Annotated in this window: 114 protein-coding genes, 1 other RNA gene and 1 riboswitch (2 of these 116 running past the window's edge); of the genes, 39 read left to right on the plus strand and 76 right to left on the minus strand. The window is 36.5% G+C overall.

The annotated features are described in order from the left end of the window. Nucleotides 1–88: RNase P RNA component class B (rnpB, locus tag AC27FM_RS01215), an RNA gene on the plus strand (it extends 267 nt beyond the left edge of the window). Nucleotides 89–159: 71 nt separating this feature from the next. Continuing rightward, on the plus strand, nucleotides 160–1,278 hold the full coding sequence (locus tag AC27FM_RS01220; RefSeq protein WP_487085412.1) for a THUMP domain-containing class I SAM-dependent RNA methyltransferase: 1,119 nt from the start codon (nucleotides 160–162) through the stop codon (nucleotides 1,276–1,278). Here AC27FM_RS01220 and AC27FM_RS01225 read toward each other — a convergent pair whose 3' ends face one another. The 4 genes from AC27FM_RS01225 to AC27FM_RS01240 form a co-directional block, all read right to left on the minus strand. Further along, on the minus strand, nucleotides 1,279–2,223 hold the full coding sequence (locus AC27FM_RS01225) for a magnesium transporter CorA family protein (protein WP_487085414.1): 945 nt from the start codon (nucleotides 2,221–2,223) through the stop codon (nucleotides 1,279–1,281). Between the two features lie 79 nt (nucleotides 2,224–2,302). Beyond that, nucleotides 2,303–3,316: a lipoate--protein ligase gene (lplA, locus tag AC27FM_RS01230; protein WP_487085416.1), complete on the minus strand. Its 1,014-nt coding sequence runs from the start codon at nucleotides 3,314–3,316 to the stop codon at nucleotides 2,303–2,305. Nucleotides 3,317–3,404: 88 nt separating this feature from the next. Further along, nucleotides 3,405–4,418, minus strand: a complete 1,014-nt coding sequence (lplA, locus tag AC27FM_RS01235) for a lipoate--protein ligase (RefSeq protein ID WP_487085418.1) — start codon at nucleotides 4,416–4,418, stop codon at nucleotides 3,405–3,407. 77 nt (nucleotides 4,419–4,495) lie between these two features. Further along, complete coding sequence (locus tag AC27FM_RS01240; protein WP_487085420.1) at nucleotides 4,496–4,888, minus strand: reverse transcriptase-like protein; 393 nt, start codon at nucleotides 4,886–4,888, stop codon at nucleotides 4,496–4,498. 27 nt (nucleotides 4,889–4,915) lie between these two features. Between AC27FM_RS01240 and AC27FM_RS01245 the strand changes: the two genes are divergently transcribed. The 7 genes from AC27FM_RS01245 (at nucleotide 4,916) to AC27FM_RS01275 (ending at nucleotide 12,496) form a co-directional block, all read left to right on the plus strand. Next, nucleotides 4,916–5,317 (plus strand): EbsA family protein, encoded by a 402-nt coding sequence (locus AC27FM_RS01245; RefSeq protein WP_487085422.1) that lies wholly within the window; start codon nucleotides 4,916–4,918, stop codon nucleotides 5,315–5,317. Next, nucleotides 5,301–6,983 (plus strand): formate--tetrahydrofolate ligase, encoded by a 1,683-nt coding sequence (locus AC27FM_RS01250; RefSeq protein WP_487085424.1) that lies wholly within the window; start codon nucleotides 5,301–5,303, stop codon nucleotides 6,981–6,983. Before AC27FM_RS01245 ends, AC27FM_RS01250 begins: the two co-directional genes overlap by 17 nt. Continuing rightward, on the plus strand, nucleotides 6,983–7,447 hold the full coding sequence (gene lspA, locus AC27FM_RS01255; RefSeq protein ID WP_487085426.1) for a signal peptidase II: 465 nt from the start codon (nucleotides 6,983–6,985) through the stop codon (nucleotides 7,445–7,447). Before AC27FM_RS01250 ends, lspA begins: the two co-directional genes overlap by 1 nt. Next, nucleotides 7,422–8,351 carry an RluA family pseudouridine synthase gene (locus AC27FM_RS01260; protein ID WP_487085428.1) on the plus strand — a complete coding sequence of 310 codons (930 nt, stop codon included), beginning with the start codon at nucleotides 7,422–7,424 and terminating at the stop codon, nucleotides 8,349–8,351. The genes lspA and AC27FM_RS01260 overlap by 26 nt, the downstream gene beginning before the upstream one ends. A 102-nt stretch (nucleotides 8,352–8,453) precedes the next feature. Beyond that, a complete protein-coding gene (gene pyrR, locus AC27FM_RS01265) occupies nucleotides 8,454–8,981 on the plus strand; it encodes a bifunctional pyr operon transcriptional regulator/uracil phosphoribosyltransferase PyrR (RefSeq protein ID WP_487085430.1) in 528 nt (175 codons plus the stop codon). A 39-nt stretch (nucleotides 8,982–9,020) separates the two neighbouring features. Next, nucleotides 9,021–10,106 (plus strand): carbamoyl phosphate synthase small subunit, encoded by a 1,086-nt coding sequence (locus tag AC27FM_RS01270; protein ID WP_487085432.1) that lies wholly within the window; start codon nucleotides 9,021–9,023, stop codon nucleotides 10,104–10,106. Then, nucleotides 10,100–12,496 carry an ATP-binding protein gene (locus AC27FM_RS01275; protein ID WP_487085434.1) on the plus strand — a complete coding sequence of 799 codons (2,397 nt, stop codon included), beginning with the start codon at nucleotides 10,100–10,102 and terminating at the stop codon, nucleotides 12,494–12,496. The genes AC27FM_RS01270 and AC27FM_RS01275 overlap by 7 nt, the downstream gene beginning before the upstream one ends. A 21-nt stretch (nucleotides 12,497–12,517) precedes the next feature. Here AC27FM_RS01275 and AC27FM_RS01280 read toward each other — a convergent pair whose 3' ends face one another. Next, complete coding sequence (locus tag AC27FM_RS01280; RefSeq protein ID WP_487085436.1) at nucleotides 12,518–14,167, minus strand: Rqc2 family fibronectin-binding protein; 1,650 nt, start codon at nucleotides 14,165–14,167, stop codon at nucleotides 12,518–12,520. 159 nt (nucleotides 14,168–14,326) lie between these two features. Between AC27FM_RS01280 and AC27FM_RS01285 the strand changes: the two genes are divergently transcribed. The 3 genes from AC27FM_RS01285 to AC27FM_RS01295 all read left to right on the plus strand — a co-directional run bounded on the left by AC27FM_RS01285 (nucleotide 14,327) and on the right by AC27FM_RS01295 (nucleotide 17,061). After that, nucleotides 14,327–15,196 (plus strand): DegV family protein, encoded by an 870-nt coding sequence (locus AC27FM_RS01285; RefSeq protein ID WP_487085438.1) that lies wholly within the window; start codon nucleotides 14,327–14,329, stop codon nucleotides 15,194–15,196. A gap of 127 nt (nucleotides 15,197–15,323) precedes the next feature. Further along, nucleotides 15,324–16,562 (plus strand): CAP domain-containing protein, encoded by a 1,239-nt coding sequence (locus AC27FM_RS01290; protein ID WP_487085440.1) that lies wholly within the window; start codon nucleotides 15,324–15,326, stop codon nucleotides 16,560–16,562. 82 nt (nucleotides 16,563–16,644) lie between these two features. Further along, entirely contained in the window at nucleotides 16,645–17,061 is a 417-nt protein-coding gene (locus AC27FM_RS01295; protein ID WP_487085442.1) for a MarR family winged helix-turn-helix transcriptional regulator, read from the plus strand. A 677-nt stretch (nucleotides 17,062–17,738) separates the two neighbouring features. Here the strand turns inward: AC27FM_RS01295 and AC27FM_RS01300 are convergent. The 7 genes from AC27FM_RS01300 to AC27FM_RS01330 all read right to left on the minus strand — a co-directional run bounded on the left by AC27FM_RS01300 (nucleotide 17,739) and on the right by AC27FM_RS01330 (nucleotide 24,536). Then, nucleotides 17,739–18,590: a metallophosphoesterase family protein gene (locus AC27FM_RS01300; protein ID WP_487085444.1), complete on the minus strand. Its 852-nt coding sequence runs from the start codon at nucleotides 18,588–18,590 to the stop codon at nucleotides 17,739–17,741. A 214-nt stretch (nucleotides 18,591–18,804) separates the two neighbouring features. Then, nucleotides 18,805–20,613: a DNA helicase RecQ gene (gene recQ / locus AC27FM_RS01305; protein WP_487085446.1), complete on the minus strand. Its 1,809-nt coding sequence runs from the start codon at nucleotides 20,611–20,613 to the stop codon at nucleotides 18,805–18,807. A gap of 63 nt (nucleotides 20,614–20,676) precedes the next feature. Continuing rightward, entirely contained in the window at nucleotides 20,677–21,324 is a 648-nt protein-coding gene (locus AC27FM_RS01310; RefSeq protein WP_487085448.1) for a TetR/AcrR family transcriptional regulator, read from the minus strand. Between the two features lie 5 nt (nucleotides 21,325–21,329). Beyond that, complete coding sequence (locus AC27FM_RS01315) at nucleotides 21,330–22,430, minus strand: ABC transporter permease (protein WP_487085450.1); 1,101 nt, start codon at nucleotides 22,428–22,430, stop codon at nucleotides 21,330–21,332. Then, complete coding sequence (locus AC27FM_RS01320; protein ID WP_487085452.1) at nucleotides 22,408–23,154, minus strand: ABC transporter ATP-binding protein; 747 nt, start codon at nucleotides 23,152–23,154, stop codon at nucleotides 22,408–22,410. Before AC27FM_RS01320 ends, AC27FM_RS01315 begins: the two co-directional genes overlap by 23 nt. A gap of 111 nt (nucleotides 23,155–23,265) precedes the next feature. Further along, nucleotides 23,266–24,042 (minus strand): Cof-type HAD-IIB family hydrolase, encoded by a 777-nt coding sequence (locus AC27FM_RS01325; protein WP_487085454.1) that lies wholly within the window; start codon nucleotides 24,040–24,042, stop codon nucleotides 23,266–23,268. Between the two features lie 2 nt (nucleotides 24,043–24,044). Next, nucleotides 24,045–24,536, minus strand: coding sequence for a methylated-DNA--[protein]-cysteine S-methyltransferase (locus tag AC27FM_RS01330; RefSeq protein ID WP_487085456.1), 492 nt, complete (start codon nucleotides 24,534–24,536; stop codon nucleotides 24,045–24,047). 99 nt (nucleotides 24,537–24,635) lie between these two features. On the opposite strand from AC27FM_RS01330, the gene AC27FM_RS01335 reads away from it, so the two are divergent. From AC27FM_RS01335 to AC27FM_RS01365, 7 genes are all read left to right on the plus strand, one after another. Beyond that, a complete protein-coding gene (locus AC27FM_RS01335) occupies nucleotides 24,636–25,187 on the plus strand; it encodes a bifunctional transcriptional activator/DNA repair enzyme AdaA (protein WP_487085458.1) in 552 nt (183 codons plus the stop codon). 89 nt (nucleotides 25,188–25,276) lie between these two features. Beyond that, nucleotides 25,277–26,323, plus strand: coding sequence for a MupG family TIM beta-alpha barrel fold protein (locus AC27FM_RS01340; RefSeq protein WP_487085460.1), 1,047 nt, complete (start codon nucleotides 25,277–25,279; stop codon nucleotides 26,321–26,323). A gap of 15 nt (nucleotides 26,324–26,338) precedes the next feature. Then, entirely contained in the window at nucleotides 26,339–26,815 is a 477-nt protein-coding gene (locus AC27FM_RS01345; protein WP_487085462.1) for a PTS sugar transporter subunit IIA, read from the plus strand. A 103-nt stretch (nucleotides 26,816–26,918) separates the two neighbouring features. Beyond that, complete coding sequence (locus AC27FM_RS01350) at nucleotides 26,919–27,749, plus strand: phage integrase N-terminal SAM-like domain-containing protein (protein WP_487085464.1); 831 nt, start codon at nucleotides 26,919–26,921, stop codon at nucleotides 27,747–27,749. A gap of 12 nt (nucleotides 27,750–27,761) precedes the next feature. Beyond that, nucleotides 27,762–28,346, plus strand: a complete 585-nt coding sequence (locus AC27FM_RS01355) for an LOG family protein (RefSeq protein ID WP_487085466.1) — start codon at nucleotides 27,762–27,764, stop codon at nucleotides 28,344–28,346. Nucleotides 28,347–28,455: 109 nt separating this feature from the next. Beyond that, nucleotides 28,456–28,890, plus strand: coding sequence for a MarR family winged helix-turn-helix transcriptional regulator (locus AC27FM_RS01360; RefSeq protein ID WP_487085468.1), 435 nt, complete (start codon nucleotides 28,456–28,458; stop codon nucleotides 28,888–28,890). Nucleotide 28,891: 1 nt separating this feature from the next. Beyond that, nucleotides 28,892–29,332 (plus strand): GNAT family N-acetyltransferase, encoded by a 441-nt coding sequence (locus AC27FM_RS01365; protein WP_487085470.1) that lies wholly within the window; start codon nucleotides 28,892–28,894, stop codon nucleotides 29,330–29,332. Between the two features lie 303 nt (nucleotides 29,333–29,635). Here the strand turns inward: AC27FM_RS01365 and AC27FM_RS01370 are convergent, their stop codons facing one another. The 12 genes from AC27FM_RS01370 to parE form a co-directional block, all read right to left on the minus strand. Next, entirely contained in the window at nucleotides 29,636–31,288 is a 1,653-nt protein-coding gene (locus AC27FM_RS01370; protein WP_487085472.1) for a DUF262 domain-containing protein, read from the minus strand. Nucleotides 31,289–31,448: 160 nt separating this feature from the next. Further along, complete coding sequence (rbsK, locus tag AC27FM_RS01375) at nucleotides 31,449–32,363, minus strand: ribokinase (RefSeq protein ID WP_487085474.1); 915 nt, start codon at nucleotides 32,361–32,363, stop codon at nucleotides 31,449–31,451. A 43-nt stretch (nucleotides 32,364–32,406) separates the two neighbouring features. Then, entirely contained in the window at nucleotides 32,407–33,366 is a 960-nt protein-coding gene (locus AC27FM_RS01380; RefSeq protein WP_487085476.1) for a D-ribose ABC transporter substrate-binding protein, read from the minus strand. A 23-nt stretch (nucleotides 33,367–33,389) separates the two neighbouring features. Further along, nucleotides 33,390–34,376: an ABC transporter permease subunit gene (locus tag AC27FM_RS01385; protein ID WP_487085478.1), complete on the minus strand. Its 987-nt coding sequence runs from the start codon at nucleotides 34,374–34,376 to the stop codon at nucleotides 33,390–33,392. Beyond that, the gene (locus AC27FM_RS01390) at nucleotides 34,360–35,859 is read right to left on the minus strand and encodes a sugar ABC transporter ATP-binding protein (protein WP_487085479.1); all 1,500 of its coding nucleotides are present in this window, start codon (nucleotides 35,857–35,859) and stop codon (nucleotides 34,360–34,362) included. Before AC27FM_RS01390 ends, AC27FM_RS01385 begins: the two co-directional genes overlap by 17 nt. 18 nt (nucleotides 35,860–35,877) lie before the next feature. Then, on the minus strand, nucleotides 35,878–36,270 hold the full coding sequence (rbsD, locus tag AC27FM_RS01395; RefSeq protein ID WP_487085481.1) for a D-ribose pyranase: 393 nt from the start codon (nucleotides 36,268–36,270) through the stop codon (nucleotides 35,878–35,880). 14 nt (nucleotides 36,271–36,284) lie between these two features. After that, complete coding sequence (locus AC27FM_RS01400; RefSeq protein WP_487085483.1) at nucleotides 36,285–37,304, minus strand: LacI family DNA-binding transcriptional regulator; 1,020 nt, start codon at nucleotides 37,302–37,304, stop codon at nucleotides 36,285–36,287. Nucleotides 37,305–37,521: 217 nt separating this feature from the next. Next, entirely contained in the window at nucleotides 37,522–38,415 is an 894-nt protein-coding gene (gene rbsU, locus AC27FM_RS01405) for a ribose/proton symporter RbsU (RefSeq protein ID WP_487085485.1), read from the minus strand. A 181-nt stretch (nucleotides 38,416–38,596) separates the two neighbouring features. Continuing rightward, on the minus strand, nucleotides 38,597–39,532 hold the full coding sequence (locus AC27FM_RS01410; RefSeq protein WP_487085487.1) for a manganese-dependent inorganic pyrophosphatase: 936 nt from the start codon (nucleotides 39,530–39,532) through the stop codon (nucleotides 38,597–38,599). A gap of 22 nt (nucleotides 39,533–39,554) precedes the next feature. Continuing rightward, nucleotides 39,555–40,514, minus strand: coding sequence for a LysR family transcriptional regulator (locus AC27FM_RS01415; protein ID WP_487085489.1), 960 nt, complete (start codon nucleotides 40,512–40,514; stop codon nucleotides 39,555–39,557). Nucleotides 40,515–40,604: 90 nt separating this feature from the next. Beyond that, entirely contained in the window at nucleotides 40,605–43,001 is a 2,397-nt protein-coding gene (parC, locus tag AC27FM_RS01420) for a DNA topoisomerase IV subunit A (protein ID WP_487086058.1), read from the minus strand. Between the two features lie 58 nt (nucleotides 43,002–43,059). Next, nucleotides 43,060–45,060 carry a DNA topoisomerase IV subunit B gene (gene parE, locus AC27FM_RS01425; RefSeq protein WP_487085491.1) on the minus strand — a complete coding sequence of 667 codons (2,001 nt, stop codon included), beginning with the start codon at nucleotides 45,058–45,060 and terminating at the stop codon, nucleotides 43,060–43,062. A 220-nt stretch (nucleotides 45,061–45,280) separates the two neighbouring features. Between parE and plsY the strand changes: the two genes are divergently transcribed. Together plsY and AC27FM_RS01435 are read left to right on the plus strand one after the other, a co-directional pair. Then, the gene (gene plsY / locus AC27FM_RS01430; protein ID WP_487085493.1) at nucleotides 45,281–45,898 is read left to right on the plus strand and encodes a glycerol-3-phosphate 1-O-acyltransferase PlsY; all 618 of its coding nucleotides are present in this window, start codon (nucleotides 45,281–45,283) and stop codon (nucleotides 45,896–45,898) included. Between the two features lie 422 nt (nucleotides 45,899–46,320). Then, nucleotides 46,321–46,521: a hypothetical protein gene (locus tag AC27FM_RS01435; RefSeq protein WP_487085495.1), complete on the plus strand. Its 201-nt coding sequence runs from the start codon at nucleotides 46,321–46,323 to the stop codon at nucleotides 46,519–46,521. Between the two features lie 82 nt (nucleotides 46,522–46,603). On the opposite strand, the gene AC27FM_RS01440 is transcribed toward AC27FM_RS01435, so the two are convergent. The 13 genes from AC27FM_RS01440 to AC27FM_RS01500 all read right to left on the minus strand — a co-directional run bounded on the left by AC27FM_RS01440 (nucleotide 46,604) and on the right by AC27FM_RS01500 (nucleotide 59,003). Continuing rightward, nucleotides 46,604–47,581 (minus strand): Abi family protein, encoded by a 978-nt coding sequence (locus AC27FM_RS01440; protein ID WP_487085497.1) that lies wholly within the window; start codon nucleotides 47,579–47,581, stop codon nucleotides 46,604–46,606. A 346-nt stretch (nucleotides 47,582–47,927) separates the two neighbouring features. Beyond that, nucleotides 47,928–48,803: an aldose 1-epimerase family protein gene (locus AC27FM_RS01445; protein ID WP_487085499.1), complete on the minus strand. Its 876-nt coding sequence runs from the start codon at nucleotides 48,801–48,803 to the stop codon at nucleotides 47,928–47,930. Between the two features lie 10 nt (nucleotides 48,804–48,813). After that, nucleotides 48,814–50,250, minus strand: coding sequence for an ATP-dependent protease ATPase subunit HslU (hslU, locus tag AC27FM_RS01450; protein WP_487085501.1), 1,437 nt, complete (start codon nucleotides 50,248–50,250; stop codon nucleotides 48,814–48,816). Between the two features lie 15 nt (nucleotides 50,251–50,265). After that, nucleotides 50,266–50,790, minus strand: coding sequence for an HslVU peptidase proteolytic subunit (gene hslV, locus AC27FM_RS01455; RefSeq protein WP_487085503.1), 525 nt, complete (start codon nucleotides 50,788–50,790; stop codon nucleotides 50,266–50,268). 13 nt (nucleotides 50,791–50,803) lie between these two features. Continuing rightward, nucleotides 50,804–51,703, minus strand: a complete 900-nt coding sequence (xerC, locus tag AC27FM_RS01460) for a tyrosine recombinase XerC (RefSeq protein WP_487085505.1) — start codon at nucleotides 51,701–51,703, stop codon at nucleotides 50,804–50,806. Beyond that, nucleotides 51,703–53,787, minus strand: coding sequence for a type I DNA topoisomerase (gene topA, locus AC27FM_RS01465; protein ID WP_487085507.1), 2,085 nt, complete (start codon nucleotides 53,785–53,787; stop codon nucleotides 51,703–51,705). The genes xerC and topA overlap by 1 nt, the downstream gene beginning before the upstream one ends. A 113-nt stretch (nucleotides 53,788–53,900) precedes the next feature. Next, complete coding sequence (gene dprA, locus AC27FM_RS01470) at nucleotides 53,901–54,677, minus strand: DNA-processing protein DprA (RefSeq protein ID WP_487085509.1); 777 nt, start codon at nucleotides 54,675–54,677, stop codon at nucleotides 53,901–53,903. Between the two features lie 77 nt (nucleotides 54,678–54,754). Next, entirely contained in the window at nucleotides 54,755–55,540 is a 786-nt protein-coding gene (locus AC27FM_RS01475) for a ribonuclease HII (RefSeq protein ID WP_487085511.1), read from the minus strand. Further along, complete coding sequence (ylqF, locus tag AC27FM_RS01480; RefSeq protein ID WP_487085513.1) at nucleotides 55,530–56,384, minus strand: ribosome biogenesis GTPase YlqF; 855 nt, start codon at nucleotides 56,382–56,384, stop codon at nucleotides 55,530–55,532. The genes AC27FM_RS01475 and ylqF overlap by 11 nt, the downstream gene beginning before the upstream one ends. A 9-nt stretch (nucleotides 56,385–56,393) precedes the next feature. Continuing rightward, nucleotides 56,394–56,618, minus strand: coding sequence for a YozE family protein (locus AC27FM_RS01485; RefSeq protein WP_487085515.1), 225 nt, complete (start codon nucleotides 56,616–56,618; stop codon nucleotides 56,394–56,396). A gap of 21 nt (nucleotides 56,619–56,639) precedes the next feature. Continuing rightward, a complete protein-coding gene (locus AC27FM_RS01490; protein ID WP_487085517.1) occupies nucleotides 56,640–57,236 on the minus strand; it encodes a YpmS family protein in 597 nt (198 codons plus the stop codon). Nucleotides 57,237–57,238: 2 nt separating this feature from the next. Continuing rightward, complete coding sequence (locus AC27FM_RS01495) at nucleotides 57,239–58,087, minus strand: GDSL-type esterase/lipase family protein (RefSeq protein WP_487085518.1); 849 nt, start codon at nucleotides 58,085–58,087, stop codon at nucleotides 57,239–57,241. A 73-nt stretch (nucleotides 58,088–58,160) separates the two neighbouring features. Further along, on the minus strand, nucleotides 58,161–59,003 hold the full coding sequence (locus AC27FM_RS01500; protein WP_487085520.1) for a DegV family protein: 843 nt from the start codon (nucleotides 59,001–59,003) through the stop codon (nucleotides 58,161–58,163). 295 nt (nucleotides 59,004–59,298) lie between these two features. On the opposite strand from AC27FM_RS01500, the gene trhA reads away from it, so the two are divergent. Continuing rightward, nucleotides 59,299–59,961 carry a PAQR family membrane homeostasis protein TrhA gene (gene trhA, locus AC27FM_RS01505; protein ID WP_487085522.1) on the plus strand — a complete coding sequence of 221 codons (663 nt, stop codon included), beginning with the start codon at nucleotides 59,299–59,301 and terminating at the stop codon, nucleotides 59,959–59,961. Here trhA and AC27FM_RS01510 read toward each other — a convergent pair. The 17 genes from AC27FM_RS01510 to AC27FM_RS01590 form a co-directional block, all read right to left on the minus strand. Beyond that, on the minus strand, nucleotides 59,954–60,448 hold the full coding sequence (locus AC27FM_RS01510) for a dihydrofolate reductase (protein ID WP_487085524.1): 495 nt from the start codon (nucleotides 60,446–60,448) through the stop codon (nucleotides 59,954–59,956). The genes trhA and AC27FM_RS01510 overlap by 8 nt on opposite strands. An 11-nt stretch (nucleotides 60,449–60,459) precedes the next feature. Further along, nucleotides 60,460–61,416: a thymidylate synthase gene (locus AC27FM_RS01515; RefSeq protein WP_487085526.1), complete on the minus strand. Its 957-nt coding sequence runs from the start codon at nucleotides 61,414–61,416 to the stop codon at nucleotides 60,460–60,462. Nucleotides 61,417–61,433: 17 nt separating this feature from the next. Then, on the minus strand, nucleotides 61,434–63,335 hold the full coding sequence (locus AC27FM_RS01520; RefSeq protein WP_487085528.1) for an ABC-F family ATP-binding cassette domain-containing protein: 1,902 nt from the start codon (nucleotides 63,333–63,335) through the stop codon (nucleotides 61,434–61,436). Between the two features lie 109 nt (nucleotides 63,336–63,444). Further along, the gene (locus AC27FM_RS01525; protein ID WP_487085530.1) at nucleotides 63,445–63,909 is read right to left on the minus strand and encodes a hypothetical protein; all 465 of its coding nucleotides are present in this window, start codon (nucleotides 63,907–63,909) and stop codon (nucleotides 63,445–63,447) included. A 58-nt stretch (nucleotides 63,910–63,967) separates the two neighbouring features. Next, on the minus strand, nucleotides 63,968–65,167 hold the full coding sequence (locus AC27FM_RS01530; RefSeq protein ID WP_487085532.1) for a CCA tRNA nucleotidyltransferase: 1,200 nt from the start codon (nucleotides 65,165–65,167) through the stop codon (nucleotides 63,968–63,970). Between the two features lie 17 nt (nucleotides 65,168–65,184). Beyond that, a complete protein-coding gene (locus AC27FM_RS01535; protein ID WP_487085534.1) occupies nucleotides 65,185–66,429 on the minus strand; it encodes a tetratricopeptide repeat protein in 1,245 nt (414 codons plus the stop codon). An 85-nt stretch (nucleotides 66,430–66,514) separates the two neighbouring features. Next, entirely contained in the window at nucleotides 66,515–66,790 is a 276-nt protein-coding gene (locus AC27FM_RS01540; RefSeq protein ID WP_010623460.1) for an HU family DNA-binding protein, read from the minus strand. Nucleotides 66,791–66,982: 192 nt separating this feature from the next. Then, nucleotides 66,983–68,296, minus strand: a complete 1,314-nt coding sequence (der, locus tag AC27FM_RS01545; protein WP_487085536.1) for a ribosome biogenesis GTPase Der — start codon at nucleotides 68,294–68,296, stop codon at nucleotides 66,983–66,985. Between the two features lie 20 nt (nucleotides 68,297–68,316). Further along, the gene (cmk, locus tag AC27FM_RS01550) at nucleotides 68,317–68,976 is read right to left on the minus strand and encodes a (d)CMP kinase (protein ID WP_487085537.1); all 660 of its coding nucleotides are present in this window, start codon (nucleotides 68,974–68,976) and stop codon (nucleotides 68,317–68,319) included. A 71-nt stretch (nucleotides 68,977–69,047) separates the two neighbouring features. Then, the gene (locus AC27FM_RS01555) at nucleotides 69,048–70,304 is read right to left on the minus strand and encodes a LysM peptidoglycan-binding domain-containing protein (RefSeq protein WP_487085539.1); all 1,257 of its coding nucleotides are present in this window, start codon (nucleotides 70,302–70,304) and stop codon (nucleotides 69,048–69,050) included. Between the two features lie 97 nt (nucleotides 70,305–70,401). Next, complete coding sequence (locus tag AC27FM_RS01560; RefSeq protein ID WP_487085541.1) at nucleotides 70,402–70,953, minus strand: ECF transporter S component; 552 nt, start codon at nucleotides 70,951–70,953, stop codon at nucleotides 70,402–70,404. Between the two features lie 83 nt (nucleotides 70,954–71,036). After that, nucleotides 71,037–71,156, minus strand: a riboswitch (FMN riboswitch). Between the two features lie 135 nt (nucleotides 71,157–71,291). Next, nucleotides 71,292–72,026 (minus strand): pseudouridine synthase, encoded by a 735-nt coding sequence (locus tag AC27FM_RS01565; protein ID WP_487085543.1) that lies wholly within the window; start codon nucleotides 72,024–72,026, stop codon nucleotides 71,292–71,294. Next, nucleotides 72,013–72,546 (minus strand): SMC-Scp complex subunit ScpB, encoded by a 534-nt coding sequence (gene scpB, locus AC27FM_RS01570; RefSeq protein ID WP_487086060.1) that lies wholly within the window; start codon nucleotides 72,544–72,546, stop codon nucleotides 72,013–72,015. The genes AC27FM_RS01565 and scpB overlap by 14 nt, the downstream gene beginning before the upstream one ends. Before the next feature lie 20 nt (nucleotides 72,547–72,566). Beyond that, nucleotides 72,567–73,292: a segregation and condensation protein A gene (locus tag AC27FM_RS01575; protein ID WP_487085545.1), complete on the minus strand. Its 726-nt coding sequence runs from the start codon at nucleotides 73,290–73,292 to the stop codon at nucleotides 72,567–72,569. 2 nt (nucleotides 73,293–73,294) lie between these two features. Next, nucleotides 73,295–73,678 carry a RibT protein gene (locus tag AC27FM_RS01580; RefSeq protein ID WP_487085546.1) on the minus strand — a complete coding sequence of 128 codons (384 nt, stop codon included), beginning with the start codon at nucleotides 73,676–73,678 and terminating at the stop codon, nucleotides 73,295–73,297. Between the two features lie 9 nt (nucleotides 73,679–73,687). Beyond that, nucleotides 73,688–74,575: a site-specific tyrosine recombinase XerD gene (xerD, locus tag AC27FM_RS01585; RefSeq protein WP_487086062.1), complete on the minus strand. Its 888-nt coding sequence runs from the start codon at nucleotides 74,573–74,575 to the stop codon at nucleotides 73,688–73,690. Between the two features lie 49 nt (nucleotides 74,576–74,624). Then, nucleotides 74,625–75,488 (minus strand): CvfB family protein, encoded by an 864-nt coding sequence (locus AC27FM_RS01590; RefSeq protein WP_487085548.1) that lies wholly within the window; start codon nucleotides 75,486–75,488, stop codon nucleotides 74,625–74,627. Nucleotides 75,489–75,846: 358 nt separating this feature from the next. On the opposite strand from AC27FM_RS01590, the gene AC27FM_RS01595 reads away from it, so the two are divergent. The 7 genes from AC27FM_RS01595 to AC27FM_RS01625 all read left to right on the plus strand — a co-directional run bounded on the left by AC27FM_RS01595 (nucleotide 75,847) and on the right by AC27FM_RS01625 (nucleotide 82,571). Continuing rightward, a complete protein-coding gene (locus AC27FM_RS01595; RefSeq protein ID WP_487085550.1) occupies nucleotides 75,847–76,968 on the plus strand; it encodes an NAD(P)-dependent alcohol dehydrogenase in 1,122 nt (373 codons plus the stop codon). A 178-nt stretch (nucleotides 76,969–77,146) separates the two neighbouring features. Then, nucleotides 77,147–78,013, plus strand: a complete 867-nt coding sequence (locus AC27FM_RS01600; RefSeq protein ID WP_487085552.1) for an ABC transporter ATP-binding protein — start codon at nucleotides 77,147–77,149, stop codon at nucleotides 78,011–78,013. Next, on the plus strand, nucleotides 78,006–78,767 hold the full coding sequence (locus AC27FM_RS01605; RefSeq protein ID WP_487085554.1) for an ABC transporter permease: 762 nt from the start codon (nucleotides 78,006–78,008) through the stop codon (nucleotides 78,765–78,767). The genes AC27FM_RS01600 and AC27FM_RS01605 overlap by 8 nt, the downstream gene beginning before the upstream one ends. Continuing rightward, the gene (locus AC27FM_RS01610) at nucleotides 78,764–79,894 is read left to right on the plus strand and encodes a sensor histidine kinase (protein WP_487085556.1); all 1,131 of its coding nucleotides are present in this window, start codon (nucleotides 78,764–78,766) and stop codon (nucleotides 79,892–79,894) included. The genes AC27FM_RS01605 and AC27FM_RS01610 overlap by 4 nt, the downstream gene beginning before the upstream one ends. Next, nucleotides 79,872–80,477 (plus strand): response regulator, encoded by a 606-nt coding sequence (locus AC27FM_RS01615; protein ID WP_487085557.1) that lies wholly within the window; start codon nucleotides 79,872–79,874, stop codon nucleotides 80,475–80,477. The genes AC27FM_RS01610 and AC27FM_RS01615 overlap by 23 nt, the downstream gene beginning before the upstream one ends. Nucleotides 80,478–80,552: 75 nt before the next feature. Continuing rightward, on the plus strand, nucleotides 80,553–81,374 hold the full coding sequence (locus AC27FM_RS01620; protein WP_487085558.1) for a Cof-type HAD-IIB family hydrolase: 822 nt from the start codon (nucleotides 80,553–80,555) through the stop codon (nucleotides 81,372–81,374). A gap of 228 nt (nucleotides 81,375–81,602) precedes the next feature. Further along, on the plus strand, nucleotides 81,603–82,571 hold the full coding sequence (locus AC27FM_RS01625) for a cation diffusion facilitator family transporter (RefSeq protein ID WP_487085560.1): 969 nt from the start codon (nucleotides 81,603–81,605) through the stop codon (nucleotides 82,569–82,571). Between the two features lie 117 nt (nucleotides 82,572–82,688). On the opposite strand, the gene AC27FM_RS01630 is transcribed toward AC27FM_RS01625, so the two are convergent. The 4 genes from AC27FM_RS01630 to dnaE form a co-directional block, all read right to left on the minus strand. Further along, nucleotides 82,689–83,483, minus strand: a complete 795-nt coding sequence (locus tag AC27FM_RS01630) for a DUF4931 domain-containing protein (protein ID WP_487085562.1) — start codon at nucleotides 83,481–83,483, stop codon at nucleotides 82,689–82,691. 141 nt (nucleotides 83,484–83,624) lie between these two features. Continuing rightward, nucleotides 83,625–85,394: a pyruvate kinase gene (gene pyk / locus AC27FM_RS01635; protein WP_487085563.1), complete on the minus strand. Its 1,770-nt coding sequence runs from the start codon at nucleotides 85,392–85,394 to the stop codon at nucleotides 83,625–83,627. Nucleotides 85,395–85,440: 46 nt separating this feature from the next. Beyond that, the gene (gene pfkA, locus AC27FM_RS01640) at nucleotides 85,441–86,400 is read right to left on the minus strand and encodes a 6-phosphofructokinase (RefSeq protein WP_487085564.1); all 960 of its coding nucleotides are present in this window, start codon (nucleotides 86,398–86,400) and stop codon (nucleotides 85,441–85,443) included. Nucleotides 86,401–86,504: 104 nt separating this feature from the next. After that, nucleotides 86,505–89,828, minus strand: a complete 3,324-nt coding sequence (gene dnaE, locus AC27FM_RS01645) for a DNA polymerase III subunit alpha (protein WP_487085566.1) — start codon at nucleotides 89,826–89,828, stop codon at nucleotides 86,505–86,507. 92 nt (nucleotides 89,829–89,920) lie between these two features. Between dnaE and AC27FM_RS01650 the strand changes: the two genes are divergently transcribed. Together AC27FM_RS01650 and AC27FM_RS01655 are read left to right on the plus strand one after the other, a co-directional pair. Next, nucleotides 89,921–90,112, plus strand: coding sequence for a YjzD family protein (locus AC27FM_RS01650; RefSeq protein WP_487085568.1), 192 nt, complete (start codon nucleotides 89,921–89,923; stop codon nucleotides 90,110–90,112). A 46-nt stretch (nucleotides 90,113–90,158) separates the two neighbouring features. Then, a complete protein-coding gene (locus tag AC27FM_RS01655; RefSeq protein ID WP_487085570.1) occupies nucleotides 90,159–90,548 on the plus strand; it encodes a VOC family protein in 390 nt (129 codons plus the stop codon). Nucleotides 90,549–90,610: 62 nt separating this feature from the next. Here AC27FM_RS01655 and AC27FM_RS01660 read toward each other — a convergent pair whose 3' ends face one another. The 7 genes from AC27FM_RS01660 to obgE all read right to left on the minus strand — a co-directional run bounded on the left by AC27FM_RS01660 (nucleotide 90,611) and on the right by obgE (nucleotide 96,985). After that, nucleotides 90,611–91,339, minus strand: coding sequence for a hypothetical protein (locus AC27FM_RS01660; RefSeq protein WP_487085571.1), 729 nt, complete (start codon nucleotides 91,337–91,339; stop codon nucleotides 90,611–90,613). Nucleotides 91,340–91,397: 58 nt separating this feature from the next. Next, entirely contained in the window at nucleotides 91,398–91,580 is a 183-nt protein-coding gene (gene rpmF / locus AC27FM_RS01665) for a 50S ribosomal protein L32 (RefSeq protein ID WP_487085573.1), read from the minus strand. Nucleotides 91,581–91,667: 87 nt separating this feature from the next. Then, the gene (locus tag AC27FM_RS01670) at nucleotides 91,668–91,985 is read right to left on the minus strand and encodes a LapA family protein (protein ID WP_487085575.1); all 318 of its coding nucleotides are present in this window, start codon (nucleotides 91,983–91,985) and stop codon (nucleotides 91,668–91,670) included. A gap of 12 nt (nucleotides 91,986–91,997) precedes the next feature. Then, the gene (locus tag AC27FM_RS01675) at nucleotides 91,998–92,795 is read right to left on the minus strand and encodes an SDR family NAD(P)-dependent oxidoreductase (RefSeq protein WP_487085577.1); all 798 of its coding nucleotides are present in this window, start codon (nucleotides 92,793–92,795) and stop codon (nucleotides 91,998–92,000) included. 18 nt (nucleotides 92,796–92,813) lie between these two features. Continuing rightward, nucleotides 92,814–93,743: a ribonuclease Z gene (gene rnz, locus AC27FM_RS01680; protein ID WP_487085579.1), complete on the minus strand. Its 930-nt coding sequence runs from the start codon at nucleotides 93,741–93,743 to the stop codon at nucleotides 92,814–92,816. 14 nt (nucleotides 93,744–93,757) lie between these two features. Further along, complete coding sequence (locus AC27FM_RS01685; RefSeq protein ID WP_487085581.1) at nucleotides 93,758–95,677, minus strand: acyltransferase family protein; 1,920 nt, start codon at nucleotides 95,675–95,677, stop codon at nucleotides 93,758–93,760. 15 nt (nucleotides 95,678–95,692) lie between these two features. Then, nucleotides 95,693–96,985: a GTPase ObgE gene (gene obgE / locus AC27FM_RS01690; protein WP_487085583.1), complete on the minus strand. Its 1,293-nt coding sequence runs from the start codon at nucleotides 96,983–96,985 to the stop codon at nucleotides 95,693–95,695. Nucleotides 96,986–97,197: 212 nt separating this feature from the next. Here obgE and AC27FM_RS01695 point away from each other — a divergent pair, with 212 nt between their 5' ends. The 4 genes from AC27FM_RS01695 to AC27FM_RS01710 all read left to right on the plus strand — a co-directional run bounded on the left by AC27FM_RS01695 (nucleotide 97,198) and on the right by AC27FM_RS01710 (nucleotide 101,666). Beyond that, nucleotides 97,198–97,950, plus strand: coding sequence for a DeoR/GlpR family DNA-binding transcription regulator (locus tag AC27FM_RS01695; RefSeq protein ID WP_487085585.1), 753 nt, complete (start codon nucleotides 97,198–97,200; stop codon nucleotides 97,948–97,950). Then, nucleotides 97,951–98,874, plus strand: a complete 924-nt coding sequence (gene pfkB / locus AC27FM_RS01700) for a 1-phosphofructokinase (protein WP_487085587.1) — start codon at nucleotides 97,951–97,953, stop codon at nucleotides 98,872–98,874. Nucleotides 98,875–98,889: 15 nt separating this feature from the next. After that, nucleotides 98,890–100,830 carry a PTS fructose transporter subunit IIABC gene (locus tag AC27FM_RS01705; RefSeq protein ID WP_487085589.1) on the plus strand — a complete coding sequence of 647 codons (1,941 nt, stop codon included), beginning with the start codon at nucleotides 98,890–98,892 and terminating at the stop codon, nucleotides 100,828–100,830. 131 nt (nucleotides 100,831–100,961) lie between these two features. After that, the gene (locus AC27FM_RS01710) at nucleotides 100,962–101,666 is read left to right on the plus strand and encodes a DUF3862 domain-containing protein (RefSeq protein WP_487085591.1); all 705 of its coding nucleotides are present in this window, start codon (nucleotides 100,962–100,964) and stop codon (nucleotides 101,664–101,666) included. 29 nt (nucleotides 101,667–101,695) lie between these two features. Here the strand turns inward: AC27FM_RS01710 and uvrC are convergent, their stop codons facing one another. Further along, nucleotides 101,696–103,513 (minus strand): excinuclease ABC subunit UvrC, encoded by a 1,818-nt coding sequence (uvrC, locus tag AC27FM_RS01715; protein ID WP_487085592.1) that lies wholly within the window; start codon nucleotides 103,511–103,513, stop codon nucleotides 101,696–101,698. Nucleotides 103,514–103,672: 159 nt separating this feature from the next. On the opposite strand from uvrC, the gene AC27FM_RS01720 reads away from it, so the two are divergent. After that, on the plus strand, nucleotides 103,673–103,825 hold the full coding sequence (locus tag AC27FM_RS01720) for an SPJ_0845 family protein (protein ID WP_155832091.1): 153 nt from the start codon (nucleotides 103,673–103,675) through the stop codon (nucleotides 103,823–103,825). 272 nt (nucleotides 103,826–104,097) lie between these two features. On the opposite strand, the gene AC27FM_RS01725 is transcribed toward AC27FM_RS01720, so the two are convergent. The 5 genes from AC27FM_RS01725 to AC27FM_RS01745 all read right to left on the minus strand — a co-directional run bounded on the left by AC27FM_RS01725 (nucleotide 104,098) and on the right by AC27FM_RS01745 (nucleotide 107,996). After that, nucleotides 104,098–104,577: a hypothetical protein gene (locus AC27FM_RS01725; protein WP_487085595.1), complete on the minus strand. Its 480-nt coding sequence runs from the start codon at nucleotides 104,575–104,577 to the stop codon at nucleotides 104,098–104,100. 94 nt (nucleotides 104,578–104,671) lie between these two features. Continuing rightward, nucleotides 104,672–105,382 carry an MgtC/SapB family protein gene (locus AC27FM_RS01730; protein ID WP_487085597.1) on the minus strand — a complete coding sequence of 237 codons (711 nt, stop codon included), beginning with the start codon at nucleotides 105,380–105,382 and terminating at the stop codon, nucleotides 104,672–104,674. A gap of 168 nt (nucleotides 105,383–105,550) precedes the next feature. Beyond that, the gene (locus AC27FM_RS01735) at nucleotides 105,551–106,003 is read right to left on the minus strand and encodes a low molecular weight protein-tyrosine-phosphatase (RefSeq protein ID WP_487085599.1); all 453 of its coding nucleotides are present in this window, start codon (nucleotides 106,001–106,003) and stop codon (nucleotides 105,551–105,553) included. 5 nt (nucleotides 106,004–106,008) lie between these two features. After that, the gene (locus tag AC27FM_RS01740) at nucleotides 106,009–106,311 is read right to left on the minus strand and encodes a helix-turn-helix domain-containing protein (protein WP_487085601.1); all 303 of its coding nucleotides are present in this window, start codon (nucleotides 106,309–106,311) and stop codon (nucleotides 106,009–106,011) included. 809 nt (nucleotides 106,312–107,120) lie between these two features. After that, nucleotides 107,121–107,996, minus strand: coding sequence for a LysR substrate-binding domain-containing protein (locus AC27FM_RS01745; RefSeq protein WP_487085603.1), 876 nt, complete (start codon nucleotides 107,994–107,996; stop codon nucleotides 107,121–107,123). A 115-nt stretch (nucleotides 107,997–108,111) separates the two neighbouring features. Between AC27FM_RS01745 and AC27FM_RS01750 the strand changes: the two genes are divergently transcribed. Beyond that, complete coding sequence (locus AC27FM_RS01750; RefSeq protein WP_487085605.1) at nucleotides 108,112–109,737, plus strand: malolactic enzyme; 1,626 nt, start codon at nucleotides 108,112–108,114, stop codon at nucleotides 109,735–109,737. Between the two features lie 22 nt (nucleotides 109,738–109,759). Here AC27FM_RS01750 and AC27FM_RS01755 read toward each other — a convergent pair whose 3' ends face one another. Then, nucleotides 109,760–110,236, minus strand: coding sequence for a DUF7679 family protein (locus AC27FM_RS01755; protein ID WP_487085606.1), 477 nt, complete (start codon nucleotides 110,234–110,236; stop codon nucleotides 109,760–109,762). A gap of 235 nt (nucleotides 110,237–110,471) precedes the next feature. Between AC27FM_RS01755 and AC27FM_RS01760 the strand changes: the two genes are divergently transcribed. Together AC27FM_RS01760 and AC27FM_RS01765 are read left to right on the plus strand one after the other, a co-directional pair. Then, nucleotides 110,472–111,200 carry an alpha/beta hydrolase gene (locus tag AC27FM_RS01760; RefSeq protein WP_487085607.1) on the plus strand — a complete coding sequence of 243 codons (729 nt, stop codon included), beginning with the start codon at nucleotides 110,472–110,474 and terminating at the stop codon, nucleotides 111,198–111,200. Nucleotides 111,201–111,392: 192 nt separating this feature from the next. Beyond that, on the plus strand, nucleotides 111,393–112,121 hold the full coding sequence (locus AC27FM_RS01765; protein WP_487085608.1) for an alpha/beta hydrolase: 729 nt from the start codon (nucleotides 111,393–111,395) through the stop codon (nucleotides 112,119–112,121). 68 nt (nucleotides 112,122–112,189) lie between these two features. Here the strand turns inward: AC27FM_RS01765 and AC27FM_RS01770 are convergent, their stop codons facing one another. The 4 genes from AC27FM_RS01770 to ribA form a co-directional block, all read right to left on the minus strand. Next, nucleotides 112,190–113,395, minus strand: a complete 1,206-nt coding sequence (locus tag AC27FM_RS01770; protein WP_487086064.1) for a NupC/NupG family nucleoside CNT transporter — start codon at nucleotides 113,393–113,395, stop codon at nucleotides 112,190–112,192. A gap of 140 nt (nucleotides 113,396–113,535) precedes the next feature. Then, entirely contained in the window at nucleotides 113,536–114,063 is a 528-nt protein-coding gene (gene citX / locus AC27FM_RS01775; RefSeq protein ID WP_487085609.1) for a citrate lyase holo-[acyl-carrier protein] synthase, read from the minus strand. Between the two features lie 97 nt (nucleotides 114,064–114,160). Then, nucleotides 114,161–114,631, minus strand: coding sequence for a 6,7-dimethyl-8-ribityllumazine synthase (gene ribH / locus AC27FM_RS01780; RefSeq protein WP_487085610.1), 471 nt, complete (start codon nucleotides 114,629–114,631; stop codon nucleotides 114,161–114,163). 1 nt (nucleotide 114,632) lies between these two features. Beyond that, on the minus strand, nucleotides 114,633–115,343 hold the 3' portion of the coding sequence (gene ribA / locus AC27FM_RS01785) for a GTP cyclohydrolase II (protein WP_487085611.1). Its footprint extends 504 nt past the window's final position; 711 of the gene's 1,215 nt are visible here — the last part of the coding sequence; its start codon lies beyond the right edge, outside the window; the stop codon is at nucleotides 114,633–114,635.

Below are 115,343 nucleotides of genomic sequence, written 5' to 3' on the forward strand. Positions count from 1 at the left end.
TCTACTGTGAAGGCGTAATTGTAGATAGATGATTACTAACTGTATCGGAGTGCCTAGCCGGTACATGAACAGAACGTGGCTTATAGAAATTTACTAAGGTAAGGGACGACTTTGTTCGTCCTTTTTTTGTATAAAAATTTAACTCATGAAGAGGTAGAAATGAAATTAATTGCGACAATGTCAAGCGGCTTTGAATCTATAACCGCACGCGAATTACAAGATTTAGGATACGAAACACAAACGGAGAACGGTAAAGTATACTTTGATGGTGAATATGAAGATATCGCCAAAACTAATCTTTGGTTACGTAGTGCCGATAGAATCAAGATTTTAATAGGTACATTTGAAGCAACATCTTTCGAAGAACTTTTTGATAAAGTTTATGCGATCGATTGGGATCAATGGCTGCCATTAAATGCAGCATTTCCGATCAAGGCAAGGACGGTTAAGTCCAAGCTTCATTCCGAACGTGATATTCAAGCAATTACTAAAAAAGCCATCGTTAACAAGATGGCTGATATTTACATGCGTCGAGGTAGATTGCCTGAATCTGGTGCGACTTTTCAAATAGAAACTCGTATCCACAAAGATCAAGTCGAAGTAACCCTCGATACTACTGGTGAATCACTCTATAAGCGTGGTTACCGTGTAGAACACGGTGCTGCTCCATTAAAAGAAAACTTTGCGGCAGCGATGATTTTATTGACAGTTTGGCATCCTGATATGCCACTTATCGATCCAACCACTGGTTCAGGAACCATCGCGATCGAAGCTGCTCGTTTAGCTAGGAATATTGCCCCTGGTATTCAACGTCACTTCTTGTTTGAAGATTTCGACTGGTTTGATCCTAAGATTCTGGCTGGCTTGAAAGAAGCTGCTAGGGATGGAGAAAAAAACTTAGATCTGAATATTTTTGCGAGTGATATTGATGGATCGATGATTGATGTCGCTAAGCTAAACGCTCATGATGCTGGCGTACTCCACGATATCACATTCAAACAAATAGCCCTAAAGGACTTGAAAATTGAAGGTGATGATGGGGTTATCATTGCTAATCCACCATATGGTCAACGAATGAGTGATATTGCTGGAGTTAGAAAATTATACAAAGAAATGGGAGAAGTCTTTGCGACCGCTCCCACTTGGAGTAAATATATTTTAACTAGTGATTTAGAGTTCGAAAAGTATTATGGCGAGAAGGCTACCAAGAAGCGCAAACTCTACAATGGTGCAATTAGAACCGATTACTATCAATATTGGGCAACTAGACGCCACTAATTATAAACTGTTGCGGCGACGCAGATCCCACAGAATCAATAAAATTAAAATCAAAGTTATGAGCAATGAAAAGAACCATGACCACCATTTGTCAGCAACTGGTAATTTCATGTTCATACCATAAAAACCCGATACGATCGTGGGAATACTCAAGACAATTGTGTAAACTGTCAGTATTTTCATGGTCGTATTTGTTTGATTATTTAAAATATTATTGTACGTGTTAGCTACTCGATCGATGATGTCAGAGGTTAAACTAGCTTGATCACGGATCTGTTCGATTTCAATAATGGCATCGTGTAGATGCTCTTTGGACTTCTGTGATAAATTGATATTTTGGATTTTACCAGTCGAAATAATTTCAATCTGCTTTACAACATTGAAATTACCATTGATAGCAGTACTGATATAAGTAATCAAATCTTCCAAAGTAGCCAATTCCAAGATTTGATTTTTTGATGAGCGACTATGCTTGATTCGTTCTTGAATTTTATTGCGATCTTGATTTATTTCGCTGATACGATCATTGTAGTCACTCGAAACTTGATCAAAGGTATTAAAGATTATTTCCCAAATTCGATCGTCTAAGTTATCTGAAAAACGATTATTTGCACGAACTATATAATCAGTCAAATAATGCGTATCATTATTGGTGAATAAAAATAGCTTATCATCTTTGATTGCGAAAGAGACCGGTAGGGTGATATCGGACAATTCATCATCAATGGTCGTTTCCCTCTGGACATTGAAGACAATTAAAAAAGTATTTGTATGTTCATCAAATTCAAGACGGGCGCGTTCATTAGTATCGTCCGCATAATCGAGTATTTCATTTGTTAAATTATAGTTTTCAATCAATTCACCACGATCTTTGTCGCTTAAATTCTCTCTTGAATGAATATCAACTAAGGTTAGTTCTTGACCAAGTTTTCGAATATTTATCATAATAATTTCCCTCGTGAACCATGATAGCATAAAACAATCCTGACGATTTCAAATAATTGTCAGGATTGTTTTTTATATTTTATGGAATAAATAGATTCAGTAATTCATCTTGAGGGATGCCCTTGAAGTAGTCATCCAAATTAAAATTATTTAGTATCGGAATGATTTGATCAGCCTTGAACTCTTGTCCGAGTAATGCATTTTTGATTTTCTCAGAATCTTTCTGTCCAAAATAATCTCCGAATATATCAAGATCGTTGATTTTGCCCGATGAAATATTGTAACGAACATCGACCGTCCCCATCGTGAAGTGTTTACGATTCTTGACTTGATAGTCGGGCGACTTGCCGTAGACCCAGTCCCAATTATAATAATATTTATCATTTAACTTTTGAATTTCGGATTTATCCTTATCGGTCAATTGATATTCTTTGTCCGCAATCGCAGACATGTTTTGAACGTGGAATAGTTCCAAGATCAATGTATCTCTAAATTCTTCAGTCGTCAGACTTTGAAACTGTGAATCTAAATAGGGTTTAACATTTGTCACACGAGATCTGACTGACTTAATACCTTTTGATTGGATTTTGTCTTTGGGTACGTTTAGGGCTTTTGTCAGGACGTCTAGGTCGACATCATATGCCAATGTACCGTGCGAGAACATCTTGTTGTTTTTCGTATACATGGCGTTACCGGAAAACTTTTTGCCACCGACTAATAGATCATTTCTTCCAGAGATTTCTGCCGTTGTAGCACCCATGTGGTGTAAGGCGTCGATGATTGGGGCAGTTAACTTCTTGAAGTCGCCAAAGTTTTCGTTGTCAGAATTTACGACAAAGCTAAAACTGATATTTCCCAAATCATCATAAACAGCACCTCCACCAGAGATTCGTCTAGTTACTGTGATGTTGTGTTCCTTAACGTAATTAGAATTAACCTCTTCGAGCGTATTTTGATTGCGTCCAACGATGATACATGGTTTTTGAATATAAAATAGTACCAAGGGTTCATCAAAATCAACATTATTCATTAAATATTGTTCGGTTGCCAAATTAGTTCGTATATCGTTTGATCTCATTCGATAGAAATACATATTTTTCCTCCTTTATAAAGCAATAGAAAACAAAAAACGCCTTGGAAATTTCTCTCCTCAACGTTTAAGGCAAATTGATAATCAATTTTTATGGAGTGAATAGGTTTAACAATTCAGTCTGTGGGATACCCTTGAAGTAATCGTCCAAGTTAAATTGGTCAAGAACAGCTAGAATATCGTCACGGTCGAATTTAGTATTCAATAGTTTAGATTTGATGTCTGTAACATCCTTCATACCGAAGTAATCACCGTAGATTTGAACATCTTCGATCTTTCCATCAGCGACATTGTAACGTACATCCACTGTACCCATGTCAAAATGTTTTCTTTGTTTAGCTGTGAATTCAGGTGATTTACCGTAAACCCAATCCCAGTTGTAATAGTATTGTTCTTTGATCTTATCGATTTCTTTTTGATCTTCTGGTGTTACAACATATTCATGGTCCTTGATCTCATCGAATGATTTAGCATGGAATAGTTCCAATAATAATTTGTCTCTGAATTGTTCAGTAGTGAGATCTTGGTACTCAGGTGCTAGGTAAGGACGTACGTTAGTAACACGGCTTCTGATTGATTTGATTCCCTTAGAAGCAATCTTATCTTTTTGAACGTGTAAAGCCTTTGTTAAGACGTCAAGGTCAACGTCAAGTGATAATGTACCATGTGAGAATGTCTTACCATTTCTTGAGTACATGGCATTACCAGAGAATTTCTTACCGTCAACTAATAGGTCGTTTCTACCTGAAACCTCAGCAGTAGTAGCGCCCATTTGGTGCAATGCATCAATGATTGGTTGTGTAAATGACTTGAAATCACCAAAGTTCTTATCCTCAGAATCAACCACAAAACTGAAACATAGATTACCAAGGTCTTGATAGACAGCACCACCACCGGATATACGGCGAGTTACTGTAATATTGTGATCCTTGATGTAGTCTGGATTAATCTCTTCCATCGTGTTTTGGTTACGACCAACGATGATACATGGTCCCTCAATATAGAAGAGTACAAGCGGTTCGTCAAACTCGACGTTATTCATTAAATATTGTTCAGTAGCCAAGTTATCACGAATATCTCGATCTTTCATTACAACGTAATACATGGAAAAGTCCCCTTTGATTGTATTTGTAAACGTTTTTATCGTATCACAACTTTCACAATTGGAACATAAAAATATCTTCACTTACGTAAATTTATTAATTCATGATGGACTAAGCTGTGAGCCGAGCGATTATCTTTGTCTGAGATATGTTTCACAAAGTATGACGGAAAGTTTGTGAGCATGTTTAAGATCTCATCAAGGATAGGTTGGTAGTGTTTAGAATACTCTTTATCGATACTATCTGTTAATATTTTACTATCAGAATGGATAAATAGTATTTCGTCAGTCCACTTACGATCGATCAAGTCGATGAGTGCCAATTTTAGAGCTAGAAATTCTAAATAGTGATTGTCATTTGATTTTTGTGGCTGAGTCCGATTGATTGTTTGGTCATTGTATTTTATAACATAGGCGGTTGCTGCCAGATTTAAATTAGAATTTAAACCTGCGTCGGTGTACAATTTAATCATCTCATTAAAAACCTTTCAGGAGTAATTATGTCAAAGAAATATTTTGTGCAACCCACTGGTTCATGGGGGATCATCATGTGGTCATTAGCTTTAAGTGTTTTGTGCTTAGGTGTAATTTTACAGCTAGAAGTTTTCAGCTTCAGTATAATTCCATTTATAGCATGGATCTTAGGAATTGTTCTAGTGATTTATATTATAGCTAATTCGTGGATAAAATTTGATAATAATAAGATTATCATTAAAGAACCCAATTATTATAAGGCTAGAACGTTTGAACAATCTGATGTTAAAGTGATCAATGACAGTGAATGGACTCTGGAGTTCATTTTTAAGAATCATGATTATTTTCCATTGAGGATTATTTCTACTAAGAAGATTTTAAAGGGAATCAAGAAAGAAGTGGGTGAAAAAAATGTCATTTCCAAGTGATATTGAGATAGCTCAATTAAACGAGCACGATAAAATGAAAAATATCAACGAGGTCGCAACCAAAATTGGTTTGAATCCAGAAGATATTGAACCATATGGACATTTTAAGGCCAAGATAGCAGTAAGTGGCATCCGAAAGGCTATGAAAAAAGACGATGGTAAGCTAATCTTAGTTACTTCGATCAATCCCACTCCTGCTGGAGAAGGTAAATCTACAATGGCCATTGGTCTCGCTGACGCGCTGCAAGCCATCGGCAAAAAATCGATTTTGGCACTACGAGAGCCTTCATTAGGTCCTGTGATGGGGATGAAAGGCGGGGCGACTGGTGGTGGTTATGCGCAAGTAGTCCCAATGGAGGATATCAATCTTCATTTTACTGGTGACATGCATGCTCTAACTAGTGCTACCAATACTTTGTCAGCTTTGATAGATAATCATCTACATCAAGGAAACAAGCTTAATATCGATCCACGGCGAATCATTTGGAAACGTGCACTGGATATTAATGACCGTTCATTACGCAGTGCGACGATCGGTCTGGGTGGTCCAGCTAATTCTATTCCTCGTCAGGAACATTTTGAAATAACAGTTGCGAGTGAATTGATGGCAGTTTTATGTCTGTCCCAAGATATTGATGATTTGAAAGAACGTATTTCAAATATTCTTATCGCTTATACATATGAAAGAAAGCCTATATTTGTACGTGATCTCCACGTTGAAGGTGCTATCGCCATGCTATTGAAGGATGCTTTGAAGCCTAACCTAGTTCAGACGTTGGAAAATACACCAGCAATCGTTCACGGCGGTCCATTCGCTAATATCGCACATGGATGTAATAGTATCTTAGCAACTAAGTTAGCAATGAAGTTGGGAGATTATACGATTACTGAGGCGGGATTTGGTGCCGATCTTGGTGGAGAGAAATTCATGGATATCGTGACGCCTAAGTTGAATCATGCACCGAATGTGATTGTCGTTGTAGCAACGATTCGTGCATTGAAATACAATGGTGGGCAAGCATTTCAAAACCTCAAGAATGAAGATCTGAATGCGCTCAATCTCGGTTTCAAGAATTTAAAACGCCATGTGCAAAATATGCGTTATTATCACGTTCCAGTCGTAGTGGCAGTTAATAAATTCGCTACTGATACGAATAATGAAATCAAACTATTTCAGACTCTCTGCGATGAATTAGGTGTCGATATGGAAGTTGCGGACGTTCATCAAAAGGGTAGTCAAGGTGGTATTGGTTTAGCAAAATTGATCGTTAAAACTGCGGATAAAGATGCAGGTTACACTCGTCTCTATGAAGATGCTCAGCCAACAATTGAAAAAATCGATACGATCGCATCAGAAATATACGGCGCCAACAATGTTGAGTACAGTCAAAAGGCTCAACGACAGCTACAAATATTAAAGGATAACGTTTGGGATGATTTACCAGTATGTATTGCTAAAACACAATATTCATTGAGTGATGACCCTAAAAAGTTAGGGAGTCCGCGAGACTTTACACTACACGTAAAAGAAATCATTCCTAAGTTAGGTGCAGGTTTTGTCGTTGTACTGACTGGGAGTATCTTGACTATGCCGGGATTACCTAAAGAACCAGCCGCATTGAATATGGATGTAGACAATGATGGCAGAATTAGTGGACTATTCTAATGCCAGTAGTTTATATATCAGTACTCATTGCACTAATTATCGGTGATCAAGCATTAAAGTATTATGTTGTTGCCAACATCCCTACAATGAGTTTTCACGAGTTTTTACCAGGAATTCTGTCATTAACACATATTACTAATACAGGTGCTGCGTGGAGCATGTTAGAAGGAAAAATGGGCTTCTTTTATATCGTGACGATTGTAGCGGCAATCATCTTACTTTATTTATTTATTAAATCCGATAAAAAAGATTATATTTATCGCTTTTCTTTGTTATTCTTATTAGCTGGAACAATTGGAAATGCGATTGATCGTTTTACACGTCATTATGTAGTCGATATGTTCAGCTTTGACTTTATTAATTTTCCAATCTTCAATCTAGCTGACACGTATATAACCATTGGCGTAATCTTAATCATCATTTCCCTGATATTTATGAATGAAGGTGAACATAATAACAAATAATTCTATCCATTTAGTTTTTGATGGCACAAATAAAACTAGATTAGATAATTTTGTGAACGATAGTCTAGATGATCTAACACGTTCGCAAATTCAAAAATTGATCAAAGATAGCAATATTTTGGTCAATGATCAGCCAGCTACCAAAACTGGTATGAAATTAACTGCTGGCGACCAGATCGATATTAATATCCCTGAAGAACAACCAATCGAGGCGATTCCGCAAGATATTCCGATTGATATCGTCTATGAAGACGAAGATGTCTTAGTGGTCAATAAACCTCAAGGGATGGTTGTGCATCCCGCCGCTGGTCATCGTGACGGAACTTTGGTCAACGCCGTTTTGTATCACAGTCAGATCAATGATGATGATATGGTACGACCAGGCATCGTTCATCGTATCGACAAAGATACTTCTGGGCTGTTGATGATAGCTAAGAATGATTTAGCGAAACATTCATTGATGGAACAACTCAAAGAAAAAACAAATCTTAGAGAGTATCTAGCTATCGTACATGGTAACTTCAAGGAAGTTAATGGTAAGATCAATGCACCACTGGGTCGCTCAAAAGTTGATCGAAAGAAACAGGCTGTGGTTGATAATGGTCGCCATGCTGTGACACACTTTACAGTCTTAGAACAATTTGAAAATTATTCACTGTTAAAATTAAAATTAGAAACAGGTCGTACTCATCAAATCAGAGTCCACATGCAATACATTGGACATCCTGTGGCGGGTGATCCGTTGTATGGATTGAAGAATACCTTACAGGGTAATGGTCAATTCTTACACGCAGAGACACTAGGATTCGAGCATCCTAGAACTCACAAATGGATGGAATTCACAGTTGAACCCCCTAAAGTTTTTCAAGATATGCTAGAAAAATTGCGGACTAATCAGGTTTGACATTGTACTCTTGTCTAAATTTAGTTAGAATTTAATACGGTGAGAAATAAATTAGGGCACTCACGGCGTGAGTGCCTTTTTTACAGAATAGGAGAAATTGTAATGGCTAAAGAGATAATTGATGGACAAACAATGACACGAGCATTAACTCGTATTACATATGAAATTATCGAACGTAATAAAGGAATCGATGATCTAGTATTAGTTGGAATTAAGACACGTGGTGTTTACGTTGCTCACAGGATCGAATCACGTCTTAAGCAATTAGAAAACATCAGTATTCCAGTAGCTGAATTAGACATTACACCATATCGTGATGATGTAACTCATGAGGAGAAGAATCCTGCTGATGTAGAACCTCAACCACTCAGCATTGATATCAATAATAAGCACGTCATTTTGACTGATGATGTTTTATATACTGGTAGAACTATTCGTGCGGCTATGGATGCGTTGATGACAGTTGGCCGTCCTAAGAAGATATCTTTAGCAGTTTTAGTTGATCGTGGACATCGTGAACTGCCGATTCGTGCTGATTTTGTTGGTAAGAATATCCCCACTTCTCAAAAAGAAAAAATTAAAGTTTCTATGAAAGAAATCGACGGTGAGGACAAGATTGAAATCGAGTAAATCACTCAATTAATGAATGATTTTTAGGAGTTGCTTTTAATGAAGCGTTATTTAATTTTAGAAGATGGTACAGTTTTTCCAGGCGTAGGTTTTGGTTCTTCCATTATCACGACTGGACAATTAGTAATTTCCAACAATCGTACTGGTATCGAACAATCAGTTACCGATCCAGATGCTGAAGGTCAGATACTGGCTTTTACGATACCTGAAATTGGTAGTTCCGGTATCAATCGTGATTTTTATGAGTCGATCAATTCGCAGTGTAAAGGTGTTGTAATTGGTTCTTCAAGTCCGGCTACGATCGATGGCTCAATCTCGTTTGGTGATTGGATAGCCAGCTTAGGTATCCCCGGTATCAAAAATGTTGATGTCCGTGCTTTGTCCAAACATATTTCTGAACATGGTGAGATGAAGGCCAGTATTATGGACACACATGATGAACATGCGATAGACCAGATCAAGGCATTAGTCTTACCTCCAGACTTGGTCAAACGCGTTTCAACTAGACAATCTTATCCCAACCCTAATATGGGGATTAAGATCGTTGTAGTTGATTTAGGATTGAAATACTCTATCTTACGTCAGCTGTCATATCGTGATTGTAATTCTGTTATCGTTAACTACAATTCATCGGCAGAAGAAATCGAAAGCCTACATCCTGATGGAATCATTTTTTCTAACGGACCTGGTTCTCCAAGTGACATTCCACAAACAATTAAAACTATCAAAGCGCTACAAAAAAAATATCCCATCCTAGGAATAGGATTAGGGAATCTTTTGATTGCACTCGCTAATGATTGTAAAATCATCAAATTGGATCAACCACATCACGAATCATCGCTGGCAGTCAAAGAAGTTGCCAGTGGCAAGATCGACTTTGTCAATCACAATCATTCATATACTATCGATCAAAAATACATTGGATCATCAGACTTTATTGTTACTAACATTTGTGTAGCCGATGGAAGCATCGAAGGTATTCGCCATGAATACTTACCGATCATGTGTGTCTTGTTTGAACCAGAAGCAGCACCGGGTCCAAACGATGGATATTATGTTTTTGATGAATTTCTAGACTTGATCGATTCAATCAAATTTCAAGATGGAGGTGTTGATCAATGGTAGAAAATGAGCCTCATAGTATATTGATCATTGGTCCAACTACCAGTGATAAAAATGTCGACCTTTCAACGGCTATGTATGATACCGTTGAAGTCTTACATCAGCTAGGATATAAGACTTCTGTCATCGTCGAGGATCCCACTTCGTTATTGTCTTCTGGAGGATATTTTGATCGAATCGTGGTTGCTCGTGTGAGTGGAGAAAATGTACTCAAATACGTTCAGGAACATCACCCTGACGCGATATTACCAACGGTGGGGGATCGGAATGCTCTCGGAATCGTATCAAGTTTGAATGGCAAAATTGGAAGCGTCAAAATCTTAGGATCGAATTACATGGCTTCTTTAGCAACGTTTAAACGTGATTTATTTATTCAAAAATTGACTGAGAATAAGTTACCAGTTATAAATTTCATATCATCAGATGATGAAAAGGAAATTTATAGTTTTATTCGTTCAATTGGTTTTCCAATCATTGCCCGTCGAAGATATTCAAATCGTCATTCTAGCGGATGGACCAATATTAATAACTTGTTTGAATTAGATAATTTCATGGCGTTAGAAGATATCGATGATACTAAAATCGAAATCGAACGTAGTATTCGTGGTTTTAGTGAGTATTCGTTCACAGTCGTACGTGATAGATTTGATAACTCAGGATTGATCGGAACGATTGAGGATATTGAACCGATAGGTGTACATCATTTAGATTCAAACTTGATTTCACCAGCTATCTCACTCAATGATTCTAAATTGCAGAAGATGCGGACAGCATCATTGGAATTGGCTCAAGTATTCGATATCGTCGGTATTTGTACAGTACATTTTGCTTATAATCACAAAACTAATGAGTATTTTATTACTGAATTTATTCCGCGATTAAGTGAAGAGACAAAATTCCTAGAGTACGCTACCAGCTATCCTATTGCGACGGCAGTGATTGAATTGAGTTTGGGATATCACTTGGATAAGTTGAAATTAGATGGCGGACGTAATTTTAATGGCGCTTCTGAGCCATTCGTGGACCACATAACCTCACGTTTCCCACGTTGGTCAGTCAGTGGTCAGAAATACCTGGGACCAAGTAAGACTTCTGATTCCAGCATAGTTGTCAATGGCTTCAGTGTAGAGGAAGTCTTCAATAAAGGTGCCTTGAATGACAAATTGAACCACAATTCCGAACGAAGAGCTAAGTTGAGCAAATTGGATGATGATGAGTTGTTCGAAAAAATCATTCACCCAACTAACTGGATGTTGGATGTTTTAATGGAAGCTTTGCATCGTAAATTTGAGATGCCAGTCTTGTCTGAAATCACTGGGATCAACATGCCTTATCTAACGGTCCTTAAAAATTTACTTGATATGAATGAATTGATGAGTAACGATAAGGTCAAACTTGAGAATATGGAACGTTTGGTTGAGATGGGAATTAAGGGCGTCGGACTAAGCAAGGTTTTGCTTGAGAGCGGTGATGTAGTAACTAAGACGGTCGTGAAGGGCAAACGCTCTATCTCGATTGGCAATCGTAACTATTACAATCAAAACTATTTTGTTACAGCCGGTATCGAGAATGAACTAGAACTCAGTGATAAAAATAAAATCATTGTTAGGTCACCTATAATCACGTCAAAAACCGATATTATGGTACGTCAGTTCGTATTGATGCAACTGATCAAGTCTATTGCTCAAAACGGCTTAGAAGCCATCGTGATTGGACGTGAGCCATGGATGGCACCATTATCATTGCGTGAGAGAATAGTTGAGATCGACGACCCCTATATGGAGATGAAATCACTCAATTTAATTCCTGAAGATAGTATTTTTAAGGTGATCGACTTTTCTCGGAACTTGACGGATGGTGATCAGGTAGACAATGTATTTCAGATCAATGCTAAAGAGCTAAAGAACATTGAAATACCAAGTAATATTTCTGTGAGAGCAATGGTCGTAACTGATGGTAATAACTATCTAGTACCTTCAGTTATTTATCGCCAAGAGGACGATAGTCATTCGTTTGAAGTTAGTTCGTACAATAATTTCTTGTCAGTTGAAGATCGCAGTAGTCTTTCCAAACTGATCGAACAAGAACTAGAAGATAATGAAGACGTAAATGTATTTAATTTTGATTTTGTCAAGAGCAATGGTCATTGGATCGTGACAAAAGCTTTTGAGGGGATGACTGATGATATTATTCGTCACGAATTGGCCAGTTCGGTTCATGTGATCGATACGTTGGTCAAACTCATCCTTGGCAATAAGATCGATAATGATAAGACTCTAGAAGAGATATTCAGTAATCAAGATGATCGTTATTTGATGATGATCGATGATAAAAAATACCAATTATTGGATTTTGAGAGTATGAAAAACCAACTCGAAAAATTGCTCAAATAAAAAAGAAGATTAGCCTCTCGGCTAGTCTTCTTTTAGTTCATTTACTAATTCTCGATCAGGATCGACTAAGATAGTCGTTTGTCCTTCAAAAATTACGAATCCCGGTTTTGCACCATTGGGTTTACGAATGTTTTTTATTTGGAGATAATCAACGGGAACTTTTGATGAATCACGTGCTTTCGAGTAGTACGCCGCGATAGTTGCGGCTTCAGTGATTGACTTTTCATCAGGATCACTAGTTTTCAAAATGACGTGTGATCCCGGAATATCTTTGACGTGGAACCAATAATGATTCTTCTGCGACAACTTCATCGTTAGTTGATCGTTTTCTAAGTTATTTTTACCGACAACTATTTCAATTCCGTTAGAGGTTTGGAAAGATTCTCCGATTTTTTTCTTACGCTTTTTACGGGCGTTCTTCTTACGTTTTTTGATATATCCAGAATCGATCAATTCTTCAATAATACCATCAACGTCTCCGATATCAACATATTCTAGAGAAGCTAGGACTGATTCAAGGTAATTGACTTCGTTAGTTGTGATCTCCAGCTGTTCGTTGATATGTGGAATCGAATTTTGTAATTTGCGATACTTTTTATAGTATCTTTGAGCGTTGTCTGATGGAGATAATTCAGGATTGAGTTGAATCTCGACCTCTTCGTTATTATAGTAATTAGTCAGCTTGATCGACTTTGACCCACGTTGTACTTGTGACATATATGTGGTGAGCAGTTCGCCGTACAAATTATACTCACTCATGATTTTTGTTTGTTCCAACTGCTTATTGAGCTTTTTGATCTTAGACTTATCTTTTTTCAAAATAATATCCAAGCGATTAGTGATTGACTTAGTTTGTTGCTCAATTCGATCGATTCTAGCACGATCAATGTAATAGCTGTCTAATAACTCACTCAAACTAGGATAAGTTTTGATAATCTTTGATGTGTTAGGGAAGGGAATAGGCATAAATCCTAGTTTACTATTGGAGTTCATATTCGCAGTATTTGGTTGCGGATCACTGTATTGATCAATAAAGGCAGAAATATCATTTGTATCTGACATTTCATTAGAAGTATCCAGACCTATACCTTCAAACTTCTGACGAATCTCTTTGGCATCCAGACCATCGAAATCTGTCACAGGGGCTAGAAAAGGATTGATCTTATTTTGTGCTGGTGGCAATTTATAATCGTCACCGGGTAGTAGACCACGATAACTGTTGTTTTCTGGGGAGACACGTTTGATCAAATCTACGATTTTTTGAGTTTCTTTGCTGACTAAAAAGATATTACTGTGTCTAGCCATTATTTCAGTTATTAATGTAAATTCATGGATATCGCCTAGTTCATTCTTGGCGCTCAGATCGATCATGACCACACGATCATTGTTGAGCTGTCTGATATCTTGAACGATAGCACTAGTAATGTATTTTCGAAGTGACATGACAAATGTTGAAGGTTTTGCTGGATTCGCAAAAGGTTGTTGAGTTATTTGAACACGAGCGTAGCTGGGATGAGCTGACAGTAGTAACTGCTGATTCTTGCGATTGCTTCTAACAGTTAGTATCATCTCATTCGCAAAAGGTTGTTGAATTTTTGCAATTCGACCACCCTTTAAATTCTGATTCAATTCGTTTACCATAGCATGGGTAAACATTCCGTCGAATGACATATAATAGTTCCTTTCTTATCTTTGAAAATGTAAAAATATTTGTAATTTCTGAAACAAATCTTGATTTTTTCATAGTCATTAAAAAAGTCTGAGTGAATATGATATAATCTAATGGTTATACAATCATTATACGTAACCAAACAAGGAATTGATAAATTTATGAAAATAGCCATTGTAACAGATAGTACGTCATACTTACCACAAGATATAATTGATAAATATAATAATATAACAGTCGTACCGATTGAGGTAGTATTTGATAACAAAACTTATCGTGAAGATATTGATATCACTACAGCTGAATTTTATGAATTACTTCAAAAATCACCAGAGCTACCCTCAACTGCGCAACCATCAATTGGTGAGATGTTGAAATTATACGATAATTTGGCTAAGGAAGGCTATGATACCGTAATCTCGATACATCTGGCAAGTACTATCTCCGGATTTGTTAATAATTTGAAGATTGCTGCTAAAACAATTGATAATATCGACGTTACTGTATACGACTCATGGATAACTGTACGCCTTATGGGTTATTTAGTGCAAGAAGCAGCTCGTATGGCACTAGATAACAAAACAACAGTAGAAATAATTAATCGTCTCGATATTTTACGCAATTCTATCGATGAATCCTTTGTGGTTAATGATCTCAAAAATTTGGTTAAGGGTGGTCGACTTTCAAATACCTCAGCTGTCATCGGCACAGTCTTGAATATTAAACCATTACTTCAATTTGATGATAAGTCACACAAAATCGTTGCTTATGACAAAGTACGTTCTCTCAAGAAGGCCAAGTTAAAAGCAGAAGAAAAACTTAATCACGCAATTCAACAGTCACAAGTTCCTCTAAGATTATTAGTTATTGACGCTGATGATAAAAGGTCTGGGGATGAATGGGCACAACAGTTACATGTCGAACATCCTGACTTAACTATCGATCGATCATATTTTGGTCCAGTTATTGGTGCGCATCTGGGCAAGGATGCTTTAGCAGTCGCTTGGATCAGAGACTTTGATAAATCTTAACCTAAAAAGCCATAAGGCTTTTTTATTTTACCCCAATGATTTAAAATAATAGTATTAATCAAGTCTTTATTTAATTTTTATTTAAGGTAAAATTAGTGTAGCTATATATGAAGAAAAGGGGATTATTATGTTTTCTAATACGAAAAAAATAGCCTTGCTTTTGGCAGCAGGTGCTCTATTAAGCACAAGTTTCAATGGTACTGTTGCTTTGGCTGATACCTCAACCAGTACAGATGGTACTGCTGCAGTTTCTACTGCAACAAATGATCAGGATAATGGCGATAGTCAAGTTGTAAGTGACACAACCACTAGCACAGCTGACAATAATACCTCTTCGACTACTAATTCGTCTGCAACAACTAGTTCAACGAATGCTGCAACAACCGTCCAATCGGCTCGAGATATCAATCTTGCTGCTGTAAAGAATGCTATGTTGTCAGAATTGAACAATCTACGTGCTCAAAATGGTTTAACAGCATTGACTTCAGTTAATGTCTTAAACACCTATGCACAAGCAAGAACCGATAGTTTCACTTCTACTGGCGTAGATGATCATGCTGGCTGGAATTCAGCTAATATGTACCCATATTATTTGGATGCTGAAGAAAATATCGCACAAATGCCATTTACTATGCTAGGTACAACTGATCCAACAGTCATCGCACAAAAAATCACTTCTGAATTTTATAGTGAAAATTATGATCCTCAACCAAATTACGGTCATAGAAAGAACATGTTGAATCCATATATCAATTATGTTGGTATTGGTGTCAGTGTTAGTGCTAACGGCATGGTTTATTTCTCACAGGAAATGGGTAACGACGCTGACTCGCACAGTAGATACAGTGCCAGTGATCTGTATAGCTATTACTTAACCAATGAGAATGATTTTGCCAACGTGTCACAGTATGACTTGGTTGATTCTAAGCGCAAGAGCGATGATTATAAAGCTAGAGATGGCTATATCGTTGCTGACATGCGTGGTGGTGTAACTACAAAGAACTCTTCAGTTTCTGTATACGACAGATACGGTAACAAGACTAATTTAGATCTTGCATCTAATACGTCATGGGCTTCAGATATTATTGCAATTATGGATAATACTTTCTATTATCACGTCAGCAGCAATGGTTTTGTTTTAGCTGACGATGTTACACCTTGGGCTAGTTTCTTAGCCGGCACTGTAGTAACTGCAACCGACAGCGCTATGATCTATGATGATAACGGTTTTGCCACTGGTACAAGAGTTCCATCAGGAACCATGTGGAAGACTGATAGACGTTCAATAAATGCTAATACTGGTGTTAAGATGTATCGTATCGGTACGAATGCATGGCTACAAAAGACCGACTTAACAGGAGCTTAGTATTTTGCTCAAAATATAAATATTGTTGAGAGATGTCTAAATTAGGCATCTCTTTTTTTGGGGAAAAAGTGGGGAAGTTAAATTGAATAATAATAACGAATATTTTACATTTATTAAAACAACAGTCCGTTTAGCGAGAGCAATCGAGTCTGAAATGTATCATGAGGCAAGAGATAAGAACTTGACTAAGTTAGAAATCGATATTCTAATGGTTATTTGGGTATCTGAAGATCATCAGTGCACACCAAGTAATTTGATGGACTATCTCAAAATCACTAAATCACAGCTCAGTAGGTCATTGTCGACGCTTTGGGAAAAGCAACTGATCAAAAAAGAACGTAATATCAATAATAAAAAGTTTTTAATTGTTTCGTTAACTAACGATGGTAAATCATTAGTAGTTAAAAATGCTGAAAAAATAAAATATACGATCGAAGATGAAGTAAATAATTTGTCGATTGATGAAAGAAAAATTTTAAACGAAACCATACATTTTTAATTTTTAGTTATAATATATGTTTTACGAAAACATGTAACAAAAACAAAAAAACCTAAATAAATAACGGGAAAACGAAAGAAAGTCAACAAAAAAGTTCACCTACTTGAATTTTAAAGATCGTATTATAAAACAAGATCAAACAAATGCCAAGAAAAATCAGACAGACAACACAAGATTGTAGGACCGATAAAATGAACGGAAAATAAACCAATCAAATGCTGATTCAACAGATAAGTTTTGAGCCTTTTGATACGATCAACCGTATGTTGGCGAGTTGTACAATCAGGTCTAAATCATTGTATTAGTGTATTAAGTCTTATGCGCATAAGTTAAATAGCGTACTAAGTTTAAGACCATAAGACCAAACAACCACCACTAAGTAAGCATGATCCAATCAGCAAATGTAAAATCTATTCCGATACTAATTCTGATCAGCGAATATATGTCAATTAACTTGAGCACTTGAACAACTGCAAAATATGCACATCAGCAAATCTTAAACAACAATTATTAAAACACACAAAAATAGAACCAATCACGAATCAATTATTCGACGGTGATCCTGACGAGATTTTTGAAGAGGGTCGGTTCTATTTTTGATATAATTGAATAAATTCATTTAAGGTTACATAATATATATTATACGAAGTTCTATTAAAAGTAGCAATTCACTGCTACTAAAAGTTCATCAACTCTCGATAGAATTTCATAGCTTGAGATCTATAATCATGTAGATCCATATATTTCTTCAGCTCGGGTTGATTATGTGTATATGCAATTCCTTCAGTAAATAACTTCTTATATAACTCAATGTACGGCAGATTCATTTGCTTTGCGAGTTCAAGTTCATGATCAATGTCATATGACACCTTCTTAAATTCAATGTCAGCATATCCGTATTGATCGATGTCGATAATTGCATACTGAGCGCGTCTGTCAGGTCTAAACTTGTGCCATTCAGTGTATGGCTGTCCAATAGAACCAGGATTGATAATAAGCTGATCCTTGCTACTAGTACGCATTATCTGGTGATGTGTGTGCCCGTATACAGCCAAGTCATAGTCTTGATCATCGAACAGGTCGTTAAAATGCGTCTGTTCTTGATACGGTAACAATTCATGACCAAAGTTTCGCTTAGTAGTGTTGTGTGTTAATAATATTTTCGTCCCATTAACGGTCATTGATTTATATATAGGTGCATTTCTTAGTCTATCAAGATATTCATCTTTTGTTTTGCTGAGTGTATACTTCATCAGCATTAAGACATACGGCGTCACAGGGTCTTGTAAATCACGCTTAGAAAGCTTGCTGACGTCCTCAAATAGGAAATTATCCCAGTTTCCACGTAATAATACAGTCGTATTAACTGAATCAAGCATATCAAATAGCTCATTTGTTCCTGGACCGGGCATCAGTAAATCGCCAAGATACCATGATTCAGTGATTTTTTCCTTTTGAACGTCGTTTATAACAGCCTGACAGGCGGTTATGTCGCCGTGAATATCTGATAAAAGTGCAATTCTAGTCATGTTTTCATCTCATTTCAGTTAAAAGTATAAGGGTAGTCGCATGTTTGGTCAATTTTGGTTGTTTGTTAGGTTATGTTTTCGTAAAACATTTAATTTAACAATTAAAACAATAATAAACCTTGGCTTTCAATATATTTTAATCATTTCTTTGCAAATTGCTATTTATTGAATTTTTAAAAACAAAAAAATCAGATTTTTCATCTGATTTTGGCAATTATATTTTTTGAAACTCATTATTTTCATTTTTATATGATTTTATCAATTCAATAAAACGTTCGCCATATCGTTCAAGCTTAGCATTCCCGACACCATTAACAGCTAAAAATTCGTTTGAATTCTCTGGCATCTTTTGAGACATATCACGTAAAGACTTATCTGAAAAGATGACAAATGGCGGTAAATCTTGTGCATGAGCAATATCAAGACGTAGTTTCCTAAGTAATTCGAATAACTTCTCGTCGTATGTTCCGTCATTAGCAATCTCTTTAATTTCATCTGTACGAATTGTAACTGTCCTACGAGCCACATTCAGCTCTCCTTTTAACACCTGAACCCCTTTATTGGTCAAACGCAGTAACGGATATTGTCCACTAGTACTCAGCAAATATCCATTGGCTGTCAAATATTCAATAAATTCATTAATAGACTTTAAAGTCCAATCGTGCAATAAACCAAAGGTTGATAATTTACCAAAGTTGCGCCAATCACTTGCCACATCAGCCTTTCCTGCAAGTACTCTCCCAACGGTTTTCTTACCGTATTTTTGATCCATTCGTACTACACAGCTCAAAACTTTTTGAGAATCATCAGTGACATCTGTTGTTTCTCGATTATCAAGACAATTAGAACAATGTCCGCAAGCCTCACTCGTAGTCTCACCAAAATATTGTAAAATATAGCTCATCAAGCAATCCTCAGTCATAGCATACTGATTCATTTCTCGTAATTTTTCGGTCAAACTTTGTTTGTAATCATCATTTGCTTCAGACTGATCGATAAAAAAGCGATGTAGCCGCAAATCGGCTGGCGTATACAATAAAATGGCTTCAGCCGGCAACCCATCTCGCCCTGCCCTACCTACTTCTTGATAGTAGTTTTCTATTGTACCAGGAATGGTGAAGTGTATTACGTACCTAACGTTTGTTTTGTTAATACCCATACCAAATGCATTAGTTGCTACGATAACATTTGTTTCATCAAATAAGAAATCCTCTTGCTGTTGATGACGTTCATCATCATCTAAACCGGCATGATATCGTCCTGCGTTGATTCCATGACTATTCAAATACTCGTATATGGCATCCACATCTTTGCGACGACCAGCATAGATAATACCGGATTCATTTTTATGTGCTTTAACATAATTCAGTACATATGCTAATTTATCAACCCCACGCTCGATCTTCAAGGCAATGTTGTCTCTAGCAAAGCCAGTTTTGACAATGTTGTCATTGGGAATGTTGAGAATTTGAACTAAATCCTCCTGAACTCGGCTTGTTGCAGTTGCAGTCAATGCTAACCATGAAGGCTGACTGGGTAATTGATTCAGTGGATCGATTATATTTAAGTAACTTGGTCGAAAATCGTGCCCCCAAGAGGACAAAACATGTGCTTCGTCGATGGCAACTAGATCAATTGGCAACTGACAAAGCCAGCTATAAAATTCTGGATTCTCAATACGTTCAGGTGCAGCATACAATAATTTGACTGCACCTGATTCGATAAACCGCATACGTTCCTCTTGATCACGATAATCAAGGGTACTATTAATAAACGTGGCAGGTATGTTCATTTCGTTCAGACTATCAACCTGATCCTTCATCAAGGAAATCAATGGAGAGACGACGAGCGTTAACCCAGAGAATATGATTGCAGGCAATTGATAGCAAACAGACTTACCACCACCGGTTGGCATGATTCCTAGTGTTCTGTCACCATCTAATACATGATTTATTATTTTACGTTGTCCAGGACGAAAATGATCGTATCCGAAAACGTCTTTTAAAACTGATTGCGAATCCAATTTGAAATGCTCCTCAATTTAAAGTACATTTACTAGCATATCACGATATCGTTGACTCGCAAACTATGAAATAGCCCGTAAGATTCCATATTCGATTTTTGAAAGCTCCTGGTCGATCTGTTCATCAGTGGTATCTGGTAATAACTTTTGTGACTGAATGAAATAAAAGATCAATTGACTACCAACAGTTCTTAAAACATACAGTAAATCAATATCATCCCTCAGCTCGCCAGTCTCCTCCATGGCCTTCCAAATACCATCAATAAACTGTTCTTGCTTCTCTTTTACGAATTGTAATGCCATATTCTTAACGTCATCATTCACCAATAATTCTGAGATAAGAATTAAGACAACGCTTTTGTTGTTAACTAAGAAATTAAATCTATCCCGAATGATAAAATGGATCATTTGCTCCAAAGTCGTGCTGTGAGCAGATGCATTAATAATAAAATTACTACCATATCCTGGTAGCAAATGTGTAATTACCGGTTCAATGATCGACTTCAACAATACATCTTTAGTTTTGAAATACTTAAAAATAGTAGCTTGACTCATCCCTGATTCAATCGCTATTTGCGCGGTCGACGTTCCATCATAGCCTTGCTCAGAAAATAATTTTATCGCAGCTTTGAGAACGTTCCTCTTACCGTTTGGCATCTTGCTATTATTGATCCAGTCATTTAAATCTTTAAAAACTATATCTTCAGACATATTACTTATACCTTTCTATACTTTCTTAATCCGACTACATTTAAAACCGTTAATACTAATAGGAATAACAATAATACCATTATCGGCGCAATTATTTGTCCAATAGAATACCCATTCATGACAACACCAGTGAGCGCATCACCGGCATATTTCATTGGTAGTATATAGGATATAAACTTAACACCGTTGGCCATCGAATCCATAGGAATAATTCCTGAGAAAAATACTTGAGGAATTACTACCAACGGGATAAATTGCATCATTTGAAACTCTGATTTAGCAAAGGTCGACATCAGTATTCCGAAGGCTAACGCCACTAGAGCTAGCACGAAATTGATTAATATCACGTAGAAGACATTACCAACTACCTCAACGTTTAATGCCCAAATAGTGAATAATACAATTATCAATGTCTGTAATATCGCCAGAAATCCATAGCTCAACATATATCCAAAGACTATTTCTGAACGTTTAACTGGCGTGGCTAACAGTCGATATAGCGTGCCTGATGTACGTTCTTTTAACAAGGCCATCCCTGATATTAAGAAAACAAAGAAGAAGACGAAGAATCCCATTAGTATAGGAACAATTTTATCGAAGAAATTAGTATCTTTATCTCCATATAAGTATTTGTTGTGCAACTTTGGGGCATCCATAGATGCATTTGGAGCTAAGGTCAATTGCGGCGTGAATGATTGCAATTTAACTAATGTTTTCTTCAATTCACTAACATTATCTGCCACTATGGACGCTTTCAAAGCTGATTTCGTAGCATTAGTCTTACTTGCATCCGTATTGGCGTAAGTAACATAGTATTGGTTATTCTTATAATGAACTACCGCATCGACTTTACCATCTTTCAGTGCATCATTTGCATTTGATAAAGCATACTTATGAGTATCGATATGTGATACTTTGTCTAAGTCAGATACCAGTGATGAGCTGACATTGACAGTTGCAATATCAACTGACGTACTAGAATTAACCGAAAAAACCAATTTCATTAGAAACAAAACAAACATTGGTGCAATAAACATCAACGCCAGCGTACGTTTGTCTCTCAACAGTTCTTTTGTTACACGCTTAGTAATTGACAGTGTTCGCATTATTAATCGCCTCAGCTTTCAGGAATACTTCTTCTATTGAATTAACACCATAGTACTGTTTCAAGGAATATGGATCACTGTACGCAATAATATTACCACCTAAAAGCAAAGCTACTTCATCAACTAATTCCGCTTCGTCCATAACGTGAGTGGTAACCATGATAGTCTTGCCTTGATTACGTAAGTTCTTTAACTCATTCCAAATCTTCCTTCTCAACGCTGGATCAACACCGACAGTGGGCTCATCTAGTATCAGCAAGTCATTATTACCCAGTAAGGCGATTGCTAACGAAAGACGACGTTTCATCCCTCCAGAGTAACCACTGACACGTTTGTTCAGATCAGGTATCAAATCAACCACTTGAGCGACGTGTTGAATCTGCATGTTAGCAGCACGTTCGTTCAATCCTTTCATGTCAGCATAAAATTGCAAGTTCTCACGCCCACTCAAGGCCTCATACAGAGCATCTGACTGTGCCATGTACCCGATTTTACCTAGTAACTTACGATTGGGCATTCGCTTGCCAAAAACCGTAGTATCGCCAGAATCTGCCAATTCCATGCCTAAGACTATTTTAATAACTGTCGACTTGCCAGCACCGGAAGGACCGATCAATCCAATGATCTGTCCTGGATACACTTGCATATTTACATGATTGAGAACAACTTGTTTGTCATATTTTTTTACTATATTATTCAAAGTTATTACATTCATATTATTCATGATCATTCTCCTGACATCTCTAGGTGAGTGAGCGTTCACTAACCTATTTTCCATAAGTTTACTTCATATAATTATGATTGTAAATAAAAAACTTCAACGAATTGTTGAAGTTTAAATAAGATTCAATTCAATACAAGCATTCAAGATACCATCATCGTAAACATCAGTTGTCACGTAATCTGCCACATTCTGAACTTCAGCATTACCATCACCCATAGCAACAGAAAAGCCTACTTGTTCGAACATCGGTAAATCGTTAATTTCATCACCAAAGGCAATAGTTTCAGATGCATCAATATTCATACTAGTTAATACTTTTTGAATACCTACTGCCTTGCTCGAATAATTCATCGTTACATCGTAGACGTTAGGTGCAACTTTTAACATTTTAATTCCTTCGATAGGAATTTCTTCTGGTACATCTCTATTGTTCATAACTATCAGCTGAATGATATTCTCTGGGATCATTCCATCAGGAATCACTTCAAATGACATCGATCCGTCACCTTTGAAATTAGAACTCTCGTATATGTACAGTGTATCTACAGTTTCAAAACAGAATTCAATCTTGTTCTCCAAGAAATATTCAGCAACTGCACGTAAATCCTCTTCGGTAAATGTATCATGTGCAATAACCTTTTTTTCAAACACCACATAACGGCCGTTATTCGCGATGAAACTATCGACATCTAATGCTGATAAGACATCCTCGATCATTCCGTGATTTCTTCCGGTCGCAATAACAGGCTCGATTCCTGAAGCACGCAAACTCTTCAACGCTTTCTTAGTAGATTCTGGGATTCGACTAAGGATCGTACTATTCTCAGAAGTTTTATGTCCTGCCAATGTCCCATCAATATCAAAGAAAGCTATTTTATACTGACTCATAATTATTTATTCCTCTCCAATTGCAATAAATCTGATTTCATCGCTAAACCACCACGATAACCACCCAGGCTACCATCTTTTGCTAGTACTCTGTGACAAGGTATCACCAATGGCACTGGGTTACGACCAATTGCAGTTCCCACTGCACGAACTGCTTTAGGCCGATGGATCTGATTGGCGATAGATGTGTAATTAGATACTTCACCGTATGGAATCTTAGCAATCGTCTTCCACACTTCTTCTTGAAACTCAGTTCCAGATACATCTATCGTTAAATCAAATTTAGTTCGATCACCTTGTAAATATTCCATGATTTCCTGGGCATATTTTGCAGTACGTTGTTGGTCATTAATCAACTCCGCCTGAGGATAAAAGACTCTAATATCTTCTGGAACTTCATCCCTCAGACCGACATAAGCTAAGCCTTTATCCGTAGTAGCAACAATATACGTATGATTTTCGAACTCAATAATTTGATAATAAATTTTATTCATAATTAACACCTACTTTTGTATATCCTTATTATATGCTACAATTCATTTAAAAATCTTGCTTTTCTATTTTGCTTTTTTATTTTATTGGAGGATTATAAGATGATCAAACATCCACTAACTGAACTCCGTTGGAAACAAATCATCAACAATGACATTAACGCTGACGATAATTTCTTATATGGTGTTAAAACTACTAAAATATTTTGTAAACCATCTTGTCACTCAAAAAATCCGATCAAGGAAAATGTTTTGATTTTCAAAACGGCTGATGAAGCAATCTCGGCTGGATTTCGTCCTTGCAAGAGATGTCAACCGATTGGCAAAGTGACTAACACTGACTGGGTTGATGAAATCAAACTATACCTAAATCAAAATTATCAGAAAAAAATAACTTTGGAAACTATCGCCACAGAATGTCACGGCAGTGTCTTCAACCTCCAACGGACTTTTAAAAAAGAAACAGGTGTGACTCCTAGGCAATATTTAACTGCATTGAGACTTAACCAAGCCAAGCGACTTCTACAAACTACTAACTTATCCATCAAATCTATTGCGCTGAGAATCGGATTTTCTAGTGAAACTTATTTTATTACTATATTTAAGAGAACCTTTGCACAAACTCCAGATCGTTTTCGAACACAAATGTTATGATACTCTTCACATTTAAGAAAACATATGGATAAATGATTCAATAAATAATATTATATATTTAAGTGAACGTTTTCATATAGGAGGAGCATATGATTGGATTTTCGTTTTACTTAAATAAAGAACTCGATGACGATACTGAAGAGTATTTCAAAAGCATGAAAAACAATGGGTTTCATGAAGTTTTTACTACTTTCCATTCAAACACTAACAATTCAAAAAAATACCTGCAAATATTAGACCAGTTGATCGATCTCGTACAGTCGCTACAAATGAAATTGGCGATCGATGTTGATAAATCTTCATTACAATTAATTCACGATAAAATAATTAATATTGACTGCCTGCTCAGACTCGACGAAAGTTTCTCCTATGAAGATATTGCTACATTGAATGACGAAATTCCAATTGCGCTTAACGCTAGTATCCTAGATGATACTGATATTGATGAGTTAAAAGCATTGGATGTCGACTTAAATAAATTAACTGCGTGGTACAACTATTATCCACGTCCCGAAAGTGGCTTGGATTTGACCTGGTTTGCTCAAAAAAATCGCTGGTTAAAGAAACATGGCTTTCAAACTCAAGCTTTCGTTGCTGGAAATGAACCGTTACGTGGTCCACTTATGGAAGGCTTACCTACTCTTGAACGTCACCGACGGACAAACCCTTTTATTGCAGCCGTGGAACTGGATAAATTGGAGACAGATTCTGTTGTAGTTGGGGATCCATACTTAGATCCTGATTTGAGAAGCTCATTTAATAGTTATTTCAATCACGGTTATATCCCACTCCATATTTCAGATATCAAAATCGGAACACCGAGTTACTTATTCACCAATGTGTTCCACAATCGAAAAGACCCGGCACGTGATTCAATTCGTCTAGCTGAAAGTCGTAAAATGAATCATCGGAATATTGGTCCTACAAATAACACGGAAAGAATCTTTGGTACGGTAACTATGGACAATCGTAATTACGGACGATATATGGGCGAGATTCAAATCGTCTGCCATCACTTACCTGCCAGTCAGAATGTCAATGTACTGGGTATGATCATCGAAAGTGATTTAAAATTATTAGCCTATATTGACGCCGACTCAGCTTTTAAACTAATCAAAACTAATAATACTTTATAAAGAAAGGAGACTATCATGGGGCTTTTTTCTAAGAAAAGAACTGACACGATCGTAGCACCAGTCAGCGGTAAGATGATCCATCTCGCTAAGGTCAATGATCCTGTCTTCTCTCAAAAATTACTGGGCGACGGATTGGCCTTCATCCCTACTGACGGCACGGTCGTTTCCCCAATTAATGGTGTGGTTTCTATGGTATTCCCAACCAAACATGCAATAACGATCAAAAATGACTATGGATTGGATGTCATGCTACATCTGGGTATAGATACTGTTGAGATGAATGGTGACTCATTTAATATTCTCGTTCGCGAAGGAACAAAAGTCATTGCTGGTCAAAAAATCGCCACAATGGATCTTGATAAAATAAAACATGCTGGCAAAGATAGTACGGTCATGGTTATTATTACCGACGTTCACCAAATCAAGAACGAAATATCATTTACCGAAAAAAATATTTTACAAGGCGAAGATGCCTTTACAATCATATTATAATTAAAGTCATTCATATTACGTGATGAATGACTTTTTTAATTCGTCAAAAGATGATTATATCAGCATTTACGGTATAATTATACTAATATAAAGGAGGTTTCATATGTCAAAAATTCCATACCTGACCGGCTTTAATGCGTACCTGAAAACTCGACATATTTCACCACGTGCACATACTGAATATATGAATTCTCTCAATGATTTTTTCTCATATACGATTCAGCATAATGACGACTATAAGATTTCTGAAGATATTAAGGATGTACATGAGATGGATGTTAGATTATTCAAAAGTTTTATGATAGAAAACCTTCATTTGAGTCCTAGTACCGTTAACAAGGTGATCAGTAATCTGAATGTTTATTTCAAGTATCTCTTTGGTTTGAAAAAAACACCGGAGATACCTACATTAAATATCAACAGCGTTGAAGTCCCTAAACAGGATAACTTCCCCATCGAGGTGTTTCAAAATCTACCTAAGTATTTAAACTCAGATTTAAGCATTTATACTAGATTGCTGATACTAATAATTTCTAAAGGTTTCAATTATAAGGAAGCAATGGAACCTGACTTTTACCGCACCTTTTATCAGTTGGAGTTCAACACATTAGAAAAAAAGTTTCTTGAATCGTATCAATCATTCATTGGACCACTGCAATCTCATTGGAATAACAACAACTTATTCCTGAGTCGAAATAAAGGTGCTAACTCACCCTTGCTGACAGTCACTGCCTTACACCGTGATCTGAAACGTGACAGTGAATCAACTGATCTAGATCTATCACCTAAAAAACTCTACACGACCTTTATCTTGATGGCATTAAGTACAAAAAACTTATCGGATGACCAAGAACGTGCATTAAATGCACTTGAAACATCATCCCTTTTGTATTATCGTCGTTTAAAACGTGAATTAAATTTTATGAATGACTAATCAATAGAAAGAGTGACTAATTTGAAAAACATTGCTGTATACTGTGGTGCCGCTATCGGTAACGATTCGATCTATTCCAAGGCTGCCGAAGACTTGGCCCATTGGATAACTGAAAATAATTATGGACTAACATACGGCGGTGGTCGTTTTGGACTGATGGGAATTCTTTCCTCAACCGTGATATCAGATAAAGGATACGTCCATGGAATAATTACACAAAGTCTTGCTTCTCGGAATTTATCGCAAACTGGCTTGTCAAAGTTAGATATAGTCGAGACTATGGATGCTAGAAAGAGAGCTATGTTGGACAATTCCGTCGCCAGTATTGCTCTACCTGGTGGTCCAGGGACTTTGGAAGAAATATCAGAAGCTTATTCGTGGACGAGAATCGGTGATAATGATAATCCTTGCATCTTTTACAATATCAATCATTATTATGACGCCTTGGAGACGTTCTTTGACAATATGACGGAGAATGGCTTCTTGACTGAGATTGATCGTAATAAACTACTATTCAGTGACTCACTGGATGAGATCAAGAGCTTCATCGATACTTATACTCCACCCAAACTAAGATCATTTAAAAATGCCAAATAAACACCGATGGATTGAAGAAATAATACTTCAATCTGTTTTTTTGAAAAGTATTGGACAAAAGCCAGTAAAAAGAATATACTAGCTTTTATCCAATAAAGGAGATGTTCTTGTGTTAAATAGTAATGAAATCGAATTGATAAGGCAATTTAATCGTCAGTACACGAATACTCTAGGTTTATTAGACAAACGTGTATTTAATACTGAGCTTAGTTTTCCAGAAGCACGTGTGTTAATGTCGATTACACATGATTCAACACCCATGAGTATTGCGAACACATTGAACTTGGATGCTAGTTACACGAGCAGGATTATCAAAAAATTGACTAAATTAAAATACCTTGAAAAAAGTATCTCACCTACTGATGCTCGTTCAAAAGATCTTTCGTTGACGAAAAGCGGTACAGAACTACTTAAAAAAATTGATAATGATTCTGATATTCAAATTAAAAATTTGATTCAAGATCTTCCAACTGAACGACAGTCAGAGCTCTTCACAGCCTTTGACACTATCAACAAAATTTTATTTGAAACCGACGGTGAGTAATATGTGGAACGTAAAAGCATTTGATGAACTTAGTACAAAGGAACTATATGATTTAATGTATTTGCGAGTAAGAACTTTTGTAGTCGAACAAAATCGAGTTTACCAAGAGGTCGATGAGAACGACTTGACTGCTATACATATCTTTAAATACGATAACGATAAGATTGTCGCATACGCAAGAATCTTTATCGAAGATGGACATATCACTTTTGGTCGTGTGGTAGCTGAACCCGCACACCGAGGAACAGGACTAGGTGCGAAGTTAGTCCGTGAAGTTCTTGAGGTGATCGAAAATCGCTTCCCTGAGCAGCCGATCGTAATCGAAGCCCAAACCTATGTTGAGGATTTTTATAAGAAATTCAACTTTCAAAGTGTGGGTGAGGAATTCTTATTCAACCATACCCCACATATTAAAATGGTTAAAAATAATACAAAAAAATAAATGCTATTTCTGAGGTCTTTAACTTTTACTCTCAGGGAAAAAGGATTATATTTACAGTATCAGATAGAAGTGTTTGATCTCTATCTGATGCATTTCCTTAGATTATCATTTTAATTGATTGTGGTTTTCCAATGATTAATATGATACCCCTCCCAATTTTAAAATTAATATACGATAGATTTAAAATACGATATAGATCAACTAAAAAATTCCATCAATTCCCTGATACGCAAACACGCCAGACATTTTTGTCTGGCGTGTTTTTTTGTTACATGTGATGTTACTAAATGAATTTACAATTACTTATTTCCAGAACTCTATAGCCTTATCGGCAAATCCTCGTTGTAAATTCATTATACTTTCAGTATCTTTTAAGTTCTCTCGTGCACGCTTACGCGTATTAGAAAATTTAGAATTTTCTAAGATTAGCATTTTATCGCCGTAAGTTTGTGCAGCGCCCTTTTTGATCTTTGCATATTCCTTTTTAGTTACCAAAACCTTATTCGCAATCAAATTGACAGAATTAATATTATCATTAAGTGTTATTACTTTAACGTCGTTGAGATTAATTTTACTTGCTTCATCAGAATACATTATATCCCTTAAAATGCGCTTACTAGCCTTTTCAGTTTTGATTTCGGCTTTACAGAAGGCAATTCTAAAGCTAGCATCATCTAGCATCTCTGAAATAATAGCATTATTAATCTCCGTAATGGAGGTCAATTTACCTTGATTTATTTGATACGCAATACTAGCAAAAATTTTTTCATACTTGTTAGCGGGTAATCCACCGATGGTATAGTTTCGTACTACAAATGAGTATATCTTGTGAAGGGTGGTTAATATCTCTGACTCACGATACTTATTGTTTACCAGTGCCAAAATAATTGGATAGTAAGTTTTGATATTAAGATCTAACAAAGTTATTAGCAGTTCATTGATACTGTCATTCTCAAAATATTCAACGTTTTTAGAATCAGCCAGTGCCTCATATACAGGTGCTAGTTTTTCCAATTCGTTAACTAGACCTTTAACATCTTCAGAACATTTGACGTTATTATAAATAGTCTTATATAGTGCTTTTTCTACAACAAATTGTTTATTCGTGGAATTCCAATATGATCTAATAAACTTTGTCGGGCTGTTAGAACCAGCAGAACAAAATCGTAAAATATTATTCCATTGATTTTTTACATCTGACAGCGTATTTTCACTGACATTGCGTAGTATATGATTTTTCAATAAATCACTAGCGTTTAGTTCACGTCCTCTAGCATTCAGTGTTTCAAAGATAACGAAAGCATCGGCTTCATTAGGAGTAGATAAAACAATCACATAAAAACGCTCTGTAAATTTATCTAATAGTTTTAACAAATATCCACGACGGTCCAATAACGAATCGATTGACTTCATTTCGGCAGTGATTTTCCTTTCGTACGTAGTATAAGCAGAATAAACATTCGAGGCAGAAGTTTTCTTTTTAAGATTTTTACTAATAAGATGTATGTTATTGGGAATTTGCTGGATAGTCTTCTTAAAATAATCACTTAATTCATCACTTTGTTTCAAGTGATATGATTGGTCATCTTCAGTAAAATACGCCTTTTGAATATCTGAAGCTCTGATTTTTGATACATCATCATTATTATTTTTATACAATTCTTGTAACTTATTTCTTATCACTGAAATAAGAATCAGACTGGTCGTGACACGTTGCTGTCCATCGATAATAAAGTGTTCTTCTATATTTTCATTATTGGACCAATTCAGTACAATTTGCCCATAAAAATGTGATTCACGTTTGCTCTCATTCTTTTCTTGTAAGTCATCCCACAGTTCTTCGACTTGTTGCGTCTCCCATGCATATCCTCGTTGATACAGTGGAATCGATAGACGATTATAGTTTTTAAAAAACTCCGATAATGTACAGTCCTTAATTGTTAAATTCTCTGCCATGCTTTTCCTCATTCATTTTTGATTTTGCAATTAAATTTGTGCATAAAAAGATCATATCATAAATATTAATATTATATCGTTATAATGATTGGTCGATTTTAATTTTGATCAGACAAAAAAAAAAACGCCAGACGATATGTCTGACGTGCTCACTTAATTCCTACTTAGAAGCCTCAACGATAGCATCTTTAGTAGGTATTGATGGAAATGCTCCAAATTTTTGAACTGTTAAAGATGAAGCTCTACTTGCATAAACAACTGCTTCGAACAAGTTAGAGAAATCTGTCTTTAAGATTGATGACAAAGCGCCAATAAATGTGTCTCCAGCGGCGGTGGTATCCACTGCAGAAACTTTGAATGCTGGGATTATTTTCCCGGAGCCATTCATAGATACGTACGATCCATGTTCACCGATCGTAATGATCACATTCTTGATACCAAATCTTTCATAATATCTGACTGATTCTTCCATAGAGTGTTCATCTGTGATCTTGATCCCTGTGATCAATTCACTCTCAGTTTCATTAGGAACGATTAAATCTGTCTCTGCCAATAAATCAACAGGTATGTCATTATTTGCTGGAGCAGGATTAAGAATTGTTTTCTTATTTGCTTCATGCGCTAATTTGAACGATCCAATAGCATTATCTATCGGCGTTTCAAATTCTGTGATGACAAAATCACTTGCTTTGATAGTTTCTGCCGCATTTTGAATGTCAGCTTGAGCTAGTTCAAAGTTTGCACCCGCCTGAACGATAATAGAATTTTGCCCAGATTCTTGAAGGAGGATATAGGCTTGTCCGGTGTCGCTACCGTCTACTCTAATATTATTAGTGTTTATATTATTATCTTTCAGTTGGTTCAACATGAATTCACCGTTGCTGTCATCGCCAACGCAACCAACAAAACTCGTTTCTGCACCAGATCTAGCTGCCGCAACAGCTTGATTGGCACCTTTCCCGCCAGCAGCTTTTGAAAATGATTGCATACTGATGGTTTCCCCCGGTTGAGGAAGGTTCTTGATATGTAAAATACTATCTACATTAATACTACCGACTACAGTTACTTTATTCATAATAATAGCGCTCCTTTATTCTTGATTAAAAGGCGAATCACTATTATTTATTTAAACTCTCTGTAGTAACAAGTTTCAATGGTGATTCAATATTCTTTTTAACTTTTTTGCCGTTGAAGTAATCATAGGCAGCTTGTAGAGATAAACGACCCATTTCTTGTGGTTGTTGTGCAACAGTAGCTGCCATCTTACCTGACTTAACTGCCTTGATACCATCATCTTCACCATCGAAGCCGACGATTGCTACTTCTTTACCAGCAGCCTTAACAGCTTGAACGGCACCTAATGCCATTTCGTCATTTTGTGAGAAAATACCAACGATGTCGCTATTTCCTTGAAGAATGTTTTCTGTAGTACTCAAACCTTTAGCACGATCAAAACCAGCTGTTTGCTTTGCAACAATATCTAATTTACCTTTAGCAGCATTGTCAAAACCTTTTCCACGTTCACGTGTAGCTGAAGCACCTGGAATACCTTGTAATTCAGCAATCTTAGCATCGTTACCAAGTTTTTCGATCATGAATTTAGCAGCCATTTGACCACCTTTTGTAGAGTTTGAAGCAACTAATGATAGAACTTTACCACCGTCACTAGAACGGTCAACTGTAATAACTGGAATTCCTGCATCATTTGCATCTTTAACAGCAGGTGTAATAGCGCTTGAATCAACTGGGTTGATGATCAAAACATCAACTTTTTTAGTAATTAAATCTTCAATATCATTATTTTGTTTTGCAGTATCATTTTGTGCATCTGAAATTTGTACCTTTGTACCTTTTTTATCAGCTAATCCTTGAATACCTTTTTTAACTGATACGAAGAATGGATTTGATTGAGTTGACAATGAAACACCAACTTTAAGATCTTTAGGACTCTTCTTTTCTACTTTTGAACTATCTGAGCCCCCTGAATCTAGTCCTGACTTGCCACATGCGGCAAGAGCGAAAATTGCGATAAATGTAACACTGATAATTGCAATGATACGTTTTAAAGATTTATTCATTGTATTTAATCCCCTTAAGATTATTATTTGTCGTTTGATTTACGATCTAGTAGGACAGCGATAATAATTACAATACCCTTAACGATTTGTTGATAGAAACTAGAAATACCTAATAAGTTCATACCATTGTTCAATGTTCCGATGATCAGAGCACCAATCAATGTACCGAAGATACGTCCTTTACCACCAGCAAGACTAGTACCTCCTAAAACAACCGCTGCGATAGCATCCATTTCGTATGATGTACCTGCATCAGGTTGAGCTGAACTCAAACGTGATGTCAAAATAATACCAGCAATTGCGGCCATTAAACCAGAAATAGTATAGATCCAGATCGTAACCATTTTTGTTTTGACACCAGCGATGAATGCCGCATTCTCATTACCACCCAGCGCATAAGTCTTACGACCAAATGTTGTCTTGTGTAGTAATAAGTAAAGAATTAGATATACGACTGCCATGATAAAGATTGGGAATGGAATTCCTAAGAGATAACCTCTTCCCATAAATTGGAATAGGAAGCTATCATTCATCTTGGCTCCAGTGATAGGATTACCATTTGTAAATACATAAGTAGCACCACGGAAAATAGTCATAGTTGCTAAGGTAGCAATAAATGGTGCGGCCTTACCATAAGCTATCAATAATCCATTAACGAATCCCAATAATGAACCTAATGCAGCTCCTGCTAACAATGCAATAACAGGTGAAATTCCGGTCGTTAGTAGTGATGCAGTAACCGCACCCGTCAAAGCTAGAATCGATCCAACTGATAAGTCGATACCACCAGTCAAAATTACGAAGGTCATACCAAATGCGATAACGGCATTAATCGAAACCTGACGCAATAAGTTCAATAAGTTAGTCGGTTGAATAAATCCTGGACTCAGCACTGTTACTAGGATAACTAGTACGATCAGTGCTAGTAAAGGCCCCATCTTACCGACAAATTTTTTAAAATCAAATCCTTTTGATTTTTCAGTCTCAACTGATTTAGTTTGCTCTTGCATCATCTGCTCCTCCTGTCGCTAACGTCATTACTGATTCCTGAGTGGCACCCTTAGTTTCCAAAATCCCAGAAATCTTCCCTTCATAAACGACTGCAATTCTATCACTCATACCAAGAACCTCTGGTAAATCACTTGAGATCATGATAATGGCAACATGTCTATCAGTTAGTTCGTTCATCAAATCATAAATTTCTCTCTTTGCTCCGACATCAACTCCTCTTGTTGGTTCATCCAAGATAAGAACTTGTGATCCAGATCCAACCCACTTAGCCAAAACAACCTTTTGTTGATTACCACCACTCAAACTGCCGGCGGTAACTTGTTCATCCATTGCCTTAACCGTTAGACGTTTCATCAACATATTTGCAAAATCATCAACCGACTTATCATCGATCAATCCGTGTTTTACAAAACCATTAATGGATGGTAAGGCAATATTGTCTCGAAGTGAATCTGACAAAATCAATCCTTCATCTTTTCTATTTTCAGTTAGGAACCCGATTCGGTGTTTAATGGCCGATTCAGGATCTCTAATCCGAACCTTCTCACCATTGAGAAATATTTCTCCAGAATTGTAATGATCGATACCGAAGATGGCACGCATGATTTCAGTACGACCAGCACCCATCAATCCTGAGAAGGCTAAGATCTCTCCTTCATGTATATCAAAACTAACATCTTCAAATACACCTTTTTCCGTAAGGTTCTTAACTGACAAAATTGTTTTTCCAAAATGAGGATCTCTATCAGGATAGAAATCGCCGATTTCACGACCAACCATGTCACGAACCAATTGCTTCATGTTAACAGCGTTAGTCATGTATTCATTAACTGATATACCATCACGCATGACAGTAACCTTATCAGCGATTTCAAAAATTTCTTCCATACGATGTGAGATATAAATAAAACCTACACCTTGTTTCTTTAGTTCGTTAACGACTCCAAATAATTGCTTAATTTCATTCTCAGTCAACGCAGCGGTTGGCTCATCCATGATGATGATCTTAGCATCCGTCATGATTGATTTAGCGATCTCAATCAACTGTTGTCGACCAACACTGAGTGTTCCGATTGGCTTGTCGACATCAATATCAGCACCTAACTTACTGAGATTTTCACGAGCTTGCTTACGCATCTTGTCTTCATTCACGATACCGAACTTATTCTTGATCTCTTTGTTCAAGAACATATTATCAACTACTGACATTTCCAAGAAATTATTCATCTCTTGATGAATAAAACTAATACCATGTTGTTCAGCATCAAGCGGACCTGAGTAACTAGTAGATTCACCATCTACCAAAATTTCTCCACCATCATCACCGTACAACCCCGTCAGAATATTCATTAACGTGGACTTACCAGCACCATTTTCACCCATAAGTGCATGGACCTCACCAGACTGTACGGTAAAATCTACACCTTCCAAAACTTTATTATTACCAAAAGCCTTGGAGATGTTTTTCATTTCAATCTTCATTTTTTCACCTCCCCAAAGCTAAAATGTGACACCACTTTCTAAAATAATGTTTGAATAAGGGGTTACTTCACCTGTTCTAATAAATGCCTTATTAGTAGCTAATCTTTTTTTCATTTCATCGTGTGGAATGAACTCAACAGGTACATCAATCGCAGCTTTAATACTCTCCAATTGTTCAGGATTTTGAGCTTTGATTTCCTCGGCCAAATAAATCTTTTGTACTTCCAATTCTGTCAAAACATTCTTCAATACATCGATAAATTTTGGCAAACCTTTTTCTACAGCCAAGTCGATCTTTTTGGTTCCTGCTGGAACAGGCATACCGGCATCTCCGATTGATAATGTATCAAAATGACCCATATCAGCGATAACGGCTGATATTTGACTGTTCAAAACTGTCCCTTTTTTCATTTGAACCACATCTCCTAAATCAATTTTTTGGTAGACTCCCGAACTCTCAATTTCACATCTAAAATCACCGACTGTCGTTTAACTGTACGATCATTCATTTTGTTGGATAGCATTTGAATCGCCTGTTCACCAATTTGATCGATCGGTTGCTCGATCGTGGTCAACTTAGGGGTCAAATAATTAGTCAAATTGATATTATCGAATCCGACTACTGAATAATCATCTGGAATTGATTTGTTATGAGAATATAAGCCTCGATATACACCGATAGCAACATCGTCATTGATGGCAATAATTGCAGTCGCGTCAGTATTTATTATTTTCTCAACTGCGGCAACGCCGCCACTTGGATCAAAGTCAGATTGGAAAACTAAGTCCAAAGGGACATCAACCCGATATTTTTTAAATGCGGCCTTGTACCCGTCAAATCGGTGTTTAAGATTAAGTGTTAGACCAAACGGAAGGATGATGGCAATTCTAGTGTGACCTAATTCTAATAAGTGACTGGCAATCATTTCACCAGCTTTTAATTCATCGATCAGCACCATGTCATACTCTCCGCTCAAATCAGCCTGATCAGTTAGAACCATTGGTAGACTATTCGACAATGCTAATTTACCGACAATTTCCTGCGATGCGCCAGGGGCAGCCAAGATTAGACCCTTTTGTGTACCTGAAATAAATTGCTCTATAAAATAATCAATATTCTCGTGAAATCCATTGACACTGAATACTTGTGGGAAAATCCCTTTTGGTATTGCAGCGTTCTCAACACTTAACACTAAACTCGCAAAAAACGGATTCATAATATTGGGAATTACTATTCCGATAGAATTACTTCTCTGACCGACTAAACCACGCGCATAAAAATTGGGATGATAATTTAGAGCTTGTTGTGCCTCGCGCACCTTTCGAATTGTTTGATCACTGAATCTGTCGCCCTTACCATTCAAAATCTGTGAAACTGCTGTAACCGAAATCCCTACATACTGTGCAACGTCACGAATTGTTGTACTTTTATTTGATTCATTCAATTCATCCCTCCTAATAAAAGTAAAACGTTTTACTAATACTAACCGATTTTTATTATATATCCGTTTTGAAAGCGCTGTCAACAACTTTTTTGTGTGTTATTTAAAAATATTTATAAGTTATATATAACATAATATCAGTCCATTGTAACGACATATTTTTTATTACAACAAAAAAACACGATATCCTCATTGAGAACATCGTGTTTAATTGATTTTTCTATTTTATGAAGGCTGTTACGATACCGGCTATAACAACTAATCCTAAGCCTGATAATACAGCAATCATTTCTTTTTTAGTTTTGTATTCGTGTAAAATATAAATTCCACCAAGTGTCGCAATTACAACGTTCATTTGTGAAAGCGTAAATCCAGTAGCCAATCCATTAACATCGGGTCTTGATGAAATCAAGTATGTCAATGCTGCTAAAGCGAATGAGAATCCACTAATAATATTAGTGTATGAACTCTTCGTAGCGAAAGGTTTGGTCTGACGATTCGACTTCGAAATCAATGCAAACAATGTTGAGAAAACTGCCATACCCAAGGCTTGTGGTAAAAATGCCTCAAATCCATTAACCGTAACGGCTTGAGGAAATGCTGAATATCCTAAGTATCCAACAGCGGCGATCAAGACTAAGATAACACCTCTAGTAACATCGCCGTTAGCAACATCAGTGCTGGTTTTTTTCTCACTGTATGTTGTTAAATATACACCAAAGATGATCATGGCAATGGATAAAAATCCAACGATCTTGGCAACATTGGAACTCCAGTTACCTAAGATAAATACTCCCCACAGAGAAGTACTTACTAACTGAAATCCTGTAGAAATAGGCATAGTTCTTGAAACTCCCATTACAGAGAAAGCGTAGAATACTAATACTTGTCCTAATGACCAACTAGCTCCCGATAAGAAAGTGAATAAAAATTCCTTTCCCCCAATCATCGGCGTCTGGTTGACTAAAGCTACCACAATTGCGGCTATCAACGTACCGTAAGTAGTTCCAAGAATTTGATTAACCGGTCTGCCACCAAATTTACCTGTTAGGATTGGCATAACTCCCCAACCTATCATAGGCATAAGGCCGATTAATAAATTAACTGCACTCATTTAAAAACTCCCTTTTGTAAAATAACACCAATATAAAAACTGCCAGATCAAAAAACAATCCAGCAGTTTTGATGATGTAGAATATTATACCTGTACGCGATAACGTTTTCAAGAAAACTAGTTCATATTTCACAAAATATTTTTATGTTTTCATTAGTGAAACGCTTTCATAAAATGATTATTAGAATTTATCGTTTAATGGAGGAACAATTTGCTTCTTACGTGAAACAACGCCAGGCAATGAAGCTTTGTTTTCTTCTACCTTTGTATCAAGGGCACTTTCGAAAACAGAAACAGCATTTTCATCACCTAAAATCAAACCAGTAGTGTCACTTGTCAAAATATTGGTAATTAGTAGTACAAACAAGTTGTAACCCTTTGATTCATTTTCAGCTTTGATATCAGCAGTAAATTCTGCTTCTCTCTTCAATGTGTCAGCAACGTCGACTGTGTTTACTTGAGCAATACGAACACTGTTACCATTCATATCAAAACTCTTAGCATCCATGTCAATAAGTTCTTTTGTTGATTTATCATCAAGATTTGTACCTGCCTTGAGCATTTCCAAACCATATGACTCGTAGTCAACACCTGCTGTCATTGCAAGACTTTCAACAGCAGCCTTGTCTTGATCAGTTGTTGTTGGTGATTTTAATAGAAGTGTATCTGAGATAATTGCAGACATCATCATACCAGCGATATTAGCTGGTACTTCAACATCTTGTTCAGCGTACATTTTCCAAAGAATAGTACTTGTGCAACCAAGTGGTTCTGCACGGTAGTACAAAGGATTAGCAGTTTCGAAGTTAGCAACTCTATGGTGATCAACCACATGTGTAACAGTCAAATCAGCAATGTCATCTAAACTTTGTTGTTTTTCGTTGTGATCAACAAGCATAACTGACTTAACTTCACCGTTAGCAGCTGTGATGATTCTTGGGAATTTGTAATTGAATTTGTCAAAAACAAATTTTGTTTCTTCATTAGGTTCACCCAATGCAACAGCTTCAGTATTGAAACCTAATTGATTTTGTAAATATGAATATGAGATGGCTGCAACAACAGCATCTGTATCTGGATTCTTGTGTCCGAAAACTAATTCTTTTTCCTTAGTCATTCTATATTTCCCCTTTTTTTATTTATCTTGAAGATTTCAAACGGTCGATATAATTCTTATTATCTAAGAAATTATTCCATTCGTCGAGAAATTCCTTTATTCGAGGAATTTTCTCTTTGTCCTCTCGATATACAAATGATAATTCACTTGATACCGCTGGTTCAAGTGGAGTTTGATAAAGTTTAAACATTGAGGCGTGTGCTATGCAAAAGCTCAATGGCAAGACGGTATAAATATCTTCCGATCCTTGTGTAAATTTAAGCAATTGATATGGTGAAGAGAATCTAGCAACAACGTTAGGTTGATCAATCAACGCGTTTCTAAAGCGTTCATTGAGTAAATCAGATAAATAATAATCTTTCAAATATGCAGCCCAAGGCTTTTCAATGGCATCTTTATAACTTGCGACACCTTTTTTATAGACCTTTTCATTATTATGTACCAACACAATATTATCATTAATAATCTTTTTAGATTTATAAATCTTCCAATTTTTAATGTTCTTATCAGGTAGATACATAATTGCTAAATCTATTCGATTATTTTCAATGTGATCCCAAATTTCCTTACGAGTCAATAAATTAAGATCGATTTCGACGTTCGGATTGATTCGATTATATTCAACAATAAAATCTTCTATAACTACTGACTCTGCAGTTGATAATAAACCTATACTGATCGTACCAGTCTTATCTACTGATTCTTGTTGAATTTTATCCGTAACGGAATTTATGACGTCAAAAATTTCATGTGTTGCTTTTAAAAGCGAAGTTCCGGCATCTGTAAGATAAATTTTCTTCCCCATGCTGTAAAATAACGGAACACCCACAACTCGTTCAATTTTTTTGATTTGCTGAGTAAGTGCAGGCTGCGTAATACCCAAAGATTGAGCAGTTTTGGTATAACTCATGTTCTTAGTTAATTCGTCAAAATAGTTTAATGCCTTTGAACTAAATACTCGTCTCGATTTTTCGTCTAGCAAAAAGACGTCCTCCTAATTGTTGTGAAAAGATAATTCTAATTCTATGGAACAATCATACTATATAAGTTAAAAATAATCTTGTGCTATTCATTATTTTTCTATTATTATATCCTTCACAAATCTAATAGGATTCCCATCCGTTTCTGGATCCATAACGAACGATCCATTTGAATATCTATCAGCGTTTTGATATGAGCTTGTATCTATTTTGATCTCTTGATTGGTATCAGTAATGATCGATAGTTGCTCCTTACCTGCAATGTTAGTTACTAACGACACACGATGCGGTGTTCGTTTGAGTTCACGTAATGTCAGCACCCCTCGTCTTGCACGGCTAGTAGAAGGTATCTCTGAGAGCTTCATCTGCTTATAAGAGCCGCGTTGTGTTAGTAAGGCAATCTTTTCTTTATCATCCCGCGATAAGAAATATCCGGCCAATTCGTCGTCATCTTTCAAGCTGACAAACTTAACTCCGACAGCCTTGCTTCCAACTATCGGCACCTCACTGATAGGAAACGCTGAAGCATACGAATGCTTAGTAAAGACATAAATTTGCCCCGGTGTTTCTTCTGGCAAGTAATATACATCCATAACCTTAGCTTCAGCAGATTTTAATTTGCTATATCGACTAGCACGGGACTTGTAGGTTCGACCCGGTAATAGATCAGCGAAAGTTACTTGCTTAATATAATTTTCGTTCGTACCGATTAAGAAAGTACCCTTCTCTTCTAAGTTTTTAAAGACAAATGCCTTTAAGATCGACTCATCGTTTGTTAGGCCTATTTCTTGCGACAGATGAGAACCAGTATCTTTCCAACGATTATCATCTACCTCAAATATTTGTCGATAAATCAGATTACCCTTGTCAGTAAATACAAATAAATGGTCAAGTGTGTTCACTTCTTGATCTAAAATCGGATAATCTTCATCCTTCAAGCCATTATCATCGGCTTCCGATGCTTGATATGAACGTAGACTACTTCGTTTTACGTATCCATCGTGACTAACTAATAATCTCACATCTTCACTTGCGACCAAAACACTGGTATCCACTTCGATATCAGCAACTTTAGCCTCGATCTTAGTACGACGATCATCTGCATAGGTGTCTCTAACTCTTCGTAATTCTTTTTTAATCACTTTCATCAAAGTTCCATGGTCATTGATTATCTTATCCAAAGAAGTAATTTGATCATTCAACTCTTTGTCTTCTTTTTGTAACTCAGTCACATCGGTATTAGTTAAACGATAAAGTTGTAACGAAACAATTGCTTCAGCCTGATCTTCGGTAAACTGATATTCTTTGATCAAATTATTTTTAGCATCAGATTTATTCTTACTTGACCGAATAGTCTTGATGACTTGGTCTAAGATGGAGAGAGCCTTGATCAGACCTTCAACGATATGCAAACGTTTCTTAGCCTTTTCCATATCAAACTTACTACGTCTTAACACAACATCTTCTTGATGCTTAACATATTCTGTCAAGATTTGTACTAACCCAACTTGTTGAGGACGCATATTGGCGATTGCAACCATATTGAAATTATAAGAGATTTGTAAATCAGTATTCTTGAACAAGTAATTCAAAATACCTTGTGCGTCAACATCTCGTTTCAATTCCACAACGATCGATAATCCTTGACGATCACTTTCATCACGAACCTCAGCTATTCCATCAACTCTTTTAAGAACACGCATTTCATCGATTTTTTTAACCAGCAATGCTTTGTTAACTTCGTACGGAATTTCTGTTACAACAATTTGTGTTTTGTGTCCGCGAATTTCCTGAATAGAGGTTTTTGATCGAAGAAAAACTTTTCCACGACCAGTCTCATAAGCTTCACGAATACCTTTTGCACCTTGAAGTATTCCCCCTGTTGGAAAATCTGGGCCCTTTACGATTTGCATTAAATCATCCAGTGTTGCACTAGGTTTGTCGATCAACTTGATTGTTGCATCAATTACTTCACCTAAGTTGTGCGGTGGGATCTCTGTTGCATAACCAGCTGAGATTCCAGTTGCTCCATTGACTAGTAGGTTGGGGAATCTTGCTGGTAATACTTTTGGTTCTTTTTCAGTATCATCAAAATTCCATTCCATATCAACGGTACCCTTGTTGATATCACGTAACATTTCAGTGGAGATTTTACTTAATCTAGCTTCTGTATAACGCATGGCAGCTGGTGGATCGCCATCCATCGAACCGTTATTACCATGCATTTCAATCAATGGATCACGTAATTTCCAGTCTTGGGACAAACGAACCATTGCTTCATAGATCGAAGAATCACCATGAGGATGAAAATTACCCATAACATTACCGACACCTTTGGCGGATTTTCTAAAACCCTTATCAAAGGTATTGCCATCAACGAACATTGAATACAAAATCCGCCTCTGTACGGGTTTCAGACCATCCCTTATGTCAGGTAATGCTCTCTCTTGAATAATTGATTTTGAATATCTCTCAAAACGATCTCCCATTATTTTTTCTAATGGCAGGTCTTGAATTTTAGGAGAATTGTTAGCCAATATATATCACCTATTCCTTGTTCAATAAATCATCGACGATTTTATTATCGATTGGATCGGTATCATCGACCTTTTCCAAAATATTATCGCCTTCCTCAGTACCGTTGAATCGAACATTCTTTTCGATCCAATCACGTCTAGGCTTAACTTTATCACCCATCAGTGTTGTGACACGGCGTTCAGCTAAGGCCGCATCGTCAATATTGACACGAATTAAGATTCTAGTTTCAGGGTTCATGGTTGTATTCCACAACTGGTCAGCGTTCATTTCGCCTAGTCCCTTAAACCTTTGTAATTCGTATCCTTTGCCCATTTCCTTGATAGAATTCTTTAATTCTTCAGGAGTCCAGCAATATTTCATTTTAGTCTTCTCGCCCTTACCCTTTTGTAGCTTGTACAAAGGTGGTAAAGCAATATAAACATGTCCAGCATCAACTAGTGGTCTCATGTAGCGATAGAAGAATGTCAGCAACAAAATTTGAATATGAGAGCCATCATCATCGGCATCGGTCATAATAATGACCTTGTCATAATTACTGTCTTCCAACTTAAAGTCAGCACCGACACCTGCTCCGATAGTATAAATCATCGTATTGATCTCTTCATTTTTGTATATCTCTTCAAGCTTTGCCTTTTGAGTATTCAAGACCTTTCCACGCAATGGTAGGATTGCTTGAAACTTACGATCTCTACCTTGTTTGGCTGAACCACCAGCTGAATCACCTTCGACCAAGAATAATTCATTCTTAGAGGCATTCTTTGATTGAGCCGGAGTTAATTTACCAGATAACAGACCATCGGTCTTTTTGTTTTTCTTACCATTTCGACTAGTTTCACGTGCTTTTCTAGCAGCCTCACGTGCCTCACGCGCCTTCAGAGACTTCTTTACGAGAGTTTGGGCCTGTTCCCCATTCTCCATCAAATAAAAGCTCATCTGTTCGTAAACTAATTGATCAACGGCTGATCTAGCTTGTGGAGTTCCTAGCTTGCCTTTTGTCTGACCCTCAAATTGCAAAATTTCTTCCGGAATACGGACTGAAATTATTGCAGATAGTCCTTCACGAACATCGCTACCTTCGAGGTTCTTACTGTTTTCCTTGAGCAATCCAACTTTTCTGGCATAATCATTAAAAGCCTTAGTAAGACCAGACTTCATACCAGATTCGTGAGTCCCACCATCAGCTGTTCTAACATTATTTACAAATGAGATAATGTTCTCTGAATAGCCATCGTTATATTGTCCGGAAAACTCTATCTCCATATCGGAATTCGTTCCCTCGATATAGAATATTCCACCAACCGTATCTTTATCTTCGTTCAAATACTTAACGAATGATTGGATTCCATCCTCGTAATGGAAAACATCATTTTTTTCTTCTTCACCACGTTTATCAGTGATGGTGAATTTAACCCCTTTGAGCAGAAAAGCCGATTCGCGTAATCTTTCGGCTAAAGTATCATAACTGTATTTGGTTGTTTGAAAAATACTTGCATCTGGCTTGAAGCTAATGGCAGTTCCATTGTCTTCCTTAGTTGTTCCTGTTTTTTTGAGCGTCCCAACTGGATGACCACCATTTTCGAATCTTTCTTCGTATACTTTGTGGTCACGTACAACACGTACAGTCATCCATTCAGACAAGGCGTTAACTACTGAGGAACCAACCCCATGTAGTCCACCGGATGTCTTATAACTGTTCTCAGAGAATTTACCACCAGCGTGCAATACCGTTAGGATAACCTCTATCGTAGGTTTACCACTCGAGTGCATTCCCGTTGGCATCCCACGACCATGGTCAATAACTGTTATACTACCATCATGGTTGATAGTTACGTTTATTTCTTTTCCAAATCCTGATAGAGCTTCGTCAACTGCATTATCAACAATCTCATAAACCAAATGATGTAATCCACGTGAATCGGTTGAACCGATGTACATACCTGGTCTTTTTCGGACGGCCTCTAAGCCTTCCAAAATCTGAATTGACGAATCATCATAAGATGATTTTGGCATTTATATCATTCCTTTTTTATTAATTACTAGCTCGACATTTTACTATTATATCACTATATCTTAACATCCCAGAAAAAGTTTGGAACATATGTTCGATTTTTAAACTTTTACTTTTTAGTGGTTTTAGTAGATAATGTCTAAGTTGGTATTTGTTATTCGAAATAAAAATACCTTAGAGTTACAATATACCAAAAAATAAAACTTAGAGAGTGATTTTTATATGAAACTTCTCATTTGTGCAATTTTAGCTTACTTAATCGGCTCTTTTCCAACCGCATACATAGTTGGAAAGATATTTTTCCATAAAAATATTTTTGAATACGGTAGCGGAAACGTCGGAACTACTAATGCCTATCGTGTATTCGGACCATATGCTGGAACAGGCGTACTGATCGTCGACATTTTAAAAGGGACTCTAGGAGCTTTGATGCCTGTCTTTTTTGGACTAGATCATCATTGGGTATTGTTCATTGGCGTATTTGCGGTCATCGGACATGTCTTTTCAATTTTCCTTAAATTCCGTGGTGGTAAAGCTGTTGCGACGAGTGCCGGTATCTTATTAGCATACAATCCACTACTGTTCGTAATTTGTTTTATCGTATTGGCAACCATCGTCTATGTAACTAGTATGGTCAGTGTCGCCAGTTTAACTACCGTACTGTTCTTCACGATTGCGTCACTATTCCTACATGATTGGATTTTAACCGCAGTGGCGGCAACAGTCACGGTAATCATCTATATTCGGCACATCCCTAATATAAAACGTTTATTGAAAGGTACAGAAAATTTAGTACCTATTGGATTGAGATATAAACGACAACAAAAAAACGATCATTAATTTTGCGATAATCCCTCCATAGCCGTCAGATGAAATACAATAATTCATTTGACGACTATGGAGGGATTTTTGTATGCCTAGGTTCTCGGCCCTTGAGAAGCTCAAGCTAATTGGGCTCCTTGGAGGGATTATCAACAGTCAGGCCTCCAAGAGCCACTTATGCAAGACAGCACGGAATCAATGAAAGTACGCTTAAATGGTGAGCAAAAGATTCGGGTGAGTGGCGTTTTAGATCTTTATGGTCGTCGTCTCTTAGCGCATAAACTCAGTGTCACCGAAACCTCAGTTGCGGAGATAGAGGTATTTCACGTGCATCTGATAGCGTTGAGAACGCCCACCCACTTATCCACACGGATCGTGAGTCAGCCTACACATCAGGTGCCTTCAACAATTTTATTAGTCGTTACGATGCGACACGCAGTATGTCTCGATCAGGGACGCCTTACGATAATTCGCCAATGGAGCGCTGCTGGTGGAATGAATTTAAACTACACTGGATGGATCGCTATCCGCCAGCTAAGGCCTACGAAGATCTGATAAAGCTAGTTGAAGAAGGAATCGAATACTTCAACCATCATAATTGTTCAGAACAAAGAAACGGCCTCACTCCAGATGAATACTAGAATGAAGCCGCTTAGAAACGAATAAAATTTTATATTAGTTCACCTGTCAACTTGACAGGGCCTAGTGCAAATTTAACAGTACCTATTTCACTTGACGTATTGCATCTTTGTTATGCCAGTCAGCGGGAAACCCTAATAGCACGATTATTTCATCAATAGATATTGATGTTAATTGCTTAGATAAATGCTTAAATCTCTTCCTCAATGTGTTATTTAATACAGCAAACTCCGTAGGACTAAGAAAACATTGCATGCTGATAAATGTCGAATAAGTTCTTCTCCTCGGATCACTTGCTTTAATTCCGTATTTCCCGTGAAGTTGTTGAAAATACTTTGTATCCGCATGACAACGATAATCCAAGAGCCGATTATTATGTGCGCAAACATTACGAACTTCTCTAATATTTTTTATAAATGAATTCATAATTTCAGGAGTAAACTGACCACTATAATTTGAAATATTATCTTTTATAAATCCTGAGGTATCTTGTGCTATTTTATTTTGTAAGTCTACCGGGATACACTGAATTAATGATGCAAGATCCCCAAAGTCTAAATAATCAATTAAAACCCATATAGGTACATCATTATATTTTCTTACATAGTGATAAATTGTATTATTTGAAAATTTTTTATTTTTATTAATAACCTTTGAAATCTTAGAGATTAGATAACCTACTTGTAGTATTTTATCATTTGCATAACAATTAACATCAAGATATGCATATCTTTGATTTTGATATTTTTCCGCAAACCTATGAGCAAAAATAGACTTTAAATGATGTTCCACATCCAATGTTGCCCTGAAAATTGTTTGTTTTATCTCAGTTTCAAAAAAATAAAGATGACAAACTTCATCAAATGTAGATCCTTCTTTATATTGGTCATTATTAGGATCAGCATCTATTTGAAAGTAGCGGCTGTATCCATTAATGATGTTGTAATAATTATTAGTCAATAAAAATCTTTTACAAAGTTCGTGATTATTAATAATCAATCCACGAGACTCTAGAATTTTCATTTGTGAATCAAGGTCTTTAAATTCTTTAATTATAACCAAAAAATCCCTCCATTAATATTAATAATGGAGGGATTAATCGCAATGGCCCCCGTAGGATCACCACCGCTCTCTTATGTCTCCATTATACATTCTTTAAGCAAATCGTCAAATACAAAACTCAAATGTGCTACGGAACAAAGTCAATATGTTTACTATAAATAATTAATGTCAATTGTATGATACTACAACTTGTTTGAAACAAGCTATTCATTGTGAATGAATTAATCTCGCCCTATTATTTTTATTTCATAGCTATATTGTGTTCTTCAATTTATTTTGAGAACAAAGAAAAGCACCTTAAAGTTTGGATTTCTCCAACTTTAAAGATGCTCTTAAAAATCTATAATTATTTGACTGAAATACTAAAGTAAGCTTCGAATTGTTCACCAGGAGCCAACTTGTTAACACCGTATTTAGTCTTAAAGTCATTGTCACTGTCTTTTTTATCAGCAAGTCCCCACCATGGTTCGATACACATGAAGTTACCTGCGTCAGGATAAGTTGACCACATACCGAAGTATTTAGCATTACCAGTATCCAAAGTCAATTTGTGTGCTGACTTTTCACTCGCAATAGATACAACAGCTGGATCATTTAGACGATAAACAATAGCATCATCTTTAAATTCTTCACGGTTCATAGCAAAGTTTTGATTTTCCACTTTGTGCTCACCGTCAAGGTCGATTTGATGTTCAACGATAGGAATACTTGATCTTGTTTCTGAAGGATCAATAGTAACGTTGAAATCTTCAAACTTCAAATCGCTGTCAAATGGTACTGTGAAACCAGGATGTGCGCCAATATTAAAGTACATGTCACCTGATTCTTCAAGACTGTCAACCAAATAACTAATTTGAACAGTATCTTTTACTAGTTGGTAAATAATGCTTAGTTTGAAATGATAAGGATATTTTTCAAGGCTAGCTTCACTAGCTTCAAGTGTCAAAACTAACTTAGAATCTGTTTGTGATTCCAAAGCAAATTCTTGATCTCTGGCAAATCCATGCTGTGTCATTTGATATTCTTTACCATCAATAAAGTAATGATCATCCTTTAAACGACCAACGATTGGAAACAGTACTGGTGCATGTCTGCCCCAAACTTTAGGATCTGCTTGCCAGATAAATTCGACATCTTTATCGTCTTTGATGCTACTTAATTCAGCACCTTTTGAGTTAATTTGAACGGTCAAAAAATCGTTCTTCAATTCATACATTTTCATAATTTTCCCCCTAGAGAATATAACGAGATAGATCTTGATCGTCAGCAATCTTGCCAACTTGTTCCTTAACATACTCACGAGTAATAGTAATATCACCCATTTGCATATCTGGACCTTCGTACAAAATATCCGCCAATATTTTTTCTAGAACAGTAGCCAATCTTCTAGCACCAATGTTCTGATTAGTATTATTCAGGTTGTAAGCGATTTTTGCAATCTCTTCCACCGATTCTTTAGTAAAAGTTAAATGAAGTCCATCTGCACGAGTAAGTGCAACATATTGCTTCGTTAGGGCATTGTCAGGCTTAGTCAAAATTTGAATGAAGTCGGCTTCGGTCAAATCTTCCAACTCGACACGAATTGGGAAACGTCCTTGTAGTTCAGCAATCAAATCACTTGGCTTGCTCTCAGCGAATGCACCAGATGCAATGAATAAGATATGATCAGTATTAACCGCACCATATTTAGTATTGATTTGTGATCCTTCAACAATAGGCAAGATATCACGTTGCACACCTTCACGAGAGACTTCTCCAGATGTTTTTTTGCTACCAGCAGCAATTTTATCAAACTCATCAATAAAGATAATTCCATTATTTTGAGTCCGTTCAATGGCTGATTGATAAATTTCATCATGATCAACACGTTTTTGTGATTCTTGTTGAATCAACAATTCACGTGCTTCGCTAACTGTTAATGTTCTAGAGATCATTTTCTTAGGCATCAACGAATCCATCATTCCGCCCATATCAATACCCATTTGTGCCATTTGATCATTCATGGGATTAACTTTACGAGATTCTTCGACTTTAACGGTTATTTCATGATCTTCGAGTAAGCCTTTGTCTAATTGCTCTTTAACGGTCAATCTTTGATCACGCACTTCATCGGTTACATCAGAATTACTGTCAGGGTCTTCGTCAGGACTTTGTCCACCCATTGCATCTTGCAAGTTTGCGGAATTTTGAAGATTATTCAACATCGACATGAAGTCCATATTGTTATTTTGCTGACGTTGTTCCTTTTTCACTCCGGGTACTAATAATTTAACCAATTTTTTATCAACATCGCGACGAACTTCTGGACGAATTTCATCGAATTTTTCTTTTTCTTCCATTGAAACAGCTACATCAACTAAATCTCTAACCATTGATTCAACATCGCGACCAACATATCCAACTTCAGTGAATTTTGTAGCTTCGACTTTAACAAACGGAGCTTTAACAACTTTAGCAAGACGGCGAGCAATCTCAGTCTTACCAACACCAGTTGGTCCAATCATCATCAAGTTTTTAGGAGTTATTTCTTGTTGTAACTTCTTTGGAACTTGCATACGGCGGTAACGGTTGTAAAGCGCAATCGCTACTGCCTTTTTAGCATCGTCCTGTCCAATAATATAATTATCCAATTGAGCGACTATTTCTTTAGGTGTTAAAACGTTATCCATTTATTTCTCTCCAGTTTAAAATTTGTCTGAAATAATATTATCGTTGGTAAAGATATCGATCCCTGATGCGATTTTAATCGCTTCACGAGCCATTTGTTCTGCATCCATGTCACTGGCATGGCGTTGCATTGCGATGGCTGCTGCCTGAGCAAAATTGCCACCTGAGCCAATTGCTACTACATCTTCATCAGGTTCAATAATTTCGCCACTACCAGAAATCAATAATAAATTATCCTTATCCATGGCAATCAGCATTGCTTCTAGTTTTTGAAGAGTAGGATCCTTTCTCCAATCTTGAGCTAATTCAACCGCAGCACGCTTCAAATTACCTGAATATGATTTTAATTTTTTCTCTAACCAATCTTGCAATGTTATGGCATCAGCTACGCCACCAGCGAATCCAATGATAACTTGGTCATCAAAGATACGTCTGATTTTGTGAGCTGAACCTTTCATAATGAATTTTTCACTCAATGTAACTTGGCCATCTCCAGCAATAGCTGTGTGTCCATCATGTTTAACTGCAACAATAGTAGTCATCTATTTACCTACCTTACCTTGGAAAATATTTTTTGTAATCTTTTTGTAAATGTTCCATCGTCACGTGAGTATAAATCTGAGTAGTTGAAAGACTTGAATGTCCGAGTAATTCTTGAACCGTCCTCAAATCTGCCCCGTGATCCAGCATATGTGTGGCAAAGGTATGGCGAATCATGTGAGGATGAATATCTGACGTCAAACTAGTTTTTTTGATAATCTGAGTCAAAATATATTCTATGCCTCTACTGGTCAATCCTTTACCACGGTTGTTAACAAACACAAACTGATGGTCCTGTTTACCAGCATCCATCAATTTTTTTCTACCATCATCGATATAACGAGTCAAGGCGCTGTTTGAATAACTACCGAAAGGAACATAACGATCTTTATCACCTTTACCGTGAACTAGGACTATGCCATTAGTGAAGTCTAATTGTCCTAATTCCAAATTAGCACATTCACTGACACGCATCCCTGTGGCATAAAGTAACTCCAATAATGCAGAGTTTCTTTCGGACAGTGGATCATCGCCTTTAACTGCTTCAAACAGCTGATTCATTTCCTTTTCATAAAAGAAACGTGGCAATTTTCTACCCTTGTGACGAAGTTGAACTAAATCAAATGGGTTAGTTTTAATGAACTTATTGCGTAACAAAAAATTATAAAACGATCGTAACGCTGAAATTCTCCTAGCCACAGTTTCATCCGCATAATCTTTTTCATCTAGGTATGTCAAATAAGTTTCAACATCGACCCGATTGACCTTTGTAAATCCCTTAAATCCACCATTGTGATCAAGAAACTTTACAAAATTATTAATGTCTTCTAAATAAGAACTTTTGGTATCTTCTGAATAGTGATGATTGATCATCAAATAATCAATGAATTTGTCAATCAAAGATTGTTCTAACACTATTTTTGAACCTGTTCTTCGTAATCACCATTAGGACAAATAACTTGGCGACCACCTTTGACTTTCTTTTCAACTAGATAATGACCATCCTTAGGACAATCACGACCAATTGGTTTATCCCATGAAACGAAATCACAATCGGGATATCTTGAACAACCATAGAAGATACGATTCTTTTTAGACTTTCTCTCAATGACTTGTCCCTCTTTACATTTAGGACAAACAACACCGATTTCTTTGACGATAGGTTTGGTGTTACGACAATCAGGGAATCTAGAACAGGCATAGAACTTACCATAGCGTCCCATTTTGATCACCATTGGGGCACCACAGATATCACAATCCATTCCAGCAGGTTCGTCTTTGATTTGAACTTTTTCAATTTTGTTTTCCGCTGATTCTAATTCTTTGGCGAAAGGCTTGTAATAATTATCAACGACTTTGATCCAATTTTCCTTACCTTCTTCAATCTCATCCAGCTCGTCTTCCAAGTGAGCTGTAAAGTCGATATTTACGATATCCGGGAAATAATCTTGAATTAAATTGTCAACGATTTCACCTAGCTCAGTAGGTTCAAAACTCTTACCATTCAATTTAACATAGTAACGTCTCTGAATAGTATCAATTGTTGGAGCATAGGTGGACGGACGTCCAACACCGTTTTCTTCCAGCGCCTTAACTAGTGAAGCTTCAGTAAATCTTGCTGGTGGTTGCGTAAAGTGTTGTGCAGGGTCATTGGATTGTAACTGAGCCTTGTCACCTTCAGCCAATTCCGGTAAGATATTATCTTTTTTATTAGATTCAGAAGTACTCTGATAGACCTTACGATATCCTTCAAATTTGATCTTTGAACCATTGGCTCTGAACATAACACCATTTTGAGTCAAATCAACTGTCATCGTGTCATAGACTGCAGGTGTCATTTGACTTGCAACAAATCTAGACCAAATCAATTCATACAAACGATATTGATCACGAGACAAGATCTCCTTGAGTGATTTTGGTGTACGTAAAACTGAAGATGGACGAATAGCCTCATGGGCATCTTGTGCACCTTCTTGGTTCTTATCTTGACGTTTTTTTACTGCTGCAAATGGTTCTCCAAATTCATCATGAATGAATTCAGAAGCTTCAGCTTGAGCAACTTTGGAAATACGCTTAGAATCAGTACGCATATAAGTGATTAAACCTACCGTACCTTCCTTACGACCAAGGTTGATTCCTTCATAAAGTTGTTGAGCAACCATCATAGTTTTTCTAGTCTTGAAATTTAACTTACGGTTAGCCTCTTGTTGCAGGGAACTTGTCGTAAATGGTGCTGCTGGGAATCTTTTACGTTCCTTCTTAGTAACCTTTTCAATTTCGAAGTCATCTTGCTTATTGATACGTCCAAGAACTTCTTGTACTTGATCATTATTCTTTAATTCTAATTTTTTGTGATCGATACCATAAAAATTAGCTTTAAATTTATCTTTGTCATGTTTGAATACGGATTCAATCGTCCAATATTCTTCCGGAACAAACTTTTTGATTTCTTTTTCACGTTCAATAACCAATTTAAGCGCGATTGATTGAACACGTCCAGCACTCAAGCCTTTTTTGACTTTTGCCCAGAGAATTGGAGAAATAGAATAACCTACTAATCGATCTAAGACACGACGTGCTTGTTGGGCATCAACCAAGTTCATATCAATACTGCGAGGCGTCTTAAATGCCTGTTTAACAGTATCCTTTGTGATTTCATTGAACACAACTCGATTTTTTCCGTCAACGTCTAAACCTAGTAGATGAGAAACATGCCAGGCAATAGCTTCACCTTCCCGATCCGGATCGGCTGCCAGATAAACTCTTTTGGCCTTCTTTGCCTCTTTCTTTAAATCTTTGATAACAGGGCCTTTACCACGAATGGAGATATATTTTGGCTCGTAGTCGTGATCGATATCGACACCCATTTGACTCTTAGGTAAATCTCTAACATGACCTAGACTAGCGACAACGTGATAATTACGTCCCAAGTACTTTTCGATTGTTTTTGCTTTTGATGGTGATTCAACTATCACCAAATTCTTTTGTTTCGCTGTCACGCAAAGTGCTCCTTTCTGAATGAATCAATTAAAAACTGTTCAATATATTATATGATTTTTGAAAATTGTCAATTCAAATGATACATTTAATTACTAAATTGGGAAAGCGTTATCTACAATTCGTTAAAATTATTTAGCGGAATTGCTCCTTCTTCGATTAGTTTATTACACCCTCTTGATGATGTATCGTCTATTCTACCAGGTATCGCGTACACATCACGATTCTCTTGAAGCGCGATCTCCGCTGTAATCAATGAACCACTACGTTCTTTTGCTTCAGTTACGATTACCTTTTGGCTGACACCTGCGATTATACGGTTTCGTTGAGGAAAATGCCACCTTCTTATGTGACAACCGGGCGGATATTCACTAATAACTAGACCAAATTCGAAGATTTCATCTTGTAATTCTTTATTATTAGCTGGGTAATAATCATCTAAACAATTGCCAATTACTGCAATCGTGTCTACCTTATTATTAAGGGCAGCTTGGTGTGCCCAACCATCGACACCCTTAGCCAAACCACTGACAACCGTATATCGACCCTTTATCCGCGGTACAAGACCGTTGATACAGCGATAACTGTATTCTGTCGCCTCTCTTGCTCCAACAATAGCTATACAATTATTTTTTAATAGATTAATATTTCCACGATAAAATAGCAATGCTGGTGGATTATAAATCTCTCTCAATATATTTGGATATTCATTGCTCAAATATGTTATCGCCTGAATATCAGATGCCTCTTGTTCTCTAAATAATAGTAGAAACTGGCTAAATTTCTCCCACTTCCATTTATTCTTCAAAAAATCAAAAGCATCTTGTTCCAGATTATCACTATTTATAGATAATTTAATAATTTTAAGCATTTCTTGATTGGAAATCATCATTGTTAATCGACATTTAATTAAAAAAATCGTCAGTTTATATTTCATCATCATATAAAAAAACCACCTTCATAATTAAATTACGAAAATGGCATTTTATATAACTTATTAGTATTTTTGACTGGTGAGAAGCTCAGGCGATGGATCGGCGTTCGACCGTACTCATCTAATGCTTGCAGGTGTTCTTTAGTTCCATAGCCATCATTTCTTAAAAATCCAAACTCAGGATAAATTTTATCGTATACACTCATCAATCTATCTCGAGATACCTTTGCAACGATACTTGCCGCTCCAATACTTAACGATTTGGAGTCACCCTTGATCAATTTTGTTTGTCCAATGTTAACAGGAATCGTCATAGCATCTACTAAAATATGATTGGGTTTTAAATATAAACGATCGACAGCATCTTTCATCACCAATTCTGTTGCATGATAAATATTTTCTTGATCGATAAGTTTGGGACTACCCACACCGATGCTAATATCAATTGCTTGTTCACAAATTTGGCGATAGATTTTATCGCGTTTTTTAGGAGTTAGTTTTTTAGAATCATCAACTTCATAAAGTGTATTGTCGGCTGGTAGAATCACTGCCGCTGTAACAACAGGTCCGGCCAAAGGACCTCGTCCAACTTCGTCCACGCCAGCAACCGTTAGTCCATGGTTCCAATAATCACGTTCTAAAAATTCCTTCTTGTGAAAATTATCGATCAGTTCTTTTTGTTGATTTATTCTCTTAAAATATTGCCTTAATAAGTTTTGAACACCAACTCGTTCGTCATTAGCCAACTGTTCAAGTGTATTTTGATCCGGGTGAACAGCTAACAATTCTTTGACATCGCTGATGGTCAATTTATTCTTCATAAAATTCACCTGGTACGTCAAGTGTGATACGACCTAATTTTAATTTTCGAATATCATCGATGATTCGTCTGGAAGCACGTTCATAATCTTCTTTATAGCCGAATTTTTCAGTCAGATGCATCAATAACTCTGGTGTCGTGTGATTGAATAAATCCGATCTGTCCAAATTGTAGGCTTCTAATAAGCGATCCATATAATGGGCTTCTAAAAAGTCCAAAGCATAGATAGCAACGTCATCTGGAGAATAGATTTTATCCTTAATAGCTCCTGAAAGTGCAAGTTTCATCCCCACTTTTGGATCGTCGATCTTAGGCCACAGAATACCGGGTGTATCCAATAAGTCAATGTCATACTTAGTTTTTAACCAATTTTGATTCTTAGTAACTCCCGGTTTATTACCAGTGACTGCCACATTTTTACCGACAATACGATTCAGGATCGTTGATTTACCGACATTAGGGATTCCAATACACATCGCCTTAATACGATAATTTTTGACACCACTTTTTTCGTATTTATCGATTTTATCTGCCAATTCTTGATGAATCATAGAATTAATTTTGCCTAATCCTTTATTATGTTTGGCATCTAATTCAATTGCAGAGGTGCCCTCTTGCTCAAAGTTGAGTTTCCAATCATTGGTCAGCTTAGGATCAGCTAAATCAGCCTTATTTAAAATAATAATGTGCTTCTTTTGGTCAATAATTTGTTCCAATACCGGATTTCTAGAACTAAAAGGCAATCGTGCATCAACTATCTCAAGTACGATATCAACCATTTTCAGTCGATCTTGTACTTGATTTTTTGCTTTGTTCATATGTCCTGGATACCATTGTAACGCCATCATTTTCACCTATTTTCTGTCTGTATCTTGATACTTTTGAAACGCCTCATCAAAAATTGTCATACTCGGTAAATAACCGGCATTCAATTCTAGATAATTTGAAATTTTTTCATAATCAGTTTCCTGTTTAGGAAAAGATTGGTCACGTTGTGCGTTAGCCGCGAATTCAGCTTCCGGCTCATTACTATTTGCGTTGCGCAAAGTCATTAAGAATTCATAAAAACTACGTCTCATTGAACCCTCCCTAAAATATAATTATTGTTTACTAGTTATCTTTTTATTCATAATATCAAATTGTAGCTTGTTCTTCTTCAAATCTATCTTTTTAGCACGAATACCATAACCTTCTTTGGTAGTGTACTTTGTAAATTTCAACAAGATTGTTTTATCTTTACTATTCACACTGACCCATTCCGGAATTTTAAAACTATTATTGATATAATTCATAACAAAACCAATAGGTAATGATAGATCACCGATCTTAATCGCTTTAGCCTTTAATAAAACATCCCCATTAGTCTTTGCATATGGCAACATAACTAATGTAAAGTGAATTTTAGAGCCTAAAAATGCAATCGCACCAGTTAATTCTGCATCATTTTTTAGCTTTAACTGATATTCAGTTTTACCATCGTTCAAGGTATTTTTTAGATAATACTGTGCCATTTTGTTGGCTTCTTTTTTGTTCATATTAACAGTAAATACCTTGTCATTTTCAGATCCAATGCTTGAAGATACTTGATAAGGTTCATTTGAAGATTTTAATACTTTTGTTCCTAGTATTCCAAAACCAACCACTAAAATGGCTATAAGTGCCAAAAATGCATATTTCCAATAATTTCTATTCTTCATAACTATTTGATCAGCCACTCCTTCGATGTATTACTTACTTCTTCAAAAACTCTAGCAGTCATCATATCATAACCTTTGGCGTTTGGATGGAAATGATCTTTTTTGTACAAATACGGATTAGTCCCATCTTCTTTGACTACTTTCATCGCCTTTTTGGACATATAAAGATTATTAATATTAATGAAGTAAGTATCATTCACAGTTGAGGCGACTTGTGCTGAACTCTTATTCCAATTAATAAATGCCGTTTTAGCACCCTTAACATTCGATAGATAAATACTAAACGGATTATAAATACCGATTAAATAAATCGGTGCATCTTTATTATAACTTCTAATGTCAGACAAAAGTTGCTTCAATCGTTCATCAAATTGTGTTTGTTCATTATCGATGTCAGTAACAGTCAAATCAATTCCTTTACGCTTCAATAGATGCATAAAGTCATTCCCGCCGACCGTTACAGTTATAATATCAGCCTTTGGAAGGTCCTTATGGATGTTATCGTCATTTTGTATTCTGGTCATAATTTGATTACTAGTATCACCAGAGACCCCATAATTATAAGCATTAGTTTTAACTTTGTATTTGTCATGAACTTTTTGCTTCAATCGAGTAACATACCCACCGCCGACTGACTTAGAATCACCGATACCCTCTGTCAATGAATCACCGATTGCTACTATATTAATGGTACTTTTCTTAGGAATTGCTTTCTTTTTCTTTTTAGCAACATTTTCAGTCTTATCTGACTGATTGCCAGTTTTAGATTGAGTAAAATAATAACCTAATCCTCCACCAATTGCTACTAAAATAACCACGATCAACGTGATAATAACGCTTTTTTTCTTCATATATTAATCCATCTTTCAAAAATAACTCATTTATAAACAAAACTGGGACAAAACTATGTTTTGTCCCAGTCCTTTACTCTGTATAAAATTCAATTGCGAAAGCCCCTGATCCAGCATGAGTCGCAATAACTGGGCTAGTTACTCTGATCAGTAAAGGAACATCCGGTACAATTTCTTTTAGTTTGTCTTTTAATTCATTAACATAATCCATTTTGTCAACGTACGAAATGCCAATAGCCTTGATATTCTCAAGCGATTTAATTTCTTCCATAACATTGTTCATATATTTTTCAATCGTCTTACGACCACGTCCACGTTTAGCAATATCCAAACTGTTATTTTTCAGTGTCAAAACAAGGTTGATGTTCAACAACGTAGATAGAGTGCTGGCAAATCGGCTTAACCGACCGCCACGTAGAATATTTTCGATACTTGTGACACCCATGTATAAATACGTATGCTCACGAAGCACTGCGATGGATTGTTTGATCTCATCCATGGACTTGCCTTCCTGTGCGAGTTTAGCAGCGTGGATAACTTGGAATGCCAAGGCGCGATCAGTAAATTCAGTATCGACTACTTCCATATGACGATCTGTCATTTCGGCAACTTGTCTAGCCGCATTAACAGTTCCACTGATTGCTTCAGTCATATTCAGTGATAAAATGTCAGTGTAATCAGAAGGGACCTCATCAATAACACTCATGAAGGTACCAATGGACGGTTGCGATGTTTTCGGTAACTCATTGGAAGAATCCATCTCTTTAACAAACTCTTCACGAGTAATGTCGACACCATCAGTATAAGTATTACCATCAATGTTTATTGTAAGTGGAACGACTCCAATATCGTACTTCTCAACTTCTTCTGGAGTAATTTGTACCGACGAATCGGTAAGGATTTTTACTTTGTTCATTTTATCCCTCTTTCATAGGGTTTTCATTATTATCGATTAAATTATAACAGATTTGAACCACTATATTAAATGTTATTGATATATCAACGTTTTTAAGATTACATTTAAATGCTCTTTTGCAAAAACATATTCATAAATTTTAACATCTTCTATTATTATATTATACTTAATCAAATTATTGAAAATAAAAATATGCTTTCAACATATTAATTGAAAGCATTGATTTATTATAGTTGTCGGTTACTTATTAACGATAACTACGTTAGAATGAGATTAAGATATTAGAAAGTTGGTCTTGAAATTGACTAAAAATGTTAAAGCATTCACTAGAAAGTATCTAATTACCAATGAAATATTTAGTGCCGTAACCCACGGTATCGGTATCGTCTTAGCAATTATCGGTGCAGTCTTTCTACTGATAAAAGGATTCAAACGAGGTGATCCCGTGGAGATCACAGCATATTTTATTTATGCGTTCACATTATTTTTTTTATATCTGAGTTCAACGCTCTTCCACAGTCTATACTTCACCAAGGCTAAGCGTGTATTTCAAATATTCGACCACAGCTCAATCTTTTTGATGATTGCGGGTACCTACACTCCATTTTGCTTAGTGGCCTTACGCGGCTCAGCATTTGGTATTGGCATACTATCGTTCATCTGGGTTCTAGCAATCCTAGGTATCTTATACAAGATATTTAACGTTGGTAGGTTCAAATACTTAGAGACATTATTGTATGTCTTTATGGGATGGGCGATAATTATCGCCATGAAGCCTCTGTATCATTCCATCGGAGCAACCGGTATTTGGCTATTAGTTGCTGGTGGTGTGGCGTTCACGTTAGGAGCAGGAATCTATTTAATCAAGAATCTCAAGTTCGTCCACGTTATCTGGCACATTTTTGTTATGATCGGTACTGCATTGATGTACTTCTCAGTTTATTTCTATGTTAATTAATTTTATCGTAAGTTTCGAAGGTATATGGATAGATATTCTCATCATCCACAATACCTTCTTTTTTTTCGGTCAATTCGAACTTGTCATAGTCCAAGTCGATCATCTTTACGTCACCGGTAAACTCGTGGTCGATCCGTGTTAAATACAATCTGTCTACATCGTCTTTGAATAAGTCAAAAATACCAGCACCGCCAATTACCATAACTTCGGCATCATTATCAACATACTCACTCAATTTTTCTTTATCAGAAATCAAAACAACTGAATCTGGAACTTGATAATCCTTATTACGTGAAATAACGATATTCAATCGATTGGGGAGTGGACCATTGGGAAAACTCTCAAAAGTTTTACGTCCCATCACGATCGTATGATGTGCTGTCACATCCCTAAAATGTTGTAGATCCTTTGGCATCGACCACGGTAAACTACCATCCTTGCCGATAATGTGATTTTTATCTTCTGCCCATACAAAACTAATAATCATCTGTCTTCTCCTTATACGGCAACAGGTGCCTTAATTGCTGGTTCTGGATTATAATCATTTACTTTAATATCGGATACATCTAGTTCAAAGATGCTCTTATCCGAATTGATTTCTAATTGTGGACCTTCATGAGGTTCGCGAGCTAATTGCGTCTTAACTTGGTCAAGATGGTTCAAGTAAATGTGTGCATCACCAAGCGTGTGGACAAAATCTCCGACTTCCAAACCTGTCTCACGTGCAATTAAGTGTGTCAACAACGCATAACTAGCGATATTGAACGGCACACCTAAGAACAGGTCTGCACTTCTTTGGTATAGTTGACACGATAACTTACCATCATTGACATAAAATTGAAATAACGTATGACATGGAGGTAATGCCATGGATGGCACATCTTCAGGATTCCAAGCACTGACTATCATTCGACGAGAATCAGGTGTGTTCTTAATTTGATCGATCACATTCTCGATTTGATCAATAATACCACCATCACGTGTTTGCCAATGACGCCATTGTGCACCATAAACAAATCCTAAATCACCAAATTTATTTGAAAATTCATCATCTTCAAGAATATTTTTATCAAACCGTTTCTTTTGAATCTGATATTCTTTAGCGAAGTCATCATCGATCAAACTTCTACGACCAAAATCAGTCATATCGGGTCCTTTGTATTCATCGCTTTCGATGTATTTTTTAAAAGCCCACTCATCCCAAATATGATTCTTGTGCTGTAACAAATAACGAATATTGGTATCACCGTGTAAGAACCACAGTAGTTCACTCTTAATTAATCCAAAAGGAACTTTTTTAGTTGTTAAAAGCGGAAATGATTTAGATAGATCAAACCGCATTTGATAACCAAAGGTACTGATCGTGCCGGTACCAGTACGGTCACTTTTTTTATGTCCATTATTTAATACATAATTTAAAAGGTCCAAATATTGTTGCTCATTAGTATTCGTCATAATTTCTCCTTCAAGCTCTACTCGAATTGACCTAAGTATTCCCAACGTTCCATTAACTTATCTGCTTCAGTATTTTTTTCATCCAGTTGACGTTGAAAATCCATCAACTCTTGGTATCCATTGGAGTCATCATTAAGTTGGTCTTTCAAAGTTGCAATCTCATCATCGATTTTTTCGATTTGAGGCTCTAGCTTATCAAACTCCATTTTTTCGGCGTAAGTTAACTTAGTTTTCTCTTGTTCTTTTTTCTCAATAATACTTTCTTCTTGTTTCTTCTCTTTAGCTTCATGGTGTTTAGCCTGAGCTTGTTCATTCATCTTTTTAAGGTATTCTGAATAAGAATCATAGCTTTCTTTGATTTTTCCATTGCCTTCAAAGATCAATAATTTGTCCGCAGTTTTATCTAGGAAATACCTGTCATGTGATACTGCCAAAACAGTACCTTTGAAGCTCTCCAAATAATTTTCCAAAATTGTCAGTGTTTCGATATCAAGGTTGTTGGTTGGTTCATCAAGTAATAACACATTCGGTTGGTTCATTAAAATAGCTAACAAATACAGCCGACGTTTCTCACCACCCGACAATTCACGAATAAAGGCACTTTGCATCTTGTGGTCAAACTTGAACGTATCTAACAATTGTGAAGCAGACATTCTCTCGCCATCAGTATTACGGACATTTTGACCGATTCCTTCAAGATAAAGAATCACACGTTTGTCAGGATCCATATCTTCTGTATACTGCGTGTAGTAACCAATCTTAACTGTTTGACCAGTTTTGATTTCACCAGAGTCTAGTGGGATCTTATTGACGATCGTATTCAAAAAAGTAGTCTTTCCGGAGCCATTAGACCCAGTAACACCGATTCTATCGCCCTTAGTTATTAGATAACTAAAATCATCAATTATAACTTTATTATCAAACTTCAAGCTGGCATCTTTGATATCAAACACATCGTTACCTAATCGTTGCTGAGCAATGTCGATCGACATGTCTTTTTGCACGTCAGGTTTATCTTGTAAGTCTTCCTTTAAGTCCTTGAAGCGGTCGATACGTGCCTGTTGCTTCGTCCCACGAGCCTTGACACCTGCACGCATCCAATCTAGTTCCTTCTTGTACATCTGTGTCTTATGATGTTGTTCAGAGGCGTAAATCTCTTCTTTATCTGCCTTTTGTTGTAAGTATTTTTCATAATTACCATCATATTCAGTCACATTACGATTTTCTAGTTCAAAAATTCTTGTCGCAACCGTATTGAGGAAGTAACGATCATGAGTAACGAACAAAACTGAACCTTTATACTTATTCAAATAACCTTCTAACCAGTCAATCGCTTCATAGTCCAAATGATTAGTTGGCTCATCTAAAATAAGTAGATCCGAATCAGAGATCAGAGTTTGTGCCAGTGCCACACGTCTTTGTTGACCACCTGACAGATCAGAAACTTTTTTGTCCAATTCAGTAATTCCCAATTTGTTCAAAATTGATTTAACATCAGATTCCATTTGCCATGCTTCAGCCGCATTCATTTGTTCTTGCAACTTGAAAAACTCATCTTGAATTTTAGAATCTGTAGAATTGGCGTTAAATTTCGTCAACGAACGTTCGTATTTTCTGATGAGCTGGAATTTTTCACCACTACCAGCGAATACCGAGTCGATAACTGACAATTCTTCATCTAGTTCAGGTTGCTGAGTCAAATAAGTTATTTTGTAGTTTTTAGGTTTTTCGATTTCAATCGTGTTCAGATCTTCTGGACTAACGATTCCATCTAACAATGTGGTTTTACCTGCACCATTCAGTCCAAGCAAACCGATTCTATCACCTTCACCAATGGTGAAAGTAACATTTTTAAAAAGTGTTCTCTCGCCAAATGTTTTAGATGCATTTGAGATATTTAAAGTTTTCAAATAATTCACCACGTTAATTTTAATATAGTCATTCTCTGCTTATCTACAAAGATATCTTATTAATTATCACATAAAAATTGGCAAAACAAAAACCCCACATCTATGTGAGGCTTTTATTTTACAAACCTTTGTGATAAATATCGAAGACAGTATGATCTCTATCGATCGAGATGTATAGGTTACCTGTCTTAGCTGAGATGGTAGATGTTTGATAGACATTATCCAAACCTTCAGCATCCTTTTGTTTGAATGGGAAGTAAATTTGCATTGGTGCCTTATCCTCGTCATCTTCAAATACAAGGTCACATTTTTCAATATCTTGATACTTGATTACACGGTTGAACATACCATCATTCATTGCTGCTGTTGAAACATCAGCGTCCTTGATATAATCAGCATCTGGTAGAATTTCGATTCTGAAACGTTTGCATGGATGAATCTCTTGCATACGTCCACCAGAGATACGTCCATAACTAGTAGTTACACGAGCGATCCAAACATCACTCATTTCTCCGTGATCAACTGTCCAAGTATCACCATTTCTGAAGTAAAATTTCAATTCTTTGAAAACATGTTTAGTCATATATTACCATCCTTTCGAATACTAAATTACTTACTAAGATTATGATACCACAGCAACCCTATTCACTTAACAAATAATGTTCCAAATTATCAAAATTATTGTAAACGGTTCCTTCCACGACCTTACGCTCTATTTCAGACATGTATTTTCCGATTTCTGGACCCGGTTTTATATCCAATATCTTGATAATATCATTTCCACTGATTGCTAAATCTCGACTAGATTTGATGGGAATATTATGTACACTCTCAGTCAATGCTTTTTCATCAATTTCGATCTGGAATAATTTACACAGGCTGACGACGCGATCAAAATTTGATACACCGGCACAATAAATACCCCACAGATCAAAATCACCATCTCTGAATTGTTTTAGCATTTTATCAGTAGCCACACTGGCCTCACGAGACTTATTGGAGACTTTCCAATCACGAAGCATCCTGTTGAATTGTTTTGGTGTCAATTCCATTGCATAACCAATGGCTGTCCAAGCGGCCTCTTCATCTATAAATGGTAAATTTTCCAAATTCAGCAACTTTATTAATTTATCATGTTGATTCTTAAATGATGGACAGTATTCTGACAAATCCAACTTCAAAAAGTCAGCGAATCCAGTCTGCCAAGCTTTACCGAGCATCAGTTTGATGAATTCTTCCCTGATTCGTTCGACGGCAATTTTCTCCAACAAATATGCATTATCTTCGATTGCTTCGGCAGTTTTAGCTTCAACCGCAAAATTTAATTGTGATTGGAATCTAACCGCCCTCATCATCCGTAGAGCATCCTCATGGAACCTTTCCTCAGCCTTGCCGACTGCTCGAATTATATGCTTGTCCAAATCACCCAAACCGTCAAACTTATCGATCACATTTCCATTTCGATCGACGGCCAATGCATTGATAGTAAAGTCTCTACGCTTGAGATCATCTTCCAACGAACGAACAAAAGTCACTTGATCAGGTCGCCGAAAGTCTTGATAACCTGACTCGGTTCTGAAAGTCGTGATCTCATACGAATCTTCACCGATCAGAACTGTGACTGTCCCATGTTGAATACCAGTATCCACCGTCCGTTTAAAAATAGATTTAATTTCTTCTGGATACGCACTTGTAGCAATATCTACATCGTGAATCGGTAATCCTAATATGTGATCACGCACACTTCCCCCAACAAAATAAGCCTCAAAACCTGCTTTTTCAATTTCTTCTAGAACTGGTAACGCCTGTTCAAAATCTGAAGGAAGTTGTTCAATTCGCATATAATTACCTCACTAAGTTAAATTTGATCCATTAGTTCTTGCATCTCATCATTATCTGGATCTTGCTTTAAGTACAATGTCAATGCTGCCTTGAGAGCGTCTTTGTCGCCACTACTACGCAAGATTTCAATCACATCAGTCAAATAGTCCAGATTATCTTTGTAGTCGTCTAAGACTAACAAGATATTTTCTTGTGCCTTAGCTATATCAGATGTTTCAAAATATGATTTAGCTAGGTTCCAAATTAATTTAGGATTACCATTAACTTCAACACCATCCAATAAGTCCAAGTTGTTTTTATATTGACCATGTGTAACGTAAAAATCACTCAAACGGATAATTAATGGCATCGGTCTTTCGACTGTCTTGATACCTTCTTTGATGATCGACAATGCTTCAGCCGGTTCATCTGAAACTCCAGAATCAAAGGCAATCTGATACAGTCTTTCATCTAGTTCATTTAAGTTTATCCCTAATTGAGCATACTTAAACGCATCTTGATTCTTCTTGATATTCAAGTAGTCTTCAGCCAAAATCTCATATGCAGTTGGATAGTCACGATTAGTCTCAAGTAGTTTTTCCAATGTACTAATAGACTTATTATAATCCTTTACTTGATTATACAAAAATCCTAGTTGATATTGCGCATCTTCATTCAATTCAACCGCATTTAGTTTTTCAAATTCTTCAATCGCTTCTTCATACTGACCATCTCCAGCTAAAGAACTAGCCTTACGCAATACGATCGAAATACCCGAATAGTTAGTTATATCTTCATCTAAGAGCATGTCATAGTATACTAACGCCTTACTGAAGAGATTCTCATCAAAATACAATTCTGCTAACGCAAACTTGAAAACATCTTCCTCAGGATAACTTCTAATACCGGTCAATAATTTTTGCTCACTGACTTCGTACAAAGCCTGAGATTGATAAATATCAGCTGAGACTAGCAAGCTCTCAGCATATGCTGGTGAATCAGGACTGATCTGTGATATATAATCCAACGCCTGATCTGAATCTCCATCTGAAACAGCTATTTCGGCTAATCTAGAAAGAATCTGACCCTCATCTGGATAATATACTAATAAATGCTCATAAATCGTCTTTGCCTGTACTGAGAGCCCACGGCTCATCAATGTCTCAGCTAACGAAAATTGTGTCTGATCGTCGTCTTGTTCAAGTGATTCTTGGATTAAACTGTCTACCTTAGTAAAATCACCGGCATCAATCGTATCCATTACTTCATCTGCTTTAGTCAAATTACTTCCCCCGTTTTTCACTTATTACTATTTATTTATATTTGCATAAAAAAAGACGGTCAACCGACCGCCCCCAAAATTAAAACTATTTAACTGAATCCTTCAAAGCCTTACCTGGCTTGAATGCTGGAACCTTGCTTGCTGGGATCTTAATTTCTTCACCAGTTTGTGGGTTGCGGCCTTTACGAGCTGCACGTTGACGTACTTCAAAGTTACCAAAGCCAATTAATTGAACCTTGTTACCCTCTGATAAGTTTTCTTGGATACTTTCAAAAACAGCGTCAACTGCTGAAGTAGCATCTTTCTTTGTTAGGCCAGTCTTACTTGCAACACTGTCAATAAGTTCTGCTTTATTTGCCATACGTAATACCTCCGGAGATTTGTATAATTTTAGAACACATGAACGACGACTGTGTTCATCATTCCATTAACAAAAGTACCATAGCACTAGGGTTGTGGCAAGCTTTTACGCTCTAATTTAGAATAAAAATCTAAATCTTTGCAATTAATATAAATATATTTATAAAAACGCTCATTTTGCCGCCGTTTAGGGCTATTTGCGCTTTCTCGGCAAGATTTTAATTGGAGTTCCTTCGAAATCGAAAGTCGCTCTCAATTGGTTCTTTAAAAATCTTTCATAAGAAAAATGTAATAGTTCATTGTCATTTACGAAGACAACAAATGTTGGTGGTTGAACAGCAACTTGTGTCATGTAGTAGATTCTCAATCTCTTACCATTAACAACTGGTGTTGGTGCAATAGAAGTCGCACGTAATAATAAGTCGTTTAAAACAGCAGATTGAATACGTCTCTCACGATTATCATAGACTCTAGTTACAAGTTCAGGAATTTGATCTAATCTTTGACCCTTCGTTGCCGAAGTAAATAGGATCGGAGCATATGATAAATACTGGAACCCATCTCTAATTTGGTTTTCAAAGTCCTTCATAGTGTGATTATCTTTTTTGAGAGTATCCCACTTGTTGACAACAATAATGACACCTTTACCGGCATTATGGGCGTAACCAGCTACACGCTTATCTTGTTCACGAATACCTTCTTCAGCGTTCAAAACAACACAAACGACGTCTGACTTATCGATTGCACTCAATGCTCTCAAGACAGAGTATTTTTCAGTATTTTCGTAAACTTTACCACGTTTTCTAATACCCGCCGTATCGATCATCGTAAAGTCTTTGTCTAATTTTTCATCGTGATACTTAGTATCGATCGCATCACGAGTCGTTCCTTCAATATTAGAGACGATTACTCGTTGATCACCAAGAATTGCGTTAACTAATGATGACTTACCAACGTTGGGACGACCGATGAAACTGAACTTAACAGTTTCATCTTCCTCATCCTTGTCATCCGTTGGAAAGGCCTTAACGATCTCATCAAGCAAGTCACCGATACCTGTACCTTGAGCACCAGAAATCGGATTAGGATCACCAAATCCTAGTGAATAAAAGTCATAGATATTTTCTCTTTGTTCAGGGTTATCTGCTTTGTTAACCGCTAGAATGACTGGTTTTTTGGTACGATAAAGGATCTTAGCAACATCCTCATCTTCCTTAGTAACACTATTTTGACCATTCACGATAAATACAATGACATCTGCTTCGTCAATTGCGATTTCAGCTTGATTCTTGATCTGAACTGTCATAGGTTCCTCGCTCATATCAATACCACCAGTATCGATCAAACGAAATTCCTTACCTAGCCAACTTGCCCGTGAATAGATCCTATCACGAGTAACACCAGGAGTATCCTCGACAATACTCAATCTCTCATTGATGATTCTATTAAAAATTGTTGATTTACCAACATTTGGACGCCCAACTAAAGCTACTACTGGAACTGCCATAAATCTACCTCCCTACATTTCTATTTTTTACTATTAATGATTTTTGTAATCTGTGCGACAACTTGCTCAATATTCATATCAGAAGAATCCACTTCAATTGCATCCTCAGCCTTTTTGAGCGGAGAAATCTTACGATGTGAATCTTTATAGTCACGAGCCGCTATTTCATCTTTTAAAACCTCTAGTGACGTGTCAATACCACGTTCGATGTTTTCTTTGTACCTGCGTTCAGCACGAACGGCAACACTTGCAATTAAAAATATCTTAACATCCGCATCTGGTAATACCGTTGTACCAATATCTCGACCATCCATAACAATATCGATATCACCGGCCATTTGTCGCTGCATCTCTACTAATTCAGTTCTTACTTCTTTGATGGCTGACACTTGCGAAACATTATTAGTAATATCTTCCGTTCTGATTGCATCAGAGACATCCTCATCGTCAAGAAAGACATGTTGTCCATCATCTTCGTTAATAAAATGAATTTTATGTTCACTCATTAATTGTAAAATACTAGAGCTATCACCATAATCCACATTATTCTTTTTTGCAAGCAATGTGACTGCTCGATACATCGCACCAGTATCACAATAAACAAAACCTAAATTTTTTGCAATTAATTTAGCAATTGTACTTTTTCCAGCTGACGCTGGACCATCTATAGCTATCTGCATAATTTTACTCCCTATTTAAACAAAGCAACTGGGACAAAACAGTGTCTTGTCCCAGTCTACTATAATAATTATTATTTAACTCTTAATTGTGTTCCTGGTGTTAGTGTCGAGATACCACCGTTTAGACTCTGTAACTGAGCTGTCGTCAAATTATTGTTGTATGCAATTCTGAACCAATTATCACCTGATTTTACTGTATAGTACGATGCTGCACCACTATCAGCTGTATCTGAAGTCGAACCATTATCAGTAGTAGTACCTGAATTATTATTGGTATCAGTATTTTGCTGTGTCTGTGTATTATCAGTAGTATTGCTAGTAGTGTTGTCACTAGCTGTTGAGTTATCGGTAGTATTATTGGAATTATTAGAAGCGGCAGCTTCTTTTTCAGCTGCGGCTTTTTTAGCTGCTGCTTTCTTCTTTGCAGTTTCCTCAGCCGCTTTCTTATCTGCAGCTTTTTTGGCTGCTGCCTTTTTCTCAGCTGCTGCCTTCTTCTTTGCGGCGGCCTTTTTAGCGGCGGCCTTTTTAGCGGCGGCCTTATCCTTACTCTCTGAAGAGTTGGAAGATTGCGAACTATCTAGTTCACCGCTACCACTATTACCGCGAACGGCACTGATTACTACTGGAGTAAACATAATAATAATCAAGCCGATTACTAATGTAGCAACCAACGTATGATTACCACGTTGCTTACCTTTGCTTACGGCACGAGAAACATGACCCTCTTCATCCTCATCAGAATCAAACGTCTTCTCCCATGGTTTTTCATCGTCTTCAGAATCATCTGATTGAGATTCATCAGTTTGGGAATCACCAGTTGTATCATTAGTATCTTCATTATTAAGATCTGGTTCATTGTCACCTAGCTCATCCTCTGCAGAAACATCATCTGAACCTTGACCTGAATGCCCAGCAACATAACCAGCGGCCGCAGCAGCTGCGGCTGGAGCAACATTACTCTTGTCATCGGACTTTTCCGATTGGCTCAAATGATCTCCACCGTTTTTGCTAGCTTGCAAATGATCATAATCATCCTGAGCTGCTTCTTCAGAATCAGGTTCATCGAGTGGTTCGTCATAGTCATCTTGAACATCAACATTATCATTAACATCGTCTGAATATGGTTCTGCTGGTTGAGGCTCAGAGTATCCATCCTCACCGGGAGTTTCTTCGATATTCTCGCCACTATCAGTAGGGATATCTTGACCGTCAGATGGCAATAAATTGTATTTTCTCAAATCTTCAGGACTAACGGAACCATCCAGACCGTCAGTGCTTTTAGGGATGCGAACACCACCAGAAGTATTGTTTTTGTTATTATCGGCCATTAAAAACCAACCTCCTAATTTCTATCCCTTAAAGCATATCATAAAACTTTAAAATTTTTCTTTAAAGATTTATAAAAAGCCCTTAAATATACCTTTTTTATTTAATAAAAAAGTGACCTTTCAATTTAGGATAACAAACGATCACACCAGCAGAAATAATTAGTGCTTTAACGATATTAAATGGTACTACTCCGGTAGCAACATACGTTGCTAAATTCATATTTAATTTCATCCCGACGACACCCATATACAATGGCATAACGACGAAATAATTTAATATCGACATAATAACTGTTAGCGAAAGTGTTCCCATGATAACTGCCATGACTTTTTTATTCTTCTGCCAAAAATAGTTAAATGGAAGTAATAGTGCGATGGCTCCAACTATACTTGCACCGTCCCCGATTATCCCTGCTACACCTGAACCAGTGATCAGCCAGTGAACGATCCCCTTAATGAAGGCAATTGCAATTCCTCCCACTGGTCCGTATGCGAATGTTCCAATGATCGTTACAACGTCACTCAGATCTATCTTCAAGAATGGTAACCAAAACAATACTGGAAATTCAAAAAACATTACAATAGATGCTAATGCAGAAAAAACTGCTACTCCTATCAATGCGTGAAATCTATATGTACTTCTTCCCATAAAATCAACCCTTCCCGTCGATTTTCAAAAGAAAAAAGGTCTGCTTTGAAATACACCTAAATAGGGCACGTCAAAACAGACCTCTCCGTTTTCTTTCATCTAGACTTTAACTATCGGTTTGGGAATTACACCCAATCAACCAGCAACGCTGGGTCGCGGACTTTACCGCCGGTCGGGAATCGCACCCTGCCCTGAAAACCAACTTATTAAATTTTTCACTTTTAATATATCAGACTATTTATTAATTTACAACTGTTTAAAAAACTTTGAAACGTACAATAAATATGCCAATTCATATATCAATTACAGATTATATTCTATATTACTTCAATTATCGACTAACGTCTCTCTTTTAGCTGAGCAACTTCAAGACGAGTCAAGTTTCTATACTTACCAGAAACTAGACCATCTAATGTCAAAAAGCCATATTTTTCACGAGATAGTTTTTCGACTGGATGTCCAACATTTTCAAACATTTTCTTAACTTGATGATTATGACCTTCGTGAATCACGATTTTTACTAATGAAGTGTTCTTTTTATTATCTTTAGACATTACATGAATTTTGGCAGGCGCAGTCTTGAATTCCTTCTTGCCTTCCTTGATCTTCATGCCGTGTTCCATTTTTTTGATTTCTTCAACTGTTAAGAAACCACGAACCTTAGCTACATATGTCTTATCAACATGGTAGCGAGGATGCATCAATTGATTAGCAAATTCTCCATCATTGGTCAATAATAACAAACCTGAGGTATCGTAATCTAGACGGCCGATCGGATAGACACGTTCTTTAACATCATCTTCAAGCAGATCGGTTACGACCTTCCTATCCTTATCGTCTTTAACTGCAGAAATAACTCCACGTGGTTTGTACAACAAAATATAACGTTTCTTCTCATCATGAAGTGGAATTCCATCTACTTCAACTTTATCGCGTTGATCAACTTTGATCCCCATTTCAGTCACTGTTTTACCGTTAACGACAACGTGGCCTTCCGCAATCAACTTCTCCGACGCACGACGTGATGCAACACCTGCATCTGCCATATATTTTTGTAATCTAACTTTCTCCATCTAAATCTCCCATATTTTCTTCTTGTGTATTTTCAAACTTTTCTATCGGTGGTAAATCTTTTAAACTTTTGATTCCAAAATAATCAAAAAAATCATCTGTAACAACGTATAGATTGGGATGTCCGGGAACATTTTTTTTACCATTTTCCATTATTAAATTTCTTGCTAATAATGTATTGATACTACCAGAACTCTGAACACCACGAATCTCATCTATCTCGATCCTAGTGATCGGTTGACGATATGCGACGATTGAAAGGACTTCTAACGCAGCCTGACTCAGCTTCGTGCCTAGACCTGATTTAAAATATCTCGTCAGCAAGTCGCTGTATTCGCTCTTAGTAATTAATTTATATTTTGAATTAAAATCAACCAATTGAATACCAGAATCTGGATCACTAGCTAATTTCACTTTTAACAAATCAATATTCTGTCTAAGGGCCGCACTATCTATTTCCAATAACTCGGCGAGACTTTTTTCTTTAATACCTTGATCACCCGCAACGAAAAGTAATGCCATAATTTTTGCTTGATACAATGTTAATTCCTCAATTCAATTATTAATTCACCATCGAGACTATCTTGGACAGCTGTGATTTGCTGTTTGCTTATCATCTCTAAGATCGCCATAAAATCTGTTACGACTTCTTCAATATCGTTTTGTATCTTTAACAGCGACTTGAATGTCGCACGTTTAGCGATCGACAACTTATTCAAAATGTTTTCTTCTGCATCCTCTATCGATAGAACTTCATTTTGAATTATTTCAGTCTGTGGCTGACGATTGTTTTCTTGCCTAAGCAATTCAACATACGTTGTCGTCAGATCTTCTAATGCCACAGAATCAGGTTTTAAGAATTGTTCCAATTGAATTTGTGGAACACTCATATCTTTGTCAAACGACAATTTCCTCATTTGAGCCTTTTCATCGAAGTAAGCCGAAACCTGCTTAAAAGTCTGATATGTCAGTAGTTGCGAAACTAATTGTTCTCGCGGATCGTTCATATCGAAATCTTCGTCGACTTCATCTGGAGATTGTGGCAACAACATTTTGCTCTTAATAGACATTAATGTCGATGCCATAACCAAGTAATCACCAGCTATATCTAATTCAAGAACTTTCATACTGTTCAAATAATCGATATATTGCTGAGTTATTTGTGCAATCGGAATATTGTAAATGTCGATTTTAGATTCCTTGATCAGATGAAGCAACAAGTCGATCGGTCCCTCGAAGTCTGTTAATACTAATTTTAGTTTTTCCATGACTATTCTTCTGACGTCTCACTCTCTTTATCGGCATTTTGATCACGCCAAGATTTTAATAGTTTACCCAAATTAAAATTGCCTAAGATCGATAAGTCTGGAAACTTACGTTGAATGTCATCAAAGATCTTAAAAATATTGCTCTGCGATCGATATGAGGGACTTAACGAAATATACTCGATAAAAATTGTATGATCCGAAAAAGAAAGCGCCACAATGCCTGAGTAATCTTCAATATTACTCTTCCACAAATAAAGTTGGCGGTTCTCATCTTCTTTGTATAACTTCAATTCTTGATCCAAATTAGACATATCTTTTAAATCTGGGATATATGACAAAAATCCCATTGCAATTTTTTTATTTTCATCACTATATTTATTGAGCATGACTACCTCCTATGCACGGGGATGTGAGTTTTCATAAACCTGCTTCATTCTCGTTTTATTGATATGTGTATAAATCTGGGTAGTAGAAATATCAGAGTGACCTAATAACTCCTGAACAACACGTAAATCTGCACCATTTTCGAGTAAATTGGTCGCAAAAGAGTGTCTCAACGTGTGCGGTGTGACATCTTTTTTTATTCCAATCTGTGCAATATATTTTTTTATCATGCGCCAAATTGATTGACGAGTTAATTTATTACCACGGAAATTCAAAAAAACTTCTTTTTGTTCACCATATCTTTGGACTAACTGCTCACGTGTTTCCGCAAAATACTTTTTGAGCCAAGTTATTGCAGTATCACCGATTGGCAATAATCTTTCTTTATCACCTTTTCCCAATGTTTTGATCAGGCCTAAGTCAAGATGTAAATCACCCATAGATAAATTAACTAATTCACTTACTCGCAATCCCGTCGCATACATGACCTCAAAAATTGCTCTGTCTCTGATGCCCAACGGTGTAGATATATCCGGCGATTCAATCAGTCGATTGACTTCATCCATGGATAAAACCACCGGCAAATGTTGGCCTTTCTTTGGTGCATCTAATTCGTTCATAGGGTTAACTTGAATTTTATTGATCAATTCCAGCCACTGATAAAATCGCTTCAATGATGAGAACATCCTCATCTGTGTAGTTTTAGACTTACCAGCTTTGTCTTGATCCGCAAAAAAATTAGTAATGACAAAGTGATCTTCAGGATACTGTGACTTGTGATTGCCTTCTAAAAAATAACTGAATTCTAATAAGTCTTGTTGGTAAGAAGTAATGGTATTTTTAGATAATCCCCTATCCAGTCTCAAGTAACGTCCATAATCAGAAATCATATCGATCATTGTCTGATTATGAATTGTTAGGCTTTTTGTCAAAAACTTTCACCTCTATTTAAGATTTAAGATAGGTATAACCATCTTTTTGTTCGATTTTTCTTTGTTTCATTAAGCTACCTAGTGCACGTTTGAAACTACCTTTACTGATACCAAAATAATCTTTGATATCATCTGGATCACTCTTGTCTGTATATGGAATCTTCCCATCTCTGGAATGCTCCAAAACCGCCATGATCATTTGTGCATCAGGTGTGATTTCTTCATAGGCACGTGGTCTCATAGACAAATTGAGACGACGATGACTTGAACCAATAATACGACTCTTAACATGTTGACCAATGTGCAATGGTCCATCTTGCTCATTTACATGAATGAATCCAATATAATAATCCTCTGTGATAACGAATGTCCCTGATTCTCTAATAGCGATAACAGTTCCTTCTACATCTTTGTTCTTCAGAGAATCATTTGCACTACGAACTAATTGCAAATAAAGATTCAAGTCGGCTAACTTGCCCCATAGTCGTCCCTTGTGATCAACATCTAGTTTGACCATAACGCGGTCGCCTTTCTTAGGCCATTCTGAATGTTCAAGTGGAAGATCATCGAACGAAACAACTATATCCTTATCTACCAATCCGACATCCACAAATACACCGAGGTCGGTTCTAACATTCGTAACTTCGGCATAATCCCATATTCCCGGCATTACAGTTGGTAAATCCACTGTCATACGATTTTTATGTGATTGATTTTCATAAACAAAGCCAGCTATTTCATCGCCTAATTCAGGAGTTTCTTCTAATTCAGTTAATTCAAGTGAAAACGTATATCCATCAATTTGAACAAAGGCTTCGTCTTTATTCAAGTCAGTGACTGTTCCTGACATGACTTTTCCGTACATATCTTTTAATTCCATAATTTCTCCATATTCTCCAGTTAATAATCATAATCAATAATTACACATGCTCTTAGCTAGTTACTATTTTAACAGTTATCCTCAGAGTTACATAATTATTTTAGCTGAATAATTGTATCATGTTTTCAGTTATTTTTTTGATAAATTTATTATTAATTTGATTAGTTTAAACACCCACTTATATTGCCTTTACATCAGGGGTATACGTTTACATAAAATTTGTGAATAATTACTTTTCACGTGTAAAGTCACAATTTTTTTCAAATTCAACATTGAATTATCAAATACATTGTGAAATAATTTTCTATGTGGTAAACGTTTCCAAAATATTTTTAATACAGAAAGAAGATTTTAATTTATGAAAATTAAAGCCGCTGTTGTTGATAAAGTAAACGATCCATTTGTAATCAGAGATGATATCGAACTCGCTGAGATGGAAGATGACGGTCTTCAAGTTAGAGTTGTCGCTTCAGGTATTTGCCACTCTGATGAAGCTTTGCGTAAAGGTGATGCTGGATTCAACCTTCCTGCTATTCTAGGCCATGAAGGTTCAGGTATCGTTGAAAAAGTAGGTAAAAACGTCCACAATTTTGAAGTTGGTGATCACATTGTTATGTCATTCTATTCATGTGGCGAATGTGATAATTGTTTGAAAGGTAAACCAACACAATGCCGCAAGTATGCTGCCTCAAACTTGAGTGGAACACGCCCTGATGGTAGTGATCACTTCACAGAAAATGGTAAGCATGTGAATGATATGTTTAATCAATCATCATTTACAACTCACACGGTTATCGATAAAAGAAATGCTGTTAAAGTATCTAAAGATCTTGATTTAAGAAAACTCGGACCCCTAGGTTGCGGATACGTAACTGGTAGTGGTACTGTCTTCAATACTCTAAAAGCAAAACCAGGTGACACGATTGCTGTCTTTGGTACAGGTGCCGTTGGCTTGGCTGCCATGATGGCTGGTAAGATATCAGGTTGTACACACGTTATCGCCGTTGATATCATTCCTGAACGTCTTGAATTAGCTAAGAAAATGGGTGCAACTGATCTTGTAAACAGTAAAGAAGAAGATGCTGTTGAAGCAATCAAGAAAATCACTAATGGTTTAGGCGTTGACTTGGCTGTTGATACAACTGGTATCGCAAAAGTTATGACTGACTCTATCGCCGCTCTAACACAAGGTGGTACAACAGCAACCATCGCCGTAACACCAAACAATATCGAAATCAGCACATGGAACGACCTATGTGTTGACGATAAGAAGATTGTCGGTGTGAATATGGGTGACGCCATTCCTCAAGTCGACATCCCTCGCTTGATCGAATTCTACAAACAAGGATCGTTCCCATTTGACTTGACTGAAAAGTTCTATGACTTCGATCAAATCAATGAAGCAAACGCTGATTCAGTCAATGGTAAAACTATCAAACCTGTTTTGATCATTGATAAAGATTACAAACCCGGAGAATAATTAAATAAATTCTGTAATAAAAATAATAAGTCCACTGATGAACTAGAAATTCATCAGTGGACTTTTTCGTTTTTATTATGTTCATGACAAATGTCATTGCAGGATGTGACATTGCATACTGTCAGAGACGACCCCAAAAAGATATATTGATCTTATCAAAATAAAGGAGTCGATAATTATGCCATCTATTACAGTTGAACACATTAATAAGAGTTTTAAAAAGAAACAAATATTAAAAGATGTTAGTTTTAAAATTACTAACCATCAAATCATCGCTTTGATTGGTGAAAATGGTGCTGGAAAAACTACTTTGATCAATATTATATTGAATCTGATCTCAACTGATTCGGGGAATGTCACCAAATTTGATCGTCAAGAAATTGGTGTCATGATGCAAAATGACATAAGTCTAAGCCGTATCAAAGTTCAAGAACTGATTAAATTAGTCCAAAGTTACTATGATCGTCCCCTACCTTATCCTGAACTACTCAAAATATCTAATCTCAGTGAATATCAAAAATCATATGTCCGCTCCCTTTCTGGTGGACAGCGTCGACGCTTATCCTTTGCACTCGCAATGGCTGGAAATCCAAATTTATTATTTTTGGATGAGCCAACGGCTGGTATGGATACTCGTAGTCGCCAAGATTTTTGGAATGAAATAATTAAACTAAAGCAATCCGGTAAAACTATTTTTGTTACTAGCCACTATTTAAACGAAATAGAAAACACTGCTGATCGAATTATTTTTTTAAAAGACGCATGCATTAAATTCGATGGTAGTTTAAATCAATTGCAGAAACTTGTTGGTGTAAGCAAAATCGAATTCGACTCACAATTAAGTAAAGTATTATTTCAAAGATTTTCAGGAATACTAAATTTAACACAAAGAGATCACCATTTCACGATCGATACTAAAAATGTAAATGAAGTTATGGAACAACTTACTCCACTGTTGAATTCTATTACCAATTTGAAAATCCAACAAAACACTCTGGATTCATTATTTACAAATTTACAAAATGAAGGTGAAAAAAATGCGTAATTTCTTATATCAAGTAAAAATAAACTTTCTTCGTATAATCCTGAGAAATAAACGATTTTTATTTTTTAATACTTTAATGCCATCACTTTTCTATTTACTTTATACAAAGGTCATTCCAGTTAGTGCAAATGGGGCTAGTCTCGACAATTGGCAAAAAAGTTATTTAATTAGTATGATCATCTACGCTTGTTTATTAGGTTCCATTTTTACCGTCTCCAATACCTTGCTTGAGGAGCAAACTAGTCATTTTAATCTGCTGGTAAAAATCAGTCCTTTACCTTTGTTGCAATATTACTGCTCAATGATCGTAGTATTTATCACCTTGAATTTTATTTCGTCCAGTTTCATATGTTTAGTTGGGATATTAGTAAATCATATTTCATTGTCATTACCAATTTTGATATTTGTATTGTTAGTTAGCGTTGTGGGAACTATCCCTCTGATCATGATAGGGATAATCATCCCACTGTTAGGCAGCAGTAACACTGTTAATACCTTGAATAATCTGATCACCTTCCCATTGGCTATCATAAGTGGACTATGGTGGCCCATAGAAATAATGCCCAAATGGATACAGACAATAGGTAAATTGACACCAACATATTCTCTATCTAAAATCGATGATAATATAATTTTTAATGCCAATACACCTAACGTTTATTTAATTAACATAATTACTTTTTTCATCATTATTAGTATAATGATCGTGATTACTTTCCATTTTAAAAAACATCAGGAGTTAATCATTCAATGAATTTTTTACAGAAGCACGTCCTTTATCCAAAACGCTTTGGTCTCATGCCTTACTTTTGGTCAGTTGGATTATTCCTATTAACTGATTCATTCCTATTTAGTAACGGCGTATTCGACTGGGTCTCTTTTGTGCTACTGGTAGTTTTTTTAAAAATTTATCGTGATAGTTATTTAAATGGTCGTTTTTTTAAATTAGAGTTCCTATTACAATTATTACTTGCAGACTACTTTTCGATCAACAAATCATTCGGTACTTTGTGGATCTTTATTGCATGGCAAATTGGTTCGATCAATATTGATCGAAAGACTTTTAATAAATATAATTTATATTATCTGATATCCTCTGTACTCACTCTTCTATACTACTTCACAACACATCGGACAGAATATCAATCTATCACTAATAGTGATGTCATCACTTTATTTTTTGCTCTCGGATCCCCCTTCGCCGCACGTTCACTTCACAACACTTATAATAGAATTTATGATTTAAAAGCACGTAACAAACGCTTGGAAACTATCATACGTCAAAACGAACGTGAACGAATCGCAAAAGACTTGCATGACAATCTCGGGCAATCGTTTTCCTTGATAACTTTAAAAGCCGAATTAGCTAGTAAATTAATGCCAGCTGATACGGCACGTGCCCAAAGCGAATTATCTGATATTGTTTCAACATCAAGAAAAAATCTCGATCTTGTCAGAAAAATCGTTGCTGGACTTAATTCAAAAAGTATTGCTACGGCAATGATCGAGGAAGAAAACAACTTAAAGGCTAAAAAAATCGGCTTGGAGTCTAATAACGAAAAAGTCTCCTCGGGTTGGCCACAAAATATCCAAGATATTTATAGTGCTGTCATCAAGGAATCTATCACTAATATAATCAGATACAGTAATGCTACTATGGCCACACTCACTTTTAAGGATGATTCTAGATTCTATTCGGTTGAGGTCAGAGACAATGGAATCGGAATTTCTGAGGATGACAAGCACTCATTTGGCATTCAAGGTATGGATCAACGATTACAAAGTGTAAATGGCACATTGGAAATAAAATCCCATTATGGCACTTGCCTAACATTCAAAATTCCTAAGGAAGAAAATCATGACAACAATCTATCTAGCTGAAGATCAAGCTATGCTCAATAGTGCTTTAGCAACTTTATTAAATTTAGAAAATGATTTAGAAGTGATTGGAACCGCCACAGACGGTAAAACTGCACTTGAAGAAATCATTCAACAAAAACCGGATGTGGCTATTTTGGATATTGAAATGCCTCAAATGACAGGGTTAGAAGTTGCTACTAATTTACGAATGATCAAACAAGACTTAAAAATAATCATTCTGACGGTTTTTGCTCAAGAAAATTATTTTGAAATAGCTGTAAAGGCAGAGGTTAATGCTTATCTTTTGAAGGACAATCCAACTGATGAGTTAATTAAAACCATCCATGAGATACTAGGTGGTAAGATCGTCTATTCACCTGAATTAGTAATAACCGTTCTGAATGCCGAAAAGAATCCTTTAACCGATCGAGAGATGGATATCGTCGATAAGCTTAATCAAGGATTCTCCAATAAAGAAATTTCCAAGGCCGTTTTTTTGTCAGAAGGAACTGTAAGAAATTATATTTCTTCAATTCTTAGTAAAACTGGTGCCCACTCACGCATCGAAGCTCTGAATACTATCAAACGCAATAAGTGGATCTAGATTTATGAGGATAATTCCCGAAAAAAAGCGTAATTTAGTTTACAATTAAATATATTACGAAAAAGGGAGAATATCATGAGCTACAAATTAATTGCCTTAGATTTAGATGACACTTTATTAACGTCACAGAAAACTATTTCTGAAAAAAATAAAGAGATGATCAAACGTGCATTAAAAGAGAATATTAAAATCGTTCTCTGCTCCGGTCGAACCCACAATGCCGTGATCAACTACGCCAATGAGTTGGGAATCACTGGAGCTGATCAATACATGATCACTAATGGTGGAGCTATAATCGAAAATATGAATCAAGAAATCCTGTATCGTAATTCACTCAGTAATTCATCTTATAGGGAAATAGTTAATTTCATTAAGGAACATCATCTACACTATAACGTCGTCGATGATCAGGCTAGAACTTACACCAGTCATGAGGACTGGATCGACAAATATACCATTACTCAGGCCTTCGAGAATGATGGAGGTTTATATATTCGTGAACCTGATCAACTACCTGATGATTTTGAAATTCTCAAATCAATTATCAATGGCAACGAAAAGGATTTAGACGCAATTTCACCATTAGTCCATAAAACTTTTGATGACAAATATTATGTAGTAAGAACAGGTGTCGGGTTTCTAGAAATCTTCCCTAAACATGTCAATAAAGGCGAAGCCTTGAAACATCTGGCCGGTTTACTTGGCATTGAATTATCTGAAATAATAGCAATGGGTGATCGTGATAACGATATTTCGATGTTAGATACTGCCGGAATGGGTATAGCTATGGAAAACGGACAACCAGGAGTTAAAAAAGTAAGTAATTACATTACTACCGATAACAATCATGATGGTGTTGGAAATGCCATCGAAAAATTTATTTTTGATTTAAATTAAGTAATTATTAATTCGAATAATACCACATACCAATGTTAACTACCTCAAAAAGGGCAACGTATTAAAATCAACTTAATGCGTTGCCCTTACTTTATTATTCGATAAACTTAAAAAAATGAATTTTAAAATATGCAAAATGCTTGGCTAAGTAATTAGTCTATGTTAGTTTCTATGCGATACTTATGAATATTTATAATGAAAAAATGTAACATCTTCAGAGGCAAATCAATGTATAAAAGTTGGCATGAAATTCAACTCAGAGTAATTACAGAAATGAAGAGTACTCAACACCATTTATGGAGAAACGCTCTTGTCTATCTATGTTTAGCAACGATAGAATATTATTTATCAATGATCGGTCATTCACAAGTTCTTCGTGCCGACGCTTTCAATAATCTATCAGGTATCTTGGCATCTGGACTGTTGATCACCGGCTTGTTAGTCGCAACTAGAACGCATGATGATGATCTATTTGGTGCTCCAATCTCTGAAAGAGAGATAAATAACATAGGTCCTCGCATTCAGCAATCACGTTTTCGCTACGAAACCATCTATGCGATGATTTCTGGATTGATAATGGCAATATTCTCAGTCAACATTATTTACAAAGGAATTATTTCATTATTACATCAAAACAAAATAAAAACACCCTTGCCAATCACTGGTTGGGGTGCTCTGATTTCAGCTGTACTTTTATTCATTCTATATTACTATACCAACAAGAATCAACAGCGGCTTAATAACTCTACATTGGAGGCTGCTGCTAAAGATATTTTAAGTGATGCATTGACCAGCCTAGTGACAGTCATCTCGATCTTGAGTACGATCATCTTTCATCAAAGATGGCTGGACGGTCTAGCAAGTATTGGTGTGGGATTCTACATTCTCTATTCTGGAATCATAATCTTCCAAACTAATTCTCTAAAACTCGTCGACTACTTTGATCCTAAACTGGAAGCTACTTATGAGCAACAATTAGAGAAATTCCACAGTGTTAATAAGGTGATTTATCTGAAGGCCTATTACGTTAGTAATATTATTATCCTCGATACAACCTTAGAAGTGGCCCCACAAATGACCTCTGAAGGTATCTATCAATTATCACAACACATTAACTCAGTCATGCAAGAAAAATTCAATATCACAAGAACAAATATTCAAGTAGAACCTAGCATCAGGCGCCATCCGATAAATTAATACTAAAGTAATTAAGCTCAATAATAATGCCATTCCCAATTACGATAGCTTTGGTGTTAAAAATAATAAAACTGTGCTCGCAAACACTTCTGAGACATCTGATATCTTTTTTGACAATTACTGGTCAAATTCAGCAGATTCCGCTTGTTCCCTTAGTTGTTGCAAAAGCTCTTTCGAAATATCAGCCATTTGTGCGTCACTGTCTTTTTGGGATAGCTTATAGCCAACAAAGTATGGCGAAACGACAAATCTAGGCACGACCTTACAAATAATCTGTGTGGCTGTTTTGTAGAAGAATAGATTATAAGAATTACATCTGCCACTATAAAAATTATTCAGTACATACTTCACAGTAACTCTGACGAATTCTGCCATATCTCGCAAATATTTATCATCGTTGATAACAACATTGAATTCAACAAAACCCATAATAGGTTTTTCAGATAGGTTGAGATTTATGTGATCTGAATTCCACACGTTAATCCCCACAAAATTATCTTCTTGAATACCGTTATATCCATTGACGTTGTCTAAACCAACAATTTGTAGGTGGGGATGGGTCAAACTGCCACCAGACATTGGTCCAAAATTTTTATACATCAAAACACTCTCATATTTGTCACTTTGAAGCATTTTGTTCCAAGAATCATATGCGAATTGAAAAACACTGGCATTCTTTTGTACTGAATAATTAGAAATATCACCATCATGAACATGTGATTCTATTAAAACCGTTTGATTAGTATCTTTTAAAGTTCGAAATTTATTTTCTAACCAAATCATGTCGTCTTTTTGATCAATAATATTCGTTAAATGTTCTGTATCACAAAATGGGCAGTAGTTAGTTTCGTGACGAATATTATTTGGCTTACCTTTGGCATTATTAATTTCAAAAACAAGTACATCTTTCAAGCTTACACCTCAATATTTATGTTATATATTTGAATCGAATGTTAACATTATACATCAATCAGCATCAAAAAAACTCTCCAACAAGCGTCCTTTGTTGAGAGAGTTTTTTAGTTTTTACAATTTAATTATTTTAATTAAAGATTATAGTGAGCGTGAAGCACCCTTGTAAACTACACCACGTCTTGAGTCAACTGTGACTGTTTCGCCATCATTGATCAAGCTTGTAGCATCCTTAGCGCCAACAACTACTGGTAGACCCATAGCAATACCAACTACGGCTGCGTGTGAAGTCAAACCACCGTTTTCAACAACTACGGCACTAGCCTTTTCAAGAGCTGGAAGGTAATCCTTGTCTGTCATTTCTGTAACAAGAATATCTCCTTCTTTAACTTTATCGTTAGCTTCTTTAGCTGAATGAGCAACAACTGTGTTACCAACAACTGATTCTTCACCAACGCCTTGGCCTTTAACTAACTTTGAACCAATTAATTGAACCTTCATAACGTTTGTTGTACCACTTTCACCAACTGGAACACCAGCAACGATAAGAATTAGATCGCCTTCTTTAGCAAATCCAAGTTCTTGAGCTTTCTTAGCAGCAAGATCAAACATTTCATCAGTGTTTGATGGCTTTTCAGCAACGATAGGTTGTACACCCCAGTTAACTGTCAAACCACGTTGTGTTGTTTCATCAAATGTGATAGCAAGAATATCAGCACTTGGACGGTACTTAGAAATCATACGTGCAGTATAACCTGACTTAGTAGCTGTAACAATTGTGTCGATGTTCAATTCTTCAGCAGTTCTAACAACTGATTCACCGATTGATTCTGTAACGTTTGAACCTTTGTATTCTTCAAATCTTTGAATTGCCAATTGGTTGCTTTCGTTCAATTGTTTTTCTGTACGTTCGTCAATCTTAGCCATAGCTGCAACTGATTCAACAGGATAATCACCGTTAGCACTTTCACCAGAAAGCATAGTTGCATCTGTACCATCAAGAACAGAGTTAGCAACGTCAGTAACTTCGGCACGTGTAGGACGTGGGTTTTCTTGCATTGAATCAAGCATTTGTGTAGCTGTGATAACAGGCATACCTAGTGCATTACATTTTTGGATCAATGATTTTTGAACAAATGGTACGTTTTCGTAAGGAATTTCAACACCCATGTCACCACGAGCAATCATCAAACCATCTGAAACCTTCAAGATTGCATCAATGTTGTCGATACCTTCTTGTGATTCGATCTTAGGGAAGATTTGAACTTGTTCCATATTTTTTTCTTCAAGGATTTCACGAATATCAAGAACATCTTGTGCTTTACGAACGAATGAAGCAGAGATGAAGTTAATATTGTTGTCACAACCAAAACGAATATCACTTGCGTCTTTTTCTGTGATACCTGGTAGGCGGATTTCAACACCAGGTGCGTTAACACCCTTACGTGAACCGATCATACCTTCGTTTTGAACAACTGTAACTAATTCACGATTCTTATCGTCTTTTTCTGTGATCTTAAGATCAACAAGACCATCATCGATCAATACGTGTCCACCAACATGTGTGTCATCGTACAAACCAGGATATGTAACGGCAATCTTTTCAGGGTTACCAGTTATTGTGTCATCCATTGAGATACGAATAACGTCACCGATCTTAGCTTCAAACTTACCACCATCTTGAACAGTTGTACGGATTTCAGCACCCTTTGTATCCAAAACGATACCAACTGTCTTACCAGTAATTTTTTCAGCTTCGTGAACCATATTCATACGTGACAAATGTTCTGCATGATCACCATGTGAGAAGTTGAAACGGAAAACATTAGCTCCAGCTTCAATTAACTTTGTAATTGTTTCAACATCATTAGATGCAGGTCCAAGTGTACTTACGATTTTTGTTCTTTTCATCGAGAATCTCCCTTTTCTTTTGTTGTTCATTGTTTATTTTAACAAACTATCTACTTAATGATTGATTTAAATCATATAAGTCTAAATCAGGTTTGTGCTTGCCATCGAATAGATCAAGCATGTTATGGTATGTCAACTTATTGTCTTCGATACCAATAGCTACTCCACCTTTGCCTTCTTGGAGAAGGTCAACAGCATAGGCACCCATCTTACTTGCTAGAACACGATCTCTAGCAGTTGGTGAACCACCACGTTGTACGTGTCCTAAAACAGTACTACGAACTTGGAAATCACCATATTCGTTAAGCTTGTCAGCAAATTCTTGAGCGTGCATAACACCCTCGGCTAAAACAACAAGCATATGCTTCTTGCCCTTTTCACGGCCTTCTTTGATACGTTGAGCAATCTCAGAAATATCAAAGTCGCGTTCAGGAACAACGATTTCTTCAGCACCACCGGCAACACCAGCCCACAAGGCGATATCACCAGCTCCTCTACCCATTACCTCGATAACGAAAGTTCTTTCATGAGAAGTAGCAGTATCTCTGATCTTATCGATCGACTCAATAACTGTACTTACAGCTGTATCAAAACCGATTGTGAAATCAGTATAAGGAATATCATTATCGATTGTACCTGGTAAACCAACAGCATTATATCCATGCTCTGTCAAACGTAAAGCACCGTGATATGAACCATCCCCACCAATAACAACTAGTGCGTCGATTCCAAATTTCTTAAGTTGTTCAATACCCTTAAGTTGACCTTCTACTTTGGCGAATTCAGGATATCTTGCTGAATACAAGAATGTTCCGCCACGTTGAATACGATCAGAAACGTCAGATGCTGTAAGTGGGAAAATATCACCCGCAACTAATCCGGCATATCCATAATTGATACCAAACACTTCAAGACCACTATCTAGGGCCCTACGTGTGACTGCTCTAATAGCAGCGTTCATTCCAGGGGCATCTCCACCACTGGTTAAAATACCAATCCGCTTCATTTGTTCACACTCCAAATTTATTTGTTTCAAAAACAAAACCTAATAAAATATAACATTTTTACAAGATACTTTGTAGAGCTGAAAACGTTTTACGACAAAATTAATTATGTTTTTTTCAGGAAAACGTTTTTTTTACCGAGTAAATTTTCTAATTCTACCCGGATACCATCAGAAAAATTAATCCAGCGACTAGACTTTAAAATCACAGCTTGTTTATTCTTTTCGCGATATACAATAACTGGTACTTTTCCGGGTGAACTTTCAATAATTTCATAAACCTTCGATAAGTTGTTTTCATTATCAAAGGTTTTCATAATTTTCAAATATAACTTCTCATCCGGAAGCTGAACCGTATACTGTTTGGGGTCATTAAATTTATCAGCGATAAACTCCAGATCTCCACGTCGCCCATCATTTGCGTGACCTATGACCAAAAATATTTTGCCTTCTAATTCCATGTTTTCCATTTTCTGAAAAAGTCTTGGAAAAATAGTAACAGAAATCGATCCAGTCTCATCTTCAATCGTAGCAAAACACATCCGTTGGCCCTTCTTGGTTCTTATGACACGCGGTCGTTTGATCAGTCCGAGAACAGCAACATCTTGACTTTTAAAGTTTGCCAAGTTAGATATCTTTACAGTATTCGTATTCAGTAATCTTTCGCGATACTTCTCCACTGGGTGACCGGATACATAAATACCTAAATATTCTTTTTCTTGATTTAATTTCTCTGTCAGTGAATAGTCATTCACTTCGTGTTTCTTTGGATCTAAAACATCGAACAATGATAAATTACTTCCAGCCAGTTGAATACTTTCGATTAAATCTTTAAAATCTAACATCAACTCATGCCGATTACGATTAAAGGAATCGAATGCGCCTGAGAAAATCAATGGATCAATATATTCATCCTTTACAAAACGAATGTCGATCCTCTTTAAGAAGTTTTGTGCATCCACAAAATCACCGTTTTGTTGCCGTTCCTCAATAATATTTTTAGCCAGATCCCGACGCATACCTTTGATACTTAAAAATCCAAAGCGAATACCACTTTCATCTACAATAAAAGTACTTTTACTCTTATTGATGTCTACACTTTGAATTTTTAAACGTCTATCCTTCGCTCCCTGAACATACAATGAAATTTTACTTTCATTATTCAAATTAGCATTCATCAAGCAATTGAAGAATATTTCAGGAAAATGTACTTTGATATATGCTAACCAAAAGGCAATCATCGAATAAGCCACCGAATGGGATTTATTAAATCCATAATTACCAAAGGTTTCGATATATTGATAAACTTTTTCAGCAGCGTCTCGATCGTGTCCTAAGTTTACCGCGCCATCCACAAACTTTTTGTGATTAGCATCCATCAACGCTTCATTTTTTTTACTGATAGCACGACGTAAAATATCAGCATCCGCCAGGGAAAAACCGGCCATCTCGGAACTAGCTTGCATAACTTGCTCTTGATAGACCAAAACTCCATACGTTGGCTTCAAGATTTTTTCCAGTGATGCATCTGGATAAGTAACTGGTTCTTGTCCATGTTTTCTGGCAATAAAGGTAGAGATATTTTGCATTGGTCCCGGACGATATAACGCGTTGGTTGCAACAATATCGTCAAAACTAGTCGGTTCCAAGCGCCTCAAAACACTTCTGATCCCATCTGATTCAAATTGGAAAATACCGTCTGTATCTCCCCTTTGAAAGAGTTTGAGCGTTTCCTCGTCATTCAGTGGGATCTTTTCCGGTATAAATTCTTTTTTGTATTTATCAGAGATCAAACCAATCGCTTGATCCAAGATAGTGAGATTTCTCAATCCCAAAAAATCCATCTTCAGCAAACCAACACTTTCAACGTTGTTTTTAGTTTGTTGAGTCAAATTTATACCGTCATCTTCCAATTGAACCGCCACAATGTCAGTCATCGGCTTCTTACTTAATACGATTCCGGCAGCGTGGGTCGAGTAATGTCTTGCGATTCCCTCGATCCGTCTTGCCACCTTAAAAATCAATCGGTTCTCTTCAGAACTATTGATCAATTCCTGCAGTGTACTAGATTCTTCAACTGACTCCTGTAAAGTAATATTCAGCTTACGTGGAATGGAATTAGACCACTGTGACAATTGAAATTGTGTCTGACTGAATGTTCTAGAAATATCTCTTAGAGCCATTTTTGCGGCCAAAGTTCCAAAGGTAATGATCTGCGCCATATGATCGGAACCATACTTGTCGTGCATGTACATTACCATTTCGTCTCTACGGTCGTCAGGGAGGTCCAAATCGATATCAGGCATATTGACACGTTGAGGGTTCAAAAACCGTTCAAAGAGCAAATCATACTTAATTGGGTCCACTTGAGTAATACCCAAGGTATACGAAACTAGTGACCCGGCAGCTGACCCACGTCCCGGACCAGTTTTGATTCCAATTTCGTGAGCATGTTTGATAACATCCCAGACGATCAAAAAATAGTCAGCAAAACCCATCTTATCGATTACGTCCAGCTCATAATTCAATCGTTGTAAGTAGCTATCAGGAACCACGCCACCCAATCTCTTTTTCAGCCCTCGACTGGCCAAACTAGATAAAAATTCAGTTGAGGTAGAATCATCTGGTGTTTTGAATCTTGGTAATTCAGTATCTTTGAATTCTATTTCAACATTGCAATTGTCGGCGACTGTCTCTGAAGTTCTGACTGCCGCTTCCATATCAAATCTGGAAAAGTCACTTGCAAATATGTCGGCTGTTCTCAGATAATGATCCCCATCTTCAACAACTTGGCTGATACTCTCGAATCTTTGTCCAGTTCGTAGATAATTCAATACTTGATACGCTAGATGGTCATCAGAATTAATATATCTAACATCGCCCAACGCTATCAAACTAGCACCGATTGTATTAGAAATATCCTTCAATTGCTTGACGTTATTTATTTGTTCAGAATACAATCCGACTCCCAAGAAAAATGAATTATCATCGATAATTGAGCTGACCTTATCAAAATAATCTTGTACATCGTCAGAAATAATAATTTCGCAATCAGTCGCTGGTGTGATCACGAAAATATTATTCATGAATTGTTTTATGTCATCGATACTAATAAATTCTTTTGAAGACATAATAGTTGAAGATATTTTGATTAAATTTTTATATCCAAGATTATTTTTAGCTAACAGTATCAGTGGATACGAATTGTCTAGATCTTGGATTCCAGCAATTTCAATCGTTAATCCAATTATCGGCTTGATTCCGGACTTTTTAGCATATTTATAAAAATCAATTGAACCATATAGATTATTAATATCAGTCAGGGCAATTGACGAATAACCACGATCCTTCGCTGCTTCGACTAACTCAGGAAGCTTGATGGGACTGTGCAGTAAACTATAACTGCTCATTACTTGTAGTTGCGTTTGCAATTTGTCGCCCCCCTTAGTTAAAATTATATCAAATTGAACAAAACATTATTGGGTAAAGCTCTTTTTTGTGCTAAACTACTGGAGAAAGTGAGATGGAAGATATGAGATATGTTGCTGTAATTTTTTGGGCTGTTATTTTGGGTCAAGTAGCTGGATTCATCGGTGGTGCTTTGAACCAACAAACATTCAATTCCCAACAAACAATGATTGTTACCGTAGTATTTGCAATTATCTTCAGCATTATTCCAATGCTTCTAGATAACGATGAGAAGAATCGCGCTTAATTATGAGCGCTTTTTTTGTGCTCTGAGTGTAATCTGAGGGGGAAAAATGAAAATAAAAGATATAGATCATCTAGTATTAACAGTTAAAAGTATTCCGAGAAGCTGTGAATTTTATTCAAAGATACTTGGTATGAAGGTAATAACCTTCGGAAATGATCGTAAAGCATTACAATTCTGCAACAAAAAAATCAACCTACATCAAGTTGGACACGAGTTTGAACCAAAGGCAAAATGCCCCACTCCTGGATCGGCTGATCTCTGTCTCATTACGGAAGAAAGTATTGATGTTGTTATTCAGCAACTGCATCTAAACGGAATCACTATTGAACAGGGACCTGCCGAAAGAAATGGTGCTGAGGGCAGAATTGAATCTATTTATATTAGAGATCCCGATCATAATCTAATTGAATTATCCAACTATACAAAATCCAAATAAAAATGAATTCTAAAAAAAAGAGACTATCACGTCAGCAATTGCTGCATAATAAGTCTCTTTTTTTATTTTGTGATATACAAATAGAAATCATCGGTTGCTAAATTAACATTAAATTTAACATTTTTTGAAGTGATTTGCTTCATGGTAGTTGTACCACCATCAGCATCTTTGACTTCCTTACCAAGCTTTTTAACTACACTCTTGCCATCAGCACCAACGTATTGTGAAATCAATACTAAGTCAGTTCCAAAATTTTTCATGCCAGTCTTAGACTTCATTGCTTTGTATGTTATATTCATCGCAATTCCCATCAACTGACCATCTTGAACATTCATTCTTAGCTTGGTCCCATTGCTCGTTGTGTATTTAAAAATACCATCCTTAGCAATCAAAGGTAGTTGGTCAGTCTGTTTGTCCATCTTTAAATTCATAAAATTATATTGTTGAGCAAACGTCGTATAACCGATCAGGGCCTTTTCTTTTTCAACTTTAACTATCTTAGTTTTAGTATCACTGCCATCGGCAGCTTTGATTTTGACATTCTTAGCTTTCGTAGCAACAGGTACCGAAATGGCAAAGTGATTGTCACTAACCTTGACATCCTTGGTAACTCCACTAACTGTATATGTCAGCTTATCAAAATCAGTAGCTTTACCCTTGACAACAGCAACCAATCCATCAGCCCGATATTCATTCTTAGTAGTAGTGAGATCTAGTTTTGAACATCCAGTTAATAAAATGAAGAATACAGGAACTAATATTAAGAATAAATATTTTATTTTTCTCGTCATAATCATATGATTCCCCATGTATTAAAAAAAAGCCAAGCATAATTTACTTGGCTTTTAATTAAGCTTCTTTCTTGTCTTCAACGACTTTTTCACCCTTGTACATACCTGATGGTGATACATGGTGACTGATACGATATTCACCAGTAGCAACGTCGAATTGCATGTTTGGTGTATCTAACTTAATATGTCCACGTCTTTGACGTTTTCTTTGTTTTGATGTTTTTCTCTTTGGAACAGCCATATTTAAAAACTCCTTTATTTATATTACTTAATCAAATCTAACGTTTAATATAATACTATCATAAAAACGTTTGAGCAAGCAAAATTACTATTTTGTTTGCTTTTTTGATTGATTTTCCTTCAAAGCATCGGCAATTTGACTATCATTAGATACTTTGACGTTCGAAATTTGTTTCTTAGCACTTCTTGATAATTTGTTGTCATCCTTCTTTTTACCAGAACCAGCCAGAAGCATCGTGATGATTGCCCCCAGTAATAATGACACAATAATAAGAACGATCAACGGTAATTTAACATGAGTAAATCCAAAACTAACGGTAACTGGATTAACATTCAAGACCGCAAAAATAACTACGATCAATGCAATGATCAGTCCGATTACAAATCTTGACTGTTTATTATTCATAAAAGTCATCCCCTACTTACGATTTCCTAGTGTGCCAGCCAAAAAGTCACCAGCACTTGGAGCAATTTTGTACAAAACTGCTGCCAATTCCATATAACGTGGGCGATTGATCTCACGCTTGTTTTTATTAAAAGCATTAACAATATCCCAAGCTAACTTATCTGGATCTAAAACGAAGTATTTTACTGAATCTAAGTAATTACCACCGTGGTCAGCTACATCAAAGAAATTCGTTGCGACTGGTCCAGGATTGATGGTTGTAACTTTTACGTTCATAGGCTTTAGTTCGAGACGTAATCCATCTGAGAAGCTAATAACAGCTGCTTTAGTAGCTGAATAACCTGCAGACTTAGGAGTAGTTATCTTGCCTGCCATTGAGCCAACATTGAATATATGACCATGACCATTAGCGATCATTTGACTGGCGATCAACCTACTCATCAACATTAAGCCCAGTACATTCACACGAAACATTTTTTCAACAGTAGAAAATTCTGTTTCCAAGTAATTAGAGAAATCACCGAATCCAGCGGCATTGACTAGAACATCAATCTTATCTGTGATCTTAGCGATCTCATCAACACCATCCGTGATTTGCTTAGGATCACCCATGTCTATCAAGACATATTCGTGATGGGCAGATTCTGCACCCACACGCGTACATTCATTTCTGACACTTATCAGCTTATCTTCACTTCTGGCAACCAAGATCAAATTAGCTCCTAGTTTAGCTGAATTGATGGCGACATCTTTTCCGATACCAGATGATGCGCCTGTTACTAGCACTGTTTGATTCAATAAATTATTCATTTTATAACCCCGCTCTCACTATATTTTAAATGGTACCTCGTAGATATCAAAATCATTAACTACTTTAGTATTCTTAAAAACTTTTTGAGCTTCCTTTTGAAGGATCAACGAGCCTTTGCCAGTATATCTAGCTGAAATATGCGTTAATAACAAACCCTTTGCATCACATTTCTTAGCAACTTCAGCGGCCTTGGTGGCGGTTGAATGAAAATAATTATATGCCAGTTGTTTCTCATCGTTAGAAAATGTTGACTCATGAACGATCACATCAGCATCTTGTGATAACTTATCGATTTCTGGCGTATAACGAGTATCCGAGATAATCGTAACTACTTTGCTTGGTTTATCTGGACCAATGAAATCTTTCCCATTAAGCTCAGTACCATCATCAAGTGTAACAGTTTTGCCCGCTTTTAACTGACCAAAGATCGGACCGTTAGGTATATTGTATTGTTTTAATTTATCTACTAGCAACTCACCCGTACGAGGTTTCTCTACGACCCGATATCCAAAGCAAGTTATCCGATGTTTGAGCTTACCAGCATAAACACTGAATGTCTTGTCACTGAATACCTCTCCGCCATCTTTTAGTTCAATGTACTTGATCTTGTAACTCAACTTGCTACCAGTAACTCTCAAAGACGTTTCAACGAAATCCTTGATACCAACTGGTCCATATATCTCTAGCGTAGACATGCCGCCTTGATTAGAGCGGCTGGCTAGTAATCCCGGTAAGCCAAAAATATGATCACCATGCAAGTGTGTAATAAAGATTTTAGCAATTTTTCTTGGTCGAATTGTGGTTCTTAAAATTTGATGCTGTGTCGCCTCACCCACATCAAAAAGCCAAACTTCATTTCTTTCATCCAGCATTTTTAGTGCTGTACTGGAAACGTTGCGACTTTTTGATGGGACACCGGCTCCTGTTCCTAAAAATTCTAATTCCATATAAAAATCCTATTCTATTTTTTATCTAATACTTTCAAAATATCCTTTACTACAAATGAAGTATAGTACATTGAACCATCTGGATTAGGATGAACATCGTCATCGTAGAACCAGTCAGTATGTCCTTCAGAATAGTCATTCCAATCGATCACGTGTAAGTTTTTATACTTCTTACTTGACTGGTCCAAAACGCCGTTAACAGTTTTTTCCCAAGGTCTAGTTGGTACGTGAACATTGATCCAGAAAACATTTCTACTTGGTCCAACTAGTTTCATGATTTGATCCACCTGCTGTGAACTGATCGGTCCATTAGTACCTAGACCAATCATTACATTAGGTGCTAAAACTCCTTGATCCTTATAGTTTTGTAGTATCTCGATACTAGAATCCAATTGACGACTCACAGCAGCATCCACGATGACTTTTTTATCGTCAAACAACTTTAAGAAGTTATCGGAACCATCAGCCATAACGGAATCACCAACTGCTGTCAGCGGAACATCCTTCAATCGTTGCAATTGGATTTGAGTTAATCCATACTTTTCAAAATCTTGATTAACAGGATTCTTCTTGGCAGCCTTTTTGTATCGAGTCATATCAGCCGCACTGATTTTAGCAGTTGATTTAGATTTGCCTTTTTTCAGATTCTCAATAGCCTGTTGTTTTTTCTTCTTATTAGCCTTCTCATTCGTGTTGATCTTGTCAGCCAATTGACTGTGATTAACATTGGGTTTTGGTGCACCCACTGCCTGAACGACACTGTAACAGCCTGTGATCGTTATCATAGCAATTATCACTGCCAGTATCTTTTGATATCCCAGTGAACGCTTAAAGAAGTTCTTGATTGAATCCCAATTAGCATGCGCCAATGGTTGTTCAACGTATCTGAATGAAAATTCAGTTATTAGAACAATCAAAATGACCTCGATCACTGGATAGAGGATGGGATGGTCAGCAATGTTCTTAAATTTTGATTCAAAAAAGATCATAACCGGAAATTGGTACAGATATAATCCATAACTTCTACTTCCGATGTAGTGGAATAATTTATTGCTCAAAGCCTTATTCCAAAAAGCATCCGGATGCGCCACAACGGCAATCAAAATACACGTAACAACTGTAAAGATGAACATTCCACCACGATACAAGAATGGATCATTATCTTTGACAGTAAAGATCATCAAAATCATCAAGGCGATGGCTAAACCACCAATAAGATTTAGCTTGAGCTTATCACTCTTAGCGACCCCACCTTTGAGACGCTCCGCAGGCCAAACTATTGCTAATCCACATCCCATTAAAATAGAGAATAGACGCGTATCCGTACCGTAATAAATTCTACTTGGATCAACGCCCGGTTTGAACAGGAGCGCCATCCAGATGGCTGATATGATCGATACGACCATTGTAAAACCAAAAATACGGCTCTTCTTTACGCCAAACTTCATAAAAAGTAACAGTAATAGTGGCCAAACGATATAAAACTGACCTTCAATCGACAATGTCCATAAATGTGTGAACGGTGACTCATTATTCGCAAATCTTTCAAAGTAAGATTGACCGTTAAATATTTGCCACCAGTTGTATACATTCAAAATATTAGTTAAGAATATTTGATCTAAATGATAAAGCAAATTTTTCAAAAAGAAAAAAATGTATGCGCCAGATGCTAACAGCACAAACACCATTCCAGGATATAACCGTTTAACACGTTTCCAATAAAAATTCTTTAAATCGAATTCCCCACCATAATCAGTGGTATTGAAAAAATGATCAGTTATCAAATAACCTGAAATTAAGAAAAAAATTGGAACTCCCAAATATCCACCGGAAAAGACGTTAGGATTCAAGTGATACATTATGACACCTATAACCCCTAAAGTACGTAATCCGTCAAATCCGCTTATATATCTTCTTTTCGGTGATTTATTCATTATAATTATTTACCCCTAAATAAATTCAAACGTGAAATCAAGAATCGTTACTGAATCTCCTGATTGTGCACCAGCCTTCATAAGGCCTTCTTCAATGCCCATACCCTTGAGTTGACGTGCAAATCTCATGATTCCATCTTGATGATCTAAGTTACTTCTACGTAGAAGTAGCTCAACTTCATCTCCCTTGACGATGTAGCTGTGTTCGTCTTCTTTTTCAATCGTGAACTTATCAGCCTTTGCTTCATAATTGTATTCTTTTGTCTCATCAGTTTGAATGTCAAAGTGAATTGGTTCTGCCTTGGATAGAACTTCACTAGTGTGATTCATCAAAGCCTTGACACCGGTATGCTGAATACTTGAGATTGGGAAAATATCAATTTTAGCATCTGAACTCGTATGTTCTGCCAATTGTTCTTTGAATTCTTCCAATCGTTCTTCTGAACCGGGAATATCCAATTTAGTAGGAACGATCACTTCAGGACGGCTGAGAACACTTTCGTCATAGTTACCTAACTCTTGACGAATAGCGACATAATCCTCATATGGATCACGTCCATTTTCAGGATCCATGTCAACCAAGTGCAGGATGACTCTAGTACGCTCGACGTGACGTAAGAATTGAATCCCTAGACCAACGCCATTCGAAGCACCTTCAATCAATCCTGGTAAGTCAGCAATAACGAAATCTTGACCATTATCTAATTTGACCATACCTAAGTTAGGTGAAAGTGTCGTAAAATGATAAGCCGCAATCTTTGGCTTAGCAGAAGTTGACACTGACAATAGTGTGGATTTACCAACAGATGGGAATCCAACTAAACCAACATCAGCAATCAATTTTAATTCAAGACGAATATTTAATTCTTGGCCCGGCTCACCATTCTCGGCAATTTCAGGGGCACGGTTCTTCGAGTTGGCAAAATGAATGTTACCTCGACCACCATTACCACCTTTAGCAACAACTAATTCTTGCTCGTGTTCAACCAAGTCACCGATCAACTTGCCATTTTCTTCATTATATACAGAAGTTCCAGCTGGAACAGCAATATATACAGGATCAGCTTTGTGTCCGTACATGCCTTTTATTTGACCATTTTGGCCAGGTTGTGCCTTAAAGATACGCTTGTATCTGAAGTCCATTAGCGTATTCATACCTTCATCAGCTTTTAAGATGATGTCACCACCACGGCCACCATCACCACCAGAAGGTCCACCTAATGGAACATATTTTTCGTGGCGGAATGCGACAGCACCGTCTCCACCTTTACCGGATCTAACGGTGATTTTAACGTTATCTACAAACATTAAAACCCCCCTTTCTAAACATAGTTATCATTTTTAAAGTTTAGCACAAAAATACATATCATTATACGTTGAATAAAAACTATTCAGTTATTCCAAAGTGCATAACGATGGTATATTTTAAACGTTTTTGAAGCTTTTTGAAATATTTTGAACGAAATTGGTTGCTTTTGGCTGAATTTGATGTATTATATTTGTCGTGAGGTGAAATGAAAGTGCTTACTGAAGAGAGACAACAAATTATCCTTGAGCAATTAAAAATTCATAATATTGTTAAATTGCAAGATTTGATCCCGTTGACAGGGGCATCTGAGTCAACACTAAGACGTGATCTACAAGATTTGGAGAATTGTCATAAGTTACTAAGGATTCATGGCGGTGCTCAAAATGTAATTTCATTGCATGAAGAACCAGCTTTATCACAAAAGTCTACTGTTCATTTGAACGAGAAGAAATTAATCGGTAGAGCTGCTGCCAATCAAGTAAGAAACCAAGAAGTTATCTTTTTGGATGCCGGATCCACAGTCCAATTTATGATTCCTTATCTGATTGAACACAAAAACTTGTTGGTTATTACGAATAGTGTCGACAACGCCTCAATGTTAGCTGATTACAGTATCGAAACCTTTATCCCCGGTGGTAAGTTAAAGTCATCCACCAAGGCATTGGTTGGTTCAACAATGGTACAAACGCTAGAAACTTATCACTTCGATAAGTGTTTCTTGGGTACGAACGGCTTCTCAACTACATCTGGATTCACCACTCCAGATCCTGAGGAATCAACCATCAAACGTCTAGCGATCAAGCAGTCTAACCAAACGTTTATTCTTGCTGATAATTCAAAATACTGTCAGGTAAGTTTTAGCAAATTTGCCGACTTGAAAGATGCTACATTAATTACTAATGAATTACCAGCGAAAGAATCAGGATTATTAAATAAAGAAACAAAAGTTATGGAGGTAAATTAATTGATTTACACAATTACAGCCAATCCTTCAATTGATTATGTCTTACAATTGAAAATCTTGACTACAGGTGAAGTAAATAGAACTACTAGTGATGTTAAACTTCCAGGTGGAAAAGGCATTAACGTTTCAAGAATTCTTAAAGAATTGAATATCGATTCAACCGCTTTAGGATTTGTTGGCGGTGCGACTGGTGAAATGTTCAAAAGCTTACTTGCTCAGCACGACTTGAAGACTGACTTTACTACCGTCGCAGAAGACACACGTATCAATGTCAAAGTAAATGCCGTTGATCAAGATGAAGAAACCGAAATCAACGGTACAGGACCTGCGATTTCTAATGAAGAAAAAGATTCCTTCATCGGTCAACTGAAAAAGGTTGGAAAAGGCGATGTCATCATTATGTCTGGTAGTCTTCCAAAAAAATTACCAGAAACATTTTACTTAGACATTGCAAAAATGATTCAGACACAAGGTGCTGACTTCATTATCGATACTACAGGCCAAGCCTTGTTAGATACTTTGCCATTGCATCCCCTAGTTGTTAAACCTAATAATCATGAGTTGGCGGATTTGTTCCAAACTTCCTTCAGCTCAGATCAAGAAATTATTGAACATGCTCAAAAATTACTCGAACAAGGTGCTAAACATGTCTTGGTTTCAATGGCTGGTGATGGAGCATTGCTTGTGACAAGGGATCATACGTACAAAGCGAATGCACCAAAAGGGACAGTAGTCAATTCCGTTGGTGCTGGTGATTCGATGATTGCCGGCTTCGCAGGAACATTTATGCAAACAAATGACCCTATTGAAAGCTTCCATGTCGGAGCTGCCTGCGGTTCCGCTACTGCCTTCAGTCAAGATATCGCTGTTAAAGAAAAAATAGATGAAATTTATCAAAATATTAATATCACAGAATTAAGTTAAGGGAGGGACTTATTCATGGATTTAAAACAATTACTATTAAAAGACGCCATGATCATGGATTTAAAGGCTACTACTAAGGAAGAAGCAATTGAGGAAATGGTCGACAAGTATTACCAAGTCGGAGTTATCGACGACAAGGACTTATACAAGTCAGACATCTTAAAACGTGAGGCACAAACAAGTACTGGTATCGGTGATGGAATCGCTATGCCGCATGCTCGTGACAAGGCCGTTCAACGTGCAACCGTTCTGTTTGCCAAAAGTGCAAAAGGTATCGATTATCAATCACTTGATGGTCAGCCTGCCTATCTATTCTTCATGATTGCTGCTCCAGATGGTGCTGACAATCTTCACTTACAAGCACTTGCAGCATTGTCATCACTTCTGATCAACCCTGATCTAGTTGCTAACTTAAAGAAAGCAACCACTGCAGATGAAGTTCAAAAGTTATTCGACGATGCAATGGCAGCTAAAGAAGCAAAGGATAAAGCTGACGAAGCTAAACAAGCTGCAAAAGCTGAAGCCGCTAAAGCTGCTACTTCAGATGCAGACGAAAGACCATTTGTTGTCGCCGTAACTGCATGTCCAACAGGTATTGCACATACGTACATGGCTGAGGCTGCTCTGAAAGAACAAGCTGAAAAAATGGGCGTTGATATTAAAGTTGAAACAAATGGCTCTGAAGGTGTTAAGCATAAGCTAACTAGTGATGAAATAAAACGTGCTGTTGCTGTTATCATTGCTGCAGATAAAAAAGTTGATATGCCACGTTTTGACGGTAAGCATTTAGTTAATCGCCCTGTTTCCGATGGTATCAACAAATCTGAAGAACTTATTAATCTAGCAACTGAACAAAAAGCACCTATCTTCCACTCCGAAGGTGGAGCTTCATCAGAAGAAGAATCAACTGAATCCAAATCACTCTGGTCAAAAATCTATGCTGACTTAATGAATGGTATCTCTAACATGCTTCCATTCGTTGTCGGTGGTGGTATATTGATGGCAATCTCCTTCTTGCTTGAAAGCTCAGTTGGATCTCATTCACAATGGTTCTTATTCTTTAACAACGTTGGTAACTATGCTTTTAGTTTCTTGATCCCCGTCTTAGCAGCTTATATCGCTGTTTCGATCGGTGATCGTCCTGCCCTACTACCTGGTTTTGTTGGTGGCTATATGGCATCACAAGCTACTGCATCAGTTGTTTCATCAAAGAGTCCTGCCGGATTTATCGGTGGTCTACTCGCTGGTTTCATAGCCGGATGGACTATCGTCTACCTAAAGAAGGCATTGAAGAACCTTCCTAAATCACTTGATGGTTTGAAGCCAATCTTGCTATACCCTGTACTAAGCCTCTTGATCGTCGGTGCGATCATGTACTTTGCCGTTGATCCTATCTTCGCCGTTGTTAACCATGCTATCACAGCATTCCTTGAATCAATGGGTACTGGTAATGCCGTTATCTTAGGTGCATTACTTGGCGGTATGATGTCGATCGATATGGGTGGTCCTTTTAACAAGGCCGCTTATACATTCGCAATTGGTACATTCACTGCTACACAAAATGGTGCTTTGATGGCAGCTGTTATGGTTGGTGGTATGGTTCCACCTCTAGCAATCGCCATTGCTACAACATTCTGGAAGAACAAGTTTACTGAACAAGAAAGACAAGCTGGTTTATCTAACTACGTTCTAGGTATTTCATTCATTACCGAAGGTGCAATTCCATTTGCTGCCGGAGACCCATTACACGTTATCGTATCAAGTGTTATCGGTTCTGCTATCGGTGGTGGTTTGACACAACTATGGGGTGTCAATGTTCCTGCTCCTCACGGTGGTATCTTCGTTACACCACTTGCAAATAAACCTCTAATGTACTTATTAGCTGTAATCATTGGTTCTGTAATTTCCGGTGTTATCTACGGATTATGGAAACCTGCTAAAAAAGCTGAAAAATAAATCCAAAAAGCATCTGTCATAGATGCTTTTTTTGTACACCTGAATATCATTTTAAAATCATTTGTCGGTTTACCTATAAATACTAGTATTATAAAATTAAGTTATAAGTATTAATTAGGGAGGATTTGCAGATGAACAATAATATCACAATGAGTCGTTCGCAATATCGACAACAGAATCATCACAAGAAGCCATTTTTTAAAAAAATATGGTTCTGGATACTAGTTATACTTCTCCTAGTTGGTGTTGGTGGTACTGGTTATTACTTTTATCAAAAAGATAATACTAATGATAAAACTGAAAAATCCTCCAAAAAGAAGAAATCAGTAAATAAAAAAGCCACCCCCACAAAAGAAGAAACTGGCATCAGATTAGAAAACTATAATGGAATATATTTGAGTCCAACTGACGGTTTATCAGTGACGGATTTACAAAAACTATTTGGAAATTACAATTCTAACTCACAAACGACAATCGGTGACGTTCAAGCTACTTCCTACACTTGGAAAAAAGTTGCTGGCGGTGACTCAGGATCATCCCTGATCGTTGCTTTTGTCAATGATCATGCGATCAGTAAGTCCATCTCTGGCTTAAAAGTAAATCGTGACAAAGAAATCACCTTGGGTCTATACAATCAAATCGAAAATGGACAATCTGAGCAAGATATCATTAATCTACTAGGCAATCCAAATGGTTATTCGGAGACTGCAATTGAGAATAATTCTTCCAAAGTATTCTCATACACATCTGGCATTAAAGGTGACGTCGGAGCCAATATCGTGATTACCTTCACCGATGGTGCTGTTAGTAGCAAAAATCAATTAAGCGTGCAATAAAAAAACAACATTCTAACGAATGTTGTTTTTTAACCTTTATGGTACTTCTGATGAAAATCAGTGCTTGCTAAAGTGATCTTGATAGTTTGCGCAGTAGTTTTTGAGATACCTAATGCAGTTAAGTCTTCAACCGAGGCATCTTTCATTTTTTTCACTGAACCAAATTTGCGTAACAACTTGTTACGTGTTTTAGGTCCAACGCCTTGAATCCCATCCAATCTGGATGATAGAGCATTTTTACTCCTCGTCTTACGCTGGAAAGTAATTGCAAATCTATGGACTTCATCTTGAATTCTTTGTAACAAATAGAAGCCCTGACTCTTTCGATCTAGATCCACTAGAACTCCGTCTTCTCCGAAAATCAAATGCGATGTGTTATGGTGATCATCCTTCACCATACCCGCTACTGGGATACTGATGCCCAGCTCATTTTGCAATACATCCATCACGGCCCGAAGCTCGATGATTCCCCCATCCATCAAGATCAAGTCTGGTAAATTGCCTTCCTCTTTGATAACACGGGAATAGCGACGATAGACGACTTCACGCGTATTCGCGGCCTCATCTGCTCCAGATTGATGTTCTACTTCACCTTTGATTTTATATTTACGATAGCCACTTTTTTCTGGGCGACCGTCAACGAACATTACCATCGCTGAGACTGGATTAGTTCCCTGAATGTGCGAATGGTCAAAAGATTCAATCACATGACCGTACGGCAAACCTAATGCTTCGAATATTTGCTTTTGGGCACCGTAAGTTTGACGATTATCTAATTCCATCAGTCTGAACTTCTCTTGCAAGACTAATTTTGAATTATCAGCTGCCATGTCCATCAAGTCTTTCTTTTGACCTCTTTGCGGAGTTCTAAACGGAACATTCAGCACCTGTGACAAAGTATCTTTATCCAAATTACTTGGAACCAAAATTTCCTTTGGCATGACCTGATTTCTTCTATTATAAAATTGCAATATAAACGTAGACAATTCTTCCTCAGGTGAGTTGATACAGGCGAAGACTTTCTTTTCACGTTTCATCAATCGAGCTTGACGAATGAAGAAAATTTGAATAGAAATCCAGCCTTTTTCGACATAATAATTAAAAATATCACGCGGAGTACTGTCATTAGAAATGATTTTTTGTTTTTCAACGGTAGTCTCAATATATTTAATTTGATCACGCAATTCAGCCGCACGTTCAAATTCTAAATCCCCAGAAGCCTTTTCCATCCTGCCTTCTAGTTGGGATTTTATTTCTCCGACATTACCACCAAGGAACTTTTTTATTTTCTCTATTTGACTGTTATATTTTTCTTCTGGAACATCTTGAAAACAGGCACCAAGACATTGTCCCATGTGATAATACAGGCAAGGTCTACCTAAATGACCCTGACAACGGCGCAGTGGATACACTTTTTGTAAAAAGTTCAGTGTGTTAGAGGCGGCCCAAACGTTAGGGTATGGTCCAAAATAATAAGCACCATCTTTTTTTACTTGACCAGTTATTTCCATTTTGGGATCACGTTCATTAGTGATCTTAATATATGGATAACCCGTGCCACGTTTTAATTTTATATTGTAATATGGCTGATGTTTTTGTATCAAAGTTATTTCAAGCAAGAAAGCTTCCTTGTCATTGGAAGTAATAATTGTTTCAAAATCTCTGATCTCAGATACTAAGCGTTCCGTTTTGCCCTCATGTGAACTTTTAAAATATGAACGAACACGATTCTTTAAGTTTTTAGCCTTACCAACATAAATAATTTTTGAATTGATGTCCTTCATTAAATAGCAACCGGGACGTGCTGGTAATAAGCTTAATTTATGTTCAAGATATTCTGTTGCCAAAAAATATCTCCTTTCCAATAACAAGAATAGTTATAATAGCTCTTTCTATTCTACCTAATCAAAAAAAAGTTGCAAGAATTTGAGATTTTATGCAAAAGGTCTTATAATATAGTTAATTAAAAGATAATTAATAAATTAACCTGAAAGGGGCTGATACCGATGGGCCTAACAGTGAAACGCGAAGAGAATTTTGGTAGTTTATTTGACAAATTTGCTTCACTTCCCGATGATGTCAAAAAAAACGTAGATCGAGTAGATTCTGCGGACAAGAAATCTTCTAAAAACGATAAAGATTCTAAAAGTAAAAAATAACTTCTCATATTTTCAGCTCTTCATCCTACATTGAAGAGCAATGCCATTTATATTACCGTCCGTTACAAATATAAAAAACCCTTTTGATAGTAAAACGCCTACCAACTTATCGCTGGTAGGCGCTTTTTATTGTCATTTACTTCAGTCATCTTCTAATAATTCATCAGGGATCTTTGGATATTCAGATTCCATGATCCTACGATAAATAACTTCGAAAAATAAATCGTCTAAGCCATCACTATACATAGTTTACTCTCTGCATTCCTTTTAAATTAGGAATCAATGATACCAATAAACTTAGCATTAATTACTGGACGCATCATCGTTCTGCCCTTGCTATTGGTATAGTTCTCAACATTGTCGAATTTACCGAAAACTTGAATTTGGCTACCCTCTTCCAATCTTGAGACCCCTTTTGACAATGAGCTTAAATTATAATTGATTTTTACGTCCTTCGAACGATCATTTTTATCTAGAGAAACTATAGCAAAATTTTCGTCTGACCTTAATACTAATCCCCGTTGGTAAATTTTAGTGTCCCTATAAATCTGTGGATTTTCATACAAATTATCAAATGATACGTAAATATAATTGGATTTTTTAGACTCGAATTCTGATTCAGTTAGCTGACTAGATAAGTCATGTGAATCTTGTCTAACTTTTTGAACCCCATCCCCAAATGTATCGATATTAAATACAAATAACCCACAAAGAAATACAAACAGAAAAATTATTGTAATTCTTTTTACCATTAAATTCCCCCAATAATAAAAACTTTAGCAAACAAATAACTCTAAATCAATCTTTCTTATGATTTAAATAATTTAATATTAATATATAAAAAATCTAACCAAGATTTATCAATTGTACTTTAGTTATTTCATTACCAGCTGATATACCTTCAACCACATCGATGTATTTCATATCATGTGGAAGTTTGATTTCATAAACATTGGTATAGGTGTATGACCCATCTTCAGTTTTGTTGGCTCTGAAATTAACATTTTTGATACTGATGGAATTCTTTTCGAAATAATCTAGTATGAATTCTTTACCGGCAATTTTATCAAAATATTGAATTTCTACTTTTTTCAATGGATTGACACGAACTATTTGCTTTAAGAAGGCCACGACACCGTATACAACGACGAAGCTTGCAATAGCAATCAAGTAATCACCCATACCAACTGCAAGTCCAATACACGCCACAGCCCACAAACTGGCTGCGGTCGTTAGTCCCTTAATAGAGTGGTGTTCCACAATGATCGTTCCGGCACCTAAGAACCCGATTCCACTGATAACTTGAGCGATCAATCTTGCCTCATCAGCTCGAATAACACCCTTGTATGCTGGATACTGACGAGCCATAGCTAATGCATCAAAACCAATTTCTTTTTGAATCATAGCAACTATACAGGCTCCTAGGCACACTAGTATATGAGTTCTAATCCCTGCAGGTCGATGCTTATGTGCCCGATCCCACCCGATGATACCGGAAATACCTGTGGCGAGGAGCAGCCTGGTTATTACCGTGATAATATCTAAATGTAAAGTCATTCGAAACACCTCTCTTTAACTTTACCACACTCTAAAAATAAAAATGTGATGGGACCAGTTAGTATCATCTTCAAAACATACATGTATAAATCATATTGTTTATTCCCTTTTAATTTTTGTAATGTAATTGAAAAAGAACGATGGTGAATAAAAATTTCCATCGTTCTTTTATTGTTCTTGCAGTATTTTTAACCAATTAGGCAAAACTTCAGCTAATTGTCGATAAGTTCTATCAAAATTATGATCGAACCAAGGGTCCTCGATGACCCTGCCCTCATTCACACTTTCATAGGCTATATGCAGTTTATACTTGTCCTGATCCGGAGCCATCCTTTGCAAATCATCAAGGTTTTGATAGTCCATGCCAATTATTAAATCTGCACTTTTAAAATCCTGAGTCGTTATTTGCTGGGAATGGTGCTCCACTATCGGAACATTATGTTTTGTTAGTTCAGCAATTGCACCTGGATGTGGTGAGTTACCGAGCTCATAAGTAGACGTTGCTTTAGATTCAACGATTATCTGGTTTGATCCAGTGTCATTGAGCATTTTTTTCATTATCATCTCTGCCATCGGTGATCGACAGATATTACCTAAACAAACAAAAATTATTTTTTTCAAAATGATTAATCGATCAATCCTAAACGACGTTTGACATCTTCTAATTGAGCTTCCAATACAGGATCTCTTCTACTTAAAATATCTAAGGCATTAGCCTTAGGTGCTTCTTTTTTAGTCGTACTAGTTTTAGATTTGGTACCTTTAGCTTGGTCATTTTGGTTAGGTTTTGAAGTCTTATGATACTTCCTCACCCAAGCCGATACTTGTTGATAAGAAATTCCGTATTTATTACCAGTTGCTTTAAAGTCATTGTCATGTGCAATGGCATAGTTGGCAATTTCGATTTGTTGTTCCTTGTTGTACTTCATGCTAAAAACTCCTAAACAGCTTAATGTAAAAATTATACCATAAATTAGAGCTATACAAATACGTGTTCTACTTCGATAAATGAAATTTCAATAAAAAAGAGCGACCTGGGGAGGTCACTCTCTGCGCAATGAGGATGGGAATAAACCGCATACCTCAGATTCATATTATCATATTATTTAGTAACATTTAAACTTAAATACAAAAAAATGGCAGCTCAGGGAGGAACTACCATCATTCAACAGAATTCTGCTATAAACATGAAATTATCAAAAGAGAGGATCTGTAGGATTCCCCTCAATGAACAATATATCATAAACATATATATTTATGTAATATTCTTTTAATTATCAATAGATAAATACGTATCGTATGGCTCTATAAACACTGCTATAACAACGTTCATAGGCCCTATTGTAAAATATTGCTTACTTTTGTTTATTTATTTTCAATATCTTGCCATATTGTCAATACTGCAAGTTTATAAACAAATTTGTAAACAAAAAAGAAACCAAGCTAGTTGGTTTCCCAGAGAAAAATATAGAAATGAACATAACTATCCCATAGATAAAGTATTGATTCACTATATTTTATTTTACCCTTTGAAAATAAATGAAGCCTACTTGTGAATGATGGAGGAGTTGAGAGCTTGGACCGAAAAAGGCACAATTATAAACTCCATTATATTTTCAATTTTGTATAATTCGTAGCTACGACGTTTTTTTAATGCTTGGTTACCAATTGGTAAATTAATTGTACCTTAATTGGACTATACCGTATACCTCGTTTTATTTATATAAATTTAAATATATTATTTTAAACTGTTACCAAAAATATCAATAATCTTGTTAAAATCAGGGGTTTTCAAAGTATTACTGCGATAAGCAATTAATATATAAAATGGCGGCAGCGATAAGTCCTTGACCTTGACCTCCTGTATCCCCTCTACTAATGCACTCGCAGTCTCAGCAATAAAACTGACACCCTTATCAGCCTTAACTAGTTTCAGCAATAAATTATAATCAGACGTTTCAAAGATAATATTTGGTAAAACATTATATTCATCTGTAAATTGCTTAAAAACTTGATGATGAACGGAACTACTATCGGTTAAAATAAACTCCTCATCCAATAAGTCGGATAGATGAATAGAACCATCAAAGTGTCTTTTGTCGGATGCTATCAAATTGAAATGATGTAACTTGATCACTTGATATTCTAGATCGTCATCTTCCGGAAGTTTAGTCACTCCTAATAGTGAAATATCGATCCGGCCGTTTTTTAATTCCGCCAACAATTCCTTGGAACCGTCCACAACTTGATCCATTCGTTCCAATAAATCATTTTTCTTCAATTCATCAAAAACACTCGCTAACAGGTAATTGGTAATAATCGGTGGAAAACCCATCTTTATTCTTTGGGTCTTCAATCTTGATATATCTGATTTAGCCAAATATTCTTCTCGTAATATCTTATTGATGTGCTTCAATAATTGATTACCAGCATAGGTCAATCTCAATGAATTAGCGTAACTTTTCCTTTCGACTAGTTTTGTCCCATATTCTTGCTCTAATCGTTTTAATGAATATGTGATCGTTGGTTGTCGCACATTAAAATGACGTGCTGTGTCAGAGAAGTTTTTTAATTCACTCAATTTTTGAAAATATTGCCAATCTTTAAGATTCATATTTTCTCCTAACTTATAAATAATTATTATCAATTATACTATATTTGACTATATTTTTTATGACGGTATATAGTAATAACCGAAAAGTATTTATCAATATTTGGGAGATATGAAATTGAAAGAATATACAGGCTTAGAATTACTAAACAATCCATTTTTGAATAAAGGTACCGCATTTACTAAGCAAGAACGAATGGATAAGGATTTGGAAGGATTACTACCTCCTTTCGTCCAAACGCTCGATCAGCAAGTAGCTCGTGCCTATGCTCAATTCAATGATAAAGACACTCCACTCGCTAAACGTATGTACTTGATGGACTTATTCAACGAAAATCGAACAGTTTTCTTTAAATTATTCAGTGAACACGTTTATGACTTCATGCCCGTAGTGTATGATCCTACGATTGCTGATACGATCGAAAATTACAGTCACTTATACCTAGATCCTCAAAATGCCGCCTACTTGTCCATTGATGAGCCAAACGAAATGGAAACCACATTAAAAAACGCTGCTGGAGATCGTGAAATCAAATTGATCGTCGTCACAGATGGTGAGGGAATCCTTGGTATCGGTGACTGGGGCGTTCAAGGAGTGGATATTTCTGTCGGTAAACTAATGGTCTACACTGCCGCTGCAGGAATCGATCCAAAATCTGTTCTTCCCGTTGTACTTGACGTTGGAACAAACAACCAAGACTTGTTGCAAGACGATCTTTATTTAGGAAATCATCATCAACGTATTACTGGTGACAAATATTATGATTTTGTCGATCAATTCGTAGCAAAAGCTGAAGAAATATTTCCAAATATGTATCTTCACTTCGAAGATTTCGGGCGTGATAATGCCGCAAATATTTTGAATAAATACAAAGATAAGATTTTAACTTTCAATGATGATATTCAGGGTACTGGTATCATTACTCTTGCTGGTATTTTAGGTGCATTGAATATTTCAAAAGAAAAGCTAACTGACCAAATCTATGTTTCATTTGGTGCTGGGACGGCCGGCGCAGGCATTGCTAAGCGTATCTATGACGCCATGATAGATGAAGGATTATCTGCACAAGAAGCTAAAGATCGCTTCTATCTAGTAGACAAACAAGGGCTGTTATTTGATGATACAGAAGGTCTCACGCCTGAACAGATGCCATTTACTAGACAACGAAGTGAATTCGAGCACCCAGATGAATTAACAAACCTTGATGCAGTTGTTAAGGCTGTACATCCCACTATTTTAGTAGGGACCTCTACACGACCAGGCGCATTCACCGAATTCGCGGTCAGAGAGATGGCTGCTCATACATCACGCCCGATTATCTTCCCACTTTCTAATCCCACCAAATTAGCTGAAGCTACAGCTGAAGACTTGTTACAGTGGACAGATGGTCGAGCTCTCATAGCAACTGGTGTCCCTGCCAAACCTGTAGAATTGAATGGCACGACCTACTACATTGGACAAGCAAATAATGCTCTTGTCTACCCTGGCTTGGGCCTAGGTGCAATGGCGGTCAATGCAAAGATTCTTAGTGAAGGAATGATCAACAAGGCTGCTCACTGCTTAGGTGGTATTGTCGATCCAAGTAAAGCAGGTGCGGCAGTGCTTCCTCCAGTTTCAAAACTCAACGAGTTCAGTCTGACCGTTGCTTTAGGTGTTGCACAGCAAGCCATTAACGAAAAATTGACTGATGCAAAAGATGCTAAAAAAGCAATTAATACGATAAAATGGGAACCAAGATATTAAAAAAAGATTCAGTAGGAAGAAATTATTTTTTTCTACTGAATCTTTTTATTTTTTTTATATTATGATAATGCAATTTGGTCCTGAATAATGTCAACAGCCATATCAGCTGATTTTTTTTACCGGTTTTCCAAAACTTAATATCATTTTTTATTTCTAAACGATTTGCGAAGGAATAGTCATGTCGTAGATAACTGTATATCTGGCGGATGCTCGCAGAACCTTCCCAATTATCTCGACTGATAAATTGACTTCTGGTGCTAAAAAAATTCTTATCAACCATAAATACATTTTTTACTCTAGCAACGGTGATTGGCGGCTGAGCATTATTCCTGTGCGGTGCAGTCTCTATATTTATTAGTGCACCCTTCAAGATCGATTTCCAATCCTCGGAATTTTTTTGATAGTCAGACATGGCCACCTGAAGGTCCTTTGATAATTTGAAGTATAAAACTTTACCATCGATCCGTTTGACCTTGACTGCATAATAAGTGCGCCTCATAAATATAAATTCACCTCCAATTATAAATAGCTTTAATCACATGTTAACGATATACGAAACAATTTTCCAATACATTTTTTTATAATTAATATCAAAAATATTGATGTAAAGATGTCAATTAGCTTCCGATAACTTATCTTATGTAACCTTATGGCGTATTTTGCTGTTTCTTGACAAGAATTAGTTTTAGTTTCAGTATTAACTAATGAAGCAAAAATATCATTGGAGGCAATTCATGACATTACTAAGTACAAGTTTTCGTACAAATTATTTACATACATATTTTAAGACAACTGTAGTTATTCCAGATACTGGTAAGAAAAATTATCAAGCTGTCTGGCTGTTACACGGATACACTGCCGATGATACGACGTGGATGCGCAATGTTAATATCGAGAAACTAGCTGAAAAAAATGACATTGCTATCATCATGCCTGAAGGTAGAAACTCATTTTATACCGACTCCAACTTCATCCCTTATTACAGTTTCTTCATTAAAGAGCTGATCCCAAAGATGCAAGGACTGCTACCTATTTCTGACAAGGCTGAAGATAATTTTATTGCTGGTGTAAGTATGGGTGGATACGGAGCTCTAAAAATCGGCTTCGCTAATCCTGACAAATTTAGTAAAATCGCAGCAATGTCACCGGTGGCTGACATTGAAAACTTCCGGAACAATCCGAAAAGTCCAATGCCACTAGAGACTTTCGACACGATTTTTGATTCAATAGAAAAAGTTTCTAAAAACCAAATTACAAATATCTTCAATAAATTCCACCCTAAGCAAAAGGTCTTGCATCTTTGTGGTGACGAAGACTTCATGCTACAAGATAATATTGATTTGAAGAACTTCCTAACTGATAATCTGGGTAAAGATTATACTTGGATGCCAGTCAGTGGTGATCATTCCTGGAATACATGGTCGTTAAATGTTGGACAGGTTTTTGATTGGATAACTAAATAATTATATCGATGACAAATATTTTTTTGTCATCGTTTTTAGTGTATATAGCATGTTAACGGTCAAAACCAATTTTCTATGCCTTGACAAGTTGCATTTTTTATCCCAAGATTATATTGCATGAATTAAAATATTACAAAATAAGTTTTCTGATTTAAAATTTTAGTATTAAGTCACGCATTCGAGGGATATTAAATGACACTATTGAACATGAGCTATAATACTAACTACCTTCATACTTATTTCAAGACTACCGTTATCATTCCTGATTCCGGTAAAAAACAATATAAGGCAGTTTGGTTACTCCACGGATACACTGGTGATGACACTGCTTGGATTCGCCATGCTAATATTGAAGAACTGGCTCGTTTACACGACTGGGCCGTGATAATGCCTGAAGCGCGAAATGCTTTTTATACTGATTCTGACTTTATCCCGTACTATTCTTTCTTTGTAAAAGAATTGATCCCGAAAATTCAGTCAATGCTCCCTATCTCATCCGATCCAAAGGATAACTATATTGTTGGTTCTAGTATGGGTGGATATGGTGCGCTGAAGATCGGTTTTACTAACGAAGATAAGTTCAGTAAAATTGCAGCTCTATCGCCTGTCACTGACATCGAAAAGTTTAGAAATAATCCTAAAGGTCCTATGGACAAAAAAACCTTTGACACAATTTTTGATTCACCCGAAAAACTTCACAGTAATCAGCTCGCGACTATTTTTAATCGATTACAACCTAAACAAAAAGTTTTAACACTTTGTGGTGATGAAGATTACATGCATGAAGATAACATTATGTTCAAAAATTTTCTCACGATTCATTTAAATGATAATTATACTTGGATGCCTGTTGATGGGGATCATTCATGGGTCACTTGGGTCGGGAATATTGCGAATGTTTTTAAATGGTTAGAAAAATAAAAAGTTGGAATCTATTAATAGATTTCCAACTTTTTTTATACCATCCTGGAAGATGCCTTTTTATTATTTTACCAGACGAACAAACCAACAAATGCGGCTGAAAGTAATGATACTAAAATACCAGATAACAACATGTAGCCAACATTTTTGGAAATCACATCGTTCTTTTCTTTGTCGACGATTCCCTTGAAACAACCAATGATCATTCCGAGAGTTGAAAAATTAGCGAATGACGTGATAAATACTGTCAATACAGCTTTGAAATGGGGATCGAAATCTTTGATGATTCCTGTAACTTTACCCATAACAACGAATTCATTTGTTACTAACTTCGTACCCATATACTGAGCCATCTGGAATGAATCGTGTCCATTCAATCCTAATAACCAAGCAAATGGATACATAATAATACCTAGAATGTGTTCCAATGTTAACCAAGGATTAACTAATTGCAAAATCTTATCGATCAATGCTGCTAGAGCAACGAATGCAATAACATTGGCAGCAATGATAAGAATCAATCTACCAGCACCCAAGATAGAATCACCCAAGAATGAGAAGAATGGTTCTTTTTTGCCACCATCACCCTGACCGCTGAGCTTAGCGATCGTATCTTCCTCAGGCGTCACTGTTACGGGATTCAATAAACTAGTAACAATGATCGAATTGATGATATTGATCGGAATAGCCGTTAGTATAAATCTCCCCGGCATCATCTGAATATATGAACCAATAATAGAAGCCGTAACACAGCTCATCGACATCATCGCTAAAGTTACATTACGTTGTGACTTGATTTGCTTCAATTGCAAACTAGAAACCGCAAGTGCTTCTGTATTACCTAAAAACATCATTTCAACCGCGAAGAATGATTCAAACTTTGGTTGACCTGTAATAAATGATAATCCCTTACCGATCCACTTGATAATAAATGGTAAAACTCCAATGTATGTCAAAATATCAAATAATGGCACAATTAGTAAAATTGGTAATAGTGCACTTGTAACAAAGTCCATACTCTTAACATGTACCCAACTTGGTAATGCAAATTCGATTCCGACATATGCTACTTGTACTAACCAATTAAATCCATCTGCGGCGCCAGAAACAATTGCGCGCCCGATCCCAAAACTTGTTAAAAACCAAGCCAAAAGCAAATTAAGAGCGATCATAATTCCAATTGACTTCCATTGAATATTTTTCTTATTCTTCGAGAATAGGAATCCAATGGCAAGAAAAACTACTAGACCTATAATATTTATTATTAGGTACATACCCATTTTTTTATTTTCCCCTTTAAACTTAAGTAATCGACAACTCCAGTACAGGTAATATATTATCATTCATTTACCCATTAAAAAAATAAAATAATTTGATAATTAAAAAAGTCGAGATAAAATTTCATCTCGACGTCCTACTTGTTTTCGTTTATCAAATTACTAATATAATTCTGTAATTCTGCTACCGAATGATTTTGTTGACGAATACATTCAGAAGCATTTTTACCACAAATCAAACACTTTCTAGGTGGCAAGTTAAGATCTGAGCGCCTCAAAGGACCTAATGTGTCTTCATGAACTATGTAAACGTCAATATCAAATAGTTCTCCCAATGCTTCTTCTTCAAATTTGATAGCGGCCATTTTGACTATCTGTGCATCAGAATTAATGATTGCGAATGCTACTGGACCAGATGCGACATCCCAAACAACGCTTTTCTTGATATCAAAATTACTAATAAATTGCTTAAATCCACTTTCAAAGATATCGCTTAAATATTGATTGTTCTTGATTGGCCCGGGTATCCTAAGACTGACGTTAAGTAATGATGAATAGTCAGGGATTTCATCCAACAAATACTTTCTTTCGCCAGCATCAGATTTGTGACCATATGCTATTTGTGCTTCATTTTGTTTGAAACCTTCCAAAAAAATATTGGTCATCCTTAAACACTCCTCAATTAGTACAATAAATGGGCATCATGCCAACTTATTATACTCTATCATGAATATAATGATAAGCATTAACCAACACTACTATTTATATTTTATTAATTTGTCGTTCCAGACTTATCATTTCTAAAAGGCCACTGGCACATTCAGAACCTTTATTACCTGCTTTACCACCAGCGCGATTCATAGCTTGATCCATATTATCCGTTGTTAAAATTCCAAACATGACGGGAACCTTTCCTTCTAATGACACTTGGGCCACACCACTAGCTGAGCCTGAGCAGACATAATCAAAGTGTGACGTTTCACCTTTAACCACCGCTCCTAATGCAATTATTCCGGAAAATTTACCAGTTTTTGAGGCGATGTTGGCTATTCTAGGAATCTCCATTGCACCGGGAACTTTGATAACAGTAATATCGTCATCTTTAACACCGTACCTTTGTAATGTTTCTATCGCACCATTGGTCAACTTACTAGTAACTATTTCATTAAATTGAGCTACAACGATAGCTATTTTTAAATCGTTCTCATTAAATTTTCCGATAATGTTTTTCATTTTATCCAACCTCGCTTAATAAATGGTGTAATTTATCTTTTTTGGTTTTTAAGTATTTATAATCATAATTATTAGGTTGAATCTCAATGCCTACACGATGCTCCACACTTACGTTTAGCTCCTCTAGTCCATTAACTTTATCTGGATTATTAGTCATCAAGTCTACTGAAGTGATACCTTTTTGGTGCAATATATTGGCGGCAATACCATAATTTCTCAAATCAGCTTTAAAACCTAGTTTATTATTAGCTTCGACTGTATCAAAACCTTGATCCTGTAGTTTATAGGCTTTTAATTTATTGAGCAAGCCAATGCCACGTCCTTCTTGACGCAGATACAAAACCGCACCACTACCATTTTCTTGGATCATTTCCAATGAACGTTCTAATTGGTCACCACAATCGCAGCGTAGCGATCCTAATACATCCCCAGTCAGACATTCCGAATGAATCCTTAACAACAGTGGATCATTAGAAGACATTTCACCTTTAGTTATCAATAAAGTTGGTTCTTCACTGTCAAAAGTTTTGAACGACTCTAATTGAAAATCTCCATATTTAGTTGGTAAATTTACCTTGGTAACACTAGTAGCGACAGTGGAATCGAACATATATCGATACTTGATGATGTCGTGAATCGTAACTAATTGCATTTGACTGCCTTCAGCGAATGCTTTCAAATCCTTGAGTCTAGCCATTGAGCCGTCTTTTTT

The sequence above is a fragment of the Companilactobacillus sp. y65-5 genome, from assembly GCF_057541095.1.

What these genes read in the sequence shown, in the direction of transcription:
- rbsD (WP_487085481.1), bottom strand. Translation starts at nt 36,270, where the DNA reads ATGAAAAAAGGGACAGTTTTGAACAGTCAAATATCAGCCGTTATCGCT.
- AC27FM_RS01755 (WP_487085606.1), bottom strand. Translation starts at nt 110,236, where the DNA reads ATGAGGCGCACTTATTATGCAGTCAAGGTCAAACGGATCGATGGTAAA.
- lplA (WP_487085416.1), bottom strand. Translation starts at nt 3,316, where the DNA reads ATGTATTTCTATCGAATGAGATCAAACGATATACGAACTAATTTGGCA.
- AC27FM_RS01365 (WP_487085470.1), top strand. Translation starts at nt 28,892, where the DNA reads ATGTGGAACGTAAAAGCATTTGATGAACTTAGTACAAAGGAACTATAT.
- AC27FM_RS01330 (WP_487085456.1), bottom strand. Translation starts at nt 24,536, where the DNA reads ATGAATAAAATTTATTATCAAATTATTGAGTTCGAAAATCATACGTAT.
- AC27FM_RS01620 (WP_487085558.1), top strand. Translation starts at nt 80,553, where the DNA reads ATGAGCTACAAATTAATTGCCTTAGATTTAGATGACACTTTATTAACG.
- xerD (WP_487086062.1), bottom strand. Translation starts at nt 74,575, where the DNA reads ATGATCGATATGATTTCTGATTATGGACGTTACTTGAGACTGGATAGG.
- AC27FM_RS01725 (WP_487085595.1), bottom strand. Translation starts at nt 104,577, where the DNA reads ATGGTAAAAAGAATTACAATAATTTTTCTGTTTGTATTTCTTTGTGGG.
- AC27FM_RS01220 (WP_487085412.1), top strand. Translation starts at nt 160, where the DNA reads ATGAAATTAATTGCGACAATGTCAAGCGGCTTTGAATCTATAACCGCA.
- AC27FM_RS01540 (WP_010623460.1), bottom strand. Translation starts at nt 66,790, where the DNA reads ATGGCAAATAAAGCAGAACTTATTGACAGTGTTGCAAGTAAGACTGGC.
- AC27FM_RS01310 (WP_487085448.1), bottom strand. Translation starts at nt 21,324, where the DNA reads ATGTCTGAAGATATAGTTTTTAAAGATTTAAATGACTGGATCAATAAT.
- AC27FM_RS01495 (WP_487085518.1), bottom strand. Translation starts at nt 58,087, where the DNA reads ATGAAGAAAAAAAGCGTTATTATCACGTTGATCGTGGTTATTTTAGTA.
- AC27FM_RS01225 (WP_487085414.1), bottom strand. Translation starts at nt 2,223, where the DNA reads ATGATAAATATTCGAAAACTTGGTCAAGAACTAACCTTAGTTGATATT.
- AC27FM_RS01740 (WP_487085601.1), bottom strand. Translation starts at nt 106,311, where the DNA reads ATGAAGTACAACAAGGAACAACAAATCGAAATTGCCAACTATGCCATT.
- AC27FM_RS01510 (WP_487085524.1), bottom strand. Translation starts at nt 60,448, where the DNA reads ATGATTATTAGTTTTGTATGGGCAGAAGATAAAAATCACATTATCGGC.
- AC27FM_RS01705 (WP_487085589.1), top strand. Translation starts at nt 98,890, where the DNA reads ATGGATTTAAAACAATTACTATTAAAAGACGCCATGATCATGGATTTA.
- AC27FM_RS01650 (WP_487085568.1), top strand. Translation starts at nt 89,921, where the DNA reads ATGGAAGATATGAGATATGTTGCTGTAATTTTTTGGGCTGTTATTTTG.
- AC27FM_RS01670 (WP_487085575.1), bottom strand. Translation starts at nt 91,985, where the DNA reads ATGAATAATAAACAGTCAAGATTTGTAATCGGACTGATCATTGCATTG.
- rbsU (WP_487085485.1), bottom strand. Translation starts at nt 38,415, where the DNA reads ATGAGTGCAGTTAATTTATTAATCGGCCTTATGCCTATGATAGGTTGG.
- AC27FM_RS01285 (WP_487085438.1), top strand. Translation starts at nt 14,327, where the DNA reads ATGAAAATAGCCATTGTAACAGATAGTACGTCATACTTACCACAAGAT.
- AC27FM_RS01445 (WP_487085499.1), bottom strand. Translation starts at nt 48,803, where the DNA reads ATGAAAATGTATGAATTGAAGAACGATTTTTTGACCGTTCAAATTAAC.
- AC27FM_RS01625 (WP_487085560.1), top strand. Translation starts at nt 81,603, where the DNA reads ATGTATAAAAGTTGGCATGAAATTCAACTCAGAGTAATTACAGAAATG.
- AC27FM_RS01580 (WP_487085546.1), bottom strand. Translation starts at nt 73,678, where the DNA reads ATGCTCAATAAATATAGTGATGAAAATAAAAAAATTGCAATGGGATTT.
- pyrR (WP_487085430.1), top strand. Translation starts at nt 8,454, where the DNA reads ATGGCTAAAGAGATAATTGATGGACAAACAATGACACGAGCATTAACT.
- hslU (WP_487085501.1), bottom strand. Translation starts at nt 50,250, where the DNA reads ATGGATAACGTTTTAACACCTAAAGAAATAGTCGCTCAATTGGATAAT.
- AC27FM_RS01380 (WP_487085476.1), bottom strand. Translation starts at nt 33,366, where the DNA reads ATGAATAAATCTTTAAAACGTATCATTGCAATTATCAGTGTTACATTT.
- AC27FM_RS01300 (WP_487085444.1), bottom strand. Translation starts at nt 18,590, where the DNA reads ATGACTAGAATTGCACTTTTATCAGATATTCACGGCGACATAACCGCC.
- rnz (WP_487085579.1), bottom strand. Translation starts at nt 93,743, where the DNA reads ATGGAATTAGAATTTTTAGGAACAGGAGCCGGTGTCCCATCAAAAAGT.
- AC27FM_RS01685 (WP_487085581.1), bottom strand. Translation starts at nt 95,677, where the DNA reads ATGAATAAATCACCGAAAAGAAGATATATAAGCGGATTTGACGGATTA.
- rpmF (WP_487085573.1), bottom strand. Translation starts at nt 91,580, where the DNA reads ATGGCTGTTCCAAAGAGAAAAACATCAAAACAAAGAAAACGTCAAAGA.
- AC27FM_RS01320 (WP_487085452.1), bottom strand. Translation starts at nt 23,154, where the DNA reads ATGAATAATATGAATGTAATAACTTTGAATAATATAGTAAAAAAATAT.
- dprA (WP_487085509.1), bottom strand. Translation starts at nt 54,677, where the DNA reads ATGATGATTTCCAATCAAGAAATGCTTAAAATTATTAAATTATCTATA.
- AC27FM_RS01745 (WP_487085603.1), bottom strand. Translation starts at nt 107,996, where the DNA reads ATGAATCTTAAAGATTGGCAATATTTTCAAAAATTGAGTGAATTAAAA.
- plsY (WP_487085493.1), top strand. Translation starts at nt 45,281, where the DNA reads ATGAAACTTCTCATTTGTGCAATTTTAGCTTACTTAATCGGCTCTTTT.
- AC27FM_RS01435 (WP_487085495.1), top strand. Translation starts at nt 46,321, where the DNA reads ATGTCTCGATCAGGGACGCCTTACGATAATTCGCCAATGGAGCGCTGC.
- AC27FM_RS01240 (WP_487085420.1), bottom strand. Translation starts at nt 4,888, where the DNA reads ATGATTAAATTGTACACCGACGCAGGTTTAAATTCTAATTTAAATCTG.
- AC27FM_RS01245 (WP_487085422.1), top strand. Translation starts at nt 4,916, where the DNA reads ATGTCAAAGAAATATTTTGTGCAACCCACTGGTTCATGGGGGATCATC.
- AC27FM_RS01350 (WP_487085464.1), top strand. Translation starts at nt 26,919, where the DNA reads ATGTCAAAAATTCCATACCTGACCGGCTTTAATGCGTACCTGAAAACT.
- AC27FM_RS01475 (WP_487085511.1), bottom strand. Translation starts at nt 55,540, where the DNA reads ATGAAGAATAAATTGACCATCAGCGATGTCAAAGAATTGTTAGCTGTT.
- AC27FM_RS01610 (WP_487085556.1), top strand. Translation starts at nt 78,764, where the DNA reads ATGAATTTTTTACAGAAGCACGTCCTTTATCCAAAACGCTTTGGTCTC.
- AC27FM_RS01525 (WP_487085530.1), bottom strand. Translation starts at nt 63,909, where the DNA reads ATGACTAAACATGTTTTCAAAGAATTGAAATTTTACTTCAGAAATGGT.
- AC27FM_RS01575 (WP_487085545.1), bottom strand. Translation starts at nt 73,292, where the DNA reads ATGGAAAAACTAAAATTAGTATTAACAGACTTCGAGGGACCGATCGAC.
- AC27FM_RS01490 (WP_487085517.1), bottom strand. Translation starts at nt 57,236, where the DNA reads ATGAAGAATAGAAATTATTGGAAATATGCATTTTTGGCACTTATAGCC.
- AC27FM_RS01250 (WP_487085424.1), top strand. Translation starts at nt 5,301, where the DNA reads ATGTCATTTCCAAGTGATATTGAGATAGCTCAATTAAACGAGCACGAT.
- AC27FM_RS01385 (WP_487085478.1), bottom strand. Translation starts at nt 34,376, where the DNA reads ATGCAAGAGCAAACTAAATCAGTTGAGACTGAAAAATCAAAAGGATTT.
- rbsK (WP_487085474.1), bottom strand. Translation starts at nt 32,363, where the DNA reads ATGAATAAAGTAACTGTAGTCGGTAGTATTAATGTAGATAGTATTTTA.
- der (WP_487085536.1), bottom strand. Translation starts at nt 68,296, where the DNA reads ATGGCAGTTCCAGTAGTAGCTTTAGTTGGGCGTCCAAATGTTGGTAAA.
- AC27FM_RS01560 (WP_487085541.1), bottom strand. Translation starts at nt 70,953, where the DNA reads ATGGGAAGAAGTACATATAGATTTCACGCATTGATAGGAGTAGCAGTT.
- pfkA (WP_487085564.1), bottom strand. Translation starts at nt 86,400, where the DNA reads ATGAAGCGGATTGGTATTTTAACCAGTGGTGGAGATGCCCCTGGAATG.
- AC27FM_RS01730 (WP_487085597.1), bottom strand. Translation starts at nt 105,382, where the DNA reads ATGACTTTACATTTAGATATTATCACGGTAATAACCAGGCTGCTCCTC.
- parC (WP_487086058.1), bottom strand. Translation starts at nt 43,001, where the DNA reads ATGGGAGATCGTTTTGAGAGATATTCAAAATCAATTATTCAAGAGAGA.
- cmk (WP_487085537.1), bottom strand. Translation starts at nt 68,976, where the DNA reads ATGCAGATAGCTATAGATGGTCCAGCGTCAGCTGGAAAAAGTACAATT.
- AC27FM_RS01615 (WP_487085557.1), top strand. Translation starts at nt 79,872, where the DNA reads ATGACAACAATCTATCTAGCTGAAGATCAAGCTATGCTCAATAGTGCT.
- AC27FM_RS01485 (WP_487085515.1), bottom strand. Translation starts at nt 56,618, where the DNA reads ATGAGACGTAGTTTTTATGAATTCTTAATGACTTTGCGCAACGCAAAT.
- parE (WP_487085491.1), bottom strand. Translation starts at nt 45,060, where the DNA reads ATGCCAAAATCATCTTATGATGATTCGTCAATTCAGATTTTGGAAGGC.
- AC27FM_RS01515 (WP_487085526.1), bottom strand. Translation starts at nt 61,416, where the DNA reads ATGACGAATACTAATGAGCAACAATATTTGGACCTTTTAAATTATGTA.
- AC27FM_RS01325 (WP_487085454.1), bottom strand. Translation starts at nt 24,042, where the DNA reads ATGAGTCAGTATAAAATAGCTTTCTTTGATATTGATGGGACATTGGCA.
- lplA (WP_487085418.1), bottom strand. Translation starts at nt 4,418, where the DNA reads ATGTATTACGTTGTAATGAAAGATCGAGATATTCGTGATAACTTGGCT.
- AC27FM_RS01655 (WP_487085570.1), top strand. Translation starts at nt 90,159, where the DNA reads ATGAAAATAAAAGATATAGATCATCTAGTATTAACAGTTAAAAGTATT.
- citX (WP_487085609.1), bottom strand. Translation starts at nt 114,063, where the DNA reads ATGACCAATATTTTTTTGGAAGGTTTCAAACAAAATGAAGCACAAATA.
- ribH (WP_487085610.1), bottom strand. Translation starts at nt 114,631, where the DNA reads ATGAAAAACATTATCGGAAAATTTAATGAGAACGATTTAAAAATAGCT.
- AC27FM_RS01345 (WP_487085462.1), top strand. Translation starts at nt 26,339, where the DNA reads ATGGGGCTTTTTTCTAAGAAAAGAACTGACACGATCGTAGCACCAGTC.
- obgE (WP_487085583.1), bottom strand. Translation starts at nt 96,985, where the DNA reads ATGTTTGTAGATAACGTTAAAATCACCGTTAGATCCGGTAAAGGTGGA.
- AC27FM_RS01410 (WP_487085487.1), bottom strand. Translation starts at nt 39,532, where the DNA reads ATGACTAAGGAAAAAGAATTAGTTTTCGGACACAAGAATCCAGATACA.
- AC27FM_RS01770 (WP_487086064.1), bottom strand. Translation starts at nt 113,395, where the DNA reads ATGTACCTAATAATAAATATTATAGGTCTAGTAGTTTTTCTTGCCATT.
- AC27FM_RS01500 (WP_487085520.1), bottom strand. Translation starts at nt 59,003, where the DNA reads ATGAACAAAGTAAAAATCCTTACCGATTCGTCGGTACAAATTACTCCA.
- AC27FM_RS01590 (WP_487085548.1), bottom strand. Translation starts at nt 75,488, where the DNA reads ATGGAATTAAAAGATATGTACGGAAAAGTCATGTCAGGAACAGTCACT.
- AC27FM_RS01765 (WP_487085608.1), top strand. Translation starts at nt 111,393, where the DNA reads ATGACACTATTGAACATGAGCTATAATACTAACTACCTTCATACTTAT.
- AC27FM_RS01280 (WP_487085436.1), bottom strand. Translation starts at nt 14,167, where the DNA reads ATGTCATTCGACGGAATGTTTACCCATGCTATGGTAAACGAATTGAAT.
- AC27FM_RS01720 (WP_155832091.1), top strand. Translation starts at nt 103,673, where the DNA reads ATGGGCCTAACAGTGAAACGCGAAGAGAATTTTGGTAGTTTATTTGAC.
- AC27FM_RS01290 (WP_487085440.1), top strand. Translation starts at nt 15,324, where the DNA reads ATGTTTTCTAATACGAAAAAAATAGCCTTGCTTTTGGCAGCAGGTGCT.
- AC27FM_RS01600 (WP_487085552.1), top strand. Translation starts at nt 77,147, where the DNA reads ATGCCATCTATTACAGTTGAACACATTAATAAGAGTTTTAAAAAGAAA.
- AC27FM_RS01595 (WP_487085550.1), top strand. Translation starts at nt 75,847, where the DNA reads ATGAAAATTAAAGCCGCTGTTGTTGATAAAGTAAACGATCCATTTGTA.
- AC27FM_RS01275 (WP_487085434.1), top strand. Translation starts at nt 10,100, where the DNA reads ATGGTAGAAAATGAGCCTCATAGTATATTGATCATTGGTCCAACTACC.
- AC27FM_RS01260 (WP_487085428.1), top strand. Translation starts at nt 7,422, where the DNA reads ATGAAGGTGAACATAATAACAAATAATTCTATCCATTTAGTTTTTGAT.
- AC27FM_RS01335 (WP_487085458.1), top strand. Translation starts at nt 24,636, where the DNA reads ATGATCAAACATCCACTAACTGAACTCCGTTGGAAACAAATCATCAAC.
- AC27FM_RS01660 (WP_487085571.1), bottom strand. Translation starts at nt 91,339, where the DNA reads ATGACGAGAAAAATAAAATATTTATTCTTAATATTAGTTCCTGTATTC.
- AC27FM_RS01555 (WP_487085539.1), bottom strand. Translation starts at nt 70,304, where the DNA reads ATGGCCGATAATAACAAAAACAATACTTCTGGTGGTGTTCGCATCCCT.
- AC27FM_RS01760 (WP_487085607.1), top strand. Translation starts at nt 110,472, where the DNA reads ATGACATTACTAAGTACAAGTTTTCGTACAAATTATTTACATACATAT.
- ylqF (WP_487085513.1), bottom strand. Translation starts at nt 56,384, where the DNA reads ATGGCGTTACAATGGTATCCAGGACATATGAACAAAGCAAAAAATCAA.
- pyk (WP_487085563.1), bottom strand. Translation starts at nt 85,394, where the DNA reads ATGAAAAGAACAAAAATCGTAAGTACACTTGGACCTGCATCTAATGAT.
- AC27FM_RS01270 (WP_487085432.1), top strand. Translation starts at nt 9,021, where the DNA reads ATGAAGCGTTATTTAATTTTAGAAGATGGTACAGTTTTTCCAGGCGTA.
- AC27FM_RS01390 (WP_487085479.1), bottom strand. Translation starts at nt 35,859, where the DNA reads ATGAAGATTGAAATGAAAAACATCTCCAAGGCTTTTGGTAATAATAAA.
- lspA (WP_487085426.1), top strand. Translation starts at nt 6,983, where the DNA reads ATGCCAGTAGTTTATATATCAGTACTCATTGCACTAATTATCGGTGAT.
- AC27FM_RS01370 (WP_487085472.1), bottom strand. Translation starts at nt 31,288, where the DNA reads ATGGCAGAGAATTTAACAATTAAGGACTGTACATTATCGGAGTTTTTT.
- AC27FM_RS01530 (WP_487085532.1), bottom strand. Translation starts at nt 65,167, where the DNA reads ATGCGAATTGAACAACTTCCTTCAGATTTTGAACAGGCGTTACCAGTT.
- AC27FM_RS01675 (WP_487085577.1), bottom strand. Translation starts at nt 92,795, where the DNA reads ATGAATAATTTATTGAATCAAACAGTGCTAGTAACAGGCGCATCATCT.
- AC27FM_RS01565 (WP_487085543.1), bottom strand. Translation starts at nt 72,026, where the DNA reads ATGGAGAAAGTTAGATTACAAAAATATATGGCAGATGCAGGTGTTGCA.
- hslV (WP_487085503.1), bottom strand. Translation starts at nt 50,790, where the DNA reads ATGACTACTATTGTTGCAGTTAAACATGATGGACACACAGCTATTGCT.
- AC27FM_RS01605 (WP_487085554.1), top strand. Translation starts at nt 78,006, where the DNA reads ATGCGTAATTTCTTATATCAAGTAAAAATAAACTTTCTTCGTATAATC.
- AC27FM_RS01315 (WP_487085450.1), bottom strand. Translation starts at nt 22,430, where the DNA reads ATGCGAACACTGTCAATTACTAAGCGTGTAACAAAAGAACTGTTGAGA.
- scpB (WP_487086060.1), bottom strand. Translation starts at nt 72,546, where the DNA reads ATGGCATTACTTTTCGTTGCGGGTGATCAAGGTATTAAAGAAAAAAGT.
- AC27FM_RS01340 (WP_487085460.1), top strand. Translation starts at nt 25,277, where the DNA reads ATGATTGGATTTTCGTTTTACTTAAATAAAGAACTCGATGACGATACT.
- AC27FM_RS01710 (WP_487085591.1), top strand. Translation starts at nt 100,962, where the DNA reads ATGAACAATAATATCACAATGAGTCGTTCGCAATATCGACAACAGAAT.